Here is a 111,232-nt window from a genome sequence, read left to right on the forward strand (position 1 = left end):
GGATCAGGATGCTAAGGTCTACGACGTCAGCAGGCGCCGCTAGCTCAGTTGGTTAGAGCAGCTGACTCTTAATCAGCGGGTCCGGGGTTCGAGTCCCTGGCGGCGCACCTGTGAAGGGCCCCTCGCGAGAGCGAGGGGCCCTTCGACGTACCCGGCGTTCGGGAGGGGATCAGCCTCCCGCTCCGGTCGGCTCCCCCGGCGTGATGGTCACCGTCCACGCCCCCGAAACCGTCCGCCCCTCCACCTCCACCTTCACGTTGTCGCCGGGCACGGTGAAGCTCTCGCCGAGGGAGACCGGGGCGTCGGCGAGGGGCGGGTAGACCGAAGTCTCCCAGCAGGCCTCGGTGTGCGGGTGGGCGTCGACGACCTCGATCGGGCCGTTCCCGGAAGGCGCGCCGCCGCGTACCCGGTACACGAGGACGCCCTGTTTGCAGGCCGTGCTGTCGTTGCCGACGGAGCTGCGCGCCTCGAAGGCCAGCGCGCTGTCGGTTCCGGTGCGCACGACCGCCAGTTTGACCCCCAGGCCGAGACCGAAGGCCGGTGATCCCGCGGTGCTGCCCGCCGGGGAGGTACCCGGCCCGGCGGCCACCGGTTCCAGGGTCAGCCGTTTCGGCGCGGTGCCCCGTACGCACACCACCTGGCGCGGATCCAGCCAGCCCAGCTTCCACTTGTGCCAGGCGAACAGGTCCGGGGAGAGCCCGAACTGACTGCCCATCAGATCCCAGTCGCCGACATAGGTGTCCCAGTCGCCCTTGCCGTCCACCGGCCGGTGGTAGAGGTCGGGGAGGTCGAAGACGTGGCCGGTCTCGTGGGCGAGGACGAGCCGGTCCGGCGGGTGCTTCTCGAAGACCGTCACGACCCGCCGGACGTCCGTGCCGTCGGCCCGCAGCGGGGTGTCCAGGTTGACGACCTTCGTCGCGTCCGAGTCCACGCCGGGCGCGTCCGGATCGGCCACGAAGTAGACGATGCCGTAGCGCGAGAAGTCGACCTGGGGGTCGGCGGCGGCGAGCGCGTCGCGGAGGTACGCGGCGCGGTTCACCGGGTTCCAGTCGCGCTGTATGGCGTACGACGTCGACGGGTGCGGCATGCGGATCCAGTTCCGCAGCGGGTGCGGGCGGAGCGTGAACCTGCCGTAGGAGGCGCGCTCGTAGAAGCGGGTGGTGGCCGGGAAGTGGTCGGCGGCGAGTTCGGCGGGGGTGGTCCGCGGGGTCGCGTCGGGGAAGGAGAGGAAGATCATCACTGCGTCGAGCGCGCGGGTGGGGCGCGGGTAGGCGGTGTTCCAGGTGTCGAGGCCCTCGGAGTGGTGGGCGTCGGTGCGCTTGAGGGCACAGGGTGTGGTCGAGAACGGCTCGGCGACCGACTGGCTGGACATGATCGAGGTCGCGGCGAGCGCGGACATCGTGGTGAACACGGCGGCGGTGCCGCGCAGTCCGGGCCGGGTGCGCCACTGGGCGAGCCCCTTGAGCGCCGTACGGGAGAGCCCCTTGAGGGGGAGCTGACACGGCACGTTGGACCTCCGGGAGCGGGTTCGCGGGACACCGACACCCAGCCTGTGATGGTTTGTTGGGGTACGCCCTGTTTATCTGCACCAGATGAGTGAGGGGGTGGCCGGGACACGCCCGGGCCGACATCCGGAAACACTCACGGAACGTCACATGTGGTCGGCCATTTGAAGAACCCGTCCAGGTGCGGGCGGAAACGATCTGCCGGAACCGGCCGTTGTTCCGGGACACTGGACAGTGGCTGGAAGGGCCGGGGGCCAACCTCTATGATCGGCACACTTTCCTGCACGGACACGGCACGGCGGCCCCCCACCCGGTCGGCCATCCCGACGAGACCCATCCGAAGATCGAGTGCACTGCGGGAGCGAGCGGTGAGCGGAACGTCCGAAGGGCCGGCGCCCGCGGCAGACCTCATCCGGCCAGCCGTCACAGAGAGTAAGGGCGAGGCATCGCCTCGTACCGATGTCCCCGATTCCACCGGGTTCCCGGGTTCCCACGAGCCCCATCCGTCCCCCGGGTCCCTTGAGTCCTTTGAGTCCCTCGAAGGCGGACGCCTCGGTTCCGCCTTCTCCGCGGCTCCCCTCGCGATGGCCGTCGTGGACCGCGACGGTCTGGTCGTCAGCGCGAACGACTCGTTCGGCGCGCTGCTCGGCAAGGCGGGGGCCGCGCTGACCGGGCTGGTCGCGGCCGAGCTGATGGACCTGAAGTCGGACGCGCGCACCTGGGACGCCTATCGCGAGGTGCTGCGCGGCCGGCAGGCCAAGCTGAGCTGCACCCGCCGGGTCAAGCACCCCGACGGGCACGTGCTGTGGGTGCAGGTGACCGTGGCGCCGCTGCCGGCCGAGGAGCACGGTGTGCTGCTGTCGCTCACCGACATCAGCGCCCGCCGTGAACTCCAGGCGCGGCTACGGCACTTGGAGATGCACGACCCGGTGACCCGGCTGCCCAACCGCACCCTGTTCTTCGAGCGGCTCTCGGCCGCGCTGGAGGCGGAGTCGTACGAGCAGGGCGGCACCGGGCGGATCGGCCTGTGCTATCTGGATCTGGACGGCTTCAAGGCGGTCAACGACACGCTCGGCCACCGCGTCGGCGACCGGCTCCTGGCCGCCGTGGCGGAACGGCTGACGCGGTGCGCCGACGAGGCGGGTTACGCGCGGGCGAGTTCGCCGCTGGTGGCTCGGCTGGGCGGGGACGAGTTCGCGCTGCTCGTCGAGGACTCGACCGGGACCGACCAACTGGCCGAACTCGCCGAGTCGGCACTGAAGGCCCTGCAGGCGCCGTTCGACCTGTCCGGGCAGCGGCTGTCGCTGTCGGCGTCGATCGGTGTGGTCGAGCGGCACGCGTCCGGTACGACGGCCACCGGACTGATGCAGGCCGCCGACACGACGCTGTACTGGGCGAAGGCGGACGGCAAGTCCCGCTGGACGCTGTTCGATCCGGAGCGCAACGCGCACCGCATGACCCGCCAGGCGCTGGCCTCCACGCTCCGTCCGGCCATCGAGCGGGGTGAATTCACCCTGGAGTACCAGCCGTTGGTGGGCATGGAGAACGGACGACTGCGCGGCGTCGAGGCGTTGGTGCGCTGGAACCATCCGCAGTTCGGCATGCTGACGCCGAATCGGTTCATCGGACTGGCCGAGGAGGACGGCTCGATCGTGCAGCTCGGCCACTGGGTCCTGGTCACCGCCTGCCGCCAGGCCCGGCGCTGGCAGCTGGACCACCCGGACGAGCCGCCGATCTTCGTGAGCGTCAACGTGGCCGTACGGCAGGTGTGGGACTCGGACCTGGTCGCGGACGTCGCGGAGACGCTGGCCGAGACCGGACTGGACCCGCGGCTGCTGCAGTTGGAGCTGACGGAGTCGGCAGTGATGGGGTCGGCGGGGCGGCCGTTGCAGACGCTTCAGGCGCTGAGCGACATGGGGGTGCACATCGCCATCGACGACTTCGGCACCGGCTACTCGAACCTGGCGTACCTGAGCCGGCTCCCGGTCTCCGTGCTGAAGCTGGACGGGTCCTTCGTGCGGGGCTTCCAGTACGAGGGCGAGGGCGTCCCGCCGAACCCGGCGGACGAGGTCATCGTCGAGGCGATGATCCAACTCGCCCACCGGCTGGGCCTGTCGGTGACCGCCGAGTGCGTGGAGACCTCGGCACAGGCCGCCCGGCTGCGCCGGATCGGCTGCGACACCGGACAGGGGTGGCTGTACTCCCGTCCGGTGGCGCCGGATCGTATCTCCGAGCTGCTGGGCACGAAGGCCTGCAATCAGGCTTCCTGATCGGCCGTCAACCCATAGGCGTCGGCGATCAGTTCGTACGAGCGCAGGCGCAGGTCGCCGTTGTGGGCGTGGGACGTGAGCATCAACTCGTCGGCGCCGGTGCGCTTCTGGAGGTCGTCGAGTCCGGCGCGGACCTCGTCGACGGTGCCGTGGATGACGTTGGCGTTCCAGGAGGTGATGAACTCCCGCTCCATGGGGCTGAATTCGTACGCCTCGGCCTCTTCCGGGGTGGGCACGAGTCCGGGGCGGCCGGTGCGCAGCCGGACCATGTTGAGGGCGGCGGCCAGCACCTGGCGGCGGGCCTCCTTCTCGTCGTCGGTGGCCAGGGCGGAGACACCGATCAGGGCGTACGGCGCGTCGAGCAGCGCGCTCGGACGGAACGACTCGCGGTAGAGGTCCAGGGCCGGGATCGTGTTCTGCGCGGAGAAGTGGTGGGCGAACGCGAACGGCAGGCCGAGCATGCCGGCCAGGCGGGCGCTGAAGCCGGAGGAGCCGAGCAGCCAGATCGGCGGGCGGTGGGGGGACTGGACACCGCCGGGCGAGGTCGACTGGATCGGGCCGGGGACCGCGTGGATGCGGGCGTAGGGGTGGCCGGAGGGGAAGTCGTCGTCCAAGAAGCGGGTGAGTTCGGCCAGTTGCTCGGGGAAGTCGTCGGCGCCCTCGTTCAGGCGGTCGGCGCGGCGCAGGGCGGCGGCGGTGGCGCCGTCGGTGCCGGGGGCGCGGCCGAGGCCCAGGTCGACGCGGCCCGGGGCGAGCGCCTCCAGGGTGCCGAACTGTTCCGCGATGACGAGTGGGGCGTGGTTCGGGAGCATGACGCCGCCCGAGCCGAGGCGGATGCGGTCCGTGTGCGCGGCGAGGTGGGCCAGGATCACGGCGGGCGAGGAGGAGGCGACGCCCGGCATCGAGTGGTGCTCGGCGACCCAGTAGCGGTGGAAGCCGCGCGACTCGGCGAGCTTGGCGATCTTCACGCTGGTGCCGAGCGCCTCCGTGGCGGTGCGGCCGGCGCCGACGGTCACCAGGTCCAGTACGGAGAGGGGGACGGGGGCGGTGCCCTGTGCCGTGCCCCGGATCTCGTCGTCTGCCGCCACGGTGGGTGCCTCCTGTTGTGAGCTGTGCGGTGTCCTTCCCCGCTCCTTCCCGGCGTAACAGGAGGCTGTCTCCGCTTTATTCCCGGAGGGAAGGCTCGCGGCAGGTGGGGGGCACGGGGGGTGTTCTCGGGGAATGTGACACTCGGGGCCCCGAGTGTCACATTCCCCGAGAACACCCCCCGCCCCGGCCCGGCTTGTTCAGCCGGCTTGCACGAGCGGCTCCTTGGTGAACAGGATGCCCAGATCAGGCGCGTTGACCTTGCGGTCCGCCAGGCGCAGGGCCTCCCAGACCGTGACCTGGTTGGCCGTGAGGACCGGCTTGCCGAGTTCCTTCTCCAGGTCGGGAATGTGGGCCGCCGTGTGCAGGGCGGTGTCCGGGAGGAGGACCGCCTCGATGTCCGGGCCGTCCACCGCGCGGGCCAGGGCGAGCACGTCGTCGTAGCCCCAGGTGCCGACCTCGGCGGCGGTGATGATGCCGGAGGCGCGCACCACGGCCGGTTCCACTCCCCCGGCGCGCAGGAAGTCCGCGAACAGGTTCGCCACGTCCTCCGGGTACGTCGCCCCTACGGCCACCCGGCGCACCCCCAGTTCCCTCGCCGCGTGGACGAAGGCGAAGGACGTCGACGACGCCGGGAGGCCCGCCGCCCGGGCCAGGGCGCGGATCTGGTCGTGGCCGCCCTCCCAGCCGTAGACGAAACTGCCGCTGGTGCAGGCCCAGACGACGGCTTCGGCGCCGGACAGGCGGAGTTGTTCGACGCCCGCCGTGAGGCGCTCGGGGGAGCCCATCTCCAGGAGCGCGTCCACGCGGTGCGCGTCCTCGCCGATGTCCGTGTGGACCACGTCGAGGCGGACGTCGCTGCCGAGGAGCTGTTCCATGCGCGGGTAGTCGTCCTCGGCGGAGTGGCCCGGGTAGAGGAATCCGAGTGCGGTCATGACCAGCCTTCCTGGTGTTCTTCCGGCAGTACCGGCCCCCGGCGGCGGGCGGACTCGTCCAGCAGCGCCTGATAGGGGCCCACGGCACGCGTACCCAGTCGGCGCAGGGCTGCCCACATCGTGACCTGGTTGGCCGATATCACCGGTATGCGCAGTTCCGCCTCCAGCTGGGGGATCACGTCGTACGTCGGGAGGTTGGTGCAGCTGATGAAGAGCGCGTCGGCCGCGCCCTTGACGGCCTGGTGGGCCATGTCGACGACGTCGCGGTACGGCACCTTCCAGATGTGCCGGGTCAGGCCCATGAAGGCGCGGCCGGTGACCTCGACGCCGGCCTCGGCGAGGTACTCCTCCAGAGACTGGGTGACGGACACCGTGTACGGCGTGACCAGGGCGATGCGGCGGGCGCCCAGTTCGGTGAGGGCGGCCAGCAGGGCGCCCGAGGTGGTCAGGGACGGCACCTCGCCGGCCCGGGTCATCGCCTCGCACATCGCCCGCTCCCCGGCGACCCCGCCGACGAAGCTCCCGGAGGTACAGGCGTACGCGACGACCTCGGGGGCGACCGCGTTCAGCGTGCGGACCGCGTCGTGCAGCGTCTCGTGCTCGCTGACGAGCCGCGCCAGGTCGAGGCTCACCTCGACGGGCACGAACGGCGTCCGCGTGAGATGCAGCGAGATGTCGTCGGGGACCCAGCGCCACAACTCGCGGTCCAGCGCGAAGTCGAAGGGGGCGACGACACCGACACCGCGCTGCGGGCGGGGTCCGCCCAGGAAGGAAACATGCATGGCTACACCGGCCTCACCAAGAGAAACGGGTGACAACGGTCCGTGCGGGCGTCCGTGTTGACGAAGGTAGGTTCGAGTGCGAGCGTGGTCAATCCGTGCATGTCAGACGGCCGCGCCCGGTGCTTCCCGCCGTGCTTCACGCTGTACCTCCCGCGAGAAACGGCTTCGCATGACCGCAACTCCCGCTGCCCTGCCCACCCTTCTCGTCCTGGACGCCGACCCGCTGCCCCGGCTCGGCAAGCTCACCGGGCGGGTGCGCGTCGCGCACGCCGACGCGTCGACGCTCGCTGATCAACTGCCGTCCGCCGACGTCCTGTTGGTGTGGGACTTCGCCTCGCACGCGGTACGCGCCGCCTGGCCCGGCGAGGGTCCCCGGCCGCGCTGGGTGCACACGGCCAGCGCGGGCGTGGACCACCTCATGTGCCCCGAACTCGCCGCCTCCGACACGGTGGTGACGAACGCGCGAGGTGTCTTCGACCAGCCGATCGCCGAGTACGTCGCCGCCCTCGTCCTCGCGATGGCCAAGGACCTGCCCAGGACGCTGGAGCTCCAGCGGGAGCGGACCTGGCGGCACCGCGAGGCGCAGCGGGTGGCCGGAACGCGTGCCTGTGTGGTCGGCTCCGGGCCGATCGGGCGGGCGATCGTCCGCACGCTCAAGGCACTTGGGGTGACGACCGCGCTCGTCGGCCGCACCCCGCGCACCGGTATCCACGGCCCCGGCGAACTCGACCGGCTGATGGCGCGCGCGGACTGGGTGATCTCGGCGGCCCCGCTCACCGACGACACGCGGGGCATGTTCGACGCCCGTCGCTTCGGCTGCATGCAGCCCTCGGCGCGCTTCATCAACGTGGGGCGGGGCCAACTCGTCGTGGAGAGCGCACTCGCGGAGGCCCTCACCAAGCACTGGATCGCGGGCGCCGCGCTGGACGTCTTCGAGGCCGAACCCCTCACCCCCGACAGCCCGTTGTGGCAGGTCCCGGGGTTGATCGTCTCCCCGCACATGAGCGGCGACACGGTCGGCTGGCGGGACGAACTCGGCACGCAGTTCGTGGCGGCGTACGAGAGATGGGAGGCGGGCAAGCCGCTGCCGAACGTGGTCGACAAGAAGCGTGGGTACGTACCGGGGCACTGAACTCCCCACTCTGGAGGGCCGGATGACGACCGAACTCACCGAGCTGACCGCCGTGGAACTCCTCGACGGCTACCGCAGAAGGGAGTTCAGTCCCGTGGACGCGACCCGCGCCACCCTCGATCGGGCCGAGGAGATCCAGCCCGTCGTGAACGCGTTCGTACGGCTCGACGCGGACGGCGCGTTGGCGTCGGCGGCCGAATCGGCGGAACGCTGGCGGCGCGGGGAACCGGCCGGACTCCTCGACGGGGTGCCGGTCACCGTGAAGGACATCCTGCTCCAGCGCGGCACACCGACCCTGCGCGGCTCCAAGACCATCGCCGAGCAGGGCGGTTGGGACGAGGACGCGCCCTCGGTGGCCCGGCTCCGCGAGCACGGCGCGGTGTTCATCGGCAAGACGACGACCCCCGAGTTCGGCTGGAAGGGCGTCACGGACTCCCCGCTGTCCGGGATCACCCGGAATCCGCACGACCCCTCGCGCACGGCGGGTGGTTCAAGTGGCGGGAGCGCGGCGGCCGTCGCCCTCGGCGCAGGCCCGCTGTCGCTCGGCACGGACGGCGGCGGCAGTGTCCGTATCCCGGCGTCCTTCTGCGGGATCTTCGGGCTGAAGCCGACGTACGGCAGGGTGCCGCTGTACCCGGCGAGCGCGTTCGGCACGCTGTCGCACGTCGGTCCGATGACCCGGGACGCGGCGGACGCGGCGCTGCTGCTGGACGTGATCGGCGTACCGGACGCCCGCGACTGGTCGGGCCTCGACCGCCCGCCCACCTCCTTCACGGAGACGCTCGCGGACGGCATACAGGGCCTGCGGATCGCGTACTCCCCGTCCCTCGGCGGCCAGGTCGCGGTGCGTCCGACGGTCGCGGCGGCGGTACGGCGGGGCGTGGAGCGGCTGGCCGCGCTCGGCGCGTACGTCGAGGAGACCGACCCCGACTTCAGCGACCCGGTGGACGCCTTCCACACCCTGTGGTTCAGCGGCGCGGCCCGGCTGACGCAGAAACTCGCGCCGCGGCAACGGGAGTTGCTCGACCCGGGGCTGCGGGAGATCTGCGCGACGGGAGCGGGTTTCTCGGCGCTGGACTATCTGGCGGCGGTGGACGCCCGCATGGAACTCGGCCGCAGGATGGGCCTGTTCCACGAGCGGTACGACCTCCTCGTCACGCCGACGCTGCCCATTACCGCGTTCGAAGCGGGAGTTGAGGTCCCCAAGGGATCCGGGTACCGCCGCTGGACGGGCTGGACGCCGTTCACGTACCCCTTCAATCTGACGCAGCAGCCCGCCGCCACCGTCCCGGTGGGGAAGGACGGCGACGGGCTGCCGGTCGGGTTGCAGATCGTGGGGGCGCGGCACCGGGACGATCTGGTGCTGCGCGCGGCGCACGCGTTGTTCGGCGCCGGGGTCTCCGGGGTCAGGCCCGCCGGAAGCTGAGGCTCTCCCCCGCCGCCCCCGAGCGCCACAGGTCGTTGCAGGCCTCCGCCATCTCCGGCAGCCCCTCGACCACCTCACCCCAGACGATCCCGGGGACCCAGCCCACATCGCCGTTGAGGAGGAGGTTGTTGCGTTCGTAGAAGAGGGCCAGGTCGACGACCGTCGTGCCGGCGCGGACCTCGCGGTCGTAGCCGTAGGCCTTCGTGCCGAGTTCCGTGCCGGCGAAGGCGAAATAGCAGAGATCGCCCGGTATAGGGGTGACTGTGGGGTTCTCCAGCGGGGGTTCCGTTTCCGCGAAGGGCGGGAAAAGGGCGTAGATCTCGTTGCGGGCGTACTTGGCGTGGTAGACGTCGCCGACGAGCGGGAGTGCGTCCCAGATCGCCGCGCAGGTCAGCGGGGCGCGTTCCACCAGCAGTTTTGCCCGGCAGTGGACGTTCCGCTTTGCGAGTGAGACCTCGATGAAGTGATCCGTCATGCCTTCCAGGGTGCATAACCCGAGGGCGGTCGGGTAGCTGCGCGCCCATGGCTCCACCAATTGGGAACGACAGACACACATCCGGTCACACGCCGGGTCACACCCGTCGGGCACTGCTCGCCGGGGTGGCGGCGGCAGGTGCGCTGGGCGCGGCCGGCTGCAGCCGTGTGGCCACCGCGTCGACCACGAGCGGCGGTGAACTGCTCGACCGGCTGAAGGCGCAGGGCGTCGTACGGTTGGGGATCGCGGGTGAGATCCCGTTCGGGTACATCGACAGGGACGGTCAACTCACCGGTGAAGCACCGAAGTTGGCGGAAGCGATCTTCAAGCGGCTCGGCGTCGACAAGGTGCAGCCCGTGCCCACCGAGTTCGGCTCGCTCATACCCGGCCTGAACTCGCAGCAGTTCGACGTCGTGGCCGCCGGGATGTACGTGACCCCGGAACGCTGCGCGCAGGTCATCTTCGCCGACCCGGACTACCAGGTGCTGGACTCGTTCGTCGTCCGCAAGGGCAACCCGAAGGGGCTGCACACCTACAAGGACGTCGTCGCGAAGAAGGCGAAGTTCGCCACCGGCACCGGGTACGCGCAGATCCAGCACGCCGTCGACGCCGGGTACGAGCAGAGCGACATCCTGATCGTCCCGGACCAGGTCGCCGGGCTGAACGCCGTAGAAGCGGGGCGTGTTGACGTCTTCGCCGGTACGGCGCTCACCACGCGCGCGGTCGTGAAGAAGTCCGCGAAGGCGGAGTCGACCACGCCCTTCGCGCCGCTCGTCGACGGGAAACCGCGGATCGACGGGGGCGCCTTCGCGTTCCGGCCGACCGAGACGAAGCTGCGCGACGCCTTCGACGTCGAGCTGCACAAGCTCAAGAAGAGCGGGGAGTTGTTCCGGATCCTGCGGCCCTTCGGGTTCAGCAGGGCCGAGATGACGGACCTCACCGCGAAGGAGCTCTGCGGCGGATGACCTCGGGCCTCTGGGAACTCGTCCTCAAGGGGGTCTGGACCACCGTCCAACTCCTCGTCCTCAGCGCACTGTTGGCGACCGCCGTGGCCTTCGTCGTCGGCATCGCCCGTACCCACCGGCTGTGGATCGTCCGCTTCCTCGCCGGTCTCTACACCGAGGTGTTCCGCGGCACCTCCGCCCTCGTCATGATCTTCTGGGTGTTCTTCGTCCTGCCGGTCGCCTTCGGCTGGCAGCTGGTCCCCCTGTGGGCGGGCACGCTCGCCCTCGGTCTGACCTACGGCGCGTACGGCACGGAGATCGTGCGCGGCGCACTGAACGCGGTGGACCCTGCCCAGCAGGAGGGCGGGGTCGCGCTGAGCTTCACGCCCTGGCAGCGGATGCGGCTGATCCTGCTGCCGCAGGCCGTGCCGGAGATGATCCCGCCCTTCTGCAACCTGCTGATCGAACTGCTCAAGGGCACCGCCCTGGTCTCGGTCATGGGCATGGGCGATCTCACCTTCAGCGCCAACCTGGTGCGGCTCGCGCTCCAGCAGAGCGCGGAGATCTACACGTACATCCTGCTGATCTACTTCGTGATCGCCTTCACGCTCACCCGGCTGATGCGCGGACTGGAGAAGAAGCTGAAGGCGGGGATCGGCAAGGGGCCCGCGAGCACCGAGTCCCAGCGGGTCCAGACCGTGAGTGCCGGAGGTGGGGTCTCATGAAGTGGGACTGGAACGCCGTGAGCGACTTCATGCCGTACTTCTGGGACGGCCTGAAAGTCACCCTGCGGATCCTGCTCCTGGGGTCGCTGATCTCGTTCGTCCTGGGGCTGGTGTGGGCGCTGCTGATGCGGGCGCCGACTCGCTGGGTGCGCTGGCCGGTCGGGGTCGTCACCGAGTTCGTGCGGGACACCCCGCTGCTGGTGCAACTGTTCTTCCTGTTCTACGTGTTGCCGGAATGGGGCCTGACCTTCTCCGCGCTGACCACCGGTGTCTTCGCGATCGGGCTGCACTACTCGACGTACACGATGCAGGTCTACCGCGCGGGCATCGAGGCGGTGCCCGTCGGCCAGTGGGAGGCGGCGACCGCGCTGAACCTGCCGGTGCGCCGGACCTGGACGGCCGTGATCCTGCCGCAGGCGATCCGCCGGGTGATCCCGGCGCTGGGCAACTACGTGATCGCGATGCTCAAGGACACCCCGATCCTGATGGTGATCACGGTGCTCGAACTGATGGGCCGGGCCCGGCTGTTCTCCCAGGATCACTACCAGTTCACCGAGCCCATCACGGTGATCGGTGTGGCCTTCATCCTCATCTCCTGTCCCGCCTCCCTGCTGATCCGAGCCCTGGAGCGACGCCTTGTCCGCTGACACGCCCCTGACGAAGGAACCCGACACCAACGCCAACCCCCCGGTGGACGGAAGCGAGTTGATCCGCCTGGACCATGTGACGAAGCGCTTCGGGTCCAACACCGTGCTCGACGACCTCGACTTCTCCGTGGAGTCCGGCAAGCACGTCACCCTGATCGGTCCCTCCGGGTCGGGCAAGACCACGATCCTGCGGCTGCTGATGACCCTCACCGAGCCGGACGAGGGCACGATCACCGTCGACGGGGAGCAGCTCTACCCCGCGCCCGAGAAGCGGATCCGGGAGATCCGCAAGAAGATCGGGATGGTGTTCCAGCAGTTCAACCTGTTCCCGAACATGACCGTGCTGCGCAATGTCACCGAGGCGCCGGTCACCGTCCTGGGCCTGCCCAAGGACGAGGCGGAGGCGCGCGCCCTGGAACTGCTCGACCTGGTCGGCCTCGCCGACAAGGCCGGCGCCCGCCCGACCCAGCTCTCCGGCGGCCAGCAGCAGCGCGTCGCGATCGCGCGGGCGCTGGCGATGCGGCCGCGGGTGCTGCTCCTCGACGAGGTGACCTCCGCGCTCGACCCGGAACTGGTCGCGGGCGTCCTCGACGTCCTGCGGGACATCGCCCGCACCACCGACATCACCATGCTCTGTGTGACACACGAGATGAATTTCGCCCGGGATATTTCAGACCAAGTCCTGATGTTCGACGCGGGCAGGGTCATCGAATCCGGCCCGCCGGAGCAGATCTTCGGCGATCCGGAACAAGAACGGACCCGGGAATTCCTCGGCGCCATTCTTTGACATTTATTCAATTACGACACGTGAGCAATCGAACACCCAAGGTCCACGTCACGGGGAATGACAAAGGCATATGCCAAAGGATTCGCGCCGCAGTTCGGAGGCCATAAGGAAGGCCACAATCTCGCCAACAGCCGCTCCACATCGGCCGTTTGACAGCTATCGTGGAGGGGATTCGCTGTCCGGTATCACGGCCCAAAAAGCGAGCGCAGGGAGAAACACCGTGGCGCTGATGCACGAGCCGACCGCTCCCTACCACTCGGTACAGGACGCACTGCGCATCCTGGAGACAGTCGCCGGACACTCCACCGGCGTCACGGACACCGAACTCGCCCGCCGCACCGGCCTCGGCACCGAGCGCCTGACGATACTGCTGCGGACCCTGCGCCGCGAGGGCTACGTCGAGCAGCTCACCGACGGCGCCTACATCACCGGCGAGGCCCTGAGCCGGCTCGGCTCCGCGGCCGGCCGGGAGCAGGCGGTGCGCGAGCAGATCCAGCGGACCCTGGACCGGCTGCGCGACTGTCTGGGCGCGGCGGTCTACGTCAGCCGGTACGTCGACGGCGAGGTCACGATCACCCAGTACGCGGCCGGGCCCACCACTCCGGCGGTCAACGAGTGGGTCGACTTCCGCGTCTCCGCGCACGCGACCGCGCTCGGCAAGAGCCTGCTGGGCCAGCTCGACCACAACGGCCGGCGCGACCATCTCTCCCGGCACAAGATGGCCCGCCTCACCTCGCGCACGATCACCAGCGACCGGCTGCTGCTCTCCCGCCTGGAGACCCAGCCGCCGACCGTCCCCCACCTCGACCTCCAGGAGTACGCGGTGGGCACGGTCTGCGCGGCGGTCCCGATCACGGCCGGCGCCTCGGTCGGCTGCCTGGCCCTCTCCCTCCCGGTCGAGCACGCCCACCGCCTGCGCCAGGCGGCGGACACGCTGAACCGCGAGGCGGGCCCGGTACTGCTCTCCCTGGCCATCTGACGGCTGCCGCGACCCTGGTCCGAAGCACCCCTCCGGACCGGGTAGTATTTTTCTCGTCGCCCTCCGCGAGACTCAGATCCAGCGGAAGGCGTGAGTCACGCGCCGCTAGCTCAGTTGGTTAGAGCAGCTGACTCTTAATCAGCGGGTCCGGGGTTCGAGTCCCTGGCGGCGCACTGATGACGATGGCGGGGCACGTTCGCAGAAATCGCGAACGTGCCCCGCCATCGTCGTTTTTGCACGGCTTCGCCGCGCGCAGTGGGGGCTTCGCCACCCACCCCCCTCAAGCCGGGCCCCTCGTTCCGACGAGGGGCCCTTCGGCGTCCTCGGGGGTCAGCCTTCGATAGGCCGCCTCCCCCGGCGGTCGCCACCACACCGGATCGGGGCATACGACCCCCTCCCGCCGCAGCCCCGCCCGATGGATCTTGTTGGTCGCCGTCACCGGCATCCGCTCCACCACCCGCACGAACCGTGGCGCCATCTTCGTCCCCAGATCCGGCTGGGCCAGCAGGAACTCCGCGAAGTCGAGCGGGTCGAAGTGCCCGGCGATCGTGGCCATGACCTGGTCGCCGGTCACCGGGTCCGGTACGGCGTAGACCGCCACGGCGTCGGCGCCCTCGTAGCGGGCGAGGATGTTCTCGATCATCGCGGCGGCGAGGTTCTCGCTGTCGACGCGGAGGCGGTCGTCGGTGCGGCCGGCGAAGTACAGGTAGCCGTCGGGGTCGCGGTAGAAGAGGTCGCCGGTCCAGTACCAGCCCGCCCGGCGCCGCTCGGCGTCCGCCTCGGGGTTGCGCCAGTACCCCTCGAAGGGGTTGGCGCCGCGGTTCACCAACTCCCCTATCGCCTCTTCCCCGTTGAGCAGCCGACCCGCCGAGTCGAAGGCGGCGGGCGGACATTCGGCCCGCGTCTGCGGATCGAGTACGGCGAGCCCCGGCGCCGCCCGCCCGACCGCCCCGGCCGGTGTCCCCGGCGACCACTGCACCGCCGCCCCGCCCTCCGAGGACCCGTACCCCTCCACCAGCCGTACCCCGAACCGCCGCTCGAACGCCGCCGCGTCCACCGCCCCCGCCTCCGTGCCGAAGCCCATCCGCAGCGGGTTGTCCCGGTCGTCGGGGCGTTCGCCGGTGGCCAGGACGTACTGCACGGCGCGGCCCACATAGGTGAAGTACGTGGCCCCGTACGCCCGTACGTCGTCCAGGAACCGTGACGCCGAGAACCGCCGCCGCAGCGCCACGCCCGCTCCGGCCGCCAACGCCGGTGCCCAGTCGGCGATCACCGCGTTGCCGTGGAACATCGGCATGCAGATGTAGTGCACGTCGTCCGGGAGGACCCCGAAACTGTCGGCCAACGAGCGCCCGGCGGCGGCCAGTCGGCCCTGGGTACAGATCGCGGCCTTCGGGGCGCCGGTGGAACCGGAGGTGAAGTAGAGCAGGATGCGGTCGTCCGGGGTGGCACGGGAGAAGGCGGAAGGGTGCGCGTCCGCGTACGGGGCGAGCAGGTCGTCGTAGGGCTGAGTGTCCGTCACCAGGAGCTGTACGCCCGGGAGTTGGAGGCCATCGAGGAGCGGGAGGTGGGCGTGCTCGGTGACCAGGACGCGGCACTCGGTGTGCAGGATGTCGCGGGCCAGTTCGGGGCCTCGGCGGGTGGGGTTGATACCGGCGACGGCCGCGCCCGCGAGGGCCGCCGCGCTCAACCACAGGGGATATTCAGGGGTGTTGTCGAGCAGTACGCCGACATGGGGTGCGGCGCCCCGGGGCAACAGGTCGCTCAGCAGCGCCGCTCTGGCCACCGCGCCGGACGCCATCTCGTGGTGGGTGAGCACCTGTTGCCCGCACCACAGGCCCGGGCGGTGGTCGCCCCACCGTGCCTGTACGAGTTCCGCGACGGTCCGCCTGCTGGACTCCATGGGGGCGCAGGGTAGTTGACGTACCGTCAGATATGGAGACTACGAGCCCATGAAGTCGAACATCTTGTGGGCCACGAGGATGAAGACGACACAGAAGGCGACGACCACGCCGAAGAACACCAGCGCACAGCCCGCGCCCGCCGCCAGCTTCCCGCGGGCCGGGGCGTGGGCCGTGGCCCGCTCGGGGTGGTCCGCCGCGTAGTACACGGTGACGATGTCGCCCTCCAGGGTCGTCCCCGGTCCGCCCCGCTCCTCGAACCGGACGATCCGGCCCTCGCGCGTCGTGAACTCGTACACGTGGTGCAGCGACGTCGACACCATGGTGTCCCCGCCGCCGCTGGTCGTCGTGTACGTCCGCAGACAGCGGCCCTCGGCCGTGAGCCCGCTGCTCCAGGCGCTGTTGACGCGCCGCGAACGACGGATCACGGCGCCCGCGCCGAACAGCACCAGCACGATCATGAGTACGGGCACGACGTAGAACAGCGCTTCCATGGTGTCCCCCGAGGTCAAGTACCGCTTGCTGGAGGGAACCTACCCCCGGGGGATGCCGAACTGTCTCAAGCGATGCTCAGAACCTCACGCCCTCAGAACGTGACGTCCGAGCAGGAGTAGAACGCGTTGGTCGTGTCCGCGATCGTCCACACCGCGACGATCACGTGGTGGCCGGGGAGGCCGGACGGCAGCGTGCCGGTGTGGGAGATGGTGGACGACGCGGGACGCTGGCCGTTGTAGGGGACGGTGAGGAACGGAGTGGTGTTGAGGTCCGAGCGGGCCAGGTTGTGGTTCTGGTTCCAACCCGCCTTGGTGACGTAGTACTTGAAGTCCGTCGTCGCGTGGATCGCCGTGAACTGCCAGCGGAACGTGTACGACTGACCACCCGTCACCTTCGTCGTCGGCCAGGCGGCGCCCGACGGGGCCTTCGGCGCGCTGAGTTGGGCGAAGCGGCTGATTCCGCCGTTGCAGATCTGGCCGTCGGCGGGGCCTGCCGCCGGGAAGCCCTTGGGGCCCTCGACGCTCTGCGGCTCGTACTGGATGTCACCGCAGTTCGTCACCGTGCCGTTGGCACAGAGCTTCTGCCTGCTGATGGGGAGGTCGGTGTAGCCGTGGCTGCTCGCGGCCCCGGACGAGAGCACGATGGCCCCGGCCGTGGTGAGCCCGAGCACGCCCGCGTACCACTTGGTCTTTTTGCGCATGCTGCCGCTCCTGGAAAACGTGTGGGGAAGTTCCGTGAGCCGTGCAGGTCTAGACCAAGTCCCAGATTATTGCCCTTACTTGACCGTGTCCATACCGCTCACGGCGCCGATTCCCCCCGCCCCGAACAGAACGCGACCGTCAAGTCCTTCACCAGCGCCCGGCGTTCGTAGTCGTCCAGCTCCACCAGACCCCGCATGGTCAGCCGCGTCACCGTGTCCTCCACGGAGTCGACCACCGACGTGAGCATCGTCGCCCGCTGCTGCGCGTCCAGCGCGGCGATACGGCGCCGGGTCATCGCCGCGGCGACCTCCGGGGCGTACTCGACCCGCACCGGCCGTACCGAGAACACCTCGATGCCGACCGGCGCCGAGTCCGCCGCGACCAGCCGGGTCAGCGCGTCGACGGCCAGGTCGGCCGCGCCCTTCGCGCCCCCGCCCGGCGGCTCCACCGGCACCCGGGCCAGCGCCGCCTCCACGCACTCGCGCAGATACGTCTCGTGGTCCTCGACCCCGAGCGTGGCCCGCGCGGTGTCCCGCACCCGCCACACCACGAGCGTCACGACCCGCAGCGCGACCCCGTTCGCGTCGGCCCCCGGCATCGGCTCACTGCGCCAGTGCCGCAGCCGTACGTCGACGCGGCGGCGCAGCAGCAACGGGTTGACCCACATCAGCCCGGTGCGCCGGACGGTCCCCCGGTACCGCCCGAACAGCCCGAGCACCCAGGCCCGTCCGGTACGGCCCCGGGCCAGCCCCCCGAAGCCGAACAGCCCGAGCGCGCCGGCCCCGGCGTACGCGGCCCATTGCGCGGGACCGAGTCCGGCACCGGCGTAGAACGGCAGTCGTAGCGCCTCGGTCGCGAGCGGGGGCAGGACGCCCGCCCACCACGAGGTGGCGAGGCAGCCGGCCAGTCCGCAGGAACCGGCGAGCACGCCCGCAGTGCCGGGCAGCACCCGGGCGGGGCGCTCCACCAGGTCGGGGTCGACCTCCGGGGCCGGGCGCGGCTTGGCCGGGACCGGGCGGCGGAAGCGGGGCTGCTCGCCGGTGCCCTGCCGACGCGCCACGACGGCGGGCCTGAGCGGTACCGAGACCGGGTCGGGGTCGTCGCGGAACAGCAGGTGGACGGGGATCTCGGTGGTCGCCTCGTTCTGGATGAGCCGCGCGGGACGGGTCTGTCCCTCGGGCGGCCCCTCGTTCTCGGGCGTCTGTGAAGTGGTCGTCGTACTCATAGGTGCCTCCAGCCTCCGCGCCAGATGCGTCACAACGGGTGGGGATGAGCGTGATCGTGCGTTGGTTACGAGAAGAGGCGGCGCCAGGTCTCCGGGCCCGGGTAGCCGTCCGCCGCGCCGCCGCGCCAGCCCTGGGCGCGCTGGAAGGCCTCGACGTTACGGCGGTCCGGCTCGCCCCAGCGCGGACCCGGGCCCGTCGTGTAGTACTTGCCGAAGCCCTTCTTGACCAGCTGCTTTCCCAGCTCGGTGACGTACTTGTTGTTCGCGCCGAGGCGGAACACGGCCTTGCCCGGGTAGCCGGGGACGCCGTGGGAAGAGGGGGCCGGCGGGCCCGCCGCTCCTACCACCGCGCCGCCCACGTTCTTGCCCTTGCCGGTGACGAGCAGTTGCCAGGTCTGCGGGCCGGGCAGGCCGTCCGCGTCCGCGCCGGTCCAGCCCTGGGCGAGCTGGAACGCCTGGGTGGCCCGCCGGTCCGCGTCCGACCAGCGCGGGCCCGGACCCGAGGTGTAGTACGAGCCGGCACCCCGGGCGACGAGCATCGTGCCGAGCTGGGTGACGTACTTGTTGTCGGCGCCGGGGCCGAAAGACGACGCTCCCGGATACGGCGTGTTCGTCCTGCCCGCGTCCACCGGGGTCACCGGCGCCACCGGGGTCACCCCTTCCGTACCGCCCGTCACGCCCTTGTAGCGGTACGGCACATAGCTGTCCGAGTGGCTCCAGTACGCGTACGGGGTGGACTGGCGGCGGGCGTGCGAGGGGGTCTCCTCCAGGGCGATGTAGTAGGTGTGCGTGTAGTCGGTCCAGCCGCCGAAAATGACGACGTGCGAACCTTTCTCGGGGTTCGCGAGATTGTGGAACAGGAGAATGTCGCCGGGCTCCAGTTCGTCCTTGGAAATACGCACCCCGTACTGGTCGAGACTCCCGGTCCATTCGTTCCCCGGCAGCCCCCAGGCCATCGACACGAACCCCGAGCAGTCCTGCCGGTAACCGTCCGACCAGTACGCGTTCATGCTGTACGGCACCTGCGCCGCGATCCAGGTCTTGGCCCGGTTGATGATCTCCGCGCGGGTGGTCGTGGGCGCCTTGACCGCACCGGCCGGCTTCGCCGGTTTCCCGCTCGGGCCGTGCAGCGGGGCCTTGCTCCCCTGCGGGGTCGCGGGCTCGTCACCCGTGTCACCTGCGGGAACGCCGGGGCGAGCCGGAGCGTGGGGAGCGGCCGCGGCCGGTACGGCGTGCCCGGCGGCGAGGGCGGCGGACGCGGCGGCCGCCACGAAGAGGGCCCGCTGGGCGGCGGGGTGGCCGACGGTCCGGCCGGTCGGGGAATGCGACGGGAGGCGCCGCCGGTCAGCACATCCGGAGCAGTCGCAATCGCTCGCGGGATCGAATTCCTCGAATACCGGAGTCTCCATGCGATGCCCCTCACACTCCAGGTGGAAATATCCGCGCTCGTGCACATCCGCCAGCTTCTCAACTGTCTTCCGGACTCGCATGTTGACGGTCCGAATGATGTACAGCGGCCCACCGGGACCCGTCCGGGGGTGGTCGGGAGCACCCCCGGGCATCCGGTAGGGTTGTGCAGGTCAACGCGCGCCGCTAGCTCAGTTGGTTAGAGCAGCTGACTCTTAATCAGCGGGTCCGGGGTTCGAGTCCCTGGCGGCGCACGATGACGATGGCGAGGCTCGTTCGCAGACAACGCGAACATGCCTCGCCATCGTCGTTTTTGCACGGCTTCGCCGCGCGCGGTGGGGGCTCCGCCACCCACACCCCCTGCCCCGGTACCGCGGAGGGCCTTTCGCATGGGCGGGGACAGCCGAGCGGGCGGAACATCCGTGCGGGCGGAACACAGCTCGCCCCCCGTTTGGCCGGATACCCTCTCGCCATGACAGCCCGTGACCTGCAGGAGCGGATCAAGAAGCTCATCCTCGACCGTCGGCTGTCCTCCGGGGCCCCGCTGCCGACCGAGCCCGAGCTGATGGTGCTGCTCGGCGCGAGCCGGAACTCGGTGCGCGAGGCGCTCAAGGCGCTGCAGGCGATGGGGATCGTCGAGATCCGGCACGGGTTCGGGACGTACGTCGGCCCGATGTCGCTCGCACCGATGGTCGAGGGCCTCGCGTTCCGTACCGTCGTCGGGCACTACCGCGGCGACGACAGCCTGCTGCAACTGCTCGAACTGCGGGAGGCGGTGGAGTCGGGGCTCGTCGCCCGGCTCGCGGGGCGGCTGCCGGAGCGGGATCTCGTCGAACTGGACGCGCTGGTACGGCAGATGGAGCGCGAGGCCGCCGAGGGGATCGGGCTGGCGGCCACCGACCGGGCCTTCCACGCGACGCTCTACCGGGGGCTGGACAACGCACTGCTGAGCGAGGTCCTGGACGCGTTCTGGGACGCCTTCCACCGCGTCCACACCGATCTCGCGGCCGGCCCGCAGGACCCCGAGGTCACCTGCCGCCAGCACCGGGCGATCCTCGACGCGGTCCGGTCCGGGGATGCGAAACGTGCCGAGAACGCCATAAGAGAGCACTTCGACAACGTGCGCACAAGACTGTCCACAACGGCTCCACATGATCCCCACACGCGCCCCAATGAACGCGTATGACCGGTTAACACCGCGTTTCGTGTCTTGCGATCAAGCTGAGCACCGTAGAACCCTTGTTTTCAAGATACTGCCGGTACACGGCAGTTGAGGGGGTACGGAACCGGTTGCGCGGTTTCGCGGGGAGGAGGGGCCCCGCGCTGGAACAGATGTCGGAGGGGGCATCGCGCAACCGGGCGGTCGCAGTCGCACATCCCTGTGAGCGGACTGTGTGGTGACTGTGGCCACCACTGACACGCCCGTCGATCGTCGAGGGGGACGCCGACGGGCGGCCGAGACAAACAGACACGCGCGTTTTCGCGTGTGGGGGGATGACTCATGACGTCGACGCCGACGGGCGCCCGGCACGACCTCGACCCGTCACCAACACAAACCACCGAACTCAGAGTCCCGGGACACCGGACCGGCAGCTTCCGCCGGATCAGGAGCACACTTCCGAGATACGACTACGAGCACTACAGCCGCCTGGCCGGACCCCTCACACAGCCCGACCCGGGCAAGCCGTACAGGGTCCAGTACCGGTCGCTGCTGTCGCAGGAGACACACCGCCTGCGCGCCGCCCTCATGCTGGGCGCGGCGCCACTGCTCTCCCTGATCCTGCTCGGCTGGCTGATGCGGCCCGAGCACTGGACCCAACGCGACTATCCCGCCTACGACTTCCTGCCCGCGCTGGACATCGTGATGCTGGTCGCGATCGGCCTGATCGAGTTCTTCCGCTGCATGAACGTGCTGTCCAACGCGCACGCCACGCTGGTCGCCCGCGACCCGGTCCCGGTGGTGCCGGAGACCGGCACGAGAGTCGCGTTCATCACGACGTTCGTGCCCGGCAAGGAACCCCTGGAGATGGTCACCAGGACCCTGGAGGCGGCCGTACGGCTGCGCCACCGGGGGCTGTTGCACGTGTGGCTGCTGGACGAGGGCGACGACCCCGAAGTCAAGGCGGTGTGTGGGCGGCTCGGCGTACATCACTTCACCCGCAAGGGAGTTGAGCGCTGGAACCAGCCCAAGGGCGCGCACCGCGCGAAGACCAAGCACGGCAACTACAACGCCTGGCTGGAGGCGCACGGCGGCGCGTACGACTACTTCGCCTCCGTCGACACCGACCACGTGCCGCTGCCCAACTACCTGGAGCGGATGCTGGGTTTCTTCCGCGACCCGGACGTCGGCTTCGTCATCGGCCCCCAGGTGTACGGCAATTACGAGGGCCCGGTCACCAAGGCCGCCGAGTCGCAGCAGTTCCTCTTCCACGCCCTGATCCAGCGCGCCGGCAACCGCTACGGCTCGCCCATGTTCGTCGGCACGTCAAATGCCGTACGGATCAGGGCACTTCAGCAGATCGGCGGCCTGTACGACTCGATCACCGAGGACATGGCCACGGGATTCGAAATGCACCGGGCCAAGAACCCTGTCACCGGGAAGAAGTGGAAGTCGGTCTACACGCCGGACGTGCTCGCGGTCGGCGAAGGGCCCAGCGCCTGGACGGACTTCTTCACGCAGCAGCTCCGGTGGTCCAGAGGGACGTACGAGACGATCCTCAAGCAGTACTGGAAGGGCTTCTTCTCGATGCCTCCGGGGAAGCTCTTCAACTACACGATGATGATCATCTTCTACCCGATGTCGGCCCTCAACTGGATACTGGCGGCGCTGAGTTGTGCGCTGTTCCTGGGCCTGGGCGCCTCGGGGGTGAACATCGACCCGACGGTGTGGCTGATGCTCTACGGCAACGCGTCCGCGCTGCAGATCGGCCTCTACATCTGGAACCGGCGGCACAACGTCTCCCCGCACGAGCCGGAGGGGTCGGGCGGGGTCGCGGGCATGGTGATGTCCGCGCTGTCGGCGCCGATATACGCCCGCTCGCTGCTCGACGCCGTGCTGCGCCGCAAGAGCAAGTTCGTGGTCACGCCCAAGGGCGACTCGGCCAGTCCCGACACGCTGTTCGGGACGTTCCGGGTGCACTGGTTCTTCATCCTGGTCTTCGCCGGGTCGCTGATGGCCGGGTTCGAGAACGGGCACTCCCATCCCGCGATGATCACCTGGGCCACGGTCGCCCTGCTGATCACCGCGTCGCCGATCCTGGCCTGGCGGTACATGCTGCGGCAGGAGCGGAAGAAGCCCCCCGTCGTCCCCACCGTCCCGCAGCAGAAGCCCAGTTGGGCGGCGGGCAGTGGTGAGCAGACCATGCGGATCGCGCTCGGCGGGCCGGGGGGTCGTAAGGAATGAAGGAAGCCGGCCGGCGCCGTGCCCGTCGACTCGCGATCAGTACGGTGGTCGTACTCGCCCTGGCCGGGATGAACGGGCCCTGGCTGTACAGATTCGGGACCGAGAGATACCACCAGTACGTCATCGACAAGCCCGAGTACAAAGCCGACAACGGGCACTGGGACATCGTCCAGTTCCCCAAGGAGTACCGGCAGGACACCATTCACGCGGTGCTGCTGCACACCGGGAAGGTGCTGCTCGTCGCGGGTTCGGGGAACAACCAGGACAACTTCAACGCGAAGAAGTTCGAGTCGCGGATCTGGGATCCGGTGAAGGGGACCATCAAGAAGGTCCCCACTCCCGCCGACCTGTTCTGCACGGGGCACACCCAGCTCGCCAACGGCAACATCCTCATCGCGGGCGGCACCAAGAAGTACGAGAAGCTGAAGGGTGACGTCAAGAAGGCGGGTGGCGTCATGATTCTTTACAACGAGAATCCCGACAAGCCGATGACGTTGCCCCAGGGGACGAGGTTCACGGGTAAGGCGAACGGTAAGTCGTTCGTCTCCACGGACTCGGTTCTCATCCCGCGTGCGACCAAGGTGTTCGACAAGAGCACCGGCAAGTTCCTGCGGAACAACCCCGGTTACGGCCGGGTCGTCGTCGAGGCGCCGAAGGAGGGCACCGAGTACGAGACCGGGACCCAGGACAACTACCGGATCCAGGGGTTGACCGGTGCCGACGAGCGCAACACGTACGGCATCGGGAACAAGTTCGGGCTGGACAAGCGAGACTTCGAGGGAATCAAGAACGCGTACGAGTTCGATCCGGTCGCCGAGAAGTACATCAAGGTCGATCCGATGAACGAGGCCCGGTGGTATCCGACGTTGACGACGTTGAGCGACGGGAAGGTTCTCAGCGTCTCCGGGCTTGATGACATCGGGCAGTTGGTGCCGGGGAAGAACGAGATCTTTGATCCGGCCACCAAGAAGTGGACGTACACGACGACGAAGCGGCAGTTCCCCACGTATCCGGCGTTGTTCCTGATGGAGAACGGGAAATTGTTCTACTCGGGGTCCAATGCGGGGTACGGGCCGGACAACGTGGGGCGTGATCCGGGGATCTGGGACGTCGGCACCAACGCGTTCACCAAGGTGCCGGGGCTCAGTGATCCGAACATGCTGGAGACCTCGGCGACTGTGTTGTTGGCGCCGGCTCAGGACGAGAAGTACATGGTCATTGGGGGTGGGGGTGTTGGTGAGTCGAAGTTGTCGACCGCCAGGACTCGGCTCGTTGATCTGAAGGACGCCGATCCCAAGTTCGTGGACGGGCCCTCGTTGGAGAAGGGGACCCGGTATCCGCAGACCTCGATTCTGCCTGATGACACGGTGCTTGTGTCGGGCGGGTCTGAGGATTATCGGGGGCGAGGCGAGTCCGATATCCTTCAGGCTCGGCTCTATCACCCGGACACGAATAGTTTTGAGGAGGTCGCCGATCCGCTGGTGGGGCGGAACTATCACTCCGGGTCGATTCTGTTGCCGGACGGGCGGGTGATGTTCTTCGGGTCGAATCCCTTGTATGCGGACAAGGGGGACACGAAGCCGGGGGTTTTTGAGCAGCGGATCGAGATGTATACGCCGCCGTATCTTTACCGGGATTCCCGGCCGGATCTTTCCGGGGGGCCGGGGTCTCTTGCTCGGGGGGCGTCTGGGACGTTCACCTCGGCGCATGCGTCTTCGATCAAGAAGGTGCGGTTGATTCGGCCCAGTGCGTCCACGCATGTCACGGATGTTGATCAGCGGTCCATCGCGCTGGACTTCAGGACTGCGGGTAACAAGATCACGGTTACTGTGCCGAAGGATCGGAATCTGGTGCAGTCGGGGTGGTACATGCTGTTTGTGGATGACGATCAGGGGACGCCGAGTAAGGCGGTCTGGGTGAAGGTTCCGTAGCGGTTGTCTTTTGGCCGCGGGTCCGTTGTGGCTGGTCGCGCAGTTCCCCGCGCCCCTAAAAGAACAGGGGCGTGGGACTGTGCGTCAGTTGGAGGACTCGGCCAGCTTCAGTGCGTAACTCGGCCACCACTGCCCCGCCTTCGGGCCGCCCTTGCACTCGCCGTCCGACTCGCCCGGGCGTTTGATCCACAAGTAGGCGTCCACGAGCGGGTCCGCCGTCTTTGTTGTGGGGGTTTCGCCCAGGGCCCTGCCTGGGGGGTTGCACCAGTTCTCGTCTGTGTCGTCGGCCGTATACGGTCCGTTGCCGTTGCGGCTGGTGTCGATGACGAAGTGTTTGTCGGCGGTCTTGGCCGAGAGCTGTTTGCCGTAGGCGATGGAGTCCTGGGTGGAGTAGAAGTTGGAGACGTTGACCGCGAAGCCGTCGGCCCTGGTGATGCCTGCTCGTTGGAGGGGCTGGTAGATCTCGTCGGGGTGGCCCCAGCCCGCGTTTCCGGCGTCCAGGTAGACCTTTGTGCTCTTCAAGGACTTCAGCTTGGTGATCGCGTAGGCGAGCAAGTCGTAGCGTTCCGCCTGGAATTGGGCGGGAGTGCAGCCGTCCACCAGGTGCAGGAGCGCGTCCGGTTCCAGGATCACCGTCGCCGCGCGGGTCGCGATGCCCTCGGCCACCGCGTCGATCCAGGCCCGGTACGCGTCGCCGTCGCCCGCGCCGCCCTGGGAGTACTGGCCGCAGTCGCGGTGCGGGATGTTGTAGAGGACCAGGAGGGCGGTGCGGCCGGCCCGGTCGGCGGCCTCGGTGAAGCCCTGGGCTTCCGCCTTCGGGTTCTCCGCGCCGATCCACTCGCCGGTCGGCTGTTCGGCGATCTTCCTGATCTGCTCGGCGTCGGCCGTCTTGCCCGCGTTGACGTAAGTGGCCACCTGGCGGGCCGCGTTGGTGTCCGGGTTGACCCAGATCGGGTCGGCTCCATCGGGCTGTTGGGTGATCTTCGCCCCCGCGTCGGGTTTCCTGCCCCCGTCCCCCGAGGAGGAACAGCCCGCCATCAGCAGTGCCGCCCCCAGGACCAGCGCCGACGTCCGTGTGCCGAAGGAGACAGGGGTCCCCTGGCTGCCGTACATCCAACTCCCCCTTGGCTGTACCGATCCAAGGGTCAATCGTGACATACGTGGCGTGCCGCCCACGAGAACACCGGGGTGTTGGCGGCGGCCTGTTACACCTCCGTCCTCGTGGGTAGGTGCGCCGCCTAGGGTCTGCCGGCGGATCGGTTCCGGGGCAGGGAGAAGGTGGTCGTCATGCACCACACGACCCGGGAGGGCCGGTTCGCCGCGGCGCTGGTGGAGGCCGCCGACACGGTGACGGAGACCTTCGACACCGGGGACTATCTGCGGCGGCTGGCCGATCACTGCGTGGAGCTGCTGTCCGCCTGGGCTGCCGGGATCGTGCTGATCGACGGTGGTGAGGCGGTGGCGGTGGGCGGGAGCACGTACGGCGGCCGGGAGGAGGTCGCTCTCGAACTGCTCGCCGCTCAGCGCAACGGCGGGCCCTGTCTGGAGAGTTACCGCTCCGGGCGGCCCGTTCCGCCGGTGGTGATCGGCGTGGCCCATACGGCCGCCCGCTGGCCGGAGTTCACCGAACAGGCCCTGCGGCACGGTGTCGTGGCGACCTTCGCGGTGCCGGTGCGGCGGCGGGACACCCGGTTCGGCGCGCTCAACGTGTTCGTGCCGACGCTGCCCGACTACGCCTCGGACAAATGGCGTTCGGAACTGGTGGTGGCGCAGGCGCTCGCCGACGCCGCCGGTCTCGGGCTGGAGAACAACCGCGCGTATACCCAATCCCGTTCCCTGGCCGGGCAGTTGCAGGAGGCGCTGTCGAGCCGGGTGCGGATCGAGCAGGCCAAGGGGATGCTCGCCGAGCGCTGGCAGGTCGGTACCGACGAGGCGTTCATCGCGCTGCGCGGGCATGCGCGGCGGCGCCGGATGGCGCTGGACCGGGTCGCGCTGGCGGTGATCGAGGGGGGACCGGTGGATCGACTGTGACCAGTGCATATGACAGCGAGCAACTACTGTGAGACATGGCGTTATTTGCCCTCTAGGCCCGGACGCCCATTCGTTCTAGAGTCGTTCCCAACGGCCCCGGCCCCTGGCCAAGTCCACACCTCCACCACTGGTTTTCCAGACCTCCCGCGCCGTTCGCCGGGTTACTCCCGCAGCCCGTGCGCGTGCGGTTGAGGACCAGCCCGGTCGGCGGCTTCAGGGGGGAGCAGGTCGTCGGCCGGGCCCGGTTGTCAGAGTCCGGTCCCGGTGAGGTAGGCGGACACGATCACGTTCGCCGTGTAGCTGCGGCCGACGCGGTCGAAGGTGCCGCCGCAGGTGATGAGGCGGAGTTCTGCGCGGCCCGACTGCCGTGTGCCATAGGCCTGTTGGGCGTCGAAGTGGGCGCGGGTCAGGACGCGGACGTCGTCGACGGTGAACTCGGCGACCTTGCCGTCGTCGCGGATCACCCGGATCGTGCCGCCCGGGCGGAGCGTGCTGAGCTTGTAGAAGACGGCGGGGCGGGTCTCGGTGTCGACGTGCCCGACCATCAACGCGGTGCCCACGGCTCCGGGCCGTACTCCGCTGCCGTACCAGCCGACCACGCCCGCCTGGTCGAACGGCGGGGGGTCGATCGCGCCCTGGGTGTCCAGGCCGCGGGCCACCACCGGTGCCTGGACGGCGAGTTGGGGGATGTCGATGCGTTGCGGCAGCGCGTTCTCCAACGGCTTCGCGGCGGGCGGGAGTTCGGCCTCCGGCGGCCGTCCGACCGCCGCCACGTCTCCGGTGGTCGGCGCGGATATGCCCAGTCGGATGTCGGTCAGGTCCTGCCCCCACAGCCAGAGCCCGAGCAGCAGCACGGCCCAGGCGACCCCGGTCAGCAGCCGCCCGGTGCCGGAGGAACGCTCGTGCTCGGCGGGCCTGTCGTGATCGAACATGGCGGTCAGCCCGTCCTGCGGCTCCGGCGGGCGCTGCGCAGCGCCACGGCCGCCGCGGCGACACCGGCCAGCAACAGACCCACCACGGTTTGCGCGGTACCGGGACCGGCAGCGCGCGCGTCCACGGCCGCGAGGTGCGCCGCCGCACCGCCGCCGCCCGCGTGGACGGGGGCGACGGGCGAGGCGGGGGCGGAGGGGGGTGCCGAGGGCGACTGGGAAGCGTCCGCCACGACCTTGATCGCGCCCTTCACCGTCACGCTCCCGCAGGTGATCTTCACGTCGTAGCTGCCCGGCTCCAGCGAGGTGCGGACCCGGGTCTCGCCGGCGAGGGTGCCGGACGCGCCGACCAGCTTGGCGTCGGCGACGAACGCGGCCGACGCCGCCGAGCCCGTCGTACCGGCACAGCCGCTGATCTTCAGCGCGACGTCGGCGCCGGGGGCCGGGGAGGCGGGGGTCACCGTGACAGCGCCTCCGTCCGCCGCGTACGCCGTCGGGGTGAGCGTCGCGAGGACCACCGCGGCGCCCGCACAGAGTGTGACCTTCAGTGAACCCATCGTGAACCTCCAGATATCTGGAGACTCCTCCTCACAGCGGGCACCCGCATCCTCAGCCACGCCCCGCTGCTCCGTATGGGGGACGGCGCCGGAAGGTGCATAGCATGGTCACCTCACATGCCCGCGTACCGCAGGAGAGCCCACCCATGACAGAGCGCAAGCCCATCGAATCGTGGCTCACCGACATGGACGGGGTGCTGATGCACGAGGGCGTCCCGGTGCCCGGCGCGGAGGCGTTCATCAAGACGCTGCGCGAGAAGGGACGCCCGTTCCTGGTCCTCACCAACAACTCGATCTACACCGCGCGTGACCTGCACGCCCGGCTGAACCGGATCGGTCTCGACGTGCCGGTCGAGAACATCTGGACCTCGGCGCTGGCCACCGCCGCGTTCCTGGACAACCAGCACCCCGGCGGCACCGCCTACGTGATCGGCGAGGCCGGGCTGACGACGGCACTGCACGACGCGGGGTACGTGCTGACCGACTCCGACCCCGATTTCGTGATCCTGGGCGAGACCCGGACGTACTCCTTCGAGGCCCTGACCAAGGCGATCCGGCTGATCAACGACGGCGCCCGGTTCATCGCGACCAACCCCGACAACACCGGCCCCTCGCCCGAGGGCGCCCTGCCGGCCACCGGTTCCGTGGCCGCGCTGATCACCAAGGCGACCGGCAAGGAGCCCTACTTCGTCGGCAAGCCGAACCCGCTGATGATGCGGTCGGCGCTGAACACCATCGGCGCGCACTCGGAGACCAGCGCCATGATCGGCGACCGCATGGACACGGACGTGCTGGCCGGACTGGAGGCCGGGATGGAGACCTTCCTCGTCCTCACCGGGCTGACGACCAAGGGCGACCTCGACCGCTACCCCTACCGCCCCACGAACGTCGTCGACTCCATCGCGGACCTCGTCGACCTCATCTGAGGGTCGGCTTCACGGGAGGCTCAAGGAGGCTCAACTGCCCGTGGCGGACTGCCAGTCCTCGACGTACGACGTCAGGTTCTTGTCGATGTCGGCCCAGTCCGGCTGGAAGATCTCGACGCCGGTCATGAGCGCGGTCAGGGCGGTGGCGTTGGCGTCGGTGGCCTTGACGTCCCGGCGGGCGCTGAAGCCGCCGCCGACCGAGCTGACCTGCTGCTGGGCGGTGCGGCTGAGCATGTAGTCGAGGAGTTTCCTGCCGTTGGCGCTGTGCGGGGCCTTGGTGACGAGGCCGGCCGCGTACGGGAGGGCGAAGGTGGTGGGCCTGCCGCCCCGCTTCGCCGGGAACCAGATGCCGAGGTTCGGCATGGTCTTGGACTGGGCGTAGTTCATCTGCACATCACCGTTGGCGACGAGCAGCTCGCCCTTGTCGACCTTGGGCGCGAGCTTGCCGGTGGAGGCGGACGGCCCGACGTTGTTGGACTGGAGCTTCTTGAGGTAGGCGAGGGCCGCGTCCTTCCCGCCGAAGTCGTGAATCGCCTTGATCAGTACGGCGGTTCCGTCACCGGCGACTCCGGGCGTGGAGTACTGGAGCTTGTTCTTGTACGTGCCGTCGAGCAACTCGTCCCAGGTGGTGGGTGCTTGGGTGAGCCGCTTCTTGTTGTAGACGAACCCGAAGTAGTTGTTGACGACGGAGGTCCAGGTGCCGTCGGTGGCCTTGTCGGCGCCGCTCACCTGGTCGGAACCGGCCGGGGTGTACTTCTGCAACAGCCCCTTGCTGTCCGCCTGTTGGATGAACGGCGGCAGGGTGACCAGGACATCGGCCTGCGGGTTGCTCTTCTCGCGGACGGCACGCTGCACCATCTCGCCGGAGCCGCCCTCCACGTACTTGACCTTGATGCCGGTCTTCTTCTCGAAGTCCTTGAAGATCTCGTCGTACCAGCCGTCACCGTTCTCGCCCTTGAGCCCGTCGGCGCTGTAGACGGTGACGACCTTGGCGTCGGAGGCGGCGGAGGTGCCGCCGCAGGCGGTGAGCAGCGGGGTGGCGCAGAGCGAGACGGCTACGGCGATCTTGAGCGTGTTTCTGGGCATGGCGAGGTGAACTCCTTGCTTGGCGAAGGTGGGTGGAGATCCGCGGTGGGTGGAGATCCGCGGTGGGTGGGGATCAGCGGTACGAGGATCGGTTCCGGACGCGGGAGACGACGAGCAGGACGAGCAGGGTCGCCGTCATCAGGACCACGGCGAGCGCGGAACCGGCGAAGAGGGCGCCACGGTCGGTGGCCGAGTAGATGAGGACCGGAAGCGTGGTCCAGTCGGGCGGATAGAGCATCACCGTGGCGCTCAACTCGCCCATGGACAGGGCGAAACAGAGTCCTACGGCGGCGGTGAGCGAGGGCAGCAGCAAGGGCAGCCGGATCCGCCACAGGACGTACAGCGGCCGTGCGCCGAGGGAGGCGGCGGCCTGTTCGTAGGCCGGGTCGAGGCGGACGATCGCCGCGGACACGGACTGGTAGGCGAAGGCGGTCACGAGCACGGTGTGGGCGAGGATCACGATCCACCGGGTGCCGTTGAGCAGCATCGGTGGCTTGGAGAACGCGACCAGGATCGCCAGCCCGACCACGACGGACGGCACCGCCACCGGCAGCACGAACAGGGCGTCCAGCACCCTGCGTTGACGCTTCTTGAGCCCGGCGGCGGCGAGCGCGGCCCAGGTCCCGATGCCGAGCGCGAACAGGCTCGCGGTGAAGGCGGTGACCAGGCTGGTGGTGAGCGCCTGGAGGGCCTCGCCCCGGGTGGCGGCGGAGTAGTGGGAGGTGGTGAAACCGGAGGGGAGGACACCGGACCAGTTGGTGGCGAAGGACGCCCCGAGGACGACGAGGAGGGGCAGCGCGAAGAGGGGCAGGAAGAGAACGGCGAACACCAGCCACACAGCCCACTTCGCCTTGCGGCTATGCACCAACACGACGGCTCACCACCCGGTAGAGGCCGTAAAGCCCCACGGATATAAGGACGTTGACGACGGCGACCACACACGCGCCCGGGTAGTCCGACTCCAGGATCGCCTTGCTGTACACGAGCATCGGGAGAGTCGTGACCCCTTTCGCCCCGGTGAACAGCACGATCCCGAACTCGTTCAGACAGAGGACGAGTACGAGACTCCCGCCGGCGGCGAGCGCGGGGAGCGCCTCCGGCAGGATGACCTGCCGGATGATGCGGGGCGCCCTGGCTCCGAGTGAACTGGCCGCCTCCAACTGCGCGGTGTCCAGCTGCGAGAACGCGGCGAGCAGCGGCCGCATCACGAACGGCGTGAAGTAGGTGACCTCCGCGAGCAGCACTCCCCAGGGCGTCGCGAGGAACTGGAACGAACCGACGATCCCCGTGGTGCCGTAGATGAAGAGCAGGGCGAGCGTGATGAGGAAGGAGGGGAAGGAGAGGTAGACGTCGATGAAGCGCGCGACCGTCTTGGCTCCGGGGAAGGGGACGAAGGCGATGATCAGCGCGAGCACGAACCCGAGGAGCAGGCATCCGAGGGTCGAGACGACGGCGATCCAGACGGTGGTCCAGAGGGCGGTACGGAACAGTTCGGAGGAGAAGACGTCGGCGTAAGGCTGGAAGGACGACCCGCCGCTGTCAGGCTGAAAGGACTGCTCGACGACGAGGGCGAGGGGGTAAAGGAAGAAGAACCCGAGCAATGCAACAGGCGCCAGGACAACCCCCCAGGGGCGCGGGGCTGTATTTGATGTGCGGCTGCCGCCGCGTGGGCGCGACAAGCCCCCACTCAGCCGCACCCGACGAACAACCTCACTCATCGCCAACTCCAGCAGCCAGCAACACCGCATCATCGGGAGCGAAATGAAGAGTCACCGCGTCCCCATGCACAGGCGGCTTCTTCAGTTCCGGCACGTCAGCCATGACCCGCTGCCCGTCCACATCGACGTAAATCCGGTGGGTCGCGCCACGCCACTGGATCTCCCGTACGACACCCGCGAGTTGATTGGGTCCATCCCCCAGCCCAACCAGATGCGGCCGTACGCACAAGGTCGCCTCGACCCCCGGCACAACCCCCCGCACCTCAACCCGCCGCTCCCCGAAGAACACCCCCCGCTCCCCCACCGTCACCGGCAACAGATTCGCGCTGCCGACAAAGGACGCCGTGAACTCGCTCTTGGGCGCCCGGTACAGCTCGCGCGGCGTCCCGCACTCCTGAAGCCGAGCCCGGTCCATCACGGCGATCCGGTCGGCCAGAGTCAGCGCCTCGACCTGGTCATGGGTGACGTAGAGGATCGACACCTCGGGCAACTCCCGGTGCAGACGGGCGAGTTCATCCAGCATCCCGGACCGCAGCTGCGCGTCGAGCGCGGAGAGGGGTTCATCCAGAAGAAGAACCCCGGGCTGTATCGCCAACGCCCGCGCGATGGCGACCCGTTGCTGCTGCCCGCCGGACAACTCCCGTGGATGGCGCCGGGCATACTCCCCCATGCCGACCATCTCCAGCGCCTCGGCGACCCGGGTACGGATCTCCGCCCGCACCACCTTCCGCGCCCTGAGCCCGAACGCCACGTTCTCCTCGACCCGCAAGTGGGGGAACAGCGCGTACTGCTGGACGACCATCCCGACGCCCCGCCGGTACGGCGGCAGGTCGGTGACATCCCGGCCGCCGAGGAACACCCGCCCCGACACCGGCCGTACGAACCCGGCGACCGCCCGCAGCGCGGTGGTCTTGCCGGAGCCGGACGGTCCGAGCAGCGCCATGACCTCGCCGGGTTCGACGGTGAGGTCGAGGGCGTCGAGGACGACCGTGCCGTCGTAGGCGACGGTGACGGAGTCGAAGCGGATGCCGTTCGTCATGCGAGGACTCCGGGCAACTGTCCGACGCCGTCGAGGACTTGGTTCGCCCCGGCCGCCCGCAACGCGTCCGCGTCGTGCGCGCCGGTCAGGACACCGGCGACCAGCCCCGCCCCCGCGCGGACCCCGCTGAGCATGTCGTACGAGGTGTCGCCGACGACGGCCAGCTGCCGTACGTCATCCGCAACTGCCGTACGCAGGAAGGCGGTCAGCACCATGTCCGGGTACGGGCGCCCCCGGCCGCCGGCGTCGGCGGGGCACAGCGTGAGGTCGGCGAGGTCCTGCCAGCCGAGCGCGGCCAGGATCGCGTCCTGGGTGGTGCGGGCGAAGCCGGTGGTCAACACGACCGTACGGCCTTGGGACTTGAGGGTCTCGATGGTCTCGCGGGCGCCGGGGAGGGCGGCGACCCGGCCGCCGTCGACGAGGTCCGCGTACGCCGCCTCGAAGGCCTTGTTGGCGTCCTGGGCCTTGGTCTCCTCGCCGAAGAGGTGGCGGAAGACGGAGATCTTCGACTCGCCCATGGTGGCGCGGACGTAGTCGAGCATGTCAGCGGGTTCCGCGCCCAGGTGCCGGGCGGCAGCGGCGAACGCCTCCTCGACGAGACCGCCGTCGGCGACGGTGGTGCCGGCCATGTCGAGGACGACGAGACGGATGTCGGGTGTCGTGGGGTTGATGAGAGGGGTCACGGGGGTCACCAGTCCAGTTCGTTCGCGGTGGTTTCGGCGATCGCCGGGGAACAGGTCATGCCGCGCCCGCCCGGCCCGGTCACCAACCACACGCCGTCGCACACCTGTTGGCGGTGGACGACGCGGGTGGGGTCGGTGCACTGCGCGTACACACCGGCCCAGCGGCGGCGGATCTTCGGGAGGGGGCGGCCGAGGAACGACTCGACGACCTCGGTGAGGTGGTCGTAGGGGTCCTCGGTGGTGTCGAAGGCGAAGGGGTGCTCGTACTCGTGGGTGTCGCCGATGGTCAGTCCGCCGTCGGCGCGCTGCACCATGAGGAGTTGCATGGCGTGCGCGGCGGCGGTCGGCAACTGCGGCTGCTCGGCGTTGAGTTGGTCCAGGGCCTGGCCGCGGTAGGCCGGGTAGTAGCGGAAGCTGTCCGCGTCGGCGATCGACGTGGTGAGCGGTTCGCCGAGCGGGTCGGTCTGCATCATCTGCAACCGGACGCGGCGGACGGGGAGTTCGGGTCCGGCAAGTTCGCGGACGAGTCCGCCGAGCCAGGCGCCCGTGCACAGCACGACCGCGTCGGAGGCGTGTACGTCCCCGTGGTCGTCGCGTACCGCGTGCTCGCCGATGACCTCGCGGACCTCTCGGCCCGGCAGGAAGGTGTAGTTCGGGGACGTTGACAGCTCGGCGCGCAGGGCGAGTTGGGCGGTGCGGGGTTCGACGGCCGCGTCGCGCTCGCAGTACAGGGCGGCGGTGAAGTCGCCGCGCAGGGCGGGGTTCACGGCGCGGGCCTCGGTGGCGGTGAGGAGCTTGTAGCCGCGGGCTGCGGAGTCCTCCCGTGCCACGGCGGCCTCGGCGACGGCGAGTTCGCGATCGCCCCGGACCGGGGTCAGCGAGCCGTTGGCCCGGAAGCCGAGTCCGGGGACGCGGGCGCCGATCTCCTCCCACAACTCCCGTGCCCGCAGGGCGGTTTCGAGTTCCTCGCCGCCCGCGCGGCCACTCACCCAGATCTGTCCGAAGTTGCGCAACGACGCACCGCGAGCCTCCGCCTCGCGCTCGATCTGTACGACCTCATGGCCGCGTTCCACTGCTTGCCAGGCGTGCATGGTGCCCACCACGCCGCCTCCGACGACTGTCACTCTCACGACGGCCACGCTCCTCGGGATCCGGGAACCGGAAAGGTCCGGCTCCCAACGAAAGCGTGAACGCCCCATCACGTTTGGGCTAGACCCGTTACCTATCCGTGATAATCAGAGGGCGTGGAACGTCCGTATTTCCGTGTTTCTCAGCCGCGGTGATGCGTGGTGAAGGAGAAGCGGTCGCCCCGGTACAGGCCCCGCACCCGTTCCAGCGGCCGCCCCTCCGTGTCTCTCGACACCCGATGGATCAGCAGCATCGGAAGGGCGGGCGGGGTGCCGATGAGGAGGGCCTCGCGCGGGGTGGCGAGCACGGTCTCGATGCGTTCGTCGGCGTCGCCGAAGTTGATGCCCCGGGCGCCGAGGTAGCCGTAGAAGGAGGAGTCGGGCTCGAAGTCGGTGTCGAGGTGCGGGACCCGGGCGACGGAGACGTAGGTGCTTTCGAGGCCGACCCGCTCGTCGTCGGCGAGCAGGACGCGCTCCAGGTGCCAGACGGGTTCGCCGCGGGTCAGTCCGGTCTCGGCGGCGAGCGCGTCGGCGCACGGGAAGCGGTCGAGTGTGACGAGGCTGCGGCCCGGGGTGCGCCCCTGCCGCCGTACGCCCTCGGTGTAGCTGGCCAGGGACAGCGGCTGCTCCAGCTTGGGACCCGCGACGACCGTGCCGCGGCCCTGCCTGCGCAGCCTGCCCTCCAGCACGAGTTCGCGCAGCGCCTGCCGCACGGTCTCGCGGGCGACCTCGTACCGCTCGGCGAGGTCGCGCTCGGTGGGGATCAGGTTGCCTTCCCCCAACTCGTCGACGAGTACGGCGATTTGGGCCTTGACCGCGTAGTACTTGGGGATGCGGCCGTGCTCCGGGATGCCGGAGCGGACGGGGGCGCCGGGGGCCTGGTCGTTCGGGTAGTCCACGGGGAGATCGTCGCAGAGGTGGCGGCCGGTGTTATCGGCGCCTCCGGGCCAGCAGCAGGGCGCCGGCGGTGACGAGGAGGACGGAGGTGGCGGCGAGGACGAGGTGTTCGGGGCCGATTCCGGTGCGGGCGAGTTCGTCGGTGAACGAGAGGTCCTCGGCGGGCGCGGTGGTGGCGGGCGCGGGAGTCGTCGTAGAGGTGGCGGGGGCGGTGGATCCCGGGGCGGCGGGCTCGACGTCGAAGCGGTAGTCGTTCGACTGGCCGATCCAGTCGCCGTCGTCGGCATGGCGTTGTACGACGGCCGCGTCGGCGGTGATCTCGTTCGCGACGGCGTCCGGGGCGAGGGCGAGGCGGACCTTCACCGTGAGGGTCTTGCCGGGGTCGACGGTGAAGCCCGGGAAGCCGTCGTCGAAGGCGCCGACGAGTTCGGCCTCGTCGGTCTTCTCGAAGTGGACCGGGTAGGGGCGCGGGCGGGTGCCGTCGTAGAACTCCAGCTTGGGCTGGGACGGTTTCAGGGCGCGTTGCCGGTCGACGAGGACGACGACCGGGTGGATCGCGGTGCAGCGGCGGGCGGTGGTGTTGGTGAGGTCGAGATACCAGGTGCCGTAGCCGCCACCGGCCGCGTAGGTGTCCGGGCCGTCGTGGATGCGGGTGGTGAGGGGGAAGGCGCGGGCGTTCGGGGCGGCGCAGGCGGGAGCGGGGGCAGCCGTTGCGTAGGCGGGGGCGGCGGCCTCATGGGCGGGAGCGGGGACTGCCGCGTGGGTCGGTGGTGCGGCGGTGAGGAGGAGGAAGAAGAGGAGGGGGGCGGCGGCTGCGGCGAGACGGAGGGACAGGGATCGGGGCGGGGTCACAGGCCGGTGCAGCGGCAGGGACCGGGACGAAGGCAGGGACCGGGACGAAGGCTGGGACCAGGACCAGGACCAGGACCAGGACCGGGACCGGGACCGGGACCAGGACCAGGACCGGGACCGGGACCAGGACCGGGACCAGGACCGGGACCGGGACCAGGACCGGGGCTGGGACCGGGACCAGGACCGGGACCAGGACCGGGGCTGGGACCGGGGCTGGGACCGGGACCAGGACCGGGGCTGGGACCGGGGCTGGGACCGGGGCTGGGACCGGGGCTGGGACCGGGGCTGGGACCGGGACCGGGGCTGGGACCGGGATTGGGTTTGGGACCGGGATTGGGATTGGGTCACGGGCTGGGACCGGGACCGGGACCGGGATTGGGTTTGGGATTGGGTCACGGGCTGGGACCGGGACGGAGATGGGGACGGGGTCACGGGCTGGGACGGGGAGGGGGAGAGGGGCGAGGATCGGGACAGGGTCACGGGCCGGGACGGCGACGAGAGCGAGAGCGAGAGCGAGAGCGAGGGCGAGGGCGAGAGCGAGGGCGAGGGCGAGGGCGAGGGCGAGGGCGAGGGCGAGAGCGAGAGCGAGAGCGAGAGCGAGAGCGAGAGCGAGAGCGAGAGCGAGAACAGGGGCTGGGACCGGGGCAGGGACCGGGGCTGGGGTGTGCGTAGTGGGGTGCGTGGACTCAGGGGAAGTCGCATAAACACATGAGCGTGCCGGACGGGCCCTGTCGATCGGGGTGCCGTGCCGAGCGCGGGCCACGAATGCCTCGAACGGGCGCGGCGGGGCCCCTGTTCGGCGGAAGTGTCACAGGTCCGGCGGAGGCGTCACGTATCCCCGGACCACCTGGCGCCTCCGCCTGCCGGTCCGCGGCGCGAATGCCTCGACCGGACGCGGGACCGACCCCCTCCGGCGGCAATGTGACACACCGGGGTGCGAGTGTCACATTCCTCCGGACACCTACCCGTCCGCCCGCCCGAACAGCGGCCCCAGCAGCAACTGCGCGGCCCCCTCCGCGACACCCCGCGCCCCGCCGGGGGCGACCCGTACGGGTACGGCGGCCTCGCGTGCGCCCTCGCGCCGGGCGCGTTCGCCGAGGACGGCGGCGACTCCGCGCACGAAGGGTTCCGGGTCGGCGGCGACGGTACGGCCGCCCAGCAGCACGAGGTCGATGTCGAGCAGGCCCACGAGATTCGCGGCGCCGGCACCGAGCACCCGAGCCGCCTCATCGACATCACCGCGCGCTACGGCGGCCAGGCACAGGGACTCGATGCAGCCCCGGTTCCCGCACTCGCAGGGCGGCCCGTCCAGCTGGATCACCTGATGCCCGAACTCCCCGGCCCCGGTCCGCGCCCCCCGGTGCACACCCCCGCCTATCACCAGCCCGGCACCGAGCCCGGTCCCGAGATGCAGATAGGCGAACGCCCCGCCCTCCCCACCGACGGCCAGCCCCAACGCGGCGGCGTTCGTGTCCTTGTCCACCACAACAGGCACCCCGAGCCGCCGAGCCAACGCATCCCGCAACGGAAACCCGTCCCACTCGGGAAATCCGGTAACCCGATGCAGAATGCCGTGAGCATGATCGAGCGGACCGGGGAGGGCCACGCCAACGCCGAGGAGTTGGGCGGTAGCGGCGGGGGTGCGGTGCAGGACGCGTCGACTCGGCGACTCGGGACGCACGGGGTCAGCGGGACAGGCGGCGTCAGCGGGACACGCAGGATCGGCGGGACCAACGGATGCCGGGTTCACCAGACGCGCAGGGTCAGCGGGGCTCACAGGGTCAGCGGGACGCACGGAGTCAGCCGGGCTCGCAGGATCGGTAGGGCGCGCGGCGTCAGCGGGGCCCGCAGGATCGGCGAGGCTCCCGGCGTCAGCGAGGCAGCGCTCGACACCCGCACCCGCCGCACCGACAACCTCCGTACCGGCAGCCCCCGAGCCAGCACCGACACCCGCACCCGCACTCACACCCGTGCCGGCACCGACATCCGCACCCCCACCCGCACTCACACCGGCACCGGCACCGGCACCGGCACCGCCCCCCAAACCCCCTCCCCCCACCAACTCCTCAACCTCCCGAGCCACCGCCTCCACAACAACCCCGGCCCCGGCCCCCAAATCCAGCGGAGCCCCCCGTTCCCCCACCACCGCCCCGGTGAGATCGACCAGCACCACCCGCAACTCATCCCGGTCCAGATGCACCCCCACCGCATGCCCGGCCTCCGGCACCAACCTCAGCACCGTGCGCGGTTTCCCGCCCGTGGACGCGCGCCGCCCCGCCTCCGCGACGAGGCCGGAGTCCCGCAGCCGGGCGGTGATCTTGCTGACGGCCTGCGGAGTGAGCCCGGTGCGGTCGGCGAGTTCGAGCCGGCTGATCCCGTCCGCGCCGGCCGTCCGCAGCAGGTCGAGAACCAGCGCGGCGTTGTGACTGCGCACGGCAAGCAGATTCGCCCCCACCGGACCGACCCCCGACCTGACCCCTACCGCGCTCGCCGAACCGATCCCTGCCCCGGCCCTTACCTCGCCCGCCGAACCGATCCCCACTCCGGCCCCTGCCCCTGCCGAACTCGCCGAACCGATCCCCGCCCCGATGCCAACCCCCGACCCAGCCTCAGCCCGCGCCGCCCCCGCCGCCGCCGTCCCGCCCCGCGCACTGTTGTCCACACCCCCATTGTCCCCACCACTTGCACTTTGGCAACAGCGTTGCGAAAGTGGAGGGCATGACTGGACGCACGACTCGCACACCCCTCCGCGTCGGCCTCGTCGGCTACGGCCTCGCCGGCTCCGTCTTCCACGCCCCGCTGATCGCCGCCACCGAGGGCCTGACCCTCGACACGGTCGTCACCTCGAACCCGGAGCGGCAGGAACAGGCCCGCGCGGAGTTCCCGGACGTCCGCACGGCCGCGACCCCCGAGGAACTGTTCGCCCGCGCCGACGACCTGGACCTGATCGTCATCGCGTCCCCGAACAAGACGCACGTCGCCCTCGCGACCACCGCCCTCAAGGCCGGCCTCCCGGTCGTCGTGGACAAGCCGATCGCCGGCACGGCAGCCGAGGCCCGCGAGCTGGCGGCCCTCGCCGAGCAGCGCAGCCTGCTCCTCTCCGTCTTCCAGAACCGCCGCTGGGACAACGACTTCCTGACCCTCCGCAAGCTCCTCGCCGAGGGCGAACTGGGCGACGTCTGGCGCTTCGAGTCCCGTTTCGAGCGCTGGCGCCCGCAGCCCAAGGGCGGCTGGCGCGAGTCCGGCGACCCCGCAGAGATCGGAGGTCTGCTCTACGACCTCGGCAGCCACGTCGTGGACCAGGCACTGGCCCTCTTCGGCCCCGTCGCCTCCGTGTACGCCGAGTCGGACATCCGCCGCCCGGGCGCGGAGACGGACGACGACACGTTCTTCGCCCTGACCCACACGAACGGCGTCCGCTCCCACCTGTACGTCTCCGCGACCACCGCCCAACTCGGCCCGCGTTTCCGGGTGTTGGGCTCCAAGGCGGGCTACGTCAAGTACGGCCTCGACCCCCAGGAGGCCGACCTCCGCGACGGCAAGCGCCCGGGCACCGAGAAGAACTGGGGCCAGGAACCCGAGTCGCTCTACGGCCGTGTCGGCGCCGGAGAGTCCCCGCTCACCGGCGGTGGCCGCCCCGAGCCGACCCTCCCCGGCGACTACCCCGCGTACTACGCGGCCGTCGCCGCCGCCCTCCGCGACGGCGCCCCCAACCCGGTGACCGCCCTGGAGGCGGCCGCCACCCTCGACGTACTGGAAGCCGCGCGCCGCAGCGCCCGCGACGGAGCGACGGTGACCCTGTGACCCAGAACAAGCCCGCGATCACCCAGCGGATCGCCCCCGAGATCACCCCGACGGTCGAGGAACTCGAAGCACAGGAACGGCACTTGGTGTTCCAGCGCTTCACCTACGACGACGCCTGGGCACTGGGTTCGCTCCTCGTGGAACTGGCCCGCGAGAGCCAGGCCCCGGTCGCCATCGACATCCGCCGCGCCGGCCAGCAGCTCTTCCACGCGGCACTGCCGGGCTCCTCCCCCGACAACGACGCGTGGATCGACCGCAAGCGCAAGGTGGTCGAACGCTTCGGCGCCGCCTCCTACCTGGTCGGCACCCGCTTCCGCGCCAAGGGCAGCACCTTCGAGGACTCCTCCCGCCTCGACCCGGACGAGTACGCGGCCCACGGCGGCTCGTTCCCGATCAGGGTCGAGGGCGTGGGCGTGATCGGCACGGTGACGGTGAGCGGTCTGCCGCAGCTCCAGGACCACCGATTCGTGGTGGCGGCACTGGAGCAGTTCCTGGACGACGAACGCCGGGACTAGACGACGGGATTAAGCGGGACCCGACTCCGGTTGGCACTGTCCACAGGGCTCACAGGTCCAGGTCCGACAGCGGAGGGAACAGCAGCGATGAGCAGCGATACGCCGAAGAAGCTGAGGGAAACGGTCGGGCGATACGGCATCTGGAGCGTGGGCCTGCGCACCGAGGATCCGGCCCGGCGCGGTGAACTCGCCGACGCGGCGGCCGAGTTGGAGCAACTCGGTTACGGCGCCGTCTGGTTGGGCGGCAGCAGCGCCGCCCAACACGCCGTACCGCTCGTCGAGGCGACCTCGACGCTCGCCGTCGGCACCAGCATCCAGAGCATCTGGCAGTACGACGCGGCCGAAAGCGCCGCGGGCTTCGCCGAGTTGGAGGCGGCCCACCCCGGCCGATTCCTGCTCGGCCTCGGGGTGAGCCACGCCAAGCTGGCGGACCAGTACCGCCGCCCGTACTCGGCGCTCGTGAGCTACCTGGACGCCCTGGACACCGCCGGAGTCCCCGCCGACCACCGCCTCCTGGCCGCCCTCGGCCCGAAGACCCTGGAGCTGGCCCGCGACCGCTCGGCCGGCTCGATCCCGTACCTGGTCACCCCCGAGCACACGGCCAAGGCCCGCGCCATCCTCGGCGAAACCCCGCTCCTGGCCCCGGAGTTGAAGGTGGTCCTGGAAACGGACCCGACCCGGGCCCGCACCCTGGCCCGCGACTACCTGGCCATGTACCTCGCCCTCCCCAACTACACCAACAACTTCCTCCGCAACGGCTTCACGGAGTCCGACATCACGGATGGCGGAAGCGACCGTTTGGTGGACGCGGTGTTCGCATGGGGCGACGACACCCAAATCCGCGCCCGCATCGACGACTTCGTGGCAGCGGGCGCGGACCACGTAGCCCTACAGATCGTGGACGGCAACGCCCGCGAAGACCTCCCCCGAGAGGCCTGGCGCAAGCTCGCCTCTCTATTGGCGTAGAGGTGATGCCCTGAGGGGCGCGGGGCTGTGTCGATTTGCGGCTCCGCCGCGTGGGCGCGACCAGCCCCAACGGCCGCGCACCCGCGAAACAACGAGCAGCCCCCACCCCTTAGGCGTCCTTGAACTCCTGCCGCTGCTTGCCCAACCCCGCGATCTCCAGCTCAACAACATCCCCGGCCCGCAAGAACGGCTTCGGCTCAGGCTGCCCAAGAGCAACCCCCGCCGGCGTACCGGTATTGATGACATCGCCGGGATAAAGCGTCATGAACTGGCTGACATAACGCACCACTTCAGCCACCGAGAAGATCTGCTCGGCGGTCGTCCCGTCCTGCTTCAACTCCCCGTTCACCCACAGCCGCAGCGACAAAGCCTGCGGATCCGGAACCTCGTCCGCCGTCACCAACCACGGCCCCAGCGGGTTGAACGTCTCGCAGTTCTTCCCCTTGTCCCACGTCCCGCCCCGCTCGATCTGGAACTCCCGCTCGGACACGTCATGCGCGACCGCATACCCCGCGACATGCGCGAGCGCCTCCTCGTGGGACTCCAGATAACGGGCCGTACGCCCGATGACGACCGCGAGTTCGACCTCCCAGTCCGTCTTCACCGACCCGCGAGGGACCAGCACCGTGTCGTACGGCCCGACGACCGTGTCCGCCGCCTTGAAGAAGACGACCGGCTCGGCGGGCGGCTCGACACCGGTCTCGCGGGCGTGGTCGTGGTAGTTCAGCCCGATGCACACGACCTTGCCGATCCGCGCCAGCGGCGGCCCGACCCGCAGCCCGTCGGCGTCCAGCGCCGGCAGTTCCCCGGCGTCGGCCGCGGCCCGGATCCGGCCCAGCGCGGCGGTGTCGGCGAGCAGCGGCCCGTCGATGTCCGGGACGATGCCGGACAGGTCCCGCAGGGTCCCCTCGGCGTCGAGCAGCGCGGGCCGCTCCGCCCCCGCCGTACCGACTCGCAGCAGCTTCATGTTCACCATCTCCATCGATCGCGGACGGTCGACCGATGGGTGCAGCCATCGGAGGACTGGTCGATCCTCCAAGCTCACGGTCCAGTCCGCAATACCTGGTTCACGGACTGGACCGCGACCACGAGCCGTCAGGCTGCCGTCACGTGTAAAGAACCGCCCGTTCTACGGCACTCCAGGCCGCGCTGGTCACCACGTACAGCGCGACGGCGAGCGGCACGACGGCCACGGTGACCAGCGTGCCGTAGGAGAGGAGCGGCAGCACCTTGCCGAGGGCGCCCGTGCCGGTACCTGTACCTGCACCTGCACCTGCACCTGCACCTGTGTCGGCGGCCGAGCGCCGGGTGCGGACGTAGGTGAAGGTCGCGACCGCGGCGACGACGAGGAACAGCGCGACGTAGACGAGCCCGGCCGGTCCGAACACCCCGTCCCCGGCGAGCGCGTCGGCCCAGCGTCCGCCGAGCGGCGCGGCGAACAGCTGGTGGGAGAGCAGGCCGTCACCGCCGCCGGAGAAGAGGCGGTAGAGGAGGAAGAACGCCGGGAGTTGGAGCAGGCTCGGCAGGATTCCGGACAGCGGGGACACCTTCTCCTCGGTGTGCAGGTCGAGTACGGCCTTCCGCAGCTTCTCGGGCTGCTTCGCGTACCGCTTCCGCAACTCGGCGACCCGCGGCTGGAGTTGGGCCCGCGCCTTCTGCCCGCGCGCCGCGGCCCGCGACAGGGGATGCACGAGGAGTCGTACGAGAGCGGTGAACAGGACGATCGCGGCGGCGGCAGCGGCCGTACCGAACAACGGGTGGAGCAGGTCGGCGAGTTGGCCGACCAGGGCAGCGAAGACGGACATGGGTGAGCCCTCCGTGGGTCTCGTCGTGCCGGGAGTGGGCATGGCGACGGGACGGCCCCGCGCGGAGGCAGGAAAGGCTTCTGGGAATGCCTACGCGGTGGTCGTCCGGAGGGGGTGTCCGGGGGCTCGGGGGCGTGGGCGGCCCGAGGCGTCGGGGTCGCGCTGGGGCAGGAACGCCGTACGGCGGGCCCGCTCGCGGATGGCCGTACGGACCCGGGTGGGCGGTACGGCGGGTGCGCTGCGCGCGGTGAGGAGGGCGCAGACGGCGAGGGCGGTCCCGGTCGCGGCGAGCGCGACGGCGGCCGGAAGGCTGCCGGTGTCCACCAGCACGATCGGGAGCAGGAAGAGGAGCAGCAAGGCGCTCGCCCCATGCTGGTGCTTCATGATCCTCCCCCTCCCCAACTGCCGTTCTCGTACCGTTCGTTATACCCGATCCGGCTCGATCGGCTGGAGCAGTCGCCTCGGTTTGAGGAACGCCCGGCTGACCGGGTCCGTCGGGTCCGGATCGAGTCCGGGGCCCGGGTCCATGATGACATCCGCGACGGGGACGACGACGGCGCAGGTGGGGCACTCGCCGTAGGAGCCGAGTTCGGTGCCGCAGTCCGCGTGCCGGAAGTAGCGCAGCTGCGTCTCGTCGTACTGCTCGCGCTGCCACCGGCCGAGCGAGCGCAGCACCGGCCACAGGGCGATCCCTCGCTCGGTGATGACGTACTCGTCGCGCGGCGGGGACTCCTGGTAGCGGCGTTTTTCGAGGATGCCCTCGGCGGTCAGGGCCTGGAGGCGGCCGGCGAGGACCGCGCGCGGGATGCCGAGGTGGGCGAGGAAGTCGTTGTAGCGCCGTACGCCGTAGAGGGCGTCCCGGACGACGAGCAGCGTCCAGCGCTCCCCGACCACCTCCAGCGCCCGGGCGATCGAGCACTCCTGTCCCGCGTAGTCCTTGCCTAGTGACATGTCCTCCACTGTAGCCACTTTCCGCCAGTAAGTTCAATGAACGAACCTTAGGTGCTACGGTGCTCCACATGACTAGGTTCAATGAGCGAACCCTCGATGAGCTCACCGAGGCCGCCGAGGCCGCCGAGGTGACGAAAGCCCCCGAGGTCTCCGGGCCGAGCGTGCCGCACCCCCGCGCCACCCTCGCCCTGACCAGCGCGGCCACCGCCGTGGCGCTGATGACGTACACCGCGCCGATGGTCACGCTCCCCGACATCGCCGCCGCCCTGCACACCCCGCTCTCCGCCCAGGCCTGGCTCCTGAACGGCACCCCGCTCGGCCTGGCCGCGCTGCTCCTCGTCGCCGGCAGCCTCGCCGACGACTACGGCCGCCGCCGGATCTTCCTCGCGGGCACCTTCGCGCTGGGCATCACCACGGCGCTCTCCGCGCTCACGTCCTCGACCTGGCTGTTCACGCTGACCCGTATCGCGCAGGGCGCGTCCAGCGCGGCGCTGCTCGCCAGCGGCCTGGGCCTGATCGTGCACGCCTTCCCGACCCCGCGCGGCCGTCTGCACGCGACCGGCGTGTGGGGCGCGTTCGTCAGCGGCGGCATAGCGGTCGGCCCGCTGGTCGCGGGCGCGATGCCGGACTGGCGGCTGATCTACGCCGTGCTCGGCGCGGCGGCGATCGTCGTGGCGGCCCTCGGCGCCCGTACGTTGTCCGAGTCCCGCGCGCCGCGCGGCGGACGCCCCGACCTGGCGGGCGCGGTCACCTTCGGGCTGGCCCTGGTCGCCCTCGTCGCCGCCCTCACGCTGGGCCGCGACGGCTGGCTGCGCGCCCCGGTGGGCCTGCTGGCACTGGCGGCCGTGGTGCTCGTCGGCGTCTTCGCGCTGGTGGAACGCCGGGGCGCGACCCCGATGATCGACCTGAGCCTGCTGCGCCACCGCCTCTTCCTGGCGTCCTCCGCGGGCGGCCTGTTCACGGGCCTCGCGGTGATCGGCATGTTCAGCTTCCTGCCGACGCTGTTGCAGCAGACGCTGGGGCTGTCGGCGATGGACACGGCCTGGCTGTTCCTCCTCTGGTCGGGCCTGTCCTTCGCGGTCGCCCTCCAGGCCCGCCGCCTCGCCGGCCGCGTCTCGCCCCGCCACCAACTCGCCCTGGGTTTCCTGCTCCACGCGGCCGGCGTCCTGACGATGCTGGGCGCGCTGGACTCCGGTTCCTGGCTACGGCTGCTGCCGGGACTGGTGATCGCGGGCGTCGGCAGCGGCCTGCTGAACGCCGCGCTGCCGCTGCTGTCCGTGGAGTCCGTACCGGCGGCCCGCGCGGCGATGGGCTCCGGCGCGCAGCAGACGTTCCGCTACATCGGCTCGTGCGCCGGGGTCGCGCTGACCATCGCGATCGCCACGTCGGCGGGCGGCGGCCTCGCCCGCGGCGCGGACATCGCGATGGTGGTGTCGGCCGGGCTCGCGGTGGTGGCGGCGGTGAGTGTGGGGGTGTTGCGGGAACGGGCGTGAATCACCGGAGGTGCGTGGAGGTGAGCGTGCCCCACACCGCCATGCGGTACCTGGACGTGAACTCCGGCGTGCAGGTGGTGAGGGTGATGTAGTACCCCGGTTGGCTGTAGCCGTAGGCCGGTTTGACGATCGAGCGCGGGATCGGCCGGATCACGCCGGAGTCGATGGCGGAGGTCTGCGGCAGGATCTTGTCGACCGTGTACGTGTACGTGGCCGCGCTCGTCTCCACCTCGACGGTGTCCTTGAGGCGCAGTCGCGGGAGATACCGGAACGGCTCGCCGTGGGTGTTGCGGTGCCCGGCGAGCGCGAAGTTCCCTGCCTGGCCCGGCTGTTGGGTGCCGGGGTAGTGGCCGACGTACCCCTTGTTGAGCACGTTCTGTTTGCTGACGCCTTCCGCGATCGGAACGCGGAGGTGGAGGCGGGGGATGATGAGGACGGCGTAGGCCTGGGAGCGGCGGGGAGCGGCGGCGGAACCGGTGACTGTGGTGGAGCCATCGGCCGAGGTGCCCCGGCGCGGTGAACTGCCGCCCACCAGACCGGTGTTGGCAGTCGCGGTGCCGCCACTCCCCGCACCCGGTGTCGCCCATTGCCGTTCCAGGGCCCGCACTTGGTGCTCGGCGCCCTGACGGGCCTCCCGGTTGGTCCACCACAGCTCGTGGACGACGAGGAGGAGCAGGACGACCCCGGCGGTGACGAGGAACTCCCCACCGGTCCACACAGCGCGTCGGCCCAGCGCACGGCGTCGACGGCTGCGGTGCTGCACGACGGGAACCCGCATGGGCCGCACGATAGGGGCCGGTTCGCGAACTCGCCAGACTCATGGCTCCGATGACCGGAAAGGGTGCCCGTTCGATCCTTCGTACACGGGTTGTAGAAAGGGGTGTCACAACCCTCGACAACCTCACGCACCACACCCGATGCTTCCTGATGGCACGAGCCGGGGGGATGGCCGACGCCGGTGGGACGACCGGCGGTTGAGCGAATCGGGAGTAGAGATGATCCGACGCAGAACCCTGCTGGCCGCAGCGGGCGGTGGGCTCCTCGGCACCGCCCTGGCGACCGGTACCGCACGGGCCGACGCGACGATCGCGGTCAACCCGGCGACGAAGTACGGCACTTGGGAGGGCTGGGGCACCTCGCTCGCCTGGTGGGCGAACGTCTTCGGCGCCCGGGACGACTTCGCCGACATCTTCTTCACCACCAAGTCGACGACGTACAACGGCACTTCGCTGCCGGGCCTGGGCCTGAACATCGCCCGTTACAACCTCGGCGCGTGCAGCTGGAACTCGGTGAACGGCGAGTCGATGGTCGCCTCCGCCAACATCCCCGCGTTCAAGCAGATCGAGGGCTACTGGCAGGACTGGAACAACGAGGACCCCACGTCCTCGGCCTGGGACTGGACCGCGGACGCGACCCAGCGGGCGATGCTGGTGAAGGCGACCTCGCGGGGCGCGACCACCGAGCTCTTCGCCAACTCCCCCATGTGGTGGATGTGTTCGAACCACAACCCGTCGGGCGCGTCCGGCGGCGGCAACAACCTCCAGACCTGGAACTACCGCCAGCACGCCTCCCACCTCGCGTCCGTCGCCCTCTACGCGAAGAACAACTGGGGAGTGAACTTCGCGACGGTCGAGGCCTTCAACGAACCCTCGTCGAGCTGGTGGACGGCGACGGGTACGCAGGAGGGCTGCCACATGGACTCGACGGTCCAGTCGGCCGTACTCCCGTACGTGCGAAGCGAGTTGGACAGCCGAGGCCTGACAAGCACGAAGATCTCGGCGTCCGACGAGACGAGCTACGACCTCGCGCGCACGACCTGGAGCGCCTTCAGCTCGACGACGAAGGGGTACGTGAACCGGGTCAACGTCCACGGCTACCAGGGTTCGGGCGGTCGTAGGGACTTGTTGTACACGGACGTAGTGACGACGGCGGGCAAGGCCCTCTGGAACTCGGAGACCGGCGACAGCGATTCGACGGGCCTGACGATGGCCGGCAACCTGCTCTACGACTTCCGCTGGCTGCACCCCACGGCGTGGACGTACTGGCAGGTCATGGACCCGTCGTCCGGTTGGGCGATGATCGCGTACGACCAGAGCACCCTCACGGCCGGCGCGGTGCAGACGAAGTACTACGTGATGGCCCAGTTCAGCCGCCACATCCGCCCCGGCATGACGATCCTGGACACGGGAGTGAGCTACGCGGCGGCGGGCTACGACGCGTCGGCGAAGCGGTTGGTGATCGTCGCCGCCAACACGGGCTCGTCGTCGACTAAATTGACCTTCGACCTGTCCAAGTTCACGACGGTGGCAGGCGGTTCGAGCGGCCTGGTTCCGCGCTGGAACACGGTGACGGGTGGTGGAGGTGACCTGTACGCCTCCCACTCGGACACGTATGTGAGCGGCAAGACGGTGAGCGCGACGTTCGCGGCGGGGGCGGTGCAGACGCTGCAGATCGACGGGGTGGTGATCTGACCCCGGGCCTCCAACCCGGTTACGGCGGCGGCCGGTTCGGCCTGCTCGCCCTGGCGCTCGGCGGTTTCGGAATCGGCCTGACCGAGTTCGTGATCGCCGGGCTGCTGCCCCAGGTGAGCCGCGGCCTGCACGTGTCCACGGCGGCCGCGGGCTGGCTGATCTCCGGCTACGCGCTGACGGTCGCGGTGGGCGCGATCGCGGTGACGGCGGCGACGGCGTCCCTGCCCCAAAAGCCGGTCCTGGTGGGCTTGGTGGCGCTGTTCGTCGCAGGGAACCTGCTGTCGGCGATCGCCCCCGGCTACGGGTTGATGCTGCTCGGCAGAGTCATAGCGGCCCTCTGCCACGGCTCGTTCTTCGGCATCGGCTCCTTGGTCGCCCGCCGCCTGGTCCCTCCCGAACGGGCCTCGCGGGCAGTCGCGTTGATGTTCACCGGCCTGACGGTCGCGAACGTTCTGGGGGTCCCGTTCGGCGCGCTCGTCGGCGAACGGTGGGGCTGGCGCGCGACGTTCTGGGCGATCACGGCGATCGGGGCGGTCGCGCTGATCGCCATCGCCGTACTCGTACCGGCGTCGGCGGGAGCGAGGAGTGACTCGGCGGACCTCCGCACGCAGGTGCGCGCCTTCCGCTCCACCCAGGTATGGCTGACCCTGACAGCCACGGCCCTCGGCTACGGCGGCATGTTCGGCGCGTTCAGCTACCTCGCGTACACCTTCACGCGGGTCGCGGGCTTCTCGACGACGGATGTGGCCTGGCTGTTGGTCGTCTACGGCACGGGGCTGGTCGTCGGCAACATCGCGGGCGGCCGGGGGGCCGACCACAACCGGGACGTGACGCTGCTGGTGTCCCTGGGCGGCCTGGCGACCACGTTGACGTTGTTCGGACTGCTGGCGAGCAGCCGGGGGGCGTCGGTGGTCCTGGTCTTCTTGCTGGGTGCGTTCGGGTTCGCGACGGTGCCGGGGATGATCACGCGGGTGACGGACGCGGCGGGGAGTGTGCCGTTGGCGGCGAGCGCGAATGTGTCGGCTTCGAATGTGGGGAACGCGGTGGGGGCTTGGGCAGGGGGTTTGGTGATCAGTGCGGGGTTTGGGTATGCGGCTCCGTTGTTTGTGGGGGCGGGGATTGTGGGGGTGGGGGTGGGCGTCATGGGGGTTGCGGCGAGGGGTTCTGTGGGTGGCGGGAGAGGGACGGGGACGGGCGGGGCAGCGGGAGGTGAAGGTCGTAGAAGCACAGGGGCTGTAGAAGCAGAGGGGTCGTAGAAACGAGGCGGCCGTAAAACCGGCGGAAACCGGGAAGCCACCCGGTGTTCCCCGCGGGGCGGCCCCCGCCGGCCCCCTCACCGCTCCCCCACGCCACTCTCACCGGCCGACCTGGGCATATCTCTGCCCTTGCCTCCATCTGTGTCGGCATCGGCAGTACCGTGTCGTTCATGCGCCCCGACACGCCCGCCGAGAACGCCGACCACTCCGCCGAAGCGGCCCGCCTCGAACGGACCGCCGCCCGTTACCCCGAGGACGCCGAAGCCCTGCTCCTCCAGGCCGCGGCCCACCTGGAACTGGCCGGCGACCGCCCCGCCGCCACCGCGCTCTACGACCGCCTGCTGTCATCGGCGGACGCCCTGGAAACCCCGCACCTGGTACGGGCCCTCAAGGCCTCGAACCTCTGGGAGTACGGCCACGAGGCCGAGGCCAGGGCCATCATCGACGGGGTACGGGCAGCGTCCCCGCGCGATCCCGCGCCCTGGGTGATCGTCGCGGAGTCCCTGGAGTCCCACGACGAGTTGGAGGCGGCACAGGAGACATTCACGGAGGGCGTGACGCTGCTCCTGACCGATATCCCCGAACCCCCTTACTCCACCCACCCGTTGCTGTACGGCCGGCACCGGGTGCGGCGGATGCTGGGCGTGTCGCACGACGAGTGGGACACGCTGGCGGACACGCTGCATTCGGCCCACGCGTCCTCGTCGTCCTCGTCCTCGTCCTCCTCGTCTCCCTCGTCGCCGGTGTCCCTGGACGAGCTGCATGATCCGAAGCGGGTGTGGTCACTGGGGTCGGACAACCCGGCGGAGCTTGAGGCCGAGATCTCACGGCTGCGGGCGGAACTGGGCGCGTTCCGGGAGGCGTTGTCCCGGCCGTTCCCCGTGGCTGTACTGCACTGGCCCGAGGGGGAGTTGGCCGAGCTGGTGGGGGCGTACGAGTCCCTCGCGGTGGAGTACCCGTCCCACGAGGAGCACCTTGCGACGATAGAGGGGTCGTTGCGGGAGCTGGCGGCGAGTGGGACGCCGAACCTGGGGATCGTTACGGGGACTGTGCCTTCTTATGAGGCGTTCGCTGCGTCTGAGGGGGCTTCGCCTGGGGATGCTGATCTGTTGCCGCAGTATGCGACGACCCTTGCGGCTCGGGGGCGGGCTGTGGTTTGGCCGCCTCAGCGGGGGGCTAGTTGCTGGTGTGGGTCAGGGCGGGCTTATGGGGAGTGCCACGGGGGTTGAGGGTCGATTGTGGCGGCTGCACAACATGGGCTGGCTGACCGCGAGTTGGTCCTTCGCTACTTCGAGACGTGGAACACGGCGATTCGGTTGTCGCCGGTGAGGTTCTTCATCCGGAGTGGCGGGACCACGCGCATCCGGAGATCACGGGGCCCGGTGACGTTCAGCGGGCGGTGGAGCATGTCCGGGCCGCCCAGCCGGACCTGCGCTTCGACATCAGGGCGGTGTTGAGTGAGGGGGAACTACTGGCTGCGGTTGGGGAGGTGAGCCGGGGGCTGGTTCAGCGGCGACGGTGAGCAGCCTGATTCGGCTGATCCGTGTTCGGGGTGGCTTGCTCGCGGAGATGTGGACTTACCGTCGCGACGAGCGTGCGTGATCTGCGGCTCTCGACACAACGCCTCAAGTACGCCGGCACAATACTTCCGTGCCAGATGTTGTCCCGTCCTCCGCTGCCGTGTCCGCCCGCATGAGCCGACAGAGCTCCCGCGACACGGCTCCCGAAGTGGCGGTGCGACGCCTACTGCACGCCAAGGGCCTGCGATACCGGGTGAACGTACCGGTGCCCGGCATACCCCGTCGCACGATCGACATCGTCTTCCCCAAGGCCAAGATCGCGATCTTCATGGACGGCTGCTTCTGGCACGGCTGTCCCAAGCACGCGACGCAGCCCAAGTCGAACGCGGAGTGGTGGCGGGCCAAGCTCGACAAGAACATGGCCCGCGATGCCGAGACGACCGAGCATCGGCTCGCGGAGGGCTGGACAGTACTGCGCTTCTGGGAGCACGAGTCGGCCCAGGACATCGCTCAACGAATCGCCACCGGCGTGGCACAGTCGCGCACCACTGCACCACACGACACCGAAATCCGGCTCTCTCAGCACTCAAGCTGAAAGCGACGATGGCCTGGACGCGCCAGAGGTGACCCTCCAACTCAAGGGTTGCGTCCATGGAGATGGTGTACGGGTTCGACCTGATCCGGGGGTTTGCTCCGGCATCGGGATGGTGCCCGCATAGATGAACGGCCACCGGCTGATCTTCGAAGTGTCGAAGCCTCGAAGGAGATCAGCACGATGACCGCACCCGACAGCCTGCCCCTGCACGCCCTCGCGGAAGACAACCTCACCTCGGCGAGTCCCGATCTGCTGCGCGCGATGGTCAAGACGTTCGCCGACGCCCTCATGTCCGCGGAGGCCGACGCCCTCTGCAACGCCGAATACGGGCAGGTCAGCGACGAACGCGTCAACCACCGCAACGGCTACCGCCCGCGCGAGTGGGACACCCGGGCCGGCACCGTCGAACTGGCCATTCCCAAGCTGCGCCAGGGCAGTTACTTCCCGCACTGGCTGCTGGAGCGACGCCGCCGGGCCGAACAGGCCCTCATCAGCGTGGTCGCCACCGCCTACCTGCTCGGTGTCTCCACCCGCCGGGTCGAGAAACTGGCGGAGTCCCTCGGCGTCACCCAGCTGTCGAAGTCCCAGGTCTCGGCGATGGCCAAGCACCTGGACGAGCAGGTCGCCGCGTTCCGCAACCGGCCGCTCGACGCCGGGCCCTACGCGTTCGTCTGGGTCGACGCACTGACCCAGAAGGTCCGCGAGGGCGGCCGCATCATCAACGTCCACGCCCTCATCGCAGTCGGCGTGAACGCCGACGGCCACCGCGAGATCCTCGGCATCGACGTTGCCTCCAGCGAAGACGGCGCCGGCTGGCTGGCCTTCCTGCGCTCCCTGGTCGCCCGCGGCCTGTCCGGCGTCCAACTGGTCGTCTCCGACGCCCACGCCGGCCTGGTCAACGCGATCGGCGCCACCCTGCCCGGCGCGAGCTGGCAGCGCTGCCGCACCCACTACGCCCGCGCGTTGCTGAGCCAGGTCCCCAAGTCGGCCCAGCCGTGGGTGGCCACCCTGCTGCGGACCGTCTTCGAACAACCCGACACCGACGCCGTGAAGGCCCAGATGCGGCACGTCCTGAACGCACTGGAGGCCAAATTCCCCAAAGCAGCAGCCCACTTGGACACCGCCCAGCACGACCTCCTGGCGTTCACCGCGTTCCCGCGCGAGAGCTGGCGGCAGATCTGGTCCAACAACCCCCAGGAACGGCTCAACAAGGAGATCAGGCGTCGCACCGACGTGGTCGGCATCTTCCCCGACCGCACCGCCCTGGTCCGCCTGGTCGGCGCGCTCCTGGCCGAGCAGAACGACGAATGGACGGAAGCCCGCCGCTACATGGGACTCGACCTCCTCGCCAAAACCCGCCTCCACCCGATCGAGTCACAAACCGACGAGACCGTCGTCCCGACCGAACTCACCGCATAGCCTCAAAACGAGATCACCGAGTGGCCGTCAATACACCACCTCGGCGGACGTGACCCAACTCAAGCTTTGGTAAGACGGCTCCGAACATGCCTGCCGCACCACAATTGACCAGCGAGATCCCGCGGTTCGCCTACCCCTGAAGATCGTCAGGCAAGCGCTCCAGATCGAACTGGCAAATCTCGATCTCGGAGCCGTCAGGCGCAGGCGACCTGGACACAGCCGTACGAATAGCGGTGATCTCGTACAAGCCATCGTACTTATAGTCATCAGGCAGCGAATAGCGTGAATCGCCGCCATAGCCACGAATAACGCGAACCGGATGATTACGTTCATAGCTGCGCTTGAGAGCGGCATTATCCCGGTACGCCCATGACTGACTACGCAGAAGACTCTTAGTCTGCTCGTCCTTGTCTTTGTCCGGAGAGGCGCCTGTGTAGCGCACCCACGTCCAGTGATCCTCGTCGTCCTCGTACCCACCGTTCAAGACGATGGCATCTCCGACCTCACTGCCGTCCTCATCCGCGAGCCACGAGATGCCCTTCTGGTTGGTTCGGTGCAGCTTGGCGCGCATCACATCCAACCGCCGATGGAAGACCGCTCCCACGTCGACACCTTCGATATGACCGATAACTCGTTCGATTTCCACGACTCCATATTGGATCGAGATCGATCACTCATGTCAAACATGATTTCGAAGTTGATCATTTTTGGCGCATGGGCGCTCCGGACCAGGCCCTCACCGTCTGACGTCAGAGCCCTCTGTTAGACATGGGCGCAACTGTCTGCTGATCGGGGGGAGCCGGCGTGTCCGAACCACTAGGTGCTGCACAACCGGCCACCGGCCTCTACGAAGAGCTCATCACGCTGCGCTTCGAGCAGCAGTTGAAGGAGCTAGGCAGCCTCGGCTGGCATCCCGTGACCGATGCCGTGGGGCCGGAGTCAGTGCCACATGTACTGGCCCGGCATGTCGCTGGGACCGTGCGACGCGTGCTGCAAAGCCTTCCGAGCGTGGAGCGCGTACACGCGGCCAACCACATCTTGGAATCCATCAGCACCCTAGAAGGCGCCCAAGAGTGGGTGGACCTAGTGGCTGACGGCCCTCGTCAACTCCTCGCGCTGACACGGCAGGAGGCACCCGGCGTCTTCGCCGTGCGCCCCGGTATCCCCCTCTCCGACACCGCCCTCATCACCAACTCGCCCGAGGACCCAAGCCTCGGTTTCGAACTACGTGCCGAGCTCGCCACCGCCGACCACGTCGACCTGCTCTGCGCCTTCGTGAAGTGGCACGGACTGCGCATCATCGAGCAGTCCCTGCAAGCGGCCCACAACCGTGGCGTGCCGATACGGGTCATCACCACGACCTACATCGGCGCCACCGAACGGCGCGCGCTGGACCGGTTGGTGCAAGAGTTCAACGCCGAGGTCAAGGTCAACTACGAGACGCGATCGACGCGACTGCACGCGAAGGCATGGCTGTTCCGTCGCGAGAGCGGTTACGACACTGCGTATGTAGGCAGTTCCAACCTCTCCAAGGCCGCTCTCCTCGACGGCTTGGAGTGGAACGTCCGGCTCTCTTCGATCGCCACACCAGACGTCTTGCGTAAGTTCGAGGCGACCTTCGAGGCGTACTGGAACGACCTGTCCTTCGAGACGTACGACCCCGACGCCGACGGAGAACGACTCCAGGAAGCCTTGGCTATCGCAGGAGGTACCTCCTCAACTGCCGCTAAAGACCGCGGGATTACTCTCTCCGGCCTTGAGGTACGACCGTATCCACATCAACGCGACATGCTGGAGCGGCTGAACGTCGAGCGGGATGTGCATGACGTACACCGGAATCTGCTGGTCGCAGCGACAGGCACTGGCAAGACGGTGATGGCTGCACTCGACTACAGGCAACTGCGGAAGAAGCACGGCCGCGACTTGCGGTTGCTGTTCGTCGCGCACCGCAAGGAGATCCTGCAGCAGTCTCTACGGACCTACCAAGACGTCCTGATGGACGCAAACTTCGGGGAGTCGCTTCACAGCGGTGAGATTCCGGAGCGCTGGAATCACGTGTTCGCCAGCGTCCAGTCGCTGAACGCACGAACGCTCGACCGTCTCTCCCGTGATCACTTCGACGTGATCGTGATCGACGAGTTCCACCACGGGACCTCACCGACGTACCGGAAGATCCTGGACCATTTCCAGCCAGTCGAGTTGCTTGGGCTTACCGCAACGCCCGAGCGCATGGATGGCAAGAACATCCAGGACGAGTTCTTCGAGGGCCGCATCGCCGCCGAGATGCGACTGTGGGAAGCACTCGAAAATGAACTCCTCAGCCCCTTCCACTACTTCGGTATCACCGACACCACCGACTTGAGCACGGTGGAGTGGAAGCGCGGGGCGTATGACGCGGGCGCTTTGAGCAACGTACTGACGGGGAACGTGGCACGGGCGCGGCTGGTCGTGAAGGCTGTCAGGGACAAGGTCACCGATCCTGGGACCATGCGGGCGCTGGGTTTCTGCGTCTCGGTTGCGCACGCGCACTTCATGGCCGAGTCCTTCCGAACGGCCGGCCTCAACGCCGTTGCCCTGTCCGGGGAGTCATCCAGCCAAGAACGCGCACAGGCCCTGGCAGACCTCAGATCGGGTGCACTGCAAGTGATCTTCTCGGTCGACCTCTTCAACGAAGGGCTCGACATCCCTGACGTGGATACGTTGCTTCTTCTGCGCCCTACCTCCAGCGCCACCGTCTTCCTTCAACAGCTCGGCCGCGGCCTTCGCCGCACCGAAGACAAGGCCGTGCTGACCGTGCTGGACTTCATTGGGCAGCATCGCAAGGAGTTCCGCTTCGAGAACCAGTTCCGCGCGCTCACGAGCCTCACCCGCAAGCGGCTGCTCGACAACATCGAGCATGACTTCCCCCAGCTGCCGTCCGGCTGCCAAATCATGCTTGAGGAGAAGGCGAAGAACACCATCATCGCCAACATCAAGGACCAGATCGGCGTCAACGTCACGGCGCTGGCACGTGAGGTCGCCGACTACGCCGAGCCGAAGCTCAGCCGGTACCTGCACGAAAGCGGTCGCGAGCTGAAGGAGCTCTACCGGGGCAACGGCAACTCCTGGACAGGCTTGCTGCGCCGCTCCGGCCTTCTGCAGGGTGAGCCGCCGGAAGGTGAAGCCGCCCTCCTCAAGCGCGTGTCCGCCTTTCTCCACGTGGACGACCCGCTACGGGTGGCCGCATACACGCAGATGCTGGCGGACGATGCTCCTACCTACGGCGAACTCGACGAGCAGGGTCGTGCCTACGCCCGCATGCTCTTCTTCCAGCTGTGGCCGCTTGGCGGCATCACCCGCAAGGGCTTCGCGGACTACGACGCGGGATTCTCAACTCTGCTTGAACAGCACGCAGTTCGCAGTGAGCTGCGCCAGATGCTGGAGTACAACCTCGCCCACACGGAACACGTCCCGATCCCGCTTCTCGGCGTAGGCGGACAAAGCGGTATTCCGCTGACCGTGCATGCCTCGTACAGCCGCGAAGAAATCCTCCCTGCCCTTGGCCAGTCCTTCATCGGTGGCTTCATGCCGGCCGACTTCCGCGAGGGCGTGAAGTGGTGCGAGTCGATCAAGACCGACGCGCTCCTGATCACGCTGGAGAAGGACGAGAAGGACTTCTCTCCTCAAACCCGCTACCACGACTACGCGTTGAGCGAGACCCTCTTCCACTGGGAGTCCCAGAACCAGACGTCGGCAACGTCTCCCACCGGTCTGCGCTACCAGAATCACGTAGCCGAGGGCAGTCACGTCCTGCTCTTCGTACGCCGCTACAAAAGCACGGACATCGGGGGCGCCCAACCGTGGATACTGCTCGGCCCTGCCGAGTTCGACGGCTCCACCGGGAGCAAGCCGATGGCGATCAAGTGGAACTTGAAGCACACGCTCCCCGCGGATGTTTGGACCTACTCCGCGATTGCTGCTGGGTAGCGTTGCCCAACTAGTCGCCCATGAGACCGAGTTCAGCCTCGAAACGCATCTGTGCTCGGTCTAGGGCTTCCTCCGGGTCATGGCCGTGCACCCGAAGCCAGTGCAGAAGATCAGAGATGGCATCGATCGCCGCCGCCTCCGTGGTTGCCGCCCCAAGGCGACTTGCCCGACGGCTACCGCAGTGTTCATCGGGAGCGTGCAGAGCAGTGGCGAACTCGCACCACGTCACCTTGCGATCGGCGAGGAGCTGAACACCCCAGCGGTCAGTGGTAGCCGTCACGAGGGCCATACCCCGCCCTGTTTCGGCATCATCGGTAGCGTCCACGAGCGTGGGTAGGGCACGCGTATCCGGGTCATGGACTTCGATACGCAGACGGGTGCCGTTCATCGAGACAGCGAGGGTGGTCGGGGTACCTGCGCCCACGTGAGTGATCACGTTGGAGACGAGCTCGCTGACGCACAGTTGGACCGCGACGGTCAGTTCTTGCAGGCCCCAGATCGTCAGATGGATCCGTAACACCCGGCGCAGAGCTGCCACTTCGGCGGGCTCTGCCAAAAACGGGAGTTCCCACGCCGCCCTCGGCGTGCACGTAGTGCAGTCCATGTCCCAATCCCTCCACCTGCACGGCAAATTGCGATGCGTAACCGCCTTCACACCGAGGGTTGCACTGGAACTCTCAAAATGGAACTCTCATTTTGTGCGAGAAGGAGTGCACATCAGCATCGCGCGCCCCCGGCGCGCGCTGTCTTGCCGTCAGGCTCAGACAACCAGCACGATCTGATAGGTCGACATGAAGGGCTGGACGCATGCCAGTTGGACCCACCACTCGAAGGCGCCAGCTGGGCGCCGACCTGCGCCGACTCCGCGAATCCAAGGGTTTGACCCTGGAGGAGGCAGGTGCCCGTGTCGGCATCTCAAAGGCAACGCTGAGTCGCTACGAGACGAAGGAAGGGACCGTCAAGTGGCCGGCCGTTGACGCCCTTTGCCGCGAATACGGATCCTCTGACGCAGAACGTCTCGCCCTCGTCGAGCTGGCCAAGGGCGCGAAGATCCAAGGTTGGTGGCGATCACTCGCCGACCCCATCCCTGAGTCCATGAACCTCATGCTCACGCTTGAGGACGAGGTCGTACGCGAAGACCACTACGCGTGCATGTACGTCCCCGGGCTACTCCAAACTCGCGCCTACGCCGAGGCAGTCCACCGAGCCTCGGAGGTGCAGTGCCCGGAGCGCGAAGTGCAGCACATGGTCGACATCCGCATGAAGCGTCAGGAACTCCTCGACCGCGACGACCCACCGCGCATCTGGTGCGTGATCGACGAGGCGGCGCTCCGTCGCCAGGTCGGCGGCCGTGAGGTCATGCGAGAACAGCTCGGGCACCTACTCACGCTGGCTGAGCGCCCCCACGTCACCATCCAAGTACTCCCCTTCTCAAAGGGCGCGCATGCAGCGGCAGTTGGCAGCTTCGCCATCCTGCGGGGCCCGACTCCGGAGCTGGACGTGGCGTACGTCGACCTACTCAGCGGCGGCCTCTTCATGGAGAAGCCGCAGGAACTGGCGCGTTATAGGTTGGCGTTCGAGTACCTCAGCGCACAGGCACTCGACCTTGAGTCCTCCACGGACATCGTCCACCGCATAAGCAAGGAGTCCTGATGTCGGCGCCCTCGACGCACCAGTGGTTCAAGTCCTCGTACAGCGGGGGTAGTGGGACGGAGTGTGTCGAGTGCGCGCGTACCGAGGACGGAGCCTTCGTACGCGACTCCAAGCAGGCTTGCGGATCCGCCGTGGCGGTAACGAATCGGGCTTGGCACACCTTCATCAGGGCGTTGGAGCAGGGCGTGTTGCGAGTTAGATGAGGCTGCGGACATAAACCTCCGGGGAGTTCAAATTTCCAAACTTGGCGGTTATTCCGTCCGCGCTGATTCGCGTGCAGATATCATCCTAACTGCAGTACAGAAAACCTGCCGCCTAGCATTTTAGATGTCCTACATTTGACGTTATCGAGAAACATAAATACGACAGAACGAACATACGCGCCGCGCGGCAAGCAGGACGAAACACCGACACACTTCAAGTTTCACCGAGTAGCGAAGTCGGCCATATCGAGCAAATCAAATACCCAAGATTCAAAAAGCCTGATACCTCCCGCAACTGGCGAATCCAGCAGCTGAAGAACATTAGACGCCCCATGCATCGACATCAAAGGCGACATTCTCGCCGCAGCACCTTTCCCTCGATGCGCAATGTAATTACGTACCGATTGCACTTCCTTTGGGGGTGAGGCGTTGGCTTGGACTCCAACACTGGGCGAAACCGTGCTATGGATGGTCGAAACGCCGATAGCAGCCGCAATGGTTGATTTATTAGGAACATCTAACACGGACGCTGCATCAATAGTCGCTGCGGGTATAAACCAGGTTGGCTCACCGAAAGATTTCGAAGAGATCGCCGAAAGGTTCACACTCAAGAACTGTAGCGCCTCACTCTGATTCCTCCCTATCGCTGGACGATGCACTTGACCTGAACGAGTTTCGAACTGATGGTAGGAACTTCGCAACACCAGATTCTTGCAGAATCGGTTCCAGGCATCATGTAGCGCAACTACCGCGCCCTCACGCGCAACCCGATGCGCTCCAATGCCGAATTCATTTCGATCGCCACGAGCAGGCACAGAGAAAGACGTGAGAATCTCTTCGCATTCGACCCTGAAGGCGACATATGGGACCGAAAGGCTCAGCACTAACGCTCCATGCTGTCTGCGACTATGGCCTCGCAAAATACCTTGAAGCGCTCGCGACGGCTGGCAATCCTTTGAGTTGACGACTTCGATGCCGCATAGAACCTCTCATAATTCCTGGGCGGCTCCTCACTCTTGAGAACTTCATTCAGGAAAGTCAGGTTGGCCGTGAATCGATCGATAGCCCCATTCAAGCCATCACCCCGGCCAGGCATACCTTCACCAATATCACCTGCAGGCAGGCCATACTTCACATGTGCCAATGCCGCGAAGATCATCAGAGCCTGCGGCCGCTTAACGATCGGCTCGTTAGCGAAGCTTGGCACCACACGATCAAACATGATTGAAAGGATCTGGTCGACGCGTTCTTCGACCAGATCCTGTTCGGGGAAGTTGCTCTTCTTTCGCTCATAAAGGCGATTGATCTTGTCTTCGCCACCGTCCGTCACGCCTTGAAGGAGGATTCCATACATCTCCGCCATAAGCGAATAACCGATCATCCGGACCTGATCCCGCTTGCCCAAGATTCCCAGATCCCAAAGATCAGTCCATTTACGAGACCTTTCCTGCACCGACCAACTGAACTCTGTATCAAACTTGGCATTTCTAAGCTCAGCACCATTTACCGGGACGGCATAGCTGTTAATTCGAGCGAATACCTCAAGTACATCACTATCGGAGGCGTTGATCAATTGTTCGGCGGTGATCTTGTACGCCAAGAATTTATCTTGAACCTCACCTGGGAGGCTAGCGTAGTCTGCTCCACGAAAGATTTTCGATCGGATCCCGAGCTTAAACTTTCCGGCAGCGAAATCTATAATTGTTCGCAGGCGTTGTTGCCCGTCTACTACTTCACGGAAAATTCGGTGCGAAGTCCGGTCAATGTGTGTGCGCATTAGCACTTTAGGGATCGGATAGCCGTGCAAGATGGTATCAATTAGGTAGGTGCGCGCAGTTGTTGTCCATACAGGCCCTCGTTGGAAGCTCGGATTTAGGACGAGCTCCTTCTCATTGTTCCACTTGATGAAATCTGCCACAGGATAGTGCTCAGGGCTAGACTGGTCCATTAAATTCCTCGCTACTCATTGTAGATCTGGGGGTTGATCATATATCTACTGAGGGTGTCTGTCTGGAACTTGGTGGTGTCGCGTACCGAGGTCCAGATCGAATCCATGGCCTCACTGGCCGACAGCACGCCAAGCCGCGCGCTGCATCTATTCCGTTTCGTCCATGGATCCTCGGTCGAACGCGCCGACACCCAAGCGGTATCAGAGGCCTCGGCCAACACAGTCTCCGAGCCAGCAAAGAGAACTATGCATCAGCATCCCCAAGACGCTCGAACGTAAGCCGACCGCGGCCGTACGTCAACGGCGCTGGACCTTGCGGTCAAGCTCAGTTGCTAGCCCTCGAAGTTCTCCCCGCTCCAAAGCGGCAAGCAGACCCCAACCGCAGCCGCCCTGACCGGCGTTCCTCGTGTCAGCGACGTCGTGTCGCCACCGCTCCTGTGTAGGTCTCCCGCGTCAGCTCCTTGAGTTCGATGCCCAACTCGACGAGGACGGCGCGAATATCGTCCAGAGCCACCGTCACGTCACCCTCGTCGACGAGCGCCTCGACCTCAAGGAACGTCCCGTCGATCTCGGGCACGCGCACAAGCGTGGCAAGCATCCGCCGGCCGAACGCCTCGAACTCGTAGTTCCGGCAGTGTTTCTCGAACTCGATGACCTCGACATGGCCGAGGCCGCGCAGAATGGCATGGGCCGCATCTGCATCCTCGATGGAGGTCTCATACTCGGGCTTGGACCCTGAGCCCTCATCGACTGCGGCCTCCTTGAACGTGAGTACCGTGCGCGTAGTCTCCGCGCCCCGCACCGTTCGGACACGCAACTCCTGGTCCGCCTTCTCCAACGAGCCATCAGGACGGTCGTAGTACGTGTCCCGGTACACCTCAACGCGAGCCGTGGCGCGCTCATCGAGCTGCCGTGTGACCGTGTCGGGTGAGAGAACCCGTGCCTTCAACTCCGCTTCGATCACGAACCGTTCCTCTCTTTCCTGGTCACACCGTGCGCTCAGCACCATCAATGACCGCCTCGAACATCCTGCGGAAGCCGCGGAACAGGGGACCGTGCGGCGTCTCCATGACCTTGTACGTCGCCGACTCATGGCCTTCCCACCCCGCGTCGAAGGCACCGACGAACAGCGTGGAGTCTGTACGAATCAGCCGCCAGGTGGGCAGCATGCGGTACCGCCACACGCTGATGTCGCAGGAGTCGGCCAGTTCCCGCAACCGCGCTTCGGCCAGTCGTACACCTCCGGCGAGGGACTCTGCGGACTCCCCGATCTCGGCCGCGCGCTGAGCCAGAGCGTCACTGTCCGGATCAAGGAGCGCGACCCGTACCTGCAAGCCCTTCCCGCCCTGCTCGCGGGGCAAGAGAGCTCGCAGCAGGCTGTCGTTCAGCCCGATCAGGCCGAGGCCGCGGACAGCCAGCACGTCCAACTCCTGCGCCTCGCGAGCCTGTTGTTGAATCTCCTCGGCCGCCGAATGCTGCGCGGCGTACACGCGCACGACTTCGGGGAAAGCTGCGAGGTCGAACGCGGCACCGCCAGAACGCTTTTCCCTGCTCGCGGCCAGGCCGAGGAGGTGGCGTGCGTCATCAGGCATCTGCAGGCCGTCCGCGATGCGCTCGTAGACATCCAGCCGGGACACTTCGCGGCGACCGTTGATGATCTCGTTGACGCGGGCTTGCGTCATCCCCGCGGCCGCAGCAATACGGGACTGACTGGCACCCGCGTACTGCTGCACGTGCCGAAACACTGCGCCCATGTTCCGCGCGCGCAGAGCTTGTCTGACCTCGGCACGCTCCCATGCCCAGTCCGGCAGTTCGATCGGCACGAGCGGCGTGGTCATGGCTGCTCAACCCCCGTTATCCACAGGCGAGATAGGAATCCATCCCACGGTGAGATTACCGGGCGGGTATCGAATCACCACCGTCCGTCACTGGATGGTGACTTCATGAACACTCCCACTCTGGACTGGATGCCCGCAGGCTGCTCGATGTCACTGCTCCCCGTAGGCAAGTGGTGGGATGCCGTGCGGGTCCCGCGCACCATCGCGTTGGAAGCGCTCGGACGGCTGCGCGGAGGCACCGGGGCCGTCATCGACGATTCATGGATCAGCGTCTACTACTGGCTCGTGCCTGCCGGGGGCGCCTCCGCTTGGGAGATGCCCGGGGCGTCGAGGATCACTGTGCTCAGCGACACCGCTCACCTGGTCGTACCCGGACCGCAGTCCACCGCCGGACCTCGCTGGCATGTCCCGCCCACCCTCACCCGCCTGCTGACAGATCCCGAAAAGCTGCACGACGCCCTGACGCGCGCGGCCGCCGTCGTCACCGAGCAGACGTCTTACGAGGCGTACCAGGCGCTCGTGGCCCACTACACCTCGTGCCCCGGCTGTGCACATGGCGGCGAACAGTGCCACGAGGACTGCACACACGCCACCGAACCCTGCGCCCTGGGACGACAACTACGGCAGGCTTGGGTGGGAGTTCGATGGTCCTGATCTGCTGCCGCTGCCAACTCGATGTCCAGCCCACCGATCCGTACGACAGCCACGTCCACGACAGGGCCACTGGGGCTCCGTATGTGACATACAGCCACAGCGATGCGTGTCCCGATAGGTACCCGATCCCGATGGAGGAGGCTGTTCGTGTTCTTGGCCGGTGAGGGCTGGCGGAGGGCATTCGACTCCATGCAACAGGAGGCATGGAGTCTGGAGACTCTGCCCGTCTACCGCGTACAACAGGAGGAAGAGGCGATCCGGCGGTTCTTGGCCGGGGAGCCAGTCACGCGCGGTGCGACTCAGCCTTGGTTCGACCGGGTAGAGGCATACGCGGCCGGCGGTCGCCGGGTCGGGCGGGTGCACATCGTGACCCAGCCCCTCACGGACTATCTCCGCTTCGAGTTCGAGTACTACCGCCACACCGTCGAAGCCGGGGAAGCCGTTCGCATCCTTGATGTGACCAGACGTCCCAACCCCCTCGCAGGAGTACAGGACTTCTGGATGTTCGACCGTTCCCAGATCGTGCTCATGCACTACGAGCGCGACGGAACTCAGATAAGCCGGGAGATGTACGAAGGCGCCCCTGAACCATTCCAGGAGTACCAGCGGATCGCCCTTGTCGAGTCGGTGCCCTTTGAGGAGTACGTGACGTCCTTGACGGCTAAGCATCGGCGTCCGGGGCCATCGAGAGGAGAGCTCCAGTGACCAGTTCGACCCCATGGCAACAACGCCTGTCCACCGGCACGGAAGACATCCAGGACGAGGTGATCGGCTGGTATCAGCTGACTCGGCATGGCAAGGCGTACGTCCCCAACATGGTCTGGCGCACGCTCCAGACCGAGGCGTACGCGACCGTGATCCTGCGCCGTGTCGTCGACTTTCTCGGAGTTCCGGATGATGTTCCGGCGGGAGTGGCCAAGCGCATGGAGCGGCAGCAGGTTCTGTACGACGGTGAGCATCGCTATGACGTGATCCTTGGCGAACAGGCCCTGTACACAAACGTAGGGGGAGGTCTGGTCATGCGCGAGCAACTGGAGCGTCTCCTCCGCCAGTTCGACCTCCCCTCGCTCGGCCTTGGAATCCTCCCTGCCACCGCCGAGTTCGGCATCGTCCCCATGCCCGGGTTCAACATGGGTGAGGATCGCGCCCACTACGAACTGGTCTCCTGCGGTGTGGACATCACCGACGCCGGTGAACTGACCCTTCACCACAGGGCGTTCGATGCCCTCAGCAGTGCGGCGAGCTACGGTGACCAGGCAAAGAAGCTGATCGACAAGGCCCTTGCCTTCTGGAGCAACGCCTGATCGTCAGCGGCTCCGGTGAGAGGGGCCGCTACCAACTCCCAAGCCCCACGCGTCCGTTACGCACTTATTGCACAAGAGATCTTCACCATTTCCGACCTGAGTTCATATGATGCGGAGATCAACAGGCCCGGCCAAGGGAAGACTTGGGCGGGCCTCTCAGGTTCCTGTGGGGGTTTCATGCGTATACGCGTTGCGGCTGCCGTTGTCTCCGGTGCCGTCGTTCTGTCCGCGCTCGCTCTTCCGGTGGCCGCCCAGGCGGCGGAGCGTCCGGGTGCGGCGGCGGGGCTAACTTCCTTCGCCTCGAAGGCCGTTCAGCCGAGAGACTCCTCGGGCAACACCAAGTTCTCGCACGCCGTGATCAACGGCGGCAAGGACATCACCCTCGGTACCACCGGCACGAAGTCCGTCGCCGTCACGTACACCGCCACGGACGCGAGCGGTGTCGCCCTCACCGAGGCGTTCCTGTGGCAGGGAACCGACAGTTCGACCACGGACGGCATCACCGGTGGGCTGGGGACGGACGACGACCCCAACTGCACGGAGACGGCGACCCAGGGCACGTACACCTGCAAGGCCGTCTTCAACATCCACCCCGCCACCGACATGAAGGACAACGGCGTGGCCGGGACCTGGAAGCTGTTCCTGGGGGCCTGGGACCTGTACGCGAACGCCAGTTACAACGACGACGTCGCCACCGCCTCGATCAAGAAGGCCTCCACGCTGACCGCCAACGCCACGCCCGAGCCGGTCAAGAAGGGCAAGACCATCACGGTCACGGGCAAGCTGGCGCGCGCGAACTGGTCGACGGGCAAGTACGCGGGCTATGTGTCCCAGCCCGTGAAGCTGCAGTTCCGGAAGAAGAGCAGCAGCACCTACACCACCCTCAAGACGGTCAAGACCAACAGCACCGGCGTCCTGAAGACCACCACCAAGGCCACGGTCGACGGTTACTACCGCTACGTCTTCGCCGGCACCGCCACCACCGCCGCGGCGACAGCGCCCGGCGACTTCGTCGACGTACGGTAAGCGGCGGTTCGGCAGCACCACGACACATCAGCACCACACGTCAGTACTCCGGTGCCGGGCCGCCTCCATCACGGCGCCCGGCACCCCCTCTCTTTTTCCGAACCCACCGGTCAGAGTTCCGGAGCCAGCAACGTAAGCCGAAGCACCGCCGCGACCGCCAGCCCCGCCGGAATCGCGTACCACCACCTGCGAACCCATCCCGCCTTGACGAACACCCGACTCAGCCCCGCTGCAACCGCCGTGAGCGCCAGGGCAGTGCCCGCCGCGAAGTTCGAGTGGGCGACCGTCTCGCTGTCCCAGGGGCCCGCGGGGTCCGCCGCGTAGGCCAGGAGCGTCAGGTAGGCCGTCACCAGGTGGCCCAGGGTGAGGACGAGGGCGCAGAGCGCGGACGCGACGCGGGTGCGCGGGGGGCGGGGCGCCCGTACGTCCGCGTGAGAGGTCGGGGGGCGGACAGGGCTGGTCACTTCAGGGCCTCCTTGGCGTCGTCCAGCTTGCGGTCGAAGCCGCGACCGTAAGCCTGGGCGGCGGGGTCCTCATAGTAGGGACCGCCGTTGTAGCGAGCGGCCAGCTCCTGCAGCTGGGCTCGGGTCATCCGGTCCGGCGGGACATCCGCGAAGCCGCTCTCCGCCTTTAGCTGGGCCAGGTACTCCGACGAGATGAAGATGTTCTTGGCCGGGTCCTTGATCGAGTCCACCACGACGTCCCGTTGCATGTCGGTGAGGTGGTTCGGGTCGTAGCCGAGCACCTCGGCGGCACGGCGGACCTGGATGGACAGGGGGCCCATCGAGGTGCGGTCGGGGTCCTCGCTGAAGGGGAGGATTTTGCGGCCCTCGTAGGCCAGGTCGTCGAGGACGCCCGGATCGCCCTCGACCTCCTGCCAGGCGATGCCGGCGACCATCTCGGGCGGCAGGCCCGCGTCCTGGGCGGCGGCCTTGATGACGGCGCTGTTGGCCGAGATGTACTGGCGGCGGCTCTCGTCGGAGTTCGACGGCAGCCAGTAGTTGTTGCCCTCGGCGCCCGGCAGGCCGTCTATGCGGGTCTGGATGCGGGACAGTGTCTCGTTGACCACGACGTTCCCGCCCATGGTGGGGATCGAGTCCACCTTCGGCCCGGCGCCCGGGAGTTGGGCGTACGGGTTGTCGCTCGCCTGGCGGGCCTCGGCCTGCAACGGGCCGAGGTTCTTGAGGAACTGGCCCGGGTCCGCGATGGGGCTCTGGAAGTCGGGAAGGGAACGGTTGGCGGCCTTGATGTCCGCGACGCACGTCTCGCGCGCCTCGGACTCCACGCGCAGGGCATCGCCGTAGTGGCCGCTGGTCTGGTTGTAGTAGCGCTCGGCGTCCTCGCGGATCGCGTCGACGTCGACCGTCAGTTCCGCGAACCAGTCCATGACGCCCGTGGTGGCCCGGAGGTCCTCCCACTGCCTCATGGGCTCGGCGGCCCGGGCGGTCGGGGTGACGGCGGTGGCCTCCCGGGACATCACCTCGGACAGTTTGCCTTCGCTGGCTTTGCCGCTCTTGTAGTGGCTCCTGGCCGTGGTGACCGCGTCTGCATACGCCGTAAGGGCGTTCCCCACTCTGCGGAAGGCTTCCGACAGGGCGTCGGTGAGATCCTTGGCCTCGCTCAGCCGCTTCGCGTACAGCTCGCGGGCGTCGCTCCGCCAATCCACCTTCACCGCCTTGCGGAAGGCGTCGTCGGTGGAGTCGACCAGCTTGTGCAAACGCGTGAACTCGGCGGCGCTGCGGCCGATGAGCGCCGGGTTCGCGTCCTCCAGGAACTCGACGTCCTCGCGGTGGGCCACGGGATCACCGGTTCCCTGGTTCGGTGTAACGGCCCGACACCAGAACGGAGTTCAACTGCCCGCGTACGTCACCGTCGTACTGCGTGTACGCGTTGTTCGCGGACTTCAGCTTGCCCGACAGCGCCGCCAACAGGACGACCGCGTCCGTGTACTGGTCTTGGGCGAACCGCGCGAACGCCTCGACGTTCGAGGCCACGTCCGGGTGGGACCGGGGCACCCGGGCCATCGTGGCGTTCTCCCCGTCCATGCGTCCCTCGTACAGGACTCCCGCGATCTCGATGAGCAGATGCGAACTCCCGTCGATCGAGCCCGCGTTGACGGAGAACCCGTCCCCGCCACCGTCGACCGGACCAGTGGACGAGCCACCCGGGTCGGCCGGCAACTGGTTCAACTGCATCCGCGCCGACGGCTGTTGCCGCGCCAGCGCGTCCGCTTTGAGCTGGGCCCACTCCTCGTCCCACGACACGATTCCCGTCCCCCGTTCAGCCGCGACATCGCGCGAGCACACACACCCCGCCCGCCCAAGTCTGCCACGAACAGGTCAAGGACGATCAAGAGTTGACCAAAGGAAGTCAGCGAAAGGCGGCCGAGTAAGAGATCTACGTGAACCGCCGAGGCCCCCTCCCGACACGCCCGCCCCTCTGTGTACCGTCCTCCCGTGTGTCGATCGGTGATCACTCAACTACCGTTCTACGCGCGAAGATTCACCGCAGTCAGTGACATCCGCAGCACCCGTAATACCCGCCGCGCCCGCACCCCCTGTTCATTCCACCCCCACTGATGGAATCCCCCCACTCCACGGAGGTTCACCGGATGCTCAACCTTGGCAAGTCCATGACATGCACGTTCACGTCACGTCGCAGGTTCACCACCGCCCTCACCGTCCTCGGCATGCTCGCCACCGGCGCTGCCGTACAAGCCGCCACCGTCACCCCCGCGCACGCGGCCACCACGCACCGCGTCCTGTTCGACGACGGGCACGCCGAAGAGGCGGGCAACGCCGACTGGATCATCTCCACCAGCAAGCCCGACCCGCTGTCCCAGGACTCCTCCCCCTCCTCCGACAAGGACTGGACCGGGGCGCTGTCCTCGTGGGGCATCGCGCTGCAGAAGACCGGCGACTACAGCCTCAAGACCGCGACCAGCGCGCTCACTTACGGGGGTTCGTCGGCCACCGACCTGTCGAACTTCGACACGCTCGTGCTGCCCGAGCCGAACATCAAGTTCACGACCGCCGAGAAGACCGCCATCATGAACTTCGTGAAGGCCGGCGGCGGGCTGTTCATGATCTCGGACCACACCGGGTCCGACCGCAACAACGACGGCTACGACGCGGTCCAGATCCTCAACGACCTGATGACGAACAACAGCGTCGACTCGACCGACCCGTTCGGCCTCTCCATCGACTCGCTGAACATCAGCTCCGGGTACCCGGCCGCCATCAGCGACAGCAGCAACCCGGTGCTGCACGGCTCCTTCGGCACCGTCACCAAGAGCCTCATCGCCAACGGCACCACGGCCACGATCAAGCCGGCCGACAACTCCGCCGCCAAGGGCCTGCTCTACCGCTCCGGTTACTCCGGCAACACCGGCGCGTTCTTCGCCACCAGCACCTTCGGCAGCGGCAAGGTCGCGTTCTGGGGCGACAGTTCACCGATCGACGACGGCACCGGCCAGTCCGGCAACACGCTGTACGACGGCTGGAACGACACCGGCGCCACCAACGCCGCCCTCGCCCTCAACGCCACCGCGTGGCTCTCCTCGTGAGCCGTGAGCCGTAGACCTGAGGTGTAAGCCGTAGGCCATCGAGGCTGACGCGGGGCCCCGCGTTAGCCTCGGTGACGATATCCGGTCAGCTCAGTTCCATCAGTTCCAGGAGGCACGTCATGACCAAGGTCCCCAGCGTTCCCAGCGCGGTGGTCGCCGCGAGCGGACTCGTCGGCGGGTACGGCGTGGCCCGCTGGACCAGGAAGCGGCAACTCGGCGGGGTCGTACTGGCCGTGGCCGGAGCAACTGCCGCACAGCAGTGGAGGCAACAGGCCGGCGGCAAGGCGGCCGGGGCACTCACGGTCGCCTACGTCGCCGCGTTCGCCGGTTCCCACCCACTGGCCAAGAGGGTCGGCGCCTGGCCCGCCGTCTTCGGGGTCGCCGGCGCCGTAGCCCTCGCCTCCTGGGCGGTAGCCGACCGCCACGCGTGACGACCGTCGCCCGCGTACGGCGCCAAGGCGACGTGTCGGGGGGTGTCCGCCCGCAGCGGTCGGCGCGTCAACACGGTCAAGTCGGTGAGCAACGGTTCCCGCGCCGATCCGAGGACGGATACCCCCCGGCGCGGCGCCGCCCCCCAACACACAGCAGGCGAACCACAACGCACCCGCACCAGGACGCAAAGCCGCACCCCCAACCACCCAGGGGCGCGGGGAACTGCGCGACCAGCCCCCCACAACCCGCACCCGACAACGGCTCCTCACGATCGGTGCGCGGCGGCGCACACCAGGCCGTCCGCCGAATCCTCCCCGCCGCGCGGCCGGAAACAGCGTCCCACCGTCGCCGCGATCAACGCCCCCGCCGCGATCACCAACGTCGCGAACGCCCAAGCCAGCGGCTGTTCCGACTCGAACGACACGTACATCAGCACGGCCGGACCCACCGCCACCAGCAGCAACGGCCAGGCCAGATCGTCCCGGTGACCGAAGTAGCCCGCCAGACACACCAGGATCACCGCGAGCACCACCCCGCCACCACCGGACACCTCGCCCGCCACCGACACCGGCACCGATCCCGACGGAACACAGACGACATACGCCGCCGTCGCGCCCCCCGCACCGAGCATCCGGATCAGCCAGCGTTCCGGCCAGGGGCGCGTCCGCAGGGGGCTCAGCAGCTTCTCGGTCATACGTACGAGGGTTCCTCCACCGCCGGGCCCGCGACAGAGTACGAGTACTCAGATGCCGGCCGAGGATTCCGTCACGACGTTTCCCTCACGGCGTCGAGGGCGTCGTAGCGACAGGCCCGTCCACCGCAGTCAACGGCGTAGCCACATCCTCCAGCGACCGCCCCTCCGCCCGCACCGCCAGCACCGCCGCCACCACCCCCGCCGCACACATCAACCCCGCCCCGATCTGGAACGCGAGCACCGTGTCCCCGACCTTCCCCGTCCCCGTCAGATCCGCGAACAGCAGCGGCCCGCTGATCCCACCCGCCGCCGTACCCAGCGCGTAGAAGAAGGCGATCGACATCGCCCGGGTCTCCATCGGGAAGATCTCCGACACCGTCAGATACGCGCTGGACGCGCCCGCCGACGCGAAGAACAGGACCGCGCACCAGCACGCCGTCATCGTGGTCGCGCTCAGCGAACCCCGGTCGAACAACCACGCCGTGCCGAACAACAACAGCCCCGAGAGCAGGTACGTCGACGAGATCATCACCCGGCGCCCGACCGTGTCGAACAGCCTGCCCAGCAGCAGCGGGCCCAGGAAGTTGCCGACCGCGATGACCGCGAAGTAGTAACCGGTGTTGCCCGTAGGCACGTTGAAGAACTTCGTCAGGATCGCGCCGAAGCCGAAGGTGATCGCGTTGTAGAGGAACGCCTGGCCGATGAAGAGCGAGAAACCGAGCGTCGCCCGCTTCGGGTAGTCGCGGAAGATCGTGCGGGCGATCTCCCCGAACGAGACGCTCTTGCGCTGATGGATGGTGATCTCGCCCTCGGCGGGCGGCAGTTCGTGCCCCTGCTCCGCCTCGATCCGACGCTCGATCGACGTCACCACCTCGTCCGCCTCCCGGTCCCGCCCGTGGATCAGCAGCCAGCGCGGGCTCTCCGGCACATGACGTCGTACGAGAAGAATGACCAGCGCGAGCACGGCGCCCAGCGCGAAGGTCAGCCGCCAGCCGACGTCCGCCGCGAAGACGCTCGTGTTGAGCGCGACGATCGACAACAACGAACCACCCACCGCGCCCACCCAGAAGCTGCCGTTGATGATCAGATCCACGCGGCCCCGACAGTACGCCGGGATCAACTCGTCGATCGCGGAGTTGATCGCCGCGTACTCACCGCCGATCCCGAAGCCGGTGAGGAAGCGGAACGTGAAGAACCACCAGGTGGAGAAGGAGGCCGCGGTCAGAGCGGTCGCCGCCAAATACACCACCAGCGTGATCATGAAGAGCTTCTTACGACCGTAGAGGTCGGTGAGCCGGCCCCAGAACAGGGCACCCACGCACGCACCCGCCACATACAGCGCCGCCGCGATACCGGTGACCTGCCCGGAGCTGATCGGCAGCCCGCTGCCGGGCTCGGAGAGGCGGCCCGCGATGTTGCCGACGACCGTGACCTCCAGGCCGTCGAGGATCCATACGGTGCCGAGGCCGATGACGATCGTCCAGTGCCAGCGGGACCACGGGAGGCGGTCGAGCCGGGCGGGGATGGACGAGGTGATCGTCCGGCCACCGCCCCCGGCCGGGATCTCGGCACTCGCGCTCTCACTCGCACTCTCACTCGCACCGGCACTCGCACTGGCCATGGGGTTCCTCCTCGTCGAGCGAACCCCCTCCGGGTGCCCCCGGGAATCAGCCCCTACACGCGCCCCTGCACCCGCGCCTGCACCGCGCCCGCCCCCGCCCCTACACCCCCACCAGCCGCGTCACCGTATAGATCAACAAGCCCACCAACGACCCCACCACCGTGCCGTTGATCCGGATGAACTGCAGGTCACGCCCGATGTTCGCCTCGATCTTCCGGGTCGTGTGCTCCGCGTCCCAGCCCGCCACCGTGTCCGTGATGAGCGAGGTGATCTCCTTGCGGTACGTCGTCACGACGTACACCGCCGCGCCCTCGACCCAGCCGTCGACCTTCGCCTGCAGCTTCGGTTCCACGGCCATCCGCGCGCCCAGCGACAACAGCGAGGCCCGCACCCGCAGCCGCAGCTCACTGCGCTCGTCCTCGGCGGCCGACACGATCATCGAGCGTACGGACGTCCACGCGCTGGCGATCAGGTCCTGGACCTCGCCGCGGCCGAGGACCTCGCCCTTGAGGCGCTCCACGCGCGCGCGGGTCTCCGTGTCGGACTGGAGGTCGGCCGCGAAGTCGCCGAGAAAGCGGTCCAGGGCGCCGCGGGCCGGGTGGGAGGGCATGTCGCGCATCTCGGTGACGAAGCGGAGCAGCTCCTTGTAGACGCGCTCGCCGATGCGCTTGTCGACGAATCTCGGGGTCCAGCCGGGGGCGCCGCCCTCGACCGCGTCCATGACCTGCTCGTCGTGCAGGACGAGCCAGTCGTGCGCGCGGGCCACGATCAGGTCCACGACCCGCTTGTGACCGCCGTCGGCGACGATCTTCTCCAGCATCTTCCCTATGCCCGGAGCGATCTCCTGGGCGTCGGCCCGGCGCGTGATCGCCTCGCCGACGATCGCCTGGACGTCGGAGTCCCGCAGGACGGTGAGCGCGCCCCGGAGCGCCGCCGACAGCTCCGCCGTCACGCGGTCCGCGTGGTCCGGGTCCGCCAGCCAGGCGCCGAGGCGGCTGCCGATGCCGACCGCGCGCAGGCGTTGCCGTACGACCTCCTCGGAGAGGAAGTTCTCGCCGACGAACTCGCCCAGGGAGACGCCCAGTTGGTCCTTCTTGGTGGGGATGATCGCGGTGTGCGGGATGGGCAGGCCGAGCGGGTGGCGGAAGAGGGCGGTGACCGCGAACCAGTCGGCCATCGCGCCGACCATGCCCGCCTCGGCCGCCGCGGCGACATAGCCCGTCCAGGGGCCCGCGCCCGCGTGCGACGCCCATTTCGCGAGCACGTAGACGACGGCCACGAAGAGCAACAGGGCGAGCGCCGTCAGTTTCATCCGGCGGACGCCGCGCTGTCGCTCCTGGTCGGCCGCGCTGAACGTGGTCATCGTGCGGCGGGACCCGTCGCTCTCGGTCGCCGCCCCCAACCCCGTCTCTGTCCGTTCCATCCGCTCCACCCGTTCCACCCGCTCCGACCGCCCCGCCCGTTCGCCGGTACCGTACATATTGTCCCTTCCTGATCGACTCCCGGAACGGAACAGGAGTTCCCACAGTCACCCGATCGGGCAAAATGGCAGAGCCCTGCCACTCACCCGAGGAGGCCCACCGCGTGACCAAGCCTCGTGACGGGGGTGTGGGGGTGTCCCCCACAAAGCAGCGTGCCCTACTGTCCGCGATCATCACCTTGATCGCGGTCCTTTCCGTCTGCATATACGTCGGGGCCGCCGCAGGCGACGGAAGCCGGGGCGACGACGGGAAGAACTCCCCGGGCTCCCGCTCCGGCGGCAACTCCGCCGCCCCCGCCTCGGCCGGTACCTGGGTGGGCGCCTGGGCCGCCGCCCCGGTGAGCGGCGAGACCGGCACGGAGCGGACCGGCACGGCGCGCCGCTCGGTGCGCAACATCGTCCACACCAGCACGGGCGGCGCGAGCGCCCGGATCACCCTCTCCAACCTCTACGGCCGGGCCCCGCTCAGCATCACGCACGCCTCGATCGCCGTCGCCGCGGCCCGCAACAGCTCCGCCGCGGCCCAGGGCACCATGCGGCGGCTGACCTTCGGCGGCGCGACCTCGGTGACGATCCCGGCCGGGCAGCAGACCCTCAGCGACGCCGTGCGCCTCCAAGTCCCGGCGGGCGCCGACCTGTTGGTCACCACCTACTCCCCCATCGCGTCGGGACCGGTCACCTACCACCCGTACGCGCGGCAGATCTCCTATCTCGCCGAGGGCGACCACGCCGAGGACGCGACCGGCACGCCGTACCGCGAACGCACCGCGATCTGGCGCTACTTGACCGCGGTGGACGTGCTGAGCGACCGGGCGAAGGGCACGGTCGTCGCGTTCGGCGACTCGATCACCGACGGGTCGACCTCGACGGAGGGCGCCAACCGCCGCTGGCCGGACGCCTTTTCGGAGCGGCTGCGCGCGGCCCTGGCCGCCGGGCGGGACGTGCCGCGCTACAGCGTGGTCAACGAGGGCATCAGCGGCAATCAGATACTCACGAGCCTCGCCGGCCGGCCCGCCGAGAACCAGAGCGGCCTCGTCCGCTTCGGCCGTGACGTGCTGGGCCGTCCGAACGTCAAGGTCGTCGTCATCGACCTCGGTGTCAACGACGTCCTGCACGGCGCCCGCGCAGACCGGGTCCTCGCCGGCCTGCGCACCCTGGTCCGCCAGGCCCACGCCCGCGGCGTCAAGGTCATCGGCGCGACCCTGATGCCCTTCGGCAACTACTTCCGGTACACGGCGGCCCGGGAGGCCGTACGCCAGGAGGTGAACGCGGCGATCAGGAGCGGCACGGTGTACGACGCCGTCGTCGACTTCGACAAGGCGCTGCGCGACCCGTACGCCCCGCGCCGGTTCGCCGCCGAGTACGACTCGGGCGACCATCTCCACCCCAGCGACCGGGGCTACCGGAAGATGGCCGCCACGATCGACCTGGCGGACCTCAAGGGCGCGGTCCCGGCCCAGCTGTAGCCCGGTCCCCTCGTAAAAAAACCTCAGTCCCAGTCCCGGTGCCGGCGCTCCCGCCGGTCCCGGTGCCGCTCGCGGCGCTCCTCGTGCCGTTCCCTGCGCTCCTCGTGCCGGCGCCGGATCGCCTCGCGGTGTTCGTCCATGGCCTCGCGGTGGGCGTCGTGCAGGCCGGACAGGGCGTCGCGGTGGGAGCCGTAGAGCTGCTTGGCGGACGAGCCGCGCTCCAGTTTCTCCTGGCGGCGCTCCTCCTTGAGGCGCTGGCGTTCCGCCCGGGTCACCTTGCGTTCCACGCCGACCCCGCCCCAGAAGGCGAAGCCGGTGAGGATCACGCGCGGGGCGCCCGGGTCGCCCGGCACGCCCTCCTGGCTGTGGTCGAAGGCGCCCATGATGCCGATGCCGCGGACGACGACCTCGACGCCCGGCGGCACGATGACCTGCGCGCCGCCCATGATCGCGACGCAGTTGATCTCGACCTCGCGGTCCGCGAAGTTCGCCTCGCGCAGGTCGATCTCGCCGCCGCCGAAGAAGGAGAAGCAGGTGAACCGCTTCGGGACCGTCCACCGGCCCTTGCGCTGGAACCCGGACAGGATGGCCACGGCCCAGGTAGAGGAGCCCTCGCCGCCGACGATCCGCCCGGCCCAACTCCCGCTGTCCACCGGCTCCTTGACCATGTTCACCGGCGGCGGGGTGACCCCGGCGACCGGCAGGTCCTGGGTGATGGGGGTCAGTTCGCCGTACGTGCGCGCCTTGTAGGTCGCCTCCAGACGCTCCTCGAACTCCTCCATGTCGAGGCGGCCCTCCGCGACGGCGTCGCGCAGCACCTCGGCGACCCGCTCGCGGTCGGCGTCGGATGCGCGGAGTTCCGGGACTGCGTCGTCGGTCATACAGAGCAGCCTACGAGGTGACTCCGCGCAGGGCTACGAGGTGACTTCACGCGGAGCTATGAGGTGACTTCGCCCGGGGCTATGAGACCGCTTTCTCGGCCTGTTCCGCGTACATCTTGGCGATGACCGCCTCGATGTCCGGCTCCCGTACCGACAGGTCCACCATCGGGTACTCCGCCGCGATCCGCGCGACCAGCGGAGCCGCCGACTCCGACGCCGGGAACGCCAGCCACTGCCTCGGACCCTCCACCCTCACGACCCGCGCGTCCGGCACCTCGATCGGGGGCAACTCCCGTTCCAGGTCCACCACCAGGGTCCGCTCGCTCTCCCCGGCCTCGTGCAGACCGGCGAGGGGGCCGTCGTACATCAGGCGGCCGTGGTCGATGACCATCACGCGGGAGCAGAGCTGCTCGATGTCCTGGAGGTCATGGGTGGTGAGGAGGACCGTGGTGCCCTGCTCGGCGTTCAAGTCCCGCAGGAACTCCCGGACTCGGGCCTTGGAGATGACGTCCAGGCCGATGGTCGGCTCGTCGAGGTAGAGCACCTCGGGGTCGTGCAGCAGGGCCGCCGCGATGTCGCCGCGCATCCGCTGGCCCAGGGAGAGTTGCCGTACGGGGACGTCCAACAGGGCGCCCAGTTCGAGGAGTTCGACACAGCGGTCGAGGTTCTCGGCGTAACGGGCGTCCGGGATGCGGTACATGCGGTGCATCAGCTTGTACGAGTCGACCAGCGGGAGGTCCCACCAGAGGGTCGTGCGCTGGCCGAAGACCACGCCGATGCGGTGCGCGAGCCGGGTGCGTTCGCGGGACGGGTCGATGCCGGCGACCCGCAGCCGGCCCCCGCTCGGGGTGAGGATGCCGGTCAGCATCTTGATGGTGGTCGACTTCCCGGCGCCGTTCGGACCGATGTAGCCGACCATCTCGCCGCGGGCCACGGTGAAGGAGATCGAGTCGACGGCCCGCACCTGGCGCCGCTCCCGTTTCATGAACCCGGTCTTCTTGCGCACGTCGAAGACCTTCTCGACGCGGTCCAGTTCGATGAACGCCTGCTCTGTCACCCTCAACTCCCAGTACTTCGGTACGACTTGAGCCCGGCGCGCCAGGCCAGCCCGGCCAGCACGCAGAAGGCGAGTGCCACCAGCGGCGAGGCGAACTCCGCGCCCGGCGGCAGGTCCAGCGGGTACGGCCGCCCCAACACGTATGAGGCGGGTACCCAGTTGACGAAGGCGAGCGGCAGCATGAAGGTCACGCCCCGCAGGAAGTCCTTGCCGAACACGGCCGGCGGGTACTGCAGCAGCGTGGTGCCGCCGTAGGTGAACGCGTTCTGTACCTCGGCCGCGTCCTGCGCCAGGATCTGGAAGGCCGCGCCCGCCACGAACAGCGCCCCGAAGATCGCCGCGCCGCAGATCAGCATCATCGGCACCAACAGCAGCTTGCCGACAGTCCAGTTGACGTCGATGTGGAGCAGCGCGTACCCCAGCACCAGGCCGCCCTGGGTGATCCGGCCCAGGCGGCGCAGCGCGAACCGGTCGGCGCCGATCTGGGCCAGCACCGGTGCGGGGCGCACGAGGAGCGTGTCGAAGGAGCCGTCCCGGATGCGGGCGCCCAGCACATCCATCGAGCCGAGGACCAGGTCGGAGATGCCGAACGCGGTGGCCGACAGGCCGTAGAGGAAGGCGACTTCGGGCAGGGACCAGCCGCCCAGCGAGTGGACCTGCGAGAACATCAGCAGGATTGTCGCGAAGTCGAGGCCGGTCACCAGGAGGTTGCCGATCAGGGTGATGACGAAGGACGTGCGGTAGGTCATGCTCGACCGGATCCACATCCCGGCGATCATCCCGTAGGCCCGCAACCCCTCGCGCCAGCGCGGCAGTTCACCGTCACCCACGTGCGGGCCGGTCCCCGCCTCACTCGTTCGGGTCGTCTCAGCCACCCTGAACCACCACCCTCCGCGTCGCCGCCGACTGCATCAGCCGCCCCGCCGTGAGCAGCACCACCGCCCAGGTCGCCTGGAAGGCGTACGCGTGCAGCGGATCGGTCTTCCCCATCAACACGTCCGCGGGCATCTGGAGTTGGGCCGCCCACGGCAGCGCGCGGACGATGTCGCCGAGCGCGCCCGGGAAGGCGTTCAGCGGGAGCACCATGCCCGAGCAGAAGACCCCCAGGATCATCGTGGCCTGGTTGATGCCCGTGCCGTCCATCAGCCAGAACACGCTCAGGGCCGCGAGATAGCGGATGCCGAAGCTGACGAGGATCGCGAGCAGCAGCGCCACCAGGAAAGCCGCCCAGGACATGACGTCGGTGGGCAGTGCCATCGGGAAGAACAGTGCGCCGAACACGAACGGGATCACGCCCCGCCCGAGCAGCTGGAACAGGGACCGCCCGAAGTCGCTTGCCAGCCACCAGAGTTGGAGGTCGGCGGGCCGGTACAGGTCGACGGCGATGTCGCCCGTGCGGATGCGCTCCATCAGGTCCTTCTCGAACCCGCCGCCCTGGATCGCCAGCGTCGCGTACAGGCACTGCCCCAGCCACACGTACGTCACCGCCTGCGCCTGGTCGTACCCCCCGAGGTGCGGGCGCTCGTCCCACAGCGCCAGGTACGTGTAGACGAGGACGACACCGAAGACGGTGTTGGTGAAGACCCCGGCGAGCGTCGCCGCCCGGTAGGTCGCGTACCGCCTGAAACCCCCCGCCGCGACGGCCGCGTACAACCGCCCAGCACCCACCAGAAACCACCCTCCACCACGTCTTGACACCGAAGCGCAGGAGCCTAGTCCGCAGGTGGTGACGTACGCCACGCATTTTCCGGGCAAGTGCGTGCCGATCGGCGGGAACGGAACGCATGGTGCGAGAGTCTTCGTCTGGGGGCGCAGAAGCGCACAAGGCCGTACAGGAACGTACGAGGCAGTGCGGGACGGTACGACGCGAAACAGGAGTCCGTGCACGACATGAGCGACCAGCCGCAGCCGCCGCAGCCGAACCAGGGCTGGGCACCGAGAGAGCCGGAAGCGGCCGCCGCACCCGAGGCGCCCGGCGCGCCCGGGACAGCCGGGGCGGCCGGCGGCGAGAAGCCCAAGAAGGCCAAGCGGCCCAAGCGCACGGGGTGGCGGCGGGCGATCCCGACCTGGCGGATGACGCTCGGCGGGCTCGTCGTGCTCGTGGCGCTGCTGATCGGCGCGTTCTTCCTCGGCTACTCGCTGGTCAAGATCCCGCCCGCCAACGCCCTCGCGATGAAGCAGTCCAACGTGTACCTCTACGCGGACGGCTCCCAACTCGCCCGCGACGGCGAGGTCAACCGCGAGAACGTGGGCCTCGACCAGATCTCCGCGAACGCCCAGCACGCCGTACTGGCCGCCGAGGACCGGGACTTCTTCACCGAGTCCGCCGTCGACCCCAAGGCGATGGTCCGCGCCGCGTGGAACACCGCGACCGGCAAGGGCACCCAGTCCGGCTCGACGATCACCCAGCAGTACGTCAAGAACTACTACTTGGGCCAGGAACAGACCGTCACCCGCAAGGTGAAGGAGTTCTTCATCTCGATCAAGCTGGACCGCACGGAGTCCAAGGCCGAGATCCTGGAGGGCTACCTCAACACCAGCTACTTCGGCCGCAACGCGTACGGCATCCAGGCCGCCGCCCAGGCCTACTACGGCAAGGACGCCACCGAACTCGACGCCGGCCGCGGCGCCTACCTCGCCGCGCTGCTGAACGCGCCGAGCGAGTACGACGTCGTAGCGCATCCGGAGAACAAGGCCGCCGCGGTGGCCCGTTGGAACTACGTCCTCGACGGCATGGTCAAGAAGGGCTGGCTCACCGAGTCCGCGCGCGTCGGCATGAAGTTCCCCATGCCGAAGGAGGCGACGGCCTCAACGAGCATGTCCGGGCAGCGTGGTTACATCGTCGGCGCGATCAAGGACTACCTCACCACCAACAAGATCATCGACGCGGACACCCTCGAAGCCGGCGGCTACCGCATCACCACCACCCTCCAGAAGAACAAGCAGGACGCCTTCGTGAAGGCCGTCAACGACCAGGTCATGTCCAAGCTCGACAAGAAGAGCCGCAAGGTCGACAACTACGTGCGCGCGGGCGGGGCTTCGGTCGATCCGAAGACCGGCAGGATCGTCGCGATGTACGGCGGCATCGACTACGTGAAGCAGTACACGAACGGCGCGACCCGCGGCGACTTCCAAGTGGGCTCCACCTTCAAGCCGTTCGTCCTCGCCTCGGCGATCCAGAACGACTCGCAGACCCAGGACGGCCAGACCATCACGCCCAACACCTACTACGACGGCACCAACAAGCGCCCCGTGGAAGGCTGGAACGGCGGCTCGTACGCACCCGAGAACGAGGACCAGGCCTCCTACGGCGACATCACCGTCCGTACGGCGACGGACAAGTCCGTCAACTCGGTGTACGCGCAGATGGCGGTCGACGTGGGCCCCACGAAGGTCAAGCAGACCGCCGTCGCCCTCGGCCTCCCCGCCGACACCCCCGACCTGACCGCGACCCCGTCCATCGCGCTCGGCCCGTCCACCGCGAGCGTCCTCGACATGGCGGAGGCGTACGCCACGATCGCCAACCACGGTGAGCGGCACACGTACACGATGATCTCGAAGATCACCAAGGACGGCACGAGCGACATCAAGCTGCCGGCCAACAAGACGACCCGCGCGGTGAGCCGCGAGTCCGCCGACACCACGACCTCGGTCCTGCAGAGCGTCGTCGACAACGGCACGGCCACCGCGGCCCAGGGCGCCGACCGCCCGGCGGCCGGCAAGACCGGCACGGCGGAGGAGGACACGGCGGCCTGGTTCGCGGGCTACACCCCGGACCTGGCGACGGTCGTCTCGGTCATGGGCCAGGACCCGACGACCGCCGCCCACAAGTCGCTCTACGGCGCGATGGGCCTCGAACGCGTCAACGGCGGCGGGGCGCCCGCCGAGATCTGGGCCCAGTACACCAAGTCCGCCCTCAAGGGCACCGAGGCGAGCGACTTCGACCTCCAGCTCCAGGACGGCGCCGAGACCGTCGCACCCCCTAGCCTCCAGCCCAGCCGGCCGGCGACGACGGGCGACCAGGACAACGGCGGCACGACCACCACCGGCGGCTCGGCCACCCAGGGTCAGACACAGGGCGGCACGACGAACGGCGGCACGACGAACGGCGGCGGCACCACGACGACGGGCGGCACGACCGGCACCACGACGGACGGCACCACCACCACGGGCGGCACGACGACCGACGGCGGCACCACGACCACCGGCGGCACGACGGGCACGACCACGGACGGCACGACGACCGACGGCACCACAGGGACCACGACCGACGGCACCACCGACGGCACGACAACCGGAGGAACGACCGCGGGCCCGCAGAGCACCGGCCGCAAGAAGGAGTGACCGGTCCTGCCGGCGCCTAGTGACCGGAGGTGGCCTTCAGCCCCACCACGGCGACCAGCAGCAGACCCACGAAGAAGATCCGGGCGGCGGTGACAGGCTCCCCCAGCACCACCATGCCGAGCACCGCCGCCCCCGCCGCGCCGATCCCGACCCACACGCCGTAGGCGGTACCGATGGGCAGCGACTTCGCGGCGTAGGAGAGCAGCAGCATGCTGGCGACGATTCCGGCGCCGGTGAACAGACTGGGGACGAGGCGGCTGAAGCCGTCCGTGTACTTCATCCCGATCGACCAGCCGACTTCCAGCAGACCGGCGACGACGAGCAGAACCCAGGCCATGACAGGCACCTCCGAGACGTACGTACTGAACGGGGGTGCGTCGTCTTTCCGTGTCGCTGTCCCGGTACGGCGCGTCTCGTCGGGTTCCTTTCCAACGTAGCAAAGAGACGGCAAAAGGGGCTGGTGACGATGGTCACCAGCCCCTTAGAGGCTTGCTGCTTACAACAGGTACTCGTCCTACAGATACAGGCCGGTCGAGTCCTCGGACCCCTCGAACCGGTCCGCGGCGACGGCGTGCAGATCCCGCTCGCGCATGAGGACGTAGGCGACCCCGCGCACCTCGACCTCGGCGCGGTCCTCAGGGTCGTAGAGGACCCGGTCGCCGGGCTCGACGGTCCGCACGTTCTGGCCCACGGCGACGACGTCGGCCCAGGCCAGCCGGCGCCCCACGGCCGCCGTCGCGGGGATCAGGATCCCGCCACCCGAACGCCGCTCGCCCTCGCTCTTGTCCTGCCGCACGAGCACCCGGTCGTGCAGCATCCGGATGGGCAGCTTGTCGTGCTGGGTGCTCTGCTCGTCTCTCTTGGCGCTCACGCCCACGAACCTACCTGCCCAGGACCCGTCCGTACGCGGGCGGGTCACCCACGGTTTCAGCCCTTACGACCGTTACGACGCCGGGAGCCGAGGACGAACAGGCCCACGACGCCGACGGCGACGAGAGCGACAGGAACGATCCGCTCGACGCGCGGCGCGCCCTCTTCGTCGACGAACTGACCCTTGACGTCACTCACGACCCGGTTGACGCCGACGTACGCCCTGCCGAGGGTGTGGTCGATGCTCGACGCGACCTTGGCCTTCGCGTCGCCCACGATGGTCTTCGGGTGCACCCGCACCCCGATCTCGTCGAGCGTGTCGGCGAGGACATCGCGGCGGAGCTTGATGTCCGCCTCGATCTGCGCCGGGGTTCTGGTGTCCGGCGTGTTCGACGTGTCCGTCACCGTACGGCCTCCGAAGTCTGCTGGTACTTGTGCCGGACAGTCTGTCAGCTCTCGCGCGGAGTGCACTGTCAGCACCCCCGGTTACGCTAGCGCGATGAGTGAACGACTCCAGCCCGGGGACGTTGCCCCCGCCTTCACGCTCCCCGACGCCGACGGCAACGAGGTGTCCCTCGCCGACCACAAGGGCCGCAAGGTCATCGTCTACTTCTACCCGGCGGCCCTGACCCCCGGCTGCACCAAGCAGGCCTGCGACTTCACGGACAACCTGGACCTGCTGACGGGCGCCGGCTACGACGTCATCGGCATCTCCCCCGACAAGCCGGAGAAGCTCGCCAAGTTCCGCGAGAAGGAGAACCTCAAGGTCACCCTCCTCGCGGACCCCGACAAGAAGGCCCTCGACGCCTACGCGGCCTTCGGCGAGAAGAAGAACTACGGCAAGACCTACATGGGCGTGATCCGCTCCACGATCATCGTGGACGAGTCCGGCAAGGTCGAACACGCGCTGTACAACGTCCGGGCGACGGGCCACGTGGCGAAGATCATCAAGGACCTGGGCGTCTGAGGCTCCGGGGCTCTAGGCCCCTACCGCTTTTCCGTACCTGAACGAGATCCACACATCGGGAGGCAGGCCGACCCGCCCGGGCACCGGCCTGCGCTCCTCGCCCCACTCCCCCGGGGCAAGCTCCTCACCGACCCGCCGCCAGAACGCCACGGCCCCCGGATTGGCGTCCTGAAACGCGACCTCCCAACTCCCCGGATACCGCGCGACGACATCCCGCACGGCCTGCATCCCGACCCCGCCCCGCCGGGCGCCGCGCACGACGAAGAAGCTGTTGAGGATCCGGGTGGGCGAACCGATCCCCCGCACGAACGCGAACCCGACGGGATGCTCGCCGCTCACGAAGAGATACGGCGCCCAGTCACCGTCCGTGCCGCCGAACGCCGCGGTCACCCGCTCACTGCGGAACGTGCCGTCCGGGTTGGGCAGTTGGGGTCGCACTTGCCCTCCGGGCGTGAACTCGGACAGGTCATGCCGAAACATCAGCCACAGCCGCTCGACGGCGGGGCGGTCGGCGGGGGTGGCTGGTCGTACGAGTACATGTGGTGCCGCCATGAAAGAGGTCATGAAAAAAGCCTCCCGGGCGGACAAGGGTCCGTTCCTGGAAGGCTTCAGCGACCCACAGTCTACCAACCGCTTGACGCTTCGGGCGTGACTGTCCGATAAGCCTCTCGTTACTCCGTTCGAGGCAGCGAACGTGTGGTCGGGATCGGAGGGAAGCATGGCAGCCAGGTACACCCGCCAGTTACTGGAAGAGGCGGCTCGCCGCACGCGGCACATCGATGACGCGGTCCGATGGTGCGGGGGCAGTCCGACACCCGGCAGCAGGCGCTATCTACGCCAGAAGATGGCCGAAGCGGACATCGACATCTCCCATTTCGCGACGAATCAGGTTCGCCATACCGAGGAGCGGCTCCGGGCGGCCGTGGCGACGTCGATCAGCATCAAGGACGTCGTACGTCACCTCGGGATCAACCAGGTCGGCGGCAATCAGACCCACATCGGTCGCCGTATCGCCGCTCTCGGAATCGACACGAGCCACTTCGTGGCCGTACGACGAGGGCGTCCCAAAGGTTCACTCGGGGGTCCTCTCTGCCTCCGCTCCGCAGCGGACGGAAGAGTGCCGGGCGACCGCCTGCGCCGTGCACTGCTCCACGCCGGCGTCGAGGAACGCTGCGCGATGTGCGGCACGGGACCGGAGCGGAACGGTCTGCCTCTCCGGCTTGAGGTGGACCACATCAACGGCGACTGGTGGGACAACCGCCAGGAGAACCTCCAGTTGCTGTGCCCCAACTGCCATGCGGTGACCGACACTTACCGAGGCCGCAAGCGGAGGGCCCGGGGATGAGTTCCGCGACATACACGCGCGACCTGCTCACCCGTACCACAGCCGCCTCCGCGAGCCTCGTCGATCTGATGCGCAGACTGAACGCTCCGATGGGCAGCGCGCCCCGCAACTACCTGCGCGGAAGGCTTGAGCACTACGGGATCGACACCTCGCATTTCATCGACGAGCCGATGCCCGAACGGGAACGGCGAAGCTACTCGAAGACGCTTCTGCAAGAGGCCGCGGCCTGTTCGTCCAGCATCCGGGGGATGGTGGAGTACATGGGCCTCGATCCACGTGACAGCCCGTACGGCCACATCCGCAAGAAGCTCGACCAGTTCGGGATCGACACCTCACACTTCGTCAGCGGGCGGAGATACGGCCCGGGAATCCTGCCGTACGACCGACTCGCGCCTGCCGTGGCTTCCTCCCGGAGCATCGCGGGTGTCCTGAAGCTGCTCGGCATCGTCGACAACGGGGCAGCGCGCGAGCGCTTGAAGAGGAGCGTGGCGGCCCACGACCTGCCGGTCGGCCATTTCGTCGGCCAGGGACACCGCCGCGGCGTTCCCGGCAAGGACCGCAAGTCCGCCGCCCAGATCCTGGTACGGCTGGAATCGGGTGCGTCCCGTACCAAGACGGCGCAACTGCGGCGGGCACTCGACGACCTGGGCGTCCCGCACATCTGTGAGATCTGCGGTACCGGTGACGTGTGGCAGGGAAAGCGGCTCGTCCTGGAGATCGACCACATCAACGGAGACCGGTTGGACAACCGCAGGAAGAACCTGCGGTACCTGTGCCCGTCCTGTCACAGCCAGACGAAGAGCTTCGCGAATCGATCTCCGCGTACGCCCTGACAGAGGCGCACAGTAGAGTAAGCAGCGCTGTGGGCCCGTACCCCAGCTGGCTAGAGGGCGCCGGTTTAGGTCCGGTGTGTCGTGGGTTCGAGTCCCACCGGGCCCACTTTGTGAAGGACGCGCCACCGACTCCGGGGCGCGCCCTTCCGCACTCAGCCCAACAACTCCCGAACCACCGGCACCAACGCCCGGAACGCCTTCCCCCGATGGCTGATCGCGTTCTTCTCGTCGGCCGTGAGTTCCGCGCAGGTTCGTGTCTCGCCCTCCGGCTGGAGGATCGGGTCGTAGCCGAAGCCGTTCGTGCCGACCGGCACATGCCTCAACACGCCTCGCAGCTGGCCCTCGACCACCCGTTCCGTGCCGTCCGGCAGGGCAAGGGCCGCCGCGCAGGCGAAGTGGGCTCCCCTGTGTTCGTCCGCGATGTCCGAGAGCTGGGCGAGGAGGAGGTTCAAGTTGGCCTGGTCGTCGCCGTGTTGGCCGGACCAGCGGGCGGAGAAGATGCCGGGGGCGCCGTTCAGGACGTCCACGCAGAGGCCCGAGTCGTCGGCCACCGCCGGGAGGCCTGTTGCCCGGGCCAGGGCGTGGGCCTTCAGGAGGGCGTTCTCCGCGAAGGTCACGCCCGTTTCCTTGACGTCGGGGATGTCCGGGTAGGACTCCGCGCCGACGAGGTCGTGGGGCAGGGCCGCGGCGGTGAGGATGGACCTCAGTTCGGTGATTTTGCCGGCGTTGCGGGTGGCGAGGATCAGGCGTGTCATGGCGTTCAGTATTCCAACCCGCGTCACACACCTATGACGTGCAGACCTTCGTCAGCTCGCCCGCCGCGTCCGTGACCGGGCTGATGTCGGGCGTGTTGTCGCCGTTCTTGACCGCCGTACGGACGTTGTCGACGGCCTTGCCCAGGTTGTCCACCGCCTTGTTGACGTCCGCGTTGTCGGTCTTGTCGCCGATCTTGTCGAGGTCCTTCTCGATGGAGTTGAGGGACGCGTCGGTCTGGCCGGGGTCGTTGGCCGCGTTCTCCACCGCCTGCTGGAGGCCGGTGACGCTGTCGGCGATGGTGTCGGCGGTCTGGACGCAGTCGATGGCCTTGTCGACGGCGTCGCAGCCGGTGGCGAGCCCGGCGGTGAGGCCGATCACCGCCACGGTGGCGGCTATGGCGATACGGCGGCGACTGCTGCGGCTTCGTCCGCTTCGTCGGCTTGCGGCCATGGTTCGGTGCCTCCCCCTGGGGTGGGCCTGGGCGGCCGTCCCCGTTTCCGTTCCGTATGCGTAGGGACGCGGGGGCGGGCCGCCGGGTTGACCCCGCAGCCCGCCTCTCTTGGTATGACCTTGGTGCGCCCTTTACCTGACCGTCCCAGCCTCTTACTTCTCCAGCGCGGCCTCAAGTGCCTTTCGCTGTACGGCGGTCAGCTCGTCGCAGCCGGCGACCGCGAGGTCGAGGAGGGCGTTGAGCTCGTCGCGCGCGAAGGGCTCCGCCTCGGCCGTGCCCTGGACCTCGACGAAGCGGCCGTCGCCGGTGCAGACGACGTTCATGTCGGTCTCGGCGCGGACGTCCTCCTCGTAGCAGAGGTCCAGGAGCGGGACTCCGCCGACGATGCCGACCGAGACCGCCGAGACGGTGCCGATGAGCGGCTGGCGGCCGGCCTTGATGAGCTTCTTGCCCTGGGCCCAGGTCACCGCGTCCGCCAGCGCGACGTACGCGCCGGTGATGGCGGCCGTACGGGTGCCGCCGTCGGCCTGCAGCACATCGCAGTCGAGGACGATGGTGTTCTCGCCGAGGGCCTTGTAGTCGATGACCGCGCGGAGCGAGCGGCCGATGAGGCGGCTGATCTCGTGGGTGCGGCCGCCGATCTTGCCGCGGACGGACTCGCGGTCGCCGCGGGTGTTGGTGGCGCGGGGCAGCATGGAGTACTCCGCGGTGACCCAGCCCTCGCCGCTGCCCTTGCGCCAGCGGGGGACGCCCTCGGTGACCGAGGCGGTGCAGAAGACCTTCGTGTCGCCGAAGGAGACGAGGACGGAGCCCTCGGCGTGCTTGCTCCAGCCGCGTTCGATGGTGACGGGGCGGAGCTGTTCGGGGGTGCGGCCGTCGATTCGAGACATGGCGAAGAGCCTAGTCGTACATGAGGAAGGGGCTCCTCCCGCGATGGGAAGAGCCCCTCAATACGTGAAGCGGGGGTCAAAGCCGGGAACGATCCCCGCGCTTCACATCATGTCTTCGATGTCCGCCGCGATCGGGTCGGCGTCCGTGCCGATGACGACCTGGATGGCCGTGCCCATCTTGACGACGCCGTGGGCGCCGGCGGCCTTCAGGGCGGCGTCGTCGACGAGGGCCGGGTCCTTCACCTCGGTGCGCAGGCGGGTGATGCAGCCCTCGACCTCTTCGATGTTGTCGATGCCGCCCAGCCCGGCAACGATCTTCTCAGCCTTGGTGGCCATGTTGTTCTCTCCCTGATCCGAACCGCTTTGTCGCAGTAACCCACAGTTGGCCCAGCTTCGCGAGCGGTCATGTGGTGCGTGCCGAATGATGGTGACGATCACGTCGCCAACTGGTCTACACCACATTACCGAGGGGCGTCCATGAGTGCCGACAGTGCCGCCGCCCGTCCTGGGCGGACCCTTTGGGGCAGCCTGTTCCAGGGGCTGCAGAAGATGGGCCGCAGTCTCCAACTCCCCATCGCCGTACTGCCGGCGGCCGGCATCCTCAACCGGCTCGGGCAGCCGGACGTGTTCGGGGACGACGGGCTGGGGTGGACCAATGTCTCGAAGGTGATGGCGGGTGCGGGCGGGGCGCTGCTCGACGGGCAGCTCGGGCTGCCGCTGCTGTTCTGTGTGGGTGTCTCGATCGGCATGGCGAAGAAGTCGGACGGGTCGACGGCGCTGGCCGGACTCGTCGGCTTCCTCGTCTACTACAACGTGCTGCGCCAGTTCCCGAAGGACTGCACGGGCGGCACGAACGTGGTGCCCGGCATCGGGTGCCAGGCCGCCGATCACTCGGTCTCGGTGTTCACGTACCAGAATCCCGGGGTGTTCGGCGGGATCGTGCTGGGGCTGCTGACCGCGTTCTTCTGGGTGCGGTTCCACCGTACGAAGCTGGTGGACTGGCTCGGCTTCTTCAACGGGCGGCGGCTGGTGCCGATCATCATGTCGTTCGTGGCGATCGCGGTCGCGGCGGTGGCGCTGTGGGTCTGGCCGCCGATCGGCACCGGCCTTGAGCACTTCAGCGACTGGCTGAGCGCGCGGGGTGCGCTGGGCGCGGGGGTGTTCGGTCTCGCCAACCGGGCGCTGCTGGTCGTGGGGCTGCACCAGTTCCTGAACGTGCCCATCTGGTTCCAGTTCGGCAGCTATACGAAGCCGGACGGGACGGTGGTGCACGGTGACATCAACATGTTCCTGGCGGGCGACCCGCACGCGGGGCAGTTCACCTCGGGGTTCTTCCCGATCATGATGTTCGCGCTGCCCGCGGCGGCGCTCGCGATCGCACACTGCGCGAAGCCGAGCCGCCGCAAGGAGGTGAGCGGCCTGATGCTCTCGGTCGCGCTGACGTCCTTCGTGACCGGCATCACCGAGCCCATCGAGTACTCGTTCCTGTTCATCGCGCCGGTCCTCTACGCGGTCCACGCGGTGCTGACCGGGGTGTCGATGGCGGTGACCTGGGGGCTCGGGGTGCACGACGGGTTCAGCTTCTCGGCGGGGCTGATCGACTACGCGATCAACTGGAACCTGGCGACGAAACCGTGGGCGATCATTCCGATCGGGCTGTGCTTCGCGGCGGTGTACTACGTCGTCTTCTGTTTCGCGATCACGAAGTTCGACCTGAAGACGCCGGGGCGGGAGCCGGAGGACGAGCGCGAGGACGTCACCAAAGCCTGACGGAACAGGCAGGCAGGGCAAGCGAGTTGGGCCCCCGGACCAGTGGTCCGGGGGCCCTTCTTCGTGTGCGCCGTCGTGTACGTCGTCGTGTACGTCGCGTAGCGATTCGGTCGCAGGATTCGCGGGTTCCTTTATGCGGACTTCATCTGCTACAACAGGTCTACACCACTGAGTGGTGTAGACCACCACCCGATGGAGGAAGTCTATGAGCACCGCCACCGCGCCAACGGCGGCCCCCACGAAGAAGTGGGGATCCGGCCTGTTCCAGGGCCTGCAGAAGATCGGCCGCAGCCTGCAGTTGCCGATCGCTGTGCTTCCGGCGGCGGGCATCCTGCTCCGGTTCGGTCAGGACGACATCCACGACAAGCTGCACCTGCCGGACAAGGTGACGGCTGTCTTCGCCACCGCCGGTGGCGCGATCTTCGACAACCTGCCGCTGCTGTTCTGTATAGGTGTCGCGATCGGCTTCGCCAAGAAGTCCGACGGCTCCACCGCCCTCGCGGCGCTTGTCGGCTTCCTCGTCTACAGCAATGTGCTCAAGGCCTTCCCGGTCACCGACGCGCAGATCCTCAAGGGCGCGGACGTACCCGCGACGTACAACAACCCCGGTGTCCTCGGCGGCATCATCATGGGTCTGCTCTCCGCGGTGCTGTGGCAGAAGTTCCACCGGACCAAGCTGGTCGACTGGCTCGGCTTCTTCAACGGCCGCCGTCTCGTCCCGATCATCATGGCGTTCGTCGGCACGATCATGGGTGTCTTCTTCGGCCTGATCTGGAAGCCCATCGGTGAGGGCATCTCGAACTTCGGCGAGTGGATCACCGGTCTCGGCGCGTTCGGTGCCGGTCTGTTCGGTCTGATCAACCGCGGTCTGATCCCGGTCGGCATGCACCAGTTCGTCAACTCGGTGGCCTGGTTCCAGATCGGCGACTTCACCAAGCCGGACGGGACGGTCGTGCACGGCGACCTCACCCGCTTCTTCGCCCACGACCCGACCGCCGGACAGTTCATGGCGGGCTTCTTCCCGATCATGATGTTCGGCCTGCCGGCCGCCGCGCTCGCCATCGCGCACACCGCCCGTCCCGAGCGCCGCAAGGCCGTGACCGGCATGATGATCTCGCTCGCGCTGACGTCCTTCGTGACCGGTGTGACCGAGCCGATCGAGTTCTCGTTCATGTTCATCGCCCCGGTGCTCTACGCGATCCACGCGGTGCTGACCGCCCTCTCCATGGCGATCACCTGGGCCCTCGGCGTCCACGCGGGCTTCACCTTCTCCGCGGGCTTCATCGACTACGCCCTCAACTGGAACCTCGCCACCAAGCCCTGGCTGATCATCCCGATCGGTCTGGTCTTCGGCGCCATCTACTACTTCGTCTTCCGCTTCGCCATCACCAGGTGGAACCTCCCCACCCCGGGCCGCGAGCCCGAGGAGGAGGTCGAGGACCTCACGAAGGCGTGAGCCCGTCCAACGCCTGATGCCCGGCCCGGAGTTCGCTTCCGGGCCGGGCATCGTCGTAGGTCCGCCCGTTCAGACCGTGAGCACGATCTTCCCGCGCACCGACCTGTCCTCACTCCTGCGATGCGCCTCCGCCGCCTCGGTCAGCGGCAGGGTCAGACCGACGCGGGTCCTCTTCTTCCCGTCGGCGACATCGGCGAGGATCCGGCCCAGCAGCGCACCGTCGGACCGCGCGCTGACCCGGCGTACGTCGACACCGCGCTCCGGTGCGGGATCCGGCACGACCGCGATGACGACGAAGACGCCGCCGTCGCGCACGGCGTGGATCAGGTCACCGCCGATACCGGCGGGGTCCACGACGACGTCGACCCCGCCGGGCACCGACTTCCGTACGGCGGCGGCGAGTTGCCCGGCATCGTGCGAGCGCCCGAGGACGATGTCGGCGCCGAGACCCTCGACGTACTTCTCGTCGCCGTCCGACGCCACGGCGACGACCTTGGCGCCGCGGCCGGCCGCGTGCTGGACCGCCCATCCGCCGATGGCCCCGCTCGCCCCGGTGACCAGCACGGTCTGCCCGGCTTCGAGCCCGCCCAGGTCGAGGGCCTGCCACGCGGTCTCGGCGGTGATGGGCACGGACGCCGCCGTGACGTCGTCGACCCCGGCCGGGATCTCCGCCAGATGGGCGGGGTCGATGGAGACGACCTCCGCGTACGTGCCCTCCTGGTCGACGAACCAGGGCGCGAGCCCGGCGACCCGGGTACCGGGGGCGAACGGTCCGTCGCCGTCGACGACCGTGCCCGCGAGGTCCGCGCCGAGGATGAACGGCGGTGCCAGGTCGGGCAGCACCTGGCGCAGCCATCCCGCGCGGGCCGCGAGGTCCGCGGGGTTCACGGAGGTCGCCGCCACCCGGACCCGGACCCGTCCGGCGCGCGGCGCGGGTTCGGGGATCTCGGTGACGGTGAGCACCTCGGGCCCGCCGAAGTCGTACTGCTGAATCGCCTTCATCACAGCCTCTTCCCTGCGAGATCCGGGTCCTCGCACGATCTGCTCAGACTTGCTTGCGGAAGCAATATTATGGCTAGCAACTTGCCCCCGCAAGCAGTTCGACGAAAAGAGGGACTGCCGCTCAGAAGCCGGCGCCGCCGAGCGCCTCCAGGAAGACCTTCGGGTTCCAGTACTCCCGGTAGTTGACGACGAGTCCGTCGCGGAAGGTCACGAAGGTCGCGTAACTCATGTTGTAGGGATTGCCGTTGGAGACCACGCTGCCGACCACGCTCCACTCCGCGATCGCCACGTTCTCGTCGGCGGTCGGATAGACGCGCACCGAGGGGATCTCGCGGATGTCGATGAGGTCCGGGTAGCCGCGCAGGTAGTCGTAGAGCGCCTCGCGCCCCTCGATCCGGGCCGGCGATCCTTCCGGGGCGAACGGGAATTCGGCGACGACATCCTCGGCGCACAGGTCCGTCCAGGCCTTCATGTCCTTGGCGAGGAAGGTGTCGAGGGTGCGCCGCAGCAGATCGACGGCCGAGGGGGTGCTGCTCATCACGTGCTCCTGTCATGGGTGGTGTCCGCCAGGGGTGGCGGACGCTCCGACATTAGCACTGTGTAAGCGACACAGCGACACTTATCTTCGGGCGATGCCATGAACCGTCCCGTCGGGCGGTCACCATTCGAGCGGCATCGTGAAGTTCCCGAGGCGGGCGACCTCGTCGGCGATCTCCGCGATCGTGGTGTGGTCCAACTCCGCCTCGAACGCCTCGCGCGCACGGGTCAGCGCGGGCTGGAGACCGCCCACGATGTTGCTGCCGACCGCGCAGTCCGGCGGCGGCGGGCTGCGGTGCAGGGTGAACAGCCGGGTGTCCTCCACCGCCCGGTACACCTCCAGCAGCCCGATCTCCTCGGCCGGCCTGGCCAGCAACGCGCCGCCTCCCGCGCCGAGTTGGGACCTGGTGAGCCCGGCGGCGCTCAGCCGGGACAGCAGGCCGCGGATCACCACGGGGCTCGTGCCGGCCGAGTGCGCGAGGTCCTCGGAGCGCAGGGGTTTGCCGCCGCTGACCGCGAGGGCGACCAGGGCATGGACGGCGACGACGAAGCGACTGCTGGTGGGCATTGCGGTCCCCGGGCGTGTAAGGGTGACGGTTACACGTCCCACTATGCCGCAGCGATGACTTGCCGTGCGATCGTGGACTGATGCACAATTTGCTTGCTTGAGCAATAAGCGCTCGGAATGCGATGACTGCCCTCGACGCTGCGACGCAGGAGATGAGAACCATGGCTGATGTCCCGACGGCACGGGTCGCGGTGGTGACCGGCGGAGCCGGCGCGATCGGCGGTGCGATCGCCCGTGAACTCGCCCGGCTGGGCCACCGGGTCGTCGTCCTGGACCGGACCGGTGACGTCGGGTGCGATCTCGCCTCGGAGGCGGACGTACGGCGGGCCGCCGCCGAGATCCTGGAGCGGTACGGCCGGGTCGACGTGCTCGTGCACTCGGCCGCCGCGGTCGACCCGCAGGAGCTGGCGACCGTCGACCTCGCCACCTGGCGGCGGATCCAGTCCGTCAACGTCGAGTCGGTCCTGCTGCTCGCCCAGGCCTTCACGCCCGGGATGCGGGAGCGCGGGTTCGGCCGGATCGTACTGATCACCTCGGACACCGTCTGGAAGCCGCCGGGCTCCGACCTGCTCGGCTACATCACCAGCAAGGGGGCGCTCACCGCTTTCGGCCGCACGCTGGCCGCCGCGCTGGGCGGGGACGGAATCGCCGTGACGTCCGTGGCACCCGGGCTGACCCGCACCCCGTCGACCGCGTACCAGCCCGACGAGGCGTTCGACGCGGCCCTGGCCACCCAGGCGCTCCCCCGCCCCCTCGTCCCCGAGGACGTCGCGGCGACCGTGGGCTTCCTGGCCGGCGACGCCGCGGAGGCGCTGACCGGCCAGGTCCTGACGGTGGACGGCGGCAGCCTGCTGCGGTGAGCCCCCGGACACGGCAGGGCCCCCGGCGCCTTTCGGTACCGGGGGCCTTCGTGTGCGTACGGCTAGATCTCGTACGACGCTCTCGGCGCCGCCAGTTCCACCGGTCCGGCGTAGACCTCGCGCGCGTCGGCCAGGTTGGCCTGGGGGTCGGTCCACGGGGGGATGTGGGTGAGGACCAGGCGGCGGACGCCGGCGCGGGTGGCCGTCTCGCCGGCCTCGCGGCCGTTGAGGTGGAGGTCCGGGATGTTCTCCTTGCCGTGCGTGAACGCGGCCTCGCACAGGAACAGGTCGGTGTCCCGGGCGAGTTCGTCGAGGGACTCGCTGACGCCCGTGTCGCCGGAGTACGTCAGGGACCGGCCGCCGTGCTCGACGCGGATGCCGTACGCCTCGACGGGGTGGCGGACCCGCTCGGTGTGCACGGTGAAGGGGCCGATGTCGAACGTGGACGGCTTCACCGTGTGGAAGTCGAAGACCTCGCTCATCGAGGAGGCGGTGGGGGTGTCGGCGTAGGCCGTGGTCAGACGGTGTTCGGTGCCTTCGGGGCCGTAGACCGGGATGGGGTCGCAGCGGCCGCCGTCGTGGCGGTAGTAGCGCGCGACGAAGTACGCGCACATGTCGATGCAGTGGTCGGCGTGCAGATGGCTGAGGAAGATCGCGTCGAGGTCGTAGAGACCGCAGTGGCGCTGCAGCTCGCCAAGGGCGCCGTTGCCCATGTCGAGGAGCAGCCGGAAGCCGTCGGCCTCTACGAGGTAGCTCGAACAGGCCGATTCCGCGGACGGGAACGACCCCGAGCAGCCGACGACGGTGAGCTTCATAAAGCAGAAACCTCCGCTGGCGGGAACTTCTGGAGTTGGGTGACGGGGGTCGTGCGGTCCGTCGAGCGTAAGGCGCAAAAGGGCCGGTCGCTCCTCCGCCAAGGGCTGTTGTGGGGGAACTCACCTGTGGTGTCACCGGTTCGGCTGGAACCGGGGCGCGTGGGGTTCCAAGAGGGCGCGCGGCGCTGTTTGCGCGCCGGTACGGTCGTTCGTATGAACACGTACTGGTGGCTCGGGCTCGCGGCTGTGGTGTTGCTGGCGCTGGTCGCCACGCTGGTCGACGGGTGGGGGCGGGGGTCGTCCCGACGGGTGCGGGGGGATCGGCCTCGGCCCGCTGAGATCTGGTGGGCGAACGTGCCCTACGAGGATCAACCCGGGGCTGCCAAGGATCGGCCTTGTCTGGTGCTTGCGGTGCGGGGGCGGAAGGTCACCGTCGCGAAGATCACCAGCAAGTATCACGATGGGCGGGGCGGGGTAATTCCGTTGCCGCCGGGGGCCGTTGGGGATGCGCGGGGGCGGGCCAGCTATCTGGAGACCGACGAGGTGCGGAAGGTGGCGGTGTCCGACTTCCGGCGGAGGGTGGGGGTGGTGGACCCGGTCCTGTGGGATCAGGTCCGTCACCTCACCGGTTGAGGTGCGTTTTCGGGTGCGGGTCCGTTGTGGCTGGTCTCGCCCACGCGGCGGAGCCGCACATCGATACAGCCCCGCTCCCCTAAAAAACAGGGCGTGGCCCTCAGCCTCTTGGAATCACGCCCAGAGTTGACCCTGAAGCGTGGCGATCGCCTCTTCTGTCGTTGCCGCCGTGTAGACGCCCGTCGACAGGTACTTCCAGCCGCCGTCCGCCACCACGAAGGCGATGTCCGCGGTCTCTCCTGCCGCTACGGCCTTCTTGCCCACGCCGATGGCCGCGTGGAGGGCCGCGCCGGTGGAGACGCCGGCGAAGATGCCCTCCTGTTGGAGGAGTTCGCGGGTCCGGGTGACCGCGTCGGCCGAGCCGACCGAGAAGCGGGTCGTCAGTACGGAGGCGTCGTAGAGCTCGGGGACGAAGCCCTCGTCGAGGTTGCGGAGGCCGTAGACCAGGTCGTCGTAGCGGGGTTCCGCGGCGACGATCTTGACGTCCGGCTTGTGTTCGCGGAGGTAGCGGCCTACGCCCATCAGCGTGCCGGTGGTGCCGAGGCCCGCTACGAAGTGGGTGATCGACGGGAGGTCGGTGAGGATCTCCGGGCCGGTCGTGGCGTAGTGGGCGCCCGCGTTGTCCGGGTTGCCGTACTGGTAGAGCATCACCCAGTCCGGGTGTTCGGCGGAGAGTTCCTTGGCCACGCGGACCGCCGTGTTGGAGCCGCCCGCCGCGGGGCTGGGGATGATGTCCGCGCCCCACATGTTGAGCAGGTCGCGGCGTTCCTGCGAGGTGTTCTCGGGCATCACGCAGACCATGCGGTAGCCCTTGAGCCTGGCGGCCATGGCGAGGGAGATGCCGGTGTTGCCGGAGGTCGGCTCCAGGATGGTGCAGCCGGGGGTGAGGCGGCCGTCCTTCTCCGCCTGTTCGACCATGTGCAGGGCCGGGCGGTCCTTGACCGAGCCGGTCGGATTGCGGTCCTCCAGCTTGGCCCAGATGCGGACGTCGGTGGACGGCGAGAGCCGCGGCAGGCGCACCAGAGGGGTGTTGCCCACCGCGGCCAGCGGGGAGTCGTAACGCATCAGCGGTCAGCGGGCCTTAGCGCATGCCGCCGGCGACGGCCGGCAGGATCGTGACGTTGTCGCCGTCCGACAGCTTCGTGTTGATGCCGTCGAGGAAGCGGACGTCCTCGTCGTTCAGGTACACGTTGACGAAGCGGCGCAGTTCGCCGCCGTCCACGATGCGGGCCTGGATGCCCGCGTGCCGGGTTTCGAGGTCGGCGAAGAGCGCGGCGAGGTTCTCGCCGGCACCCTCGACGGCCTTCTCGCCGCCGGTGTAGGTGCGGAGGATGGTGGGGATGCGGACCTCGATGGCCATGGCAAGGGGCTCCTGTCGGAAGCGGGAGGGGTCTGGTCTCGGTGGGCGCGCGGCCCAGGTGTGGACGCGTCGCGGTGCACGGCCGTGCGGCGACAGCGCGCTGTCAACAGATGGCGCTGTTCAGCCTGCACAGGTCGACGTGCAGCCGCGCCACGAGCAGTGTGCCCTGCGCCTTGTCGCTCACGTCGAGAAGAACCATGGGCTCATCGTATCGATTCCCGGTCCGGTCCTCGGTAGGGGATCTCACGCTTCGGACGGATTTCATCCGGAGTACGAGATCAGGGCCGGGTCAGCACGAGAGCAGGGCCGGATCAGTACGACTCCACCACCTTGACGTCCTCCTCCGTGACCACGCCTTCCAGGATCTGGTACGAGCGGAACTGAAAGGGTCCCGCCTCGTCGGAGTCGGCGGTGGAGACGAGGACGTAGTGGGCGCCGGGTTCGTTGGCGTAGGCGATGTCGGTGCGGGAGGGGTAGGCCTCGGTCGCGGTGTGGGAGTGGTAGATGATCACCGGCTCCTCGTCGCGGTCGTCCAGGTCGCGGTAGAGCTTCAGCAGGTCCTGCGAGTCGAACTCGTAGAACGTGGGCGAGCGGGCCGCGTTCAGCATCGGAACGAAGCGCTCGGGGCGGCCCTGGCCCACCGGGCCCGCGACGACTCCGCACGCCTCGTCGGGGTGGTCCGCGCGCGCGTGGGCGACGATCTGGTCGAAGAGGGCCTGGGTGATGGTCAGGGTCGGCATGGTCGTCAGGATAAGCAGAAGGGCCGCCTCGTACCGAGTGGTGGTACGAAGCGGCCCACATGGTGAAAGCGGGCGACTAGCCGACCTTTTCGAACTCCGGGTCGCGGCGCTCGGTGACCTGCGGGTTGCGGATCTTGAGGGCGAACCAGCCGGCGCCCAGGGCGATGGTCCAGCCCGCCATGACGTAGAGGCAGACGCGGGAGTCGGGGTCGTAGGCGATGAGGCCCGTGACGAAGAGCAGGAACGCGATGGCCACGTAGGAGAACTTCGCGCCGCCGGGGGCCGGGAAGGACGAGGCCGGGAGGCGGCCCGCGTCTACCGCGCGGCGGTAGCGGACGTGGCTGATCAGGATCATCAGCCAGGTCCAGATGCCGGCGGCGGTGGCGACCGAGGTGACGTAGCCGAACGCCTTCTCCGGGACGACGTAGTTGAGGACCACGCCGATGCCCATGAAGGCGACGGAGATCGTGATGCCGGTCGCGGGGGTCTTCGAGGCGGAGAGCCTGCTGAAGACCTTCGGGGCCTCGCCGTTGTCCGCGAGGGTGCGGAGCATGCGGCCCGTGGAGTACATGCCCGAGTTGCAGGAGGAGAGGGCGGCCGTGAGGACCACGAAGTTGACGATTCCGGCGCCCGCCGGGATGCCGATCTTCGCGAACGCCTCGACGAACGGGCTGACGCCCGGGGCGAATTCGGTCCACTTGACGACGCAGAGGATGACCGTGAGAGCGCCGACGTAGAAGAGGGCGATGCGCCACGGGAGGGTGTTGATCGCCTTCGGGAGGGTCTTCTCCGGGTTCTCGGACTCGCCCGCGGTGACGCCGACCAGCTCGACGGCGAGGTAGGCGAACATGACGCCCTGGAGGGTCATCAGGGAGGAGCCGATGCCCTTGGGGAAGAAGCCGTCGAACTGCCAGAGGTTGGCGACCGAGGCGGTGTCACCGGCGCTGCTGAAGCCGAACGTGAGGACGCCGAGGCCGATCACGATCATGCCGATGAGCGCGGTGACCTTGACCATCGAGAACCAGAACTCGATCTCGCCGAACAGCTTCACCGAGATCAGGTTGGCCACGAAGAGGATCACCAGGAAGGCGAGCGCGGTCACCCACTGGGAGACGGCGGGGAACCAGTAGTTGACGTAGATGGCGGCGGCCGTGAGTTCGGCCATGCCGGTCACCACCCACATCAGCCAGTACGTCCAGGCCGTGAAGTAGCCGAAGAACGGGCCGAGGAACTCGCGCGAGTACTCCGCGAAGGAGCCCGACACCGGGCGGTACAGGAGCAGTTCGCCCAGTGCCCGCATGATGAAGAAGATGATCACGCCCGCGAGGGCGTACATGAAGATGAGGCTGGGTCCGGCCTTGGCGATGTTCGCCCCGGCTCCCAGGAACAGTCCGACGCCGACGGCGCCGCCGATCGCGATCATCTGGACCTGACGGCTGCCGAGCCCGCGCTCGTACCCCTCCTCGGGGGCCTTGTCCGTCTCGACCTGAGCGGAGGTCATGTGTGGTGCGCCTTTCTCCGAATCCCCCCATGGACTTGGAGCTGCCCGGCCGAGGTCCGTCGGCCGCATGGCGAACCCGGCGGGACATGGGTGGCGTCCGCCGGGCGGTCGTGAAGATCTATCACGGTCAGAATCGCGATCGGCGGGGACATTTGTGGCACACACCACAGGAAGAAGCGGACACAAAGGAGCGACGGCCAGCATTCCCGGCCGTCGCGGTGACGTGATCGTTATTCGGATTTGAGCGTCCTCTGAGCGAACTCCGAGGGACGGGAACGGCGGCTGTCGCGGTCAGCGCATCAGGGTGTTGACCAGCGTCTCCTGGAGGCCGCCCAGCCAGAGGTACGCCATCACCATCGGCTTGCGCGGGTCCTCGTCCGGGAGCCGGTAGAGGTCGTCGGTGTCGTCCTCGTCGGTGATGTCGAGGCGTGAACCGATCGCCAGGCGCAGGTCGTTGAGCGAGCCGAGCCACTGCCGGGACTCCTCGGCGGTGAGCTTGAGGATCGCGCCGCCGTCGCCCCCGAGGGTCAGCGCGTCGAGGGTGCGGACCACCGCGAGGGCGTTCTCGCGCTTGCCGGCCCTGAGGTCGTTCTCGGTGAAGCGGCGGAACTCGGCGGAGTGCGCCATCCGTTCCTCCGCGTCCCGCGGGGAGTCGGGGGCCTGCTCCGGGTCGGTGTACGCGTCCGGGAACAGGCGCCGGAGCACCGGGTCGGCGGGCGGTTCGCTCGGGCCCTCGGCGAAGAGTTCGGCGAGCGGGTCGTCGGAGGCGTCCTCGCCCGGGCCGGGGCCGATCAGCTCCAAGAGCTGGACGGCCAGCGACCGGATGATGGAGATCTCGACGTCGTCGAGCGCGACGGCTGCGCCGCCGCCGCGGAGTGGTTCGAAGTGTCCTGGCATCGGGATGGGTCGCTACTTCCGGTCCTGCTGAAGGGTGGCCCACAGACCGTAGCCGTGCATCGCCTGCACGTCGCGTTCCATCTCCTCGCGGCTTCCGCTGGAGACGACCGCGCGGCCCTTGTGGTGGACGTCGAGCATGAGCTTGTGGGCCTTGTCCTTGGAGTAGCCGAAGTACGTCTGGAAGACGTACGCGACATAGCTCATGAGGTTGACCGGGTCGTTGTGCACGATCGTGACCCACGGGACGTCCGGCTCGGGTACGGCGAAAGCCTCCTCCGCCGACTCGGTCCGTTCGATCTCCAGGGGTGCGGGTGACGTCACACGGCCCATGCTGCCACCACAAGGGGGGCCCCGCACAAATGGACCCCACAAATCGTCAGAGTGACGAGATGGGAGTAGCATCACTCGTCATGAACACAGCGGACCTTGGGCTGCCGGTGGACGTTCCCTCGACGGCGCTCTTCACCGACCACTACGAGCTGACGATGCTGCAGGCCGCCCTCAAGGCGGGGACGGCCGACCGGCGTTCGGTCTTCGAGTGCTTCACCCGGAGGCTGCCCGAGGGGCGTCGCTACGGCGTCGTCGCGGGCACCGGGCGCGTGCTGGACGCGGTGGAGAACTTCCGGTTCGACGCGGACGTCCTCGGCTTCCTGCGCGAGCGTCAGGTCGTCAACGAGGAGACCCTGGAGTGGCTCGCCGCCTACCGCTTCAGCGGTGACGTCTGGGGCTACCCGGAGGGCGAGGTGTACTTCCCGGGCTCGCCGATCATGCGGGTCGAGGGCTCGTTCGCCGAGTGCGTGCTCCTGGAGACGGTGATCCTCTCCATCCTCAACCACGACTCCGCGATCGCGGCCGCCGCCTCCCGCATGGCCTCCGCCGCCGGGGACCGCCCGCTGATCGAGATGGGCGCCCGCCGCACCCACGAACTCGCCGCCGTCGCCGCCTCCCGCGCCGCCTACGTCGGCGGTTTCGCCACCACCTCCGACCTCGCGGCCGGATTCCGCTACGGCATCCCGACCGTCGGCACCTCCGCGCACGCCTTCACCCTGCTCCACGACAACGAACGCGACGCGTTCCAGGCCCAGGTGGACTCGCTGGGCCGCAACACCACGCTGCTCGTCGACACGTACGACGTGACCGAGGCCGTCCGTACGGCAGTTGAGGTCGCCGGGCCCGAACTCGGCGCCGTCCGGATCGACTCGGGCGACCTGCTGCTCGTCGCGCACCGGGTGCGGCAGCAGCTGGACGAGCTGGGCGCCGTCGACACGAAGATCGTGGTGACCTCCGACCTGGACGAGTACGCCATCGCCTCGCTGGCGGCGGCGCCGGTGGACGCGTACGGCGTCGGGACCCAGCTGGTGACCGGGTCCGGGCACCCGACCTGCTCGATGGTCTACAAGCTGGTCGCGCGTGCCGAGTCCGCCGATCCGAAGGCGCCGCTGGTGCCGGTCGCGAAGAAGTCCAGCGGCGGCAAGACGTCGATCGGCGGGCGCAAGTGGGCCGCACGGCGGGTCGACGACGACGGGATCGCGGAGGCCGAGGTCATCGGCACCGGGCCGGTCCCGGCCGAACTGGCCGACCGGCAGCTGCTGGTGGAGCTGGTCAAGGGCGGCGAGGTCGTCGCGCGCGAACCGCTGGACGTCGTACGGGACCGGCATGCGGGGGCGCGGGGCAACCTGCCGTTGTCTGCGACCCAGTTGTCGCGCGGGGAGGCCGTGATTCCGACGGAGTACGTGCATCTGCGGTCGGGTAGTTAAGAACCGCCGATGAAGACCCCTGGTCGGGACCCGCTGGTTAAGACCCGTACGAAAATCAGGGGTACGCCCTCCCGTAGTGCCGCCGGAGTCTCTACGCTCGAAGTTCACTCACCGTCGAAGGACACCACCATGCGCCGCGCCTTGATCGTCGTTGACGTGCAGAACGACTTCTGCGAGGGAGGCAGTCTCGCGGTGGCCGGGGGTGCGGATGTGGCCGCCGCCGTCACCGAGTTGATCGGGCAGGCACCGGCCGGCTACCGGCACGTCGTGGCCACCCGCGACCACCACATCGCGCCCGGCGGGCACTTCGCCGACAACCCCGACTACGCCCGCTCCTGGCCCGCGCACTGTGTCGCGGGCACGGAGGGTGTTGGCTTCCACCCGAACTTCGCGCCCGCGGTCGCCTCCGGGGCGATCGACGCGGTGTTCGACAAGGGGGCGTATGCGGCGGCGTACAGCGGGTTCGAGGGGCGGGACGAGAACGGGGTTTCGCTCGGGGAGTGGTTGCGGGCGCGGGAGATCGACGAGGTGGATGTCGTTGGGATCGCGACCGATCACTGTGTGAAGGCGACCGCGTTGGATGCCGTGCGGGAGGGGTTTCGTACGCAGGTGTTGCTTGATCTGACGGCTGGGGTGGCGAAGGAGTCCACCGATCGGGCGTTGGAGGAACTGCGTTCAGCCGGGGTGGAGTTGACGGGGAAGCCGGTCGTCTAGCCGCTTTTTGTCCGCGGGCCGGTGGGGGCTGGTCGCGCAGTTCCCCGCGCCCCTAAAAGGGCGCTCCAGCTAAAGGGGTGCCTCGGCTCGCGGGGTTTCGACCGGCTCCGTTGCCGGGTGTTGGCGGCTCAGGCTCTCGCCCTCGATGTCGACGTTGGGCAGGAGGCGGTCCAGCCAGCCCGGTAGCCAGGAGATGCGGTCGCCCAGGAGCGCGAGGACGGCCGGTACGAAGGCCATGCGGACTACGAACGCGTCGAAGAGGACGGCGATCGCGAGGCCGAAGCCGATCATCTTGATCATGGAGTCGCCGGCGGTGATGAAACCCGCGAAGACCGAGATCATGATGAGGGCGGCGGCCGTGACGACGCGGGCGCTGTAGCGGAACCCGGTCGCGATCGAGGCGTGGGCCGCGCTGCCGTGGACGTAGGCCTCGCGGATGCGGGAGACGAGGAAGACCTCGTAGTCCATGGCCAGGCCGAAGACGATGCCCACCAGGAAGATCGGCATCAGGCTCATGATCGGGCCGGTGGTCTCCACGCCCAACAGGCTTGCGCCCCAGCCCCATTGGAAGACCGCGACCACGCAGCCGAGGGCGGCCAGCACCGAGAGCAGGAAGCCTACGGCCGCCTTGATCGGGATTACGATCGAGCGGAACACCAGGAGCAGGAGCAGTACCGCCAGGCCCACGACCACGATCAGGTACGGGACCAGGGCGCCGCTGACCTTCTGGGCGACGTCGATGTTGAGGGCGGTGGTGCCGGTGACCTCGAAGGTCGCGCCGGGGGCCGCCGTCTCTATCGCGGAGCGGTCGTCGCGGATGGTGTGGACGAGGTCGACGGTCTTCTGACTGGTGGGCGCGTTCGCCGGTACGGCGGTGAACAGGGCGGTGTTTCCAGCCGAGTTGAAGCGGACCGGCGTCACGGAGACCACGCCCGGCACCGCCGAGATCCGCCGCTCCACCGTGGCCGCCGCGGCCTTGGGGGCGGGGGCCTTCGTGAGGTCCACCACAACCGTCAGCGGGCCGTTGAAGCCGGGGCCGAACGCCTTGGCCAGGTCGTCGTAGGCCCGGCGTTCGGTGGTCGCGGTGGACTTGGCCTCGTCGCCGGACTGGCCCAGTTGCAGGCCCAGCACGGGGAGCGCGAGGACCACCAGGCCGGCGACCGTGCCGAACAGCACCGGCCAGGGGTGGCGCAGCACGAACCCGGCCCAGCGGCTGCCCATGTTGCCGGCCACGCCCTGGATGCGGCGGCCGGTGGTCTTGTAGCGGCGGGAGAGGACGGCACGCGGCCAGAAGCCGAGCAGGGCCGGGACGAGGGTCAGCGCGATGAGCACGGCGAGGGCGACCGCCGCGGCCGCGCAGAGGCCCATCTTGGTGAGGAGCGGGATGCCCACGACGGAGAGGCCGGCGAGTGCGATGACGACCGTGAGGCCGGCGAACACGACCGCCGAACCGGCCGTGCCCACGGCCAGGCCCGCCGCTTCCTCGGTGGTGTGGCCGTTGGCGCGTTCCTCGCGGTAGCGGAAGACGACGAACACCGCGTAGTCGATCCCGCAGGCCAGGCCCAGCATCGTGGCGAGGGTGCCGGTCGTGTCGGAGAGGCCGAGGGTGCCGGCCAGGGTGGTGATCGCGGTCATCGAGATGGCCACGCCCAGGAGCGCGGTCAGCAGCGGGAGCCCGGCGGCGGCCAGCGATCCGAAGGTGATCAGCAGCACTACGGCGGCGATGCCGACGCCGATGACCTCGCCGACGCCGCCCGCGGCGGGCTGTGCGGCGAGCGCGGTGCCGCCGATCTCGACGGTGAGGCCGGCGGCGCGGGCCTGTTGCGCCGCGTTTCTGAGGTTGTTCTTGGCGGTGTCGGTGAGGTCGTTGGCCTGCACCGTGTAGGTGATCGTCGAGTACGCGGTCGTCGCGTTCTTGCTGACCGCGCCCGCCTGGAAGGGGTTCACGGCGCTGGCGACCTGCGGTCCGCCGGAGACCTCGTCGACGAGTCTGACGACGGCCGCGCGGTCCGTGCCGGTGGTGATCTTCCGCCCATCGGGTGCGACGAACACCACACGGGCCACGGCGCCGTCCGCCTGCACGCCGGGGAAGCGCTCCTGGATCAGGTCGAAGGCCCGCTGGGACTCGACGCCCGGGGTGGAGAAGGTGGTGGCGGGGGCGTCGGCCGCCTTGCTGGAGGCGAAGCCGAGTGCCGCGAGGATCACGACCCAGAGGACGGTCACATACCAGCGCCGGCGAAAGGCCAGACGCCCCAGGCGATACAGGACGGTAGCCACGAACGGGCCTCCGCAGCGGTCTAGGGTGCCCCGAGCCATCCCAGGATGGGGGCGATCGGCGGGGGGCGCCTGTCGGGGGCGGTGCGGTGTCTGCGGGGCCGGTGGGGCTGGTCCGTTGTCTGCGGGCCGGTGGGGGCTGGTCGCGCAGTTCCCCGCGCCCCTTGAAGGCAGCCCCTTCGGGGCGTGCCGCAGCGAGGGCGCCAAGCTACGCGCCGAAACAGCCGCGCGCCCCGGAAGGGGCGCGGGGAACTGCGCGCTCAGCCCCCACCGGGCCGGCAGACAGAACACCGCCCCTTCCGCGGAGCGTTACGCCGAGGCCGTAGGCCTCCGGAGCAGCGCCCGGATCGGATGCCACAGCTCCTGTGCCCGCTCCGGTCCCGGGATCACGACAGCGTTGTCAGGGGCCGGGGCCGTGCGCCATATCAGGCCGTCGGGGTGGTGCAGGACGGCCGTGATCTCGTCCGGGGTCGGCGGCTCCGCGTTGCCGCGCAGGTAGACGGCCCGCATCCCGAGGTTGCGGAGCCGGGTCAGAGCCCGGGCGCGGTTGCGTGCGTGGACGAGAACGCGGACGCAGCCGTCACCCTGGGCGCTGGGTCTGGGCAGGTTCAACGCCACCACCACGCTGCCGGTCGGCAGCCTGCAGAAACCTCCTGCGGACAATGCGGTCACACCCCCTGGCGGGTCGAGGTCGAAGTCGGTGTCAATAAGCCAAGCACAGGACGCACCTAAACACGGATCGGCGGCGACCCGCCAGGGGGTCACCGCCGATACGTTTCTGACCTGCGCTTTTACCGGCTACTTCGCCGAAGGGCCGACCTGGAGGCTCACCGTCGAGCCGTCGTGCGACTCCTTGACGATCTTGATCCGGGTGTTGGTGTCAGTGATCTTGACACCGGCCGTCGGGTTCGACGTGTCGTAGTAGGTCGACTTCCCGTCGTCGAAGACGGGAACGCCGGGCTGCGACTTGATCTTCGTCGCGACGTCCGCGTTGTGCAGCGTCATCGAGTCCGTGCGGTCCAGGCCGAACGGCGAGTCGTAGGCCTGCACGCGGTTGCGCATCAGGGTGCCGTTGGACCACTTCAGCTGCGTCGGGTGGGAGTCGATCGGCAGGATCAGACCCTCACCGGCGTGCTCGCTGGTGTTGTCGTCCGCCTGCGAGGTGTCCCACTTCCAGATCAACAGGCCGTTCTGGTAGGCGTAGTGCTCCACCCAGTCCGGACGGGTCGTCGAGAAGCCGAAGTTGTACGGGCCGACCTTCAACACCTTGTCGTACGACACGTATTGACGGTTCTCGGCGATGTAGTACTGCGCGTAGTCGTCCGTGAAGGACGAGCCGATGCGGGTGAAGCCCTTGGCCGTCCACGCGGGGTCGGCCGTCTCGGCGTTGTCGGAGAAGAGGGCGGTGCCGTCGGCGGTCACGGTGATCTCGTCGGCCGTGAAGCCCTTCTGCGCCACCCCGCTGTCCGTCTGGTAGCGGAAGCGGACGTCGATCTTCTGGCCCGCGTAGGCGTCCAGCGGGTACGTCAGCTTCTGGTACGCGGCCGCCGTGCCGGTGAGGGCCGGGTTGCCGCTGCCGTCACGCGGGATGGCGGAGCCGTCGGCGAGGGTGCCGTCGATCGGGGTCCAGCTCGTGCCGCCGTTGGTGGACACCTCGGTGTAGAGGTAGTCGTAGTCGGCCTCGGCGTCGTACCAGCCGTCGAGGGTGAGTGCGGCGGACGTCTTCCCGGTCAAGTCCACTGTCCGGGAAAGGGTGTTGCTCAGGCTGTTGCCGCTGCCGCTCCACCACTGCGTGGCGCCCTGCGCCGGGGCGATGACCTCGGTGGTGACCGCCTTCTCGGGCAACTGCACCACGAGCGCCTGGGGGTTCTTGGTGTTGTACTCCGCGACGCCCAGCGTGTGCTTCGACTTGGTGCCGGCCTTGGCGATGTCGTAGTCCAGCCAGCCCAGTTGGAGCTTGTCCCAGGCGTTCATGTCGCCGGGCAGGTCGCCGATCGCCTCCTTGCCGGTGCCGAGCCAGGAGCCGGACGACATCAGCGTCCAGAAGCCGGTGGAGTTCTCGCCGCCCGCGGTGTCGTACTCGTCGGGCAGGCCGAGGTCGTGGCCGTACTCGTGGGCGTAGACGCCGAGTCCGCCGTTCTCCGGCTGGATGGTGTAGTCGCCGACCCAGACGCCGGTGTCGCCGACCTGGGTGCCGCCGAGCTTGTTGGTGGCCGGGCCGGTGGAGCCGGCGTCGGTGCCGAAGGCGTACCAGCGGTGGGCCCAGATCGCGTCCTCGCCCTGCGCGCCGCCGCCGGCGGACTCGTCCTCACCGGCGTGCACGATCTGGAAGTGGTCGATGTAGCCGTCGGGCTCGTTGAAGTTGCCGTCGCCGTCGTAGTCGTAGCGGTCCCACTGGTCGAACTGGGCCAGCTCCGTCTTGATCTCGGCGGCCGTGTCACCTGCGGCCTCGCGCTGGGCGACCCAGGCGTTGACGCCGTCCTGCACCGCGTACCAGGCGCCGGTGGAGGCCTTGTTGGAGCCGTAACGGGCCTCGTTGTAGGGGACCTTGACCCAGTCGGTGACCTCGCCGTCGACCGAGTAGCGGCCCGAGGACTGCTTCTCGTAGTACTTCTTGAGCGACTCGGTCTTCTTGCCGGTGCCGAAGTAGAGGTCCTGGAAGTGCGCCTGGTTGTAATCCGCCTGCCAGGCCGTCGAGTTGTCCTTCGCCCGGTCGGGCGCGGCTATCTGGTTGTGCAGCGGGCCGACGGTGCCGCCGTAGCGGCTGTCGACCTGGTCGCCGAACTCGACCAGGATCGTGAAGATCTTGTCGGTCTTCTCGCGGCCCAGCTCGACGTACTTGCTCTTGCCGCCCTTGCTCTTGAGCTGGACGACCTTCGAGCCGTTGCGGTCCTTGACCGACGCCTTCCCGGATATGACCTGATTCAGGGCCTCTTGGTGCTGCGCGTCCTGCGTCTTGCTCAGCGGGCCGTCGAGGTCGTGCTCCTTCTGTGCGACCGGTGCCGGATCGTGCCGGTTCACACTGGCGGACTTGGCCGCGGTACCGGCCTCCGCCACGGCGAACGTAGAGAACGTGGCGGTGGCCGCCGCGAGGGCGACGCCCACCGCGGCCGCTCTGAACGTCCAGGGTCTGCTGGTCACTTGAGGTCCTCCCCTGCGCACCCGACCGCGCGGAAGGGGGGTCCTGGAAGTCATGGAAGGTCCGCGCGCGGTGTCCGCGTGATAGTCAAGTGACGTTATTTGACTAGAGGTTTACGGGAAAAGACAGACCTTGACTTGAGCAGGACAAGTGCACTATGCGAAGCCGGGGTCCGCTTTACGGACGCGCACGGCCGACTCGTGGATCACTCAACAGGCGCGTGCATCCGTCCACTTGGTGGACGGTATGACTCCGTGCGCCCCCCATGCACCGGAGCCGTGTGTTAGGTCATGCTTACTGCACGTTCCACTCGGGCATGCAGGCGAATAGAGTCGACTGGCGGAACGTCCGGAACCGGCGGAAAGCCAGGCCGACATCCTTGTCGCACCCCCCTTTCACAGCCTCCCCTCCATCGCCTAACGAGGACTCGATTGCCATGCCTCGTCCGACCGCCGCACAGTTCGCCTACGGTTCGTTCACCGTGATCTTCTCGACGCTCGCCATGCTGCTGCTGTCACAGACGAACTCGGGTCTGGGCATCGCGGTCATCGCCTGCGCGGCACTCGCCCTCGGGGTGCTCGTCTCCCTGACGGTGCCGCAGCCGAAGACCCGTGCCCGGACAGTGGCCCAGGCCGCCCCCCAGACCGCGGCTCCGGCCGTTCCGCAGCGGCAGCGGGTGCCGGTGTCGGTACGGCGGGAGACCGTGTCCGCCGCCGCCGTGTCGTCCGCGGAGCCGGTACGGGAGCGGAGCACTCCCTAGACCAAGCACAAGGCGAAGCGCAGCCTCAAGCTCGACTACGCGAATCGGCGGGCCCGTTGACCACGGACCCGCCGATCGCTGTGTGCGCCCGCCTCACCGCGTGCTGACCACCACGGTCTTGGCCGCCTTGTCGTGCAGACCCTGCTTGTACGGCTTGTCGAAGAAGCTCCAGCCGCCGCAGATCGCCGTCCAGATGCAGGCGCAGCAGAACGCGAACGGGATCCACAGCACCGCCGCGCGGATCAGGTTGGTCTGCACGGAGGGCGTCGACCCGTTGTCGAGGTTGGCCACGCGCAGGCCCAGCCACTTCTTGCCCAGCGTCTGACCGGACTTGGCCATCATCACGGTGTCGTAGCCGATGTAGAGCACGGCCGCGACGAGCGACTGGCCGAGCGACTTGGCGTACGACGCGCCGTTGGAGCCGACGTCGTACTCGTGGACGCCGAAGGCCCAGGTGAGCAGCCAGACGACGATGCCGACGAGGATCAGGTCGATGATCCGGGCGAGCGTGCGCCGGCCGCTGTCGGCGAGCGGGGGCATGCCGGCGAGAGGGTCGGTGGGGTAGGAGCCGCCGCCGTAGGGGTCGCCGCCACCGCCACCGCCGCCGCCGTACGGAGGAGGCTGCGGGGGCTGGTTCCCGTAGGACTGGTCGTACGGTGAGCCCGATCCCTGGCCAGGAGGGGGCTGCTTCCTGAACGGGTCGTCTTCCGGCGGCTGCTGGCCGGAGCCCGGAGGCGGTTCGGTGCTCATGGGCCGAGTCGACCGCGAACCGCCCGCCTCCGCATCCGGCGAGCGGCCGTCCGGGGTACGGAATCAGGTACCCCGGATGCCGTATGCCTCTATGCCGCTACGAACGTATGTGCTGCCTTGTCGTGCCAGCACTGGTGCCAGGGCCGGTCGAACAGGCACCAGGCGACGCCGACGATCCCGATGCCGAGCAGCCCCGGGACGCTGTAGACGAGCCAGCGGCGCAGCGCCCCGCCGAAGCCGGGCGGCTCGTGGCTCTCGATCCCGCGGACCTCGATACCGCAGAGCTTCTTGCCCAGGGTGCGGCCCCACTTGGCGGTGGGCAACGCCTCGTAGAGGACACCGAAGAGGAGGAGCACGGCGAGGACGATCCCCAGGTAGGCGGCCGTCGTGCCGTCCAGCAGCCAGACCGTCTCGGTACGGCCGGAGAGCTTGGCCGCGTCGATCTTCTCGTCGAGGTGGTCCACGGCCTTGGTGCCCAGCGGTACGGCGGCCGCGGCGGTGACCGCGCCGAGCACGACGGTGTCGATCAGCCGCGCGACCAGTCGCTTCCCGAGCCCCGCGGGCCGGGCCGCCGACTGCCGCCGGGCCGCTGCCTGGAACACGTCCTCCACAGGCGGCTTCCAGGGCGCCACCGGCCCGTCCTCGTCCCCGGCCAGCCGATGCACCTGCTGCGCCCAGGACGGCTGCCCGCCACCGGGCCCGGCAGCCATGGGCGCGCCTACGCCCGCACCCTGCGGCTGCGCCGGGCCGGACTGCTGAGGGACACCGGGGGCGGCCTGCTGGGGCCCGGAGAGGGCCGTAGAGGCGGAAGAGGGCGCGGCGGAGGAGGCTGCCCCGGAGCCGGCACCCGCCTGGCCCGCCTGAGCCTGCGCGGCACGGGCGACGGCCGCCTTACCGGCACCGAAGCCGGGGCCGGAGGGGTCGGCTGAGGGGGTGTTGGAGGGGGCGTTCCCGGCAGGGCCGTCGGAGCCGAAGCCGCCGCCGGCTGAGCCGGTGCCTACGGGCCCCTGCACACCGGAACCACCGGGGCCGACCCCGGCCGCGGAGCCGGACCGGGCTGCGGAGCCGGACCGGGCTGCGGAGCCGGACCGGGCCGAGCCCTGCGGGCCGAAACCACCAACACCCGCCCCGGAACCCGCCGGCCCCTGCAAGTCATAGCCGCCGACCGCACCAGACCCTGCCGCACCCTGAGGGCCGTAGCCAGCGGCGCCCGCCCCGGAACCTGCCGGTCTCTGCGCGTCATAGCCGCCGACCGCACCGGACCCTGCCGCACCCTGAGGGCCGTAGTCACCAACACCCGCCCCGGAGCCCGCCGGTCTCTGCGCGTCATAGCCGCCGACCGCACCAGGCCCTGCCGCACCCTGTGGGCCGTAGCCAGCGGCGCCCGCGCCGGAGCCTGCCGGTCCCTGCGCGTCATGGCCGCCGACCGCGCCGGACCCTGCCGCACCCTGTGGGCCGTAGCCAGCGGCGCCCGCCCCGGAGCCTGCCGGTCTCTGCGCGTCATGGCCGCCGACCGCGCCGGACCCTGCCGCGCCCTGAGGGCCGTAGCCAGCGGTGCCCGTGCCGGGGCCGGCCGGACCTGCTCCGGTCGAGCTCTGGCCGCCGAAGGCGGTCCCGGCGCCCGCGCCCCCGGCGTGCGCCCCCGGCGCCCCGCCTTGTTGGGGGGTGCGCGGGGTCGACGGGGTGTCTCCTCCCCCGGTGGTCGGGCGGCGGAAGACGAAGGTGCCGGGGTTGGGCGGGTCCTCCGGGGGGATCGGCGCCGAGCCGTCCGGGGTGGCTGCGGGGACTCTCGGGTCCGCGGGCGTTCTCGGGTCCGGGGAGCCCCAGGAGACGCGGCGGTCCTGGTCGCCGCCGAAGCCGCTCTGGTGGGCGCGGTCCGCGCCCCAGGCCGCCGCCGGTTCGGGGCGGCTGCCGTGCTGGGCCCGAGCCGGGCTCACCTGGTGGTCCGGTGCCGGGTCCTCGTCGAAGAAGTGCGGCCCGGTCTCCTCGACGGACGCACCCGGCGCGCCCGGCGGCAGGCCGTCCGACGGCGCCGGGCGGCTGGTGCCGGGCACCCAGG

112 protein-coding genes, 4 tRNA genes, 2 pseudogenes and 1 riboswitch (2 of these 119 only partly in view) are annotated in these 111,232 nt (G+C 68.7%); of the genes and pseudogenes, 50 read left to right on the forward strand and 68 right to left on the reverse strand.

Going from position 1 to position 111,232, the window contains the following annotated elements; translation table 11 throughout:
- Both OG407_RS20220 and OG407_RS20225 read left to right on the forward strand, forming a co-directional pair.
- Positions 1-43: the 3' end of a bifunctional DNA primase/polymerase gene (locus OG407_RS20220; RefSeq protein WP_405859900.1), read on the forward strand. The gene continues 572 nt to the left of window position 1, outside the view; only the last 43 of its 615 coding nucleotides appear in the window; its start codon lies beyond the left edge, outside the window; its stop codon occupies positions 41-43.
- Positions 34-107 (forward strand) — tRNA-Lys (locus OG407_RS20225). Before OG407_RS20220 ends, OG407_RS20225 begins: the two co-directional genes overlap by 10 nt.
- A 62-nt stretch (positions 108-169) precedes the next feature.
- Here OG407_RS20225 and OG407_RS20230 read toward each other — a convergent pair.
- Positions 170-1,507 carry a M6 family metalloprotease domain-containing protein gene (locus tag OG407_RS20230; RefSeq protein ID WP_405859902.1) on the reverse strand — a complete coding sequence of 446 codons (1,338 nt, stop codon included), beginning with the start codon at positions 1,505-1,507 and terminating at the stop codon, positions 170-172.
- A 366-nt stretch (positions 1,508-1,873) separates the two neighbouring features.
- On the opposite strand from OG407_RS20230, the gene OG407_RS20235 reads away from it, so the two are divergent.
- Positions 1,874-3,775, forward strand: a complete 1,902-nt coding sequence (locus tag OG407_RS20235) for a putative bifunctional diguanylate cyclase/phosphodiesterase (protein ID WP_405859904.1) — start codon at positions 1,874-1,876, stop codon at positions 3,773-3,775.
- Here the strand turns inward: OG407_RS20235 and OG407_RS20240 are convergent.
- The 3 genes from OG407_RS20240 to OG407_RS20250 all read right to left on the reverse strand — a co-directional run bounded on the left by OG407_RS20240 (position 3,763) and on the right by OG407_RS20250 (position 6,578).
- A complete protein-coding gene (locus OG407_RS20240; RefSeq protein ID WP_405859906.1) occupies positions 3,763-4,863 on the reverse strand; it encodes an LLM class flavin-dependent oxidoreductase in 1,101 nt (366 codons plus the stop codon). The two genes, OG407_RS20235 and OG407_RS20240, sit on opposite strands and share 13 nt — an antisense overlap.
- A 198-nt stretch (positions 4,864-5,061) precedes the next feature.
- The gene (locus OG407_RS20245) at positions 5,062-5,796 is read right to left on the reverse strand and encodes an aspartate/glutamate racemase family protein (protein ID WP_405859908.1); all 735 of its coding nucleotides are present in this window, start codon (positions 5,794-5,796) and stop codon (positions 5,062-5,064) included.
- Entirely contained in the window at positions 5,793-6,578 is a 786-nt protein-coding gene (locus OG407_RS20250; protein WP_405859910.1) for an aspartate/glutamate racemase family protein, read from the reverse strand. The genes OG407_RS20245 and OG407_RS20250 overlap by 4 nt, the downstream gene beginning before the upstream one ends.
- 169 nt (positions 6,579-6,747) lie before the next feature.
- Here OG407_RS20250 and OG407_RS20255 point away from each other — a divergent pair, with 169 nt between their 5' ends.
- Together OG407_RS20255 and OG407_RS20260 are read left to right on the forward strand one after the other, a co-directional pair.
- On the forward strand, positions 6,748-7,710 hold the full coding sequence (locus OG407_RS20255) for a D-2-hydroxyacid dehydrogenase (protein WP_405859912.1): 963 nt from the start codon (positions 6,748-6,750) through the stop codon (positions 7,708-7,710).
- A 22-nt stretch (positions 7,711-7,732) separates the two neighbouring features.
- Positions 7,733-9,136 (forward strand): amidase, encoded by a 1,404-nt coding sequence (locus OG407_RS20260; RefSeq protein WP_405859914.1) that lies wholly within the window; start codon positions 7,733-7,735, stop codon positions 9,134-9,136.
- Here OG407_RS20260 and OG407_RS20265 read toward each other — a convergent pair.
- Complete coding sequence (locus OG407_RS20265) at positions 9,117-9,611, reverse strand: DUF3830 family protein (protein WP_405859916.1); 495 nt, start codon at positions 9,609-9,611, stop codon at positions 9,117-9,119. The genes OG407_RS20260 and OG407_RS20265 overlap by 20 nt on opposite strands.
- A gap of 47 nt (positions 9,612-9,658) precedes the next feature.
- Between OG407_RS20265 and ehuB the strand changes: the two genes are divergently transcribed.
- The 6 genes from ehuB (at position 9,659) to OG407_RS20295 (ending at position 13,866) form a co-directional block, all read left to right on the forward strand.
- Positions 9,659-10,576 (forward strand): ectoine/hydroxyectoine ABC transporter substrate-binding protein EhuB, encoded by a 918-nt coding sequence (gene ehuB / locus OG407_RS20270; protein WP_405859918.1) that lies wholly within the window; start codon positions 9,659-9,661, stop codon positions 10,574-10,576.
- Positions 10,573-11,280, forward strand: coding sequence for an ectoine/hydroxyectoine ABC transporter permease subunit EhuC (gene ehuC / locus OG407_RS20275; protein ID WP_405859920.1), 708 nt, complete (start codon positions 10,573-10,575; stop codon positions 11,278-11,280). The genes ehuB and ehuC overlap by 4 nt, the downstream gene beginning before the upstream one ends.
- The gene (gene ehuD, locus OG407_RS20280) at positions 11,277-11,927 is read left to right on the forward strand and encodes an ectoine/hydroxyectoine ABC transporter permease subunit EhuD (RefSeq protein WP_405859922.1); all 651 of its coding nucleotides are present in this window, start codon (positions 11,277-11,279) and stop codon (positions 11,925-11,927) included. The genes ehuC and ehuD overlap by 4 nt, the downstream gene beginning before the upstream one ends.
- Positions 11,917-12,714 carry an ectoine/hydroxyectoine ABC transporter ATP-binding protein EhuA gene (gene ehuA, locus OG407_RS20285; RefSeq protein WP_405859924.1) on the forward strand — a complete coding sequence of 266 codons (798 nt, stop codon included), beginning with the start codon at positions 11,917-11,919 and terminating at the stop codon, positions 12,712-12,714. Before ehuD ends, ehuA begins: the two co-directional genes overlap by 11 nt.
- Positions 12,715-12,934: 220 nt before the next feature.
- Positions 12,935-13,693 (forward strand): IclR family transcriptional regulator, encoded by a 759-nt coding sequence (locus OG407_RS20290; protein ID WP_405859926.1) that lies wholly within the window; start codon positions 12,935-12,937, stop codon positions 13,691-13,693.
- 99 nt (positions 13,694-13,792) lie between these two features.
- Positions 13,793-13,866: transfer RNA gene (locus tag OG407_RS20295), tRNA-Lys, on the forward strand.
- Between the two features lie 107 nt (positions 13,867-13,973).
- Here the strand turns inward: OG407_RS20295 and OG407_RS20300 are convergent.
- The 5 genes from OG407_RS20300 to OG407_RS20320 all read right to left on the reverse strand — a co-directional run bounded on the left by OG407_RS20300 (position 13,974) and on the right by OG407_RS20320 (position 19,424).
- Positions 13,974-15,596: a long-chain-fatty-acid--CoA ligase gene (locus tag OG407_RS20300; RefSeq protein WP_405859928.1), complete on the reverse strand. Its 1,623-nt coding sequence runs from the start codon at positions 15,594-15,596 to the stop codon at positions 13,974-13,976.
- Positions 15,597-15,635: 39 nt separating this feature from the next.
- Positions 15,636-16,088 (reverse strand): DUF3592 domain-containing protein, encoded by a 453-nt coding sequence (locus OG407_RS20305; protein WP_405859930.1) that lies wholly within the window; start codon positions 16,086-16,088, stop codon positions 15,636-15,638.
- Between the two features lie 92 nt (positions 16,089-16,180).
- On the reverse strand, positions 16,181-16,789 hold the full coding sequence (locus OG407_RS20310; RefSeq protein ID WP_405859932.1) for a lytic polysaccharide monooxygenase: 609 nt from the start codon (positions 16,787-16,789) through the stop codon (positions 16,181-16,183).
- A gap of 98 nt (positions 16,790-16,887) precedes the next feature.
- Positions 16,888-18,015, reverse strand: a complete 1,128-nt coding sequence (locus tag OG407_RS20315; RefSeq protein ID WP_365612745.1) for an SPFH domain-containing protein — start codon at positions 18,013-18,015, stop codon at positions 16,888-16,890.
- A gap of 65 nt (positions 18,016-18,080) precedes the next feature.
- A complete protein-coding gene (locus OG407_RS20320) occupies positions 18,081-19,424 on the reverse strand; it encodes a peptidoglycan-binding protein (RefSeq protein WP_405859935.1) in 1,344 nt (447 codons plus the stop codon).
- Positions 19,425-19,602: 178 nt separating this feature from the next.
- On the opposite strand from OG407_RS20320, the gene OG407_RS20325 reads away from it, so the two are divergent.
- The 4 genes from OG407_RS20325 (at position 19,603) to OG407_RS20340 (ending at position 24,756) form a co-directional block, all read left to right on the forward strand.
- A tRNA-Lys gene (locus tag OG407_RS20325) sits at positions 19,603-19,676 on the forward strand.
- Between the two features lie 218 nt (positions 19,677-19,894).
- Positions 19,895-20,608: a FadR/GntR family transcriptional regulator gene (locus OG407_RS20330; RefSeq protein WP_405859937.1), complete on the forward strand. Its 714-nt coding sequence runs from the start codon at positions 19,895-19,897 to the stop codon at positions 20,606-20,608.
- 315 nt (positions 20,609-20,923) lie between these two features.
- Positions 20,924-22,825, forward strand: a complete 1,902-nt coding sequence (locus OG407_RS20335; RefSeq protein WP_405859939.1) for a glycosyltransferase family 2 protein — start codon at positions 20,924-20,926, stop codon at positions 22,823-22,825.
- The gene (locus OG407_RS20340) at positions 22,822-24,756 is read left to right on the forward strand and encodes a galactose oxidase-like domain-containing protein (protein WP_405859941.1); all 1,935 of its coding nucleotides are present in this window, start codon (positions 22,822-22,824) and stop codon (positions 24,754-24,756) included. The genes OG407_RS20335 and OG407_RS20340 overlap by 4 nt, the downstream gene beginning before the upstream one ends.
- Before the next feature lie 84 nt (positions 24,757-24,840).
- Here OG407_RS20340 and OG407_RS20345 read toward each other — a convergent pair whose 3' ends face one another.
- Positions 24,841-25,869: a glycoside hydrolase family 6 protein gene (locus OG407_RS20345; protein WP_405859943.1), complete on the reverse strand. Its 1,029-nt coding sequence runs from the start codon at positions 25,867-25,869 to the stop codon at positions 24,841-24,843.
- A gap of 174 nt (positions 25,870-26,043) precedes the next feature.
- Between OG407_RS20345 and OG407_RS20350 the strand changes: the two genes are divergently transcribed.
- Positions 26,044-26,787, forward strand: a complete 744-nt coding sequence (locus tag OG407_RS20350; protein ID WP_405859945.1) for an ANTAR domain-containing protein — start codon at positions 26,044-26,046, stop codon at positions 26,785-26,787.
- 248 nt (positions 26,788-27,035) lie between these two features.
- Here the strand turns inward: OG407_RS20350 and OG407_RS20355 are convergent, their stop codons facing one another.
- Both OG407_RS20355 and OG407_RS20360 read right to left on the reverse strand, forming a co-directional pair.
- Positions 27,036-27,719 (reverse strand): class F sortase, encoded by a 684-nt coding sequence (locus OG407_RS20355; protein WP_405859947.1) that lies wholly within the window; start codon positions 27,717-27,719, stop codon positions 27,036-27,038.
- A 5-nt stretch (positions 27,720-27,724) separates the two neighbouring features.
- Positions 27,725-28,273, reverse strand: a complete 549-nt coding sequence (locus tag OG407_RS20360) for a hypothetical protein (protein WP_405859949.1) — start codon at positions 28,271-28,273, stop codon at positions 27,725-27,727.
- A gap of 146 nt (positions 28,274-28,419) precedes the next feature.
- Between OG407_RS20360 and OG407_RS20365 the strand changes: the two genes are divergently transcribed.
- A complete protein-coding gene (locus OG407_RS20365; RefSeq protein ID WP_327403753.1) occupies positions 28,420-29,199 on the forward strand; it encodes an HAD-IIA family hydrolase in 780 nt (259 codons plus the stop codon).
- A 30-nt stretch (positions 29,200-29,229) separates the two neighbouring features.
- Here the strand turns inward: OG407_RS20365 and OG407_RS20370 are convergent, their stop codons facing one another.
- The 8 genes from OG407_RS20370 to OG407_RS20405 all read right to left on the reverse strand — a co-directional run bounded on the left by OG407_RS20370 (position 29,230) and on the right by OG407_RS20405 (position 36,601).
- Positions 29,230-30,285 carry a 2-aminoethylphosphonate ABC transporter substrate-binding protein gene (locus OG407_RS20370; protein ID WP_405859951.1) on the reverse strand — a complete coding sequence of 352 codons (1,056 nt, stop codon included), beginning with the start codon at positions 30,283-30,285 and terminating at the stop codon, positions 29,230-29,232.
- 73 nt (positions 30,286-30,358) lie between these two features.
- Positions 30,359-31,156, reverse strand: coding sequence for an ABC transporter permease (locus OG407_RS20375; RefSeq protein WP_405859953.1), 798 nt, complete (start codon positions 31,154-31,156; stop codon positions 30,359-30,361).
- Positions 31,143-32,003: a 2-aminoethylphosphonate ABC transporter permease subunit gene (locus OG407_RS20380; RefSeq protein WP_405859955.1), complete on the reverse strand. Its 861-nt coding sequence runs from the start codon at positions 32,001-32,003 to the stop codon at positions 31,143-31,145. Before OG407_RS20380 ends, OG407_RS20375 begins: the two co-directional genes overlap by 14 nt.
- A complete protein-coding gene (locus OG407_RS20385; protein ID WP_405859957.1) occupies positions 31,996-33,042 on the reverse strand; it encodes an ABC transporter ATP-binding protein in 1,047 nt (348 codons plus the stop codon). The genes OG407_RS20380 and OG407_RS20385 overlap by 8 nt, the downstream gene beginning before the upstream one ends.
- Positions 33,039-33,734 carry a phosphonatase-like hydrolase gene (locus OG407_RS20390; protein ID WP_405859959.1) on the reverse strand — a complete coding sequence of 232 codons (696 nt, stop codon included), beginning with the start codon at positions 33,732-33,734 and terminating at the stop codon, positions 33,039-33,041. Before OG407_RS20390 ends, OG407_RS20385 begins: the two co-directional genes overlap by 4 nt.
- Positions 33,731-34,855 carry a TIGR03364 family FAD-dependent oxidoreductase gene (locus tag OG407_RS20395; protein WP_405859961.1) on the reverse strand — a complete coding sequence of 375 codons (1,125 nt, stop codon included), beginning with the start codon at positions 34,853-34,855 and terminating at the stop codon, positions 33,731-33,733. The genes OG407_RS20390 and OG407_RS20395 overlap by 4 nt, the downstream gene beginning before the upstream one ends.
- A gap of 140 nt (positions 34,856-34,995) precedes the next feature.
- Entirely contained in the window at positions 34,996-35,751 is a 756-nt protein-coding gene (locus tag OG407_RS20400) for a GntR family transcriptional regulator (protein ID WP_405859963.1), read from the reverse strand.
- 31 nt (positions 35,752-35,782) lie between these two features.
- On the reverse strand, positions 35,783-36,601 hold the full coding sequence (locus OG407_RS20405; RefSeq protein ID WP_405859965.1) for a hypothetical protein: 819 nt from the start codon (positions 36,599-36,601) through the stop codon (positions 35,783-35,785).
- Here OG407_RS20405 and OG407_RS20410 point away from each other — a divergent pair.
- Complete coding sequence (locus tag OG407_RS20410) at positions 36,528-37,313, forward strand: hypothetical protein (protein ID WP_405859967.1); 786 nt, start codon at positions 36,528-36,530, stop codon at positions 37,311-37,313. The genes OG407_RS20405 and OG407_RS20410 overlap by 74 nt on opposite strands.
- A 249-nt stretch (positions 37,314-37,562) precedes the next feature.
- On the opposite strand, the gene OG407_RS20415 is transcribed toward OG407_RS20410, so the two are convergent.
- Both OG407_RS20415 and OG407_RS20420 read right to left on the reverse strand, forming a co-directional pair.
- On the reverse strand, positions 37,563-38,660 hold the full coding sequence (locus OG407_RS20415; protein WP_405868511.1) for an ROK family protein: 1,098 nt from the start codon (positions 38,658-38,660) through the stop codon (positions 37,563-37,565).
- 270 nt (positions 38,661-38,930) lie between these two features.
- Positions 38,931-39,344 (reverse strand): annotated as a pseudogene (locus OG407_RS20420) (hypothetical protein); the annotation flags it as partial.
- Between OG407_RS20420 and OG407_RS20425 the strand changes: the two are divergent.
- The 3 genes from OG407_RS20425 to OG407_RS20435 all read left to right on the forward strand — a co-directional run bounded on the left by OG407_RS20425 (position 39,320) and on the right by OG407_RS20435 (position 41,886).
- Positions 39,320-40,405: a Gfo/Idh/MocA family oxidoreductase gene (locus tag OG407_RS20425; RefSeq protein ID WP_405859969.1), complete on the forward strand. Its 1,086-nt coding sequence runs from the start codon at positions 39,320-39,322 to the stop codon at positions 40,403-40,405. The pseudogene OG407_RS20420 and the gene OG407_RS20425 sit on opposite strands and share 25 nt — an antisense overlap.
- Positions 40,402-40,920, forward strand: a complete 519-nt coding sequence (locus tag OG407_RS20430) for a heme-degrading domain-containing protein (protein ID WP_329350718.1) — start codon at positions 40,402-40,404, stop codon at positions 40,918-40,920. The genes OG407_RS20425 and OG407_RS20430 overlap by 4 nt, the downstream gene beginning before the upstream one ends.
- Before the next feature lie 87 nt (positions 40,921-41,007).
- On the forward strand, positions 41,008-41,886 hold the full coding sequence (locus OG407_RS20435; RefSeq protein WP_405859971.1) for an LLM class F420-dependent oxidoreductase: 879 nt from the start codon (positions 41,008-41,010) through the stop codon (positions 41,884-41,886).
- A 109-nt stretch (positions 41,887-41,995) separates the two neighbouring features.
- Here the strand turns inward: OG407_RS20435 and OG407_RS20440 are convergent, their stop codons facing one another.
- From OG407_RS20440 to OG407_RS20455, 4 genes are all read right to left on the reverse strand, one after another.
- Positions 41,996-42,853, reverse strand: a complete 858-nt coding sequence (locus tag OG407_RS20440; RefSeq protein WP_405859973.1) for a fumarylacetoacetate hydrolase family protein — start codon at positions 42,851-42,853, stop codon at positions 41,996-41,998.
- A gap of 139 nt (positions 42,854-42,992) precedes the next feature.
- Positions 42,993-43,691, reverse strand: coding sequence for a YidC/Oxa1 family membrane protein insertase (locus OG407_RS20445; protein ID WP_405859975.1), 699 nt, complete (start codon positions 43,689-43,691; stop codon positions 42,993-42,995).
- Positions 43,692-43,781: 90 nt separating this feature from the next.
- Entirely contained in the window at positions 43,782-44,075 is a 294-nt protein-coding gene (locus OG407_RS20450; RefSeq protein ID WP_405859977.1) for a DUF6412 domain-containing protein, read from the reverse strand.
- A gap of 39 nt (positions 44,076-44,114) precedes the next feature.
- The gene (locus OG407_RS20455) at positions 44,115-44,642 is read right to left on the reverse strand and encodes a winged helix-turn-helix transcriptional regulator (RefSeq protein WP_405859979.1); all 528 of its coding nucleotides are present in this window, start codon (positions 44,640-44,642) and stop codon (positions 44,115-44,117) included.
- 68 nt (positions 44,643-44,710) lie between these two features.
- On the opposite strand from OG407_RS20455, the gene OG407_RS20460 reads away from it, so the two are divergent.
- Positions 44,711-46,135 carry an MFS transporter gene (locus OG407_RS20460; RefSeq protein ID WP_405859981.1) on the forward strand — a complete coding sequence of 475 codons (1,425 nt, stop codon included), beginning with the start codon at positions 44,711-44,713 and terminating at the stop codon, positions 46,133-46,135.
- A 1-nt stretch (position 46,136) separates the two neighbouring features.
- Here the strand turns inward: OG407_RS20460 and OG407_RS20465 are convergent, their stop codons facing one another.
- Entirely contained in the window at positions 46,137-46,913 is a 777-nt protein-coding gene (locus OG407_RS20465; RefSeq protein ID WP_405859983.1) for a class E sortase, read from the reverse strand.
- A 217-nt stretch (positions 46,914-47,130) separates the two neighbouring features.
- Here OG407_RS20465 and OG407_RS20470 point away from each other — a divergent pair, with 217 nt between their 5' ends.
- The 6 genes from OG407_RS20470 to OG407_RS20495 all read left to right on the forward strand — a co-directional run bounded on the left by OG407_RS20470 (position 47,131) and on the right by OG407_RS20495 (position 53,396).
- Positions 47,131-48,606, forward strand: coding sequence for a beta-1,6-galactanase (locus tag OG407_RS20470; RefSeq protein WP_405859985.1), 1,476 nt, complete (start codon positions 47,131-47,133; stop codon positions 48,604-48,606).
- Between the two features lie 89 nt (positions 48,607-48,695).
- Complete coding sequence (locus OG407_RS20475) at positions 48,696-49,862, forward strand: MFS transporter (protein WP_405859987.1); 1,167 nt, start codon at positions 48,696-48,698, stop codon at positions 49,860-49,862.
- A gap of 170 nt (positions 49,863-50,032) precedes the next feature.
- Positions 50,033-51,091, forward strand: a complete 1,059-nt coding sequence (locus OG407_RS20480) for an SEC-C domain-containing protein (protein ID WP_405859989.1) — start codon at positions 50,033-50,035, stop codon at positions 51,089-51,091.
- A gap of 68 nt (positions 51,092-51,159) precedes the next feature.
- On the forward strand, positions 51,160-51,384 hold the full coding sequence (locus tag OG407_RS20485; protein ID WP_405859991.1) for a nuclear transport factor 2 family protein: 225 nt from the start codon (positions 51,160-51,162) through the stop codon (positions 51,382-51,384).
- Positions 51,385-51,512: 128 nt separating this feature from the next.
- Positions 51,513-51,977 (forward strand): very short patch repair endonuclease, encoded by a 465-nt coding sequence (locus tag OG407_RS20490; protein ID WP_405859993.1) that lies wholly within the window; start codon positions 51,513-51,515, stop codon positions 51,975-51,977.
- Positions 51,978-52,157: 180 nt separating this feature from the next.
- Entirely contained in the window at positions 52,158-53,396 is a 1,239-nt protein-coding gene (locus OG407_RS20495; RefSeq protein WP_405859995.1) for an IS256 family transposase, read from the forward strand.
- Positions 53,397-53,526: 130 nt separating this feature from the next.
- On the opposite strand, the gene OG407_RS20500 is transcribed toward OG407_RS20495, so the two are convergent.
- Entirely contained in the window at positions 53,527-54,042 is a 516-nt protein-coding gene (locus OG407_RS20500) for a YDG/SRA domain-containing protein (RefSeq protein ID WP_405859997.1), read from the reverse strand.
- 158 nt (positions 54,043-54,200) lie between these two features.
- Here OG407_RS20500 and OG407_RS20505 point away from each other — a divergent pair, with 158 nt between their 5' ends.
- Entirely contained in the window at positions 54,201-57,362 is a 3,162-nt protein-coding gene (locus OG407_RS20505) for a DUF3427 domain-containing protein (protein ID WP_405859999.1), read from the forward strand.
- 10 nt (positions 57,363-57,372) lie between these two features.
- On the opposite strand, the gene OG407_RS20510 is transcribed toward OG407_RS20505, so the two are convergent.
- Complete coding sequence (locus OG407_RS20510) at positions 57,373-57,966, reverse strand: ATP-binding protein (protein ID WP_405860001.1); 594 nt, start codon at positions 57,964-57,966, stop codon at positions 57,373-57,375.
- 203 nt (positions 57,967-58,169) lie between these two features.
- On the opposite strand from OG407_RS20510, the gene OG407_RS20515 reads away from it, so the two are divergent.
- Together OG407_RS20515 and OG407_RS20520 are read left to right on the forward strand one after the other, a co-directional pair.
- Positions 58,170-59,015, forward strand: a complete 846-nt coding sequence (locus OG407_RS20515; protein WP_405860003.1) for a helix-turn-helix domain-containing protein — start codon at positions 58,170-58,172, stop codon at positions 59,013-59,015.
- Positions 59,015-59,218 carry a DUF397 domain-containing protein gene (locus tag OG407_RS20520; protein ID WP_403596320.1) on the forward strand — a complete coding sequence of 68 codons (204 nt, stop codon included), beginning with the start codon at positions 59,015-59,017 and terminating at the stop codon, positions 59,216-59,218. Before OG407_RS20515 ends, OG407_RS20520 begins: the two co-directional genes overlap by 1 nt.
- A gap of 221 nt (positions 59,219-59,439) precedes the next feature.
- Here OG407_RS20520 and OG407_RS20525 read toward each other — a convergent pair whose 3' ends face one another.
- From OG407_RS20525 to OG407_RS20540, 4 genes are all read right to left on the reverse strand, one after another.
- Positions 59,440-59,823: a hypothetical protein gene (locus tag OG407_RS20525; RefSeq protein ID WP_405860005.1), complete on the reverse strand. Its 384-nt coding sequence runs from the start codon at positions 59,821-59,823 to the stop codon at positions 59,440-59,442.
- 278 nt (positions 59,824-60,101) lie between these two features.
- Positions 60,102-61,136, reverse strand: coding sequence for a DUF262 domain-containing protein (locus OG407_RS20530; protein ID WP_405860007.1), 1,035 nt, complete (start codon positions 61,134-61,136; stop codon positions 60,102-60,104).
- A gap of 439 nt (positions 61,137-61,575) precedes the next feature.
- Positions 61,576-62,130 carry a class IV adenylate cyclase gene (gene cyaB, locus OG407_RS20535; RefSeq protein ID WP_405860009.1) on the reverse strand — a complete coding sequence of 185 codons (555 nt, stop codon included), beginning with the start codon at positions 62,128-62,130 and terminating at the stop codon, positions 61,576-61,578.
- Positions 62,131-62,152: 22 nt separating this feature from the next.
- The gene (locus OG407_RS20540) at positions 62,153-63,004 is read right to left on the reverse strand and encodes a helix-turn-helix domain-containing protein (RefSeq protein ID WP_405860011.1); all 852 of its coding nucleotides are present in this window, start codon (positions 63,002-63,004) and stop codon (positions 62,153-62,155) included.
- A gap of 105 nt (positions 63,005-63,109) precedes the next feature.
- On the opposite strand from OG407_RS20540, the gene OG407_RS20545 reads away from it, so the two are divergent.
- The 4 genes from OG407_RS20545 (at position 63,110) to OG407_RS20560 (ending at position 65,988) form a co-directional block, all read left to right on the forward strand.
- The gene (locus tag OG407_RS20545; protein ID WP_405860013.1) at positions 63,110-63,658 is read left to right on the forward strand and encodes a hypothetical protein; all 549 of its coding nucleotides are present in this window, start codon (positions 63,110-63,112) and stop codon (positions 63,656-63,658) included.
- Positions 63,659-63,805: 147 nt separating this feature from the next.
- Positions 63,806-64,363 carry a DUF6879 family protein gene (locus OG407_RS20550; protein ID WP_405860015.1) on the forward strand — a complete coding sequence of 186 codons (558 nt, stop codon included), beginning with the start codon at positions 63,806-63,808 and terminating at the stop codon, positions 64,361-64,363.
- Positions 64,360-64,962, forward strand: coding sequence for a DUF5753 domain-containing protein (locus tag OG407_RS20555; protein WP_405860017.1), 603 nt, complete (start codon positions 64,360-64,362; stop codon positions 64,960-64,962). Before OG407_RS20550 ends, OG407_RS20555 begins: the two co-directional genes overlap by 4 nt.
- 177 nt (positions 64,963-65,139) lie before the next feature.
- Positions 65,140-65,988, forward strand: coding sequence for a hypothetical protein (locus OG407_RS20560; protein ID WP_405860019.1), 849 nt, complete (start codon positions 65,140-65,142; stop codon positions 65,986-65,988).
- A 110-nt stretch (positions 65,989-66,098) separates the two neighbouring features.
- On the opposite strand, the gene OG407_RS20565 is transcribed toward OG407_RS20560, so the two are convergent.
- From OG407_RS20565 to OG407_RS20575, 3 genes are read right to left on the reverse strand one after another with little or no spacing between them, the layout of a single operon-like run.
- Positions 66,099-66,452 carry a hypothetical protein gene (locus OG407_RS20565; RefSeq protein WP_405860021.1) on the reverse strand — a complete coding sequence of 118 codons (354 nt, stop codon included), beginning with the start codon at positions 66,450-66,452 and terminating at the stop codon, positions 66,099-66,101.
- Entirely contained in the window at positions 66,449-67,786 is a 1,338-nt protein-coding gene (locus OG407_RS20570) for a hypothetical protein (RefSeq protein ID WP_405860023.1), read from the reverse strand. The genes OG407_RS20565 and OG407_RS20570 overlap by 4 nt, the downstream gene beginning before the upstream one ends.
- Positions 67,787-67,790: 4 nt before the next feature.
- Positions 67,791-68,252 carry a hypothetical protein gene (locus OG407_RS20575; RefSeq protein ID WP_405860025.1) on the reverse strand — a complete coding sequence of 154 codons (462 nt, stop codon included), beginning with the start codon at positions 68,250-68,252 and terminating at the stop codon, positions 67,791-67,793.
- A gap of 368 nt (positions 68,253-68,620) precedes the next feature.
- On the opposite strand from OG407_RS20575, the pseudogene OG407_RS20580 reads away from it, so the two are divergent.
- Positions 68,621-69,547, forward strand: a pseudogene (locus OG407_RS20580) (hydrolase); the annotation flags it as partial.
- Positions 69,548-69,672: 125 nt separating this feature from the next.
- Positions 69,673-69,984, forward strand: coding sequence for a hypothetical protein (locus tag OG407_RS20585; protein ID WP_405860027.1), 312 nt, complete (start codon positions 69,673-69,675; stop codon positions 69,982-69,984).
- Between the two features lie 266 nt (positions 69,985-70,250).
- Here OG407_RS20585 and OG407_RS20590 read toward each other — a convergent pair whose 3' ends face one another.
- From OG407_RS20590 to OG407_RS20600, 3 genes are all read right to left on the reverse strand, one after another.
- On the reverse strand, positions 70,251-70,679 hold the full coding sequence (locus OG407_RS20590; protein ID WP_405860028.1) for a hypothetical protein: 429 nt from the start codon (positions 70,677-70,679) through the stop codon (positions 70,251-70,253).
- Between the two features lie 85 nt (positions 70,680-70,764).
- The gene (locus OG407_RS20595; RefSeq protein WP_405860030.1) at positions 70,765-72,300 is read right to left on the reverse strand and encodes an MFS transporter; all 1,536 of its coding nucleotides are present in this window, start codon (positions 72,298-72,300) and stop codon (positions 70,765-70,767) included.
- 100 nt (positions 72,301-72,400) lie between these two features.
- Positions 72,401-73,780, reverse strand: a complete 1,380-nt coding sequence (locus OG407_RS20600; protein ID WP_405860032.1) for a DUF445 domain-containing protein — start codon at positions 73,778-73,780, stop codon at positions 72,401-72,403.
- Between the two features lie 104 nt (positions 73,781-73,884).
- On the opposite strand from OG407_RS20600, the gene OG407_RS20605 reads away from it, so the two are divergent.
- Positions 73,885-75,246, forward strand: coding sequence for an SGNH/GDSL hydrolase family protein (locus OG407_RS20605; RefSeq protein WP_405860034.1), 1,362 nt, complete (start codon positions 73,885-73,887; stop codon positions 75,244-75,246).
- 23 nt (positions 75,247-75,269) lie between these two features.
- Here OG407_RS20605 and OG407_RS20610 read toward each other — a convergent pair whose 3' ends face one another.
- The 4 genes from OG407_RS20610 to OG407_RS20625 form a co-directional block, all read right to left on the reverse strand.
- On the reverse strand, positions 75,270-76,127 hold the full coding sequence (locus OG407_RS20610; RefSeq protein WP_405860036.1) for a DUF1707 domain-containing protein: 858 nt from the start codon (positions 76,125-76,127) through the stop codon (positions 75,270-75,272).
- A gap of 79 nt (positions 76,128-76,206) precedes the next feature.
- Positions 76,207-77,184, reverse strand: coding sequence for an ATP-binding cassette domain-containing protein (locus OG407_RS20615; RefSeq protein WP_405860038.1), 978 nt, complete (start codon positions 77,182-77,184; stop codon positions 76,207-76,209).
- Positions 77,185-77,186: 2 nt separating this feature from the next.
- The gene (locus tag OG407_RS20620) at positions 77,187-77,963 is read right to left on the reverse strand and encodes an ABC transporter permease (protein WP_405868513.1); all 777 of its coding nucleotides are present in this window, start codon (positions 77,961-77,963) and stop codon (positions 77,187-77,189) included.
- A gap of 88 nt (positions 77,964-78,051) precedes the next feature.
- Positions 78,052-78,852, reverse strand: a complete 801-nt coding sequence (locus tag OG407_RS20625; RefSeq protein WP_405860040.1) for an ABC transporter permease — start codon at positions 78,850-78,852, stop codon at positions 78,052-78,054.
- 222 nt (positions 78,853-79,074) lie between these two features.
- On the opposite strand from OG407_RS20625, the gene OG407_RS20630 reads away from it, so the two are divergent.
- Positions 79,075-81,528 carry a transglycosylase domain-containing protein gene (locus OG407_RS20630; protein ID WP_405860042.1) on the forward strand — a complete coding sequence of 818 codons (2,454 nt, stop codon included), beginning with the start codon at positions 79,075-79,077 and terminating at the stop codon, positions 81,526-81,528.
- A 16-nt stretch (positions 81,529-81,544) separates the two neighbouring features.
- Here the strand turns inward: OG407_RS20630 and OG407_RS20635 are convergent, their stop codons facing one another.
- From OG407_RS20635 to OG407_RS20645, 3 genes are all read right to left on the reverse strand, one after another.
- Positions 81,545-81,865, reverse strand: coding sequence for a DMT family transporter (locus OG407_RS20635; protein WP_405860044.1), 321 nt, complete (start codon positions 81,863-81,865; stop codon positions 81,545-81,547).
- A 34-nt stretch (positions 81,866-81,899) separates the two neighbouring features.
- A riboswitch (guanidine-III (ykkC-III) riboswitch) is annotated at positions 81,900-81,976 on the reverse strand.
- Positions 81,977-82,042: 66 nt separating this feature from the next.
- A complete protein-coding gene (locus tag OG407_RS20640) occupies positions 82,043-82,399 on the reverse strand; it encodes a co-chaperone GroES (protein WP_026150372.1) in 357 nt (118 codons plus the stop codon).
- 56 nt (positions 82,400-82,455) lie between these two features.
- Positions 82,456-82,803, reverse strand: coding sequence for a DUF3618 domain-containing protein (locus tag OG407_RS20645; RefSeq protein ID WP_405860046.1), 348 nt, complete (start codon positions 82,801-82,803; stop codon positions 82,456-82,458).
- 94 nt (positions 82,804-82,897) lie between these two features.
- Between OG407_RS20645 and bcp the strand changes: the two genes are divergently transcribed.
- The gene (gene bcp / locus OG407_RS20650) at positions 82,898-83,365 is read left to right on the forward strand and encodes a thioredoxin-dependent thiol peroxidase (protein WP_328683020.1); all 468 of its coding nucleotides are present in this window, start codon (positions 82,898-82,900) and stop codon (positions 83,363-83,365) included.
- A 12-nt stretch (positions 83,366-83,377) separates the two neighbouring features.
- Here bcp and OG407_RS20655 read toward each other — a convergent pair whose 3' ends face one another.
- Entirely contained in the window at positions 83,378-83,929 is a 552-nt protein-coding gene (locus OG407_RS20655; RefSeq protein ID WP_405860048.1) for a GNAT family N-acetyltransferase, read from the reverse strand.
- Positions 83,930-84,083: 154 nt separating this feature from the next.
- Between OG407_RS20655 and OG407_RS20660 the strand changes: the two genes are divergently transcribed.
- The 3 genes from OG407_RS20660 (at position 84,084) to OG407_RS20670 (ending at position 85,649) form a co-directional block, all read left to right on the forward strand.
- Positions 84,084-84,710 carry an HNH endonuclease signature motif containing protein gene (locus OG407_RS20660; protein ID WP_405860050.1) on the forward strand — a complete coding sequence of 209 codons (627 nt, stop codon included), beginning with the start codon at positions 84,084-84,086 and terminating at the stop codon, positions 84,708-84,710.
- Positions 84,707-85,543 (forward strand): HNH endonuclease, encoded by an 837-nt coding sequence (locus OG407_RS20665; RefSeq protein WP_405860052.1) that lies wholly within the window; start codon positions 84,707-84,709, stop codon positions 85,541-85,543. The genes OG407_RS20660 and OG407_RS20665 overlap by 4 nt, the downstream gene beginning before the upstream one ends.
- A gap of 31 nt (positions 85,544-85,574) precedes the next feature.
- Positions 85,575-85,649, forward strand: a tRNA-Leu gene (locus tag OG407_RS20670).
- 46 nt (positions 85,650-85,695) lie between these two features.
- Here OG407_RS20670 and rdgB read toward each other — a convergent pair.
- The 4 genes from rdgB to OG407_RS20690 all read right to left on the reverse strand — a co-directional run bounded on the left by rdgB (position 85,696) and on the right by OG407_RS20690 (position 88,102).
- Positions 85,696-86,298 carry an RdgB/HAM1 family non-canonical purine NTP pyrophosphatase gene (rdgB, locus tag OG407_RS20675; RefSeq protein ID WP_405860054.1) on the reverse strand — a complete coding sequence of 201 codons (603 nt, stop codon included), beginning with the start codon at positions 86,296-86,298 and terminating at the stop codon, positions 85,696-85,698.
- Positions 86,299-86,329: 31 nt separating this feature from the next.
- Positions 86,330-86,749 carry a hypothetical protein gene (locus tag OG407_RS20680; RefSeq protein ID WP_405860056.1) on the reverse strand — a complete coding sequence of 140 codons (420 nt, stop codon included), beginning with the start codon at positions 86,747-86,749 and terminating at the stop codon, positions 86,330-86,332.
- A gap of 153 nt (positions 86,750-86,902) precedes the next feature.
- Positions 86,903-87,640, reverse strand: coding sequence for a ribonuclease PH (rph, locus tag OG407_RS20685; RefSeq protein WP_405860058.1), 738 nt, complete (start codon positions 87,638-87,640; stop codon positions 86,903-86,905).
- 102 nt (positions 87,641-87,742) lie between these two features.
- On the reverse strand, positions 87,743-88,102 hold the full coding sequence (locus OG407_RS20690) for a PTS glucose/sucrose transporter subunit IIB (protein ID WP_365308304.1): 360 nt from the start codon (positions 88,100-88,102) through the stop codon (positions 87,743-87,745).
- 15 nt (positions 88,103-88,117) lie between these two features.
- Here OG407_RS20690 and OG407_RS20695 point away from each other — a divergent pair, with 15 nt between their 5' ends.
- Together OG407_RS20695 and OG407_RS20700 are read left to right on the forward strand one after the other, a co-directional pair.
- Entirely contained in the window at positions 88,118-89,410 is a 1,293-nt protein-coding gene (locus OG407_RS20695) for a PTS transporter subunit EIIC (protein ID WP_405860061.1), read from the forward strand.
- A gap of 205 nt (positions 89,411-89,615) precedes the next feature.
- Positions 89,616-90,866, forward strand: a complete 1,251-nt coding sequence (locus OG407_RS20700; protein ID WP_405860063.1) for a PTS transporter subunit EIIC — start codon at positions 89,616-89,618, stop codon at positions 90,864-90,866.
- A 69-nt stretch (positions 90,867-90,935) separates the two neighbouring features.
- On the opposite strand, the gene OG407_RS20705 is transcribed toward OG407_RS20700, so the two are convergent.
- The 3 genes from OG407_RS20705 to OG407_RS20715 form a co-directional block, all read right to left on the reverse strand.
- Positions 90,936-91,868, reverse strand: a complete 933-nt coding sequence (locus tag OG407_RS20705) for an NADP-dependent oxidoreductase (RefSeq protein WP_405860065.1) — start codon at positions 91,866-91,868, stop codon at positions 90,936-90,938.
- A 121-nt stretch (positions 91,869-91,989) separates the two neighbouring features.
- Positions 91,990-92,406 carry a nuclear transport factor 2 family protein gene (locus OG407_RS20710; RefSeq protein ID WP_405860067.1) on the reverse strand — a complete coding sequence of 139 codons (417 nt, stop codon included), beginning with the start codon at positions 92,404-92,406 and terminating at the stop codon, positions 91,990-91,992.
- Between the two features lie 120 nt (positions 92,407-92,526).
- Entirely contained in the window at positions 92,527-92,973 is a 447-nt protein-coding gene (locus OG407_RS20715) for an Rrf2 family transcriptional regulator (protein WP_405860069.1), read from the reverse strand.
- Positions 92,974-93,134: 161 nt separating this feature from the next.
- Here OG407_RS20715 and OG407_RS20720 point away from each other — a divergent pair, with 161 nt between their 5' ends.
- Entirely contained in the window at positions 93,135-93,833 is a 699-nt protein-coding gene (locus OG407_RS20720) for an SDR family NAD(P)-dependent oxidoreductase (protein ID WP_405860071.1), read from the forward strand.
- Positions 93,834-93,895: 62 nt separating this feature from the next.
- Here OG407_RS20720 and OG407_RS20725 read toward each other — a convergent pair whose 3' ends face one another.
- Positions 93,896-94,648: an MBL fold metallo-hydrolase gene (locus OG407_RS20725; RefSeq protein WP_019056717.1), complete on the reverse strand. Its 753-nt coding sequence runs from the start codon at positions 94,646-94,648 to the stop codon at positions 93,896-93,898.
- 213 nt (positions 94,649-94,861) lie between these two features.
- Here OG407_RS20725 and OG407_RS20730 point away from each other — a divergent pair, with 213 nt between their 5' ends.
- A complete protein-coding gene (locus tag OG407_RS20730; protein WP_405860073.1) occupies positions 94,862-95,281 on the forward strand; it encodes a type II toxin-antitoxin system PemK/MazF family toxin in 420 nt (139 codons plus the stop codon).
- A 114-nt stretch (positions 95,282-95,395) separates the two neighbouring features.
- Here OG407_RS20730 and OG407_RS20735 read toward each other — a convergent pair whose 3' ends face one another.
- From OG407_RS20735 to clpS, 7 genes are all read right to left on the reverse strand, one after another.
- A complete protein-coding gene (locus OG407_RS20735; protein ID WP_405860075.1) occupies positions 95,396-96,346 on the reverse strand; it encodes a PLP-dependent cysteine synthase family protein in 951 nt (316 codons plus the stop codon).
- 16 nt (positions 96,347-96,362) lie between these two features.
- On the reverse strand, positions 96,363-96,641 hold the full coding sequence (locus OG407_RS20740; RefSeq protein WP_033286046.1) for a MoaD/ThiS family protein: 279 nt from the start codon (positions 96,639-96,641) through the stop codon (positions 96,363-96,365).
- 103 nt (positions 96,642-96,744) lie between these two features.
- Complete coding sequence (locus tag OG407_RS20745) at positions 96,745-96,840, reverse strand: putative leader peptide (RefSeq protein ID WP_405860077.1); 96 nt, start codon at positions 96,838-96,840, stop codon at positions 96,745-96,747.
- A gap of 112 nt (positions 96,841-96,952) precedes the next feature.
- Positions 96,953-97,381, reverse strand: coding sequence for a M67 family metallopeptidase (locus OG407_RS20750; protein WP_327403690.1), 429 nt, complete (start codon positions 97,379-97,381; stop codon positions 96,953-96,955).
- Between the two features lie 76 nt (positions 97,382-97,457).
- On the reverse strand, positions 97,458-98,882 hold the full coding sequence (locus OG407_RS20755) for an amino acid permease (protein WP_405860080.1): 1,425 nt from the start codon (positions 98,880-98,882) through the stop codon (positions 97,458-97,460).
- A gap of 291 nt (positions 98,883-99,173) precedes the next feature.
- A complete protein-coding gene (locus OG407_RS20760; RefSeq protein ID WP_405860082.1) occupies positions 99,174-99,779 on the reverse strand; it encodes a DUF2017 domain-containing protein in 606 nt (201 codons plus the stop codon).
- A 12-nt stretch (positions 99,780-99,791) separates the two neighbouring features.
- Positions 99,792-100,109 (reverse strand): ATP-dependent Clp protease adapter ClpS, encoded by a 318-nt coding sequence (clpS, locus tag OG407_RS20765; RefSeq protein WP_327403687.1) that lies wholly within the window; start codon positions 100,107-100,109, stop codon positions 99,792-99,794.
- Between the two features lie 80 nt (positions 100,110-100,189).
- On the opposite strand from clpS, the gene OG407_RS20770 reads away from it, so the two are divergent.
- Positions 100,190-101,536 carry a nicotinate phosphoribosyltransferase gene (locus OG407_RS20770; protein ID WP_403596398.1) on the forward strand — a complete coding sequence of 449 codons (1,347 nt, stop codon included), beginning with the start codon at positions 100,190-100,192 and terminating at the stop codon, positions 101,534-101,536.
- Positions 101,537-101,665: 129 nt separating this feature from the next.
- A complete protein-coding gene (locus OG407_RS20775; RefSeq protein WP_405860084.1) occupies positions 101,666-102,250 on the forward strand; it encodes an isochorismatase family protein in 585 nt (194 codons plus the stop codon).
- Between the two features lie 69 nt (positions 102,251-102,319).
- Here OG407_RS20775 and OG407_RS20780 read toward each other — a convergent pair whose 3' ends face one another.
- The 3 genes from OG407_RS20780 to OG407_RS20790 form a co-directional block, all read right to left on the reverse strand.
- Positions 102,320-104,527, reverse strand: coding sequence for an MMPL family transporter (locus OG407_RS20780; RefSeq protein ID WP_405860086.1), 2,208 nt, complete (start codon positions 104,525-104,527; stop codon positions 102,320-102,322).
- 306 nt (positions 104,528-104,833) lie between these two features.
- Positions 104,834-105,187, reverse strand: a complete 354-nt coding sequence (locus OG407_RS20785; protein ID WP_365308281.1) for a hypothetical protein — start codon at positions 105,185-105,187, stop codon at positions 104,834-104,836.
- 135 nt (positions 105,188-105,322) lie between these two features.
- A complete protein-coding gene (locus OG407_RS20790) occupies positions 105,323-107,665 on the reverse strand; it encodes an immune inhibitor A domain-containing protein (protein ID WP_405860089.1) in 2,343 nt (780 codons plus the stop codon).
- A gap of 434 nt (positions 107,666-108,099) precedes the next feature.
- Here OG407_RS20790 and OG407_RS20795 point away from each other — a divergent pair, with 434 nt between their 5' ends.
- A complete protein-coding gene (locus OG407_RS20795) occupies positions 108,100-108,423 on the forward strand; it encodes a hypothetical protein (RefSeq protein WP_403596409.1) in 324 nt (107 codons plus the stop codon).
- A gap of 93 nt (positions 108,424-108,516) precedes the next feature.
- Here OG407_RS20795 and OG407_RS20800 read toward each other — a convergent pair whose 3' ends face one another.
- Both OG407_RS20800 and OG407_RS20805 read right to left on the reverse strand, forming a co-directional pair.
- Positions 108,517-109,173, reverse strand: coding sequence for an RDD family protein (locus OG407_RS20800; protein ID WP_405860091.1), 657 nt, complete (start codon positions 109,171-109,173; stop codon positions 108,517-108,519).
- Positions 109,174-109,262: 89 nt separating this feature from the next.
- Positions 109,263-111,232, reverse strand: the 3' portion of a protein-coding gene (locus OG407_RS20805; RefSeq protein ID WP_405860093.1) for an RDD family protein. Its footprint extends 100 nt past the window's final position; 1,970 of the gene's 2,070 nt are visible here — the last part of the coding sequence; its start codon lies beyond the right edge, outside the window — the gene reads right to left on this strand; the stop codon is at positions 109,263-109,265.

The sequence above is a fragment of the Streptomyces sp. NBC_01515 genome, from assembly GCF_045040345.1.
Lineage (GTDB): Bacteria > Actinomycetota > Actinomycetes > Streptomycetales > Streptomycetaceae > Streptomyces.

What these genes read in the sequence shown, in the direction of transcription:
- OG407_RS20440 (WP_405859973.1), bottom strand. Translation starts at nt 42,853, where the DNA reads ATGAAGCTGCTGCGAGTCGGTACGGCGGGGGCGGAGCGGCCCGCGCTG.
- clpS (WP_327403687.1), bottom strand. Translation starts at nt 100,109, where the DNA reads ATGGGCCGTGTGACGTCACCCGCACCCCTGGAGATCGAACGGACCGAG.
- OG407_RS20760 (WP_405860082.1), bottom strand. Translation starts at nt 99,779, where the DNA reads ATGCCAGGACACTTCGAACCACTCCGCGGCGGCGGCGCAGCCGTCGCG.
- OG407_RS20455 (WP_405859979.1), bottom strand. Translation starts at nt 44,642, where the DNA reads ATGTCACTAGGCAAGGACTACGCGGGACAGGAGTGCTCGATCGCCCGG.
- OG407_RS20380 (WP_405859955.1), bottom strand. Translation starts at nt 32,003, where the DNA reads ATGAGTGAGGTTGTTCGTCGGGTGCGGCTGAGTGGGGGCTTGTCGCGC.
- OG407_RS20305 (WP_405859930.1), bottom strand. Translation starts at nt 16,088, where the DNA reads ATGGAAGCGCTGTTCTACGTCGTGCCCGTACTCATGATCGTGCTGGTG.
- OG407_RS20245 (WP_405859908.1), bottom strand. Translation starts at nt 5,796, where the DNA reads ATGACCGCACTCGGATTCCTCTACCCGGGCCACTCCGCCGAGGACGAC.
- OG407_RS20350 (WP_405859945.1), top strand. Translation starts at nt 26,044, where the DNA reads ATGCACCACACGACCCGGGAGGGCCGGTTCGCCGCGGCGCTGGTGGAG.
- OG407_RS20460 (WP_405859981.1), top strand. Translation starts at nt 44,711, where the DNA reads ATGACTAGGTTCAATGAGCGAACCCTCGATGAGCTCACCGAGGCCGCC.
- ehuD (WP_405859922.1), top strand. Translation starts at nt 11,277, where the DNA reads ATGAAGTGGGACTGGAACGCCGTGAGCGACTTCATGCCGTACTTCTGG.
- OG407_RS20630 (WP_405860042.1), top strand. Translation starts at nt 79,075, where the DNA reads ATGAGCGACCAGCCGCAGCCGCCGCAGCCGAACCAGGGCTGGGCACCG.
- OG407_RS20710 (WP_405860067.1), bottom strand. Translation starts at nt 92,406, where the DNA reads ATGAGCAGCACCCCCTCGGCCGTCGATCTGCTGCGGCGCACCCTCGAC.
- OG407_RS20665 (WP_405860052.1), top strand. Translation starts at nt 84,707, where the DNA reads ATGAGTTCCGCGACATACACGCGCGACCTGCTCACCCGTACCACAGCC.
- OG407_RS20345 (WP_405859943.1), bottom strand. Translation starts at nt 25,869, where the DNA reads ATGTACGGCAGCCAGGGGACCCCTGTCTCCTTCGGCACACGGACGTCG.
- rdgB (WP_405860054.1), bottom strand. Translation starts at nt 86,298, where the DNA reads ATGACACGCCTGATCCTCGCCACCCGCAACGCCGGCAAAATCACCGAA.
- OG407_RS20755 (WP_405860080.1), bottom strand. Translation starts at nt 98,882, where the DNA reads ATGACCTCCGCTCAGGTCGAGACGGACAAGGCCCCCGAGGAGGGGTAC.
- OG407_RS20365 (WP_327403753.1), top strand. Translation starts at nt 28,420, where the DNA reads ATGACAGAGCGCAAGCCCATCGAATCGTGGCTCACCGACATGGACGGG.
- OG407_RS20425 (WP_405859969.1), top strand. Translation starts at nt 39,320, where the DNA reads ATGACTGGACGCACGACTCGCACACCCCTCCGCGTCGGCCTCGTCGGC.
- OG407_RS20260 (WP_405859914.1), top strand. Translation starts at nt 7,733, where the DNA reads ATGACGACCGAACTCACCGAGCTGACCGCCGTGGAACTCCTCGACGGC.
- OG407_RS20355 (WP_405859947.1), bottom strand. Translation starts at nt 27,719, where the DNA reads ATGTTCGATCACGACAGGCCCGCCGAGCACGAGCGTTCCTCCGGCACC.
- OG407_RS20450 (WP_405859977.1), bottom strand. Translation starts at nt 44,075, where the DNA reads ATGAAGCACCAGCATGGGGCGAGCGCCTTGCTGCTCCTCTTCCTGCTC.
- OG407_RS20635 (WP_405860044.1), bottom strand. Translation starts at nt 81,865, where the DNA reads ATGGCCTGGGTTCTGCTCGTCGTCGCCGGTCTGCTGGAAGTCGGCTGG.
- OG407_RS20655 (WP_405860048.1), bottom strand. Translation starts at nt 83,929, where the DNA reads ATGACCTCTTTCATGGCGGCACCACATGTACTCGTACGACCAGCCACC.
- OG407_RS20585 (WP_405860027.1), top strand. Translation starts at nt 69,673, where the DNA reads ATGACCAAGGTCCCCAGCGTTCCCAGCGCGGTGGTCGCCGCGAGCGGA.
- OG407_RS20320 (WP_405859935.1), bottom strand. Translation starts at nt 19,424, where the DNA reads ATGGAGACTCCGGTATTCGAGGAATTCGATCCCGCGAGCGATTGCGAC.
- OG407_RS20265 (WP_405859916.1), bottom strand. Translation starts at nt 9,611, where the DNA reads ATGACGGATCACTTCATCGAGGTCTCACTCGCAAAGCGGAACGTCCAC.
- OG407_RS20800 (WP_405860091.1), bottom strand. Translation starts at nt 109,173, where the DNA reads ATGAGCACCGAACCGCCTCCGGGCTCCGGCCAGCAGCCGCCGGAAGAC.
- OG407_RS20715 (WP_405860069.1), bottom strand. Translation starts at nt 92,973, where the DNA reads ATGCCCACCAGCAGTCGCTTCGTCGTCGCCGTCCATGCCCTGGTCGCC.
- OG407_RS20335 (WP_405859939.1), top strand. Translation starts at nt 20,924, where the DNA reads ATGACGTCGACGCCGACGGGCGCCCGGCACGACCTCGACCCGTCACCA.
- OG407_RS20610 (WP_405860036.1), bottom strand. Translation starts at nt 76,127, where the DNA reads ATGACCGACGACGCAGTCCCGGAACTCCGCGCATCCGACGCCGACCGC.
- bcp (WP_328683020.1), top strand. Translation starts at nt 82,898, where the DNA reads ATGAGTGAACGACTCCAGCCCGGGGACGTTGCCCCCGCCTTCACGCTC.
- OG407_RS20595 (WP_405860030.1), bottom strand. Translation starts at nt 72,300, where the DNA reads ATGGCCAGTGCGAGTGCCGGTGCGAGTGAGAGTGCGAGTGAGAGCGCG.
- OG407_RS20740 (WP_033286046.1), bottom strand. Translation starts at nt 96,641, where the DNA reads ATGGCCATCGAGGTCCGCATCCCCACCATCCTCCGCACCTACACCGGC.
- OG407_RS20735 (WP_405860075.1), bottom strand. Translation starts at nt 96,346, where the DNA reads ATGCGTTACGACTCCCCGCTGGCCGCGGTGGGCAACACCCCTCTGGTG.
- OG407_RS20330 (WP_405859937.1), top strand. Translation starts at nt 19,895, where the DNA reads ATGACAGCCCGTGACCTGCAGGAGCGGATCAAGAAGCTCATCCTCGAC.
- rph (WP_405860058.1), bottom strand. Translation starts at nt 87,640, where the DNA reads ATGTCTCGAATCGACGGCCGCACCCCCGAACAGCTCCGCCCCGTCACC.
- OG407_RS20745 (WP_405860077.1), bottom strand. Translation starts at nt 96,840, where the DNA reads ATGGTTCTTCTCGACGTGAGCGACAAGGCGCAGGGCACACTGCTCGTG.
- OG407_RS20770 (WP_403596398.1), top strand. Translation starts at nt 100,190, where the DNA reads ATGAACACAGCGGACCTTGGGCTGCCGGTGGACGTTCCCTCGACGGCG.
- OG407_RS20545 (WP_405860013.1), top strand. Translation starts at nt 63,110, where the DNA reads ATGAACACTCCCACTCTGGACTGGATGCCCGCAGGCTGCTCGATGTCA.
- OG407_RS20360 (WP_405859949.1), bottom strand. Translation starts at nt 28,273, where the DNA reads ATGGGTTCACTGAAGGTCACACTCTGTGCGGGCGCCGCGGTGGTCCTC.
- OG407_RS20445 (WP_405859975.1), bottom strand. Translation starts at nt 43,691, where the DNA reads ATGTCCGTCTTCGCTGCCCTGGTCGGCCAACTCGCCGACCTGCTCCAC.
- OG407_RS20620 (WP_405868513.1), bottom strand. Translation starts at nt 77,963, where the DNA reads ATGATCGCCGGGATGTGGATCCGGTCGAGCATGACCTACCGCACGTCC.
- OG407_RS20660 (WP_405860050.1), top strand. Translation starts at nt 84,084, where the DNA reads ATGGCAGCCAGGTACACCCGCCAGTTACTGGAAGAGGCGGCTCGCCGC.
- OG407_RS20480 (WP_405859989.1), top strand. Translation starts at nt 50,033, where the DNA reads ATGCGCCCCGACACGCCCGCCGAGAACGCCGACCACTCCGCCGAAGCG.
- OG407_RS20775 (WP_405860084.1), top strand. Translation starts at nt 101,666, where the DNA reads ATGCGCCGCGCCTTGATCGTCGTTGACGTGCAGAACGACTTCTGCGAG.
- OG407_RS20315 (WP_365612745.1), bottom strand. Translation starts at nt 18,015, where the DNA reads ATGAGTACGACGACCACTTCACAGACGCCCGAGAACGAGGGGCCGCCC.
- OG407_RS20795 (WP_403596409.1), top strand. Translation starts at nt 108,100, where the DNA reads ATGCCTCGTCCGACCGCCGCACAGTTCGCCTACGGTTCGTTCACCGTG.
- OG407_RS20705 (WP_405860065.1), bottom strand. Translation starts at nt 91,868, where the DNA reads ATGAAGGCGATTCAGCAGTACGACTTCGGCGGGCCCGAGGTGCTCACC.
- OG407_RS20310 (WP_405859932.1), bottom strand. Translation starts at nt 16,789, where the DNA reads ATGCGCAAAAAGACCAAGTGGTACGCGGGCGTGCTCGGGCTCACCACG.
- OG407_RS20465 (WP_405859983.1), bottom strand. Translation starts at nt 46,913, where the DNA reads ATGCGGGTTCCCGTCGTGCAGCACCGCAGCCGTCGACGCCGTGCGCTG.
- OG407_RS20725 (WP_019056717.1), bottom strand. Translation starts at nt 94,648, where the DNA reads ATGAAGCTCACCGTCGTCGGCTGCTCGGGGTCGTTCCCGTCCGCGGAA.
- OG407_RS20720 (WP_405860071.1), top strand. Translation starts at nt 93,135, where the DNA reads ATGGCTGATGTCCCGACGGCACGGGTCGCGGTGGTGACCGGCGGAGCC.
- OG407_RS20510 (WP_405860001.1), bottom strand. Translation starts at nt 57,966, where the DNA reads ATGGACTGCACTACGTGCACGCCGAGGGCGGCGTGGGAACTCCCGTTT.
- OG407_RS20730 (WP_405860073.1), top strand. Translation starts at nt 94,862, where the DNA reads ATGAACACGTACTGGTGGCTCGGGCTCGCGGCTGTGGTGTTGCTGGCG.
- OG407_RS20385 (WP_405859957.1), bottom strand. Translation starts at nt 33,042, where the DNA reads ATGACGAACGGCATCCGCTTCGACTCCGTCACCGTCGCCTACGACGGC.
- OG407_RS20600 (WP_405860032.1), bottom strand. Translation starts at nt 73,780, where the DNA reads ATGTACGGTACCGGCGAACGGGCGGGGCGGTCGGAGCGGGTGGAACGG.
- OG407_RS20750 (WP_327403690.1), bottom strand. Translation starts at nt 97,381, where the DNA reads ATGCCGACCCTGACCATCACCCAGGCCCTCTTCGACCAGATCGTCGCC.
- OG407_RS20250 (WP_405859910.1), bottom strand. Translation starts at nt 6,578, where the DNA reads ATGCATGTTTCCTTCCTGGGCGGACCCCGCCCGCAGCGCGGTGTCGGT.
- OG407_RS20435 (WP_405859971.1), top strand. Translation starts at nt 41,008, where the DNA reads ATGAGCAGCGATACGCCGAAGAAGCTGAGGGAAACGGTCGGGCGATAC.
- OG407_RS20520 (WP_403596320.1), top strand. Translation starts at nt 59,015, where the DNA reads ATGTCGGCGCCCTCGACGCACCAGTGGTTCAAGTCCTCGTACAGCGGG.
- OG407_RS20340 (WP_405859941.1), top strand. Translation starts at nt 22,822, where the DNA reads ATGAAGGAAGCCGGCCGGCGCCGTGCCCGTCGACTCGCGATCAGTACG.
- OG407_RS20700 (WP_405860063.1), top strand. Translation starts at nt 89,616, where the DNA reads ATGAGCACCGCCACCGCGCCAACGGCGGCCCCCACGAAGAAGTGGGGA.
- OG407_RS20590 (WP_405860028.1), bottom strand. Translation starts at nt 70,679, where the DNA reads ATGACCGAGAAGCTGCTGAGCCCCCTGCGGACGCGCCCCTGGCCGGAA.
- OG407_RS20515 (WP_405860003.1), top strand. Translation starts at nt 58,170, where the DNA reads ATGCCAGTTGGACCCACCACTCGAAGGCGCCAGCTGGGCGCCGACCTG.
- OG407_RS20560 (WP_405860019.1), top strand. Translation starts at nt 65,140, where the DNA reads ATGCGTATACGCGTTGCGGCTGCCGTTGTCTCCGGTGCCGTCGTTCTG.
- OG407_RS20695 (WP_405860061.1), top strand. Translation starts at nt 88,118, where the DNA reads ATGAGTGCCGACAGTGCCGCCGCCCGTCCTGGGCGGACCCTTTGGGGC.
- OG407_RS20300 (WP_405859928.1), bottom strand. Translation starts at nt 15,596, where the DNA reads ATGGAGTCCAGCAGGCGGACCGTCGCGGAACTCGTACAGGCACGGTGG.
- ehuC (WP_405859920.1), top strand. Translation starts at nt 10,573, where the DNA reads ATGACCTCGGGCCTCTGGGAACTCGTCCTCAAGGGGGTCTGGACCACC.
- OG407_RS20370 (WP_405859951.1), bottom strand. Translation starts at nt 30,285, where the DNA reads ATGCCCAGAAACACGCTCAAGATCGCCGTAGCCGTCTCGCTCTGCGCC.
- OG407_RS20470 (WP_405859985.1), top strand. Translation starts at nt 47,131, where the DNA reads ATGATCCGACGCAGAACCCTGCTGGCCGCAGCGGGCGGTGGGCTCCTC.
- ehuB (WP_405859918.1), top strand. Translation starts at nt 9,659, where the DNA reads ATGGCTCCACCAATTGGGAACGACAGACACACATCCGGTCACACGCCG.
- OG407_RS20255 (WP_405859912.1), top strand. Translation starts at nt 6,748, where the DNA reads ATGACCGCAACTCCCGCTGCCCTGCCCACCCTTCTCGTCCTGGACGCC.
- OG407_RS20680 (WP_405860056.1), bottom strand. Translation starts at nt 86,749, where the DNA reads ATGGCCGCAAGCCGACGAAGCGGACGAAGCCGCAGCAGTCGCCGCCGT.
- OG407_RS20690 (WP_365308304.1), bottom strand. Translation starts at nt 88,102, where the DNA reads ATGTGGTGTAGACCAGTTGGCGACGTGATCGTCACCATCATTCGGCAC.
- OG407_RS20540 (WP_405860011.1), bottom strand. Translation starts at nt 63,004, where the DNA reads ATGACCACGCCGCTCGTGCCGATCGAACTGCCGGACTGGGCATGGGAG.
- OG407_RS20495 (WP_405859995.1), top strand. Translation starts at nt 52,158, where the DNA reads ATGACCGCACCCGACAGCCTGCCCCTGCACGCCCTCGCGGAAGACAAC.